The sequence below is a fragment of the Corynebacterium propinquum DSM 44285 genome, assembly GCF_000375525.1.
Classification (GTDB): Bacteria; Actinomycetota; Actinomycetes; order Mycobacteriales; family Mycobacteriaceae; genus Corynebacterium; species Corynebacterium propinquum.
This window is the reverse complement of record NZ_AQXC01000004.1, coordinates 1-115,343: the sequence shown is the minus strand read 5'-3', so window position 1 is coordinate 115,343 and position 115,343 is coordinate 1. Positions and strand designations below refer to the sequence as shown.

General features: G+C 55.2%; 99 protein-coding genes, 3 tRNA genes and 9 pseudogenes (1 of these 111 running past the window's edge). 40 read left to right on the top strand and 71 right to left on the bottom strand.

All coding sequences use genetic code 11. The features are described 5' to 3' along the window. The 3 genes from B142_RS0104980 to B142_RS0104970 form a co-directional block, all read right to left on the bottom strand. A protein-coding gene (locus B142_RS0104980) for a bifunctional RNase H/acid phosphatase (RefSeq protein ID WP_018120446.1) crosses the window boundary here: on the bottom strand, nucleotides 1-434 show its 5' portion. 733 nt of this gene lie to the left of the window's left edge; the window shows 434 of its 1,167 coding nt (coding positions 1-434); the start codon lies at nucleotides 432-434; its stop codon lies off the left edge, out of view. Between the two features lie 13 nt (nucleotides 435-447). Beyond that, nucleotides 448-1,248 carry a zinc ribbon domain-containing protein gene (locus B142_RS0104975; protein ID WP_026167854.1) on the bottom strand — a complete coding sequence of 267 codons (801 nt, stop codon included), beginning with the start codon at nucleotides 1,246-1,248 and terminating at the stop codon, nucleotides 448-450. A 120-nt stretch (nucleotides 1,249-1,368) separates the two neighbouring features. Further along, nucleotides 1,369-2,517 carry a Nif3-like dinuclear metal center hexameric protein gene (locus tag B142_RS0104970; protein WP_018120444.1) on the bottom strand — a complete coding sequence of 383 codons (1,149 nt, stop codon included), beginning with the start codon at nucleotides 2,515-2,517 and terminating at the stop codon, nucleotides 1,369-1,371. Between the two features lie 79 nt (nucleotides 2,518-2,596). Here B142_RS0104970 and B142_RS0104965 point away from each other — a divergent pair, with 79 nt between their 5' ends. The 5 genes from B142_RS0104965 to B142_RS0104945 all read left to right on the top strand — a co-directional run bounded on the left by B142_RS0104965 (nucleotide 2,597) and on the right by B142_RS0104945 (nucleotide 9,788). Beyond that, a complete protein-coding gene (locus B142_RS0104965; protein WP_018120443.1) occupies nucleotides 2,597-3,112 on the top strand; it encodes a low molecular weight protein-tyrosine-phosphatase in 516 nt (171 codons plus the stop codon). A gap of 41 nt (nucleotides 3,113-3,153) precedes the next feature. Next, nucleotides 3,154-4,230 carry an SURF1 family cytochrome oxidase biogenesis protein gene (locus B142_RS0104960; protein WP_236588455.1) on the top strand — a complete coding sequence of 359 codons (1,077 nt, stop codon included), beginning with the start codon at nucleotides 3,154-3,156 and terminating at the stop codon, nucleotides 4,228-4,230. A 165-nt stretch (nucleotides 4,231-4,395) separates the two neighbouring features. Further along, complete coding sequence (locus B142_RS0104955; RefSeq protein WP_026167851.1) at nucleotides 4,396-6,939, top strand: YhgE/Pip domain-containing protein; 2,544 nt, start codon at nucleotides 4,396-4,398, stop codon at nucleotides 6,937-6,939. After that, complete coding sequence (locus B142_RS0104950; RefSeq protein ID WP_018120440.1) at nucleotides 6,936-9,125, top strand: YhgE/Pip domain-containing protein; 2,190 nt, start codon at nucleotides 6,936-6,938, stop codon at nucleotides 9,123-9,125. The genes B142_RS0104955 and B142_RS0104950 overlap by 4 nt, the downstream gene beginning before the upstream one ends. A gap of 153 nt (nucleotides 9,126-9,278) precedes the next feature. After that, nucleotides 9,279-9,788 (top strand): 2'-5' RNA ligase family protein, encoded by a 510-nt coding sequence (locus tag B142_RS0104945; RefSeq protein ID WP_026167850.1) that lies wholly within the window; start codon nucleotides 9,279-9,281, stop codon nucleotides 9,786-9,788. A 2-nt stretch (nucleotides 9,789-9,790) separates the two neighbouring features. Here the strand turns inward: B142_RS0104945 and hepT are convergent, their stop codons facing one another. Together hepT and B142_RS0104935 are read right to left on the bottom strand one after the other, a co-directional pair. Beyond that, nucleotides 9,791-10,225: a type VII toxin-antitoxin system HepT family RNase toxin gene (gene hepT, locus B142_RS0104940; RefSeq protein ID WP_018120438.1), complete on the bottom strand. Its 435-nt coding sequence runs from the start codon at nucleotides 10,223-10,225 to the stop codon at nucleotides 9,791-9,793. Beyond that, on the bottom strand, nucleotides 10,222-10,653 hold the full coding sequence (locus B142_RS0104935; protein ID WP_018120437.1) for a nucleotidyltransferase domain-containing protein: 432 nt from the start codon (nucleotides 10,651-10,653) through the stop codon (nucleotides 10,222-10,224). Before B142_RS0104935 ends, hepT begins: the two co-directional genes overlap by 4 nt. A 211-nt stretch (nucleotides 10,654-10,864) precedes the next feature. Here B142_RS0104935 and B142_RS0104930 point away from each other — a divergent pair, with 211 nt between their 5' ends. The 3 genes from B142_RS0104930 to B142_RS0104925 all read left to right on the top strand — a co-directional run bounded on the left by B142_RS0104930 (nucleotide 10,865) and on the right by B142_RS0104925 (nucleotide 12,600). Next, nucleotides 10,865-11,956, top strand: coding sequence for a 2,3-butanediol dehydrogenase (locus B142_RS0104930; protein ID WP_018120436.1), 1,092 nt, complete (start codon nucleotides 10,865-10,867; stop codon nucleotides 11,954-11,956). A gap of 91 nt (nucleotides 11,957-12,047) precedes the next feature. Then, a complete protein-coding gene (locus tag B142_RS13850) occupies nucleotides 12,048-12,401 on the top strand; it encodes a hypothetical protein (RefSeq protein WP_126843607.1) in 354 nt (117 codons plus the stop codon). Further along, nucleotides 12,358-12,600 carry a hypothetical protein gene (locus B142_RS0104925; RefSeq protein WP_018120435.1) on the top strand — a complete coding sequence of 81 codons (243 nt, stop codon included), beginning with the start codon at nucleotides 12,358-12,360 and terminating at the stop codon, nucleotides 12,598-12,600. Before B142_RS13850 ends, B142_RS0104925 begins: the two co-directional genes overlap by 44 nt. A gap of 1 nt (nucleotide 12,601) precedes the next feature. Here B142_RS0104925 and B142_RS0104920 read toward each other — a convergent pair whose 3' ends face one another. The 3 genes from B142_RS0104920 to B142_RS0104910 form a co-directional block, all read right to left on the bottom strand. Continuing rightward, nucleotides 12,602-13,918 (bottom strand): acid phosphatase, encoded by a 1,317-nt coding sequence (locus tag B142_RS0104920; protein ID WP_018120434.1) that lies wholly within the window; start codon nucleotides 13,916-13,918, stop codon nucleotides 12,602-12,604. Nucleotides 13,919-14,045: 127 nt separating this feature from the next. Beyond that, the gene (locus tag B142_RS0104915; protein ID WP_018120433.1) at nucleotides 14,046-14,246 is read right to left on the bottom strand and encodes a hypothetical protein; all 201 of its coding nucleotides are present in this window, start codon (nucleotides 14,244-14,246) and stop codon (nucleotides 14,046-14,048) included. Between the two features lie 18 nt (nucleotides 14,247-14,264). Continuing rightward, on the bottom strand, nucleotides 14,265-15,077 hold the full coding sequence (locus tag B142_RS0104910) for a GTP pyrophosphokinase (protein WP_026167849.1): 813 nt from the start codon (nucleotides 15,075-15,077) through the stop codon (nucleotides 14,265-14,267). A gap of 120 nt (nucleotides 15,078-15,197) precedes the next feature. On the opposite strand from B142_RS0104910, the gene B142_RS0104905 reads away from it, so the two are divergent. Beyond that, entirely contained in the window at nucleotides 15,198-16,106 is a 909-nt protein-coding gene (locus B142_RS0104905; protein ID WP_018120431.1) for a S1 family peptidase, read from the top strand. A gap of 48 nt (nucleotides 16,107-16,154) precedes the next feature. Here the strand turns inward: B142_RS0104905 and B142_RS0104900 are convergent, their stop codons facing one another. The 6 genes from B142_RS0104900 to B142_RS0104875 all read right to left on the bottom strand — a co-directional run bounded on the left by B142_RS0104900 (nucleotide 16,155) and on the right by B142_RS0104875 (nucleotide 23,617). Then, nucleotides 16,155-16,853 (bottom strand): alpha-ketoglutarate-dependent dioxygenase AlkB family protein, encoded by a 699-nt coding sequence (locus B142_RS0104900; RefSeq protein WP_018120430.1) that lies wholly within the window; start codon nucleotides 16,851-16,853, stop codon nucleotides 16,155-16,157. A 144-nt stretch (nucleotides 16,854-16,997) separates the two neighbouring features. Next, on the bottom strand, nucleotides 16,998-19,379 hold the full coding sequence (locus B142_RS0104895; protein ID WP_018120429.1) for a Rib/alpha-like domain-containing protein: 2,382 nt from the start codon (nucleotides 19,377-19,379) through the stop codon (nucleotides 16,998-17,000). A 274-nt stretch (nucleotides 19,380-19,653) separates the two neighbouring features. Further along, entirely contained in the window at nucleotides 19,654-20,877 is a 1,224-nt protein-coding gene (locus tag B142_RS0104890) for an amidohydrolase (RefSeq protein ID WP_018120428.1), read from the bottom strand. A gap of 76 nt (nucleotides 20,878-20,953) precedes the next feature. After that, complete coding sequence (locus tag B142_RS0104885; protein ID WP_018120427.1) at nucleotides 20,954-22,261, bottom strand: DUF3100 domain-containing protein; 1,308 nt, start codon at nucleotides 22,259-22,261, stop codon at nucleotides 20,954-20,956. Nucleotides 22,262-22,450: 189 nt separating this feature from the next. Next, nucleotides 22,451-22,630: a hypothetical protein gene (locus tag B142_RS0104880; RefSeq protein ID WP_018120426.1), complete on the bottom strand. Its 180-nt coding sequence runs from the start codon at nucleotides 22,628-22,630 to the stop codon at nucleotides 22,451-22,453. 708 nt (nucleotides 22,631-23,338) lie between these two features. Next, complete coding sequence (locus B142_RS0104875; protein WP_018120425.1) at nucleotides 23,339-23,617, bottom strand: hypothetical protein; 279 nt, start codon at nucleotides 23,615-23,617, stop codon at nucleotides 23,339-23,341. A 239-nt stretch (nucleotides 23,618-23,856) separates the two neighbouring features. Here B142_RS0104875 and B142_RS11960 point away from each other — a divergent pair, with 239 nt between their 5' ends. Then, nucleotides 23,857-24,300 carry a hypothetical protein gene (locus B142_RS11960; RefSeq protein WP_018120424.1) on the top strand — a complete coding sequence of 148 codons (444 nt, stop codon included), beginning with the start codon at nucleotides 23,857-23,859 and terminating at the stop codon, nucleotides 24,298-24,300. A 117-nt stretch (nucleotides 24,301-24,417) separates the two neighbouring features. Here the strand turns inward: B142_RS11960 and B142_RS0104865 are convergent, their stop codons facing one another. From B142_RS0104865 to B142_RS0104850, 5 genes and pseudogenes are all read right to left on the bottom strand, one after another. Then, nucleotides 24,418-25,770 (bottom strand): YjiH family protein, encoded by a 1,353-nt coding sequence (locus B142_RS0104865; RefSeq protein ID WP_018120423.1) that lies wholly within the window; start codon nucleotides 25,768-25,770, stop codon nucleotides 24,418-24,420. Then, nucleotides 25,763-26,947, bottom strand: coding sequence for a CaiB/BaiF CoA transferase family protein (locus tag B142_RS11955; RefSeq protein ID WP_018120422.1), 1,185 nt, complete (start codon nucleotides 26,945-26,947; stop codon nucleotides 25,763-25,765). Before B142_RS11955 ends, B142_RS0104865 begins: the two co-directional genes overlap by 8 nt. Before the next feature lie 38 nt (nucleotides 26,948-26,985). Next, nucleotides 26,986-28,152 (bottom strand): acyl-CoA dehydrogenase family protein, encoded by a 1,167-nt coding sequence (locus tag B142_RS0104855; RefSeq protein ID WP_018120421.1) that lies wholly within the window; start codon nucleotides 28,150-28,152, stop codon nucleotides 26,986-26,988. Between the two features lie 470 nt (nucleotides 28,153-28,622). Further along, a pseudogene (locus tag B142_RS14330) lies at nucleotides 28,623-28,754 on the bottom strand (hypothetical protein); the annotation flags it as partial. Nucleotides 28,755-28,971: 217 nt separating this feature from the next. Then, nucleotides 28,972-29,991: a DUF2891 family protein gene (locus B142_RS0104850; RefSeq protein ID WP_018120420.1), complete on the bottom strand. Its 1,020-nt coding sequence runs from the start codon at nucleotides 29,989-29,991 to the stop codon at nucleotides 28,972-28,974. Nucleotides 29,992-30,099: 108 nt separating this feature from the next. Between B142_RS0104850 and B142_RS0104845 the strand changes: the two genes are divergently transcribed. The 3 genes from B142_RS0104845 (at nucleotide 30,100) to B142_RS13515 (ending at nucleotide 32,865) form a co-directional block, all read left to right on the top strand. Beyond that, a complete protein-coding gene (locus tag B142_RS0104845; RefSeq protein ID WP_162138201.1) occupies nucleotides 30,100-30,942 on the top strand; it encodes a MurR/RpiR family transcriptional regulator in 843 nt (280 codons plus the stop codon). 78 nt (nucleotides 30,943-31,020) lie between these two features. Then, nucleotides 31,021-32,478 (top strand): sodium:solute symporter family protein, encoded by a 1,458-nt coding sequence (locus B142_RS0104840; protein ID WP_018120418.1) that lies wholly within the window; start codon nucleotides 31,021-31,023, stop codon nucleotides 32,476-32,478. Between the two features lie 198 nt (nucleotides 32,479-32,676). Continuing rightward, nucleotides 32,677-32,865 (top strand): hypothetical protein, encoded by a 189-nt coding sequence (locus tag B142_RS13515; protein ID WP_155860936.1) that lies wholly within the window; start codon nucleotides 32,677-32,679, stop codon nucleotides 32,863-32,865. Between the two features lie 93 nt (nucleotides 32,866-32,958). Here B142_RS13515 and B142_RS0104830 read toward each other — a convergent pair whose 3' ends face one another. The 4 genes from B142_RS0104830 to B142_RS13745 all read right to left on the bottom strand — a co-directional run bounded on the left by B142_RS0104830 (nucleotide 32,959) and on the right by B142_RS13745 (nucleotide 36,256). Beyond that, nucleotides 32,959-34,512 carry a Fic family protein gene (locus tag B142_RS0104830; protein WP_018120416.1) on the bottom strand — a complete coding sequence of 518 codons (1,554 nt, stop codon included), beginning with the start codon at nucleotides 34,510-34,512 and terminating at the stop codon, nucleotides 32,959-32,961. Nucleotides 34,513-34,554: 42 nt separating this feature from the next. Further along, the gene (locus B142_RS13800; protein ID WP_018120415.1) at nucleotides 34,555-34,707 is read right to left on the bottom strand and encodes a hypothetical protein; all 153 of its coding nucleotides are present in this window, start codon (nucleotides 34,705-34,707) and stop codon (nucleotides 34,555-34,557) included. A gap of 81 nt (nucleotides 34,708-34,788) precedes the next feature. Beyond that, nucleotides 34,789-35,583: a class E sortase gene (locus tag B142_RS0104820; protein WP_018120414.1), complete on the bottom strand. Its 795-nt coding sequence runs from the start codon at nucleotides 35,581-35,583 to the stop codon at nucleotides 34,789-34,791. A 28-nt stretch (nucleotides 35,584-35,611) separates the two neighbouring features. Next, nucleotides 35,612-36,256: an LPXTG cell wall anchor domain-containing protein gene (locus B142_RS13745; RefSeq protein WP_018120413.1), complete on the bottom strand. Its 645-nt coding sequence runs from the start codon at nucleotides 36,254-36,256 to the stop codon at nucleotides 35,612-35,614. Nucleotides 36,257-36,790: 534 nt separating this feature from the next. Between B142_RS13745 and B142_RS13510 the strand changes: the two are divergent. Beyond that, a pseudogene (locus B142_RS13510) lies at nucleotides 36,791-37,988 on the top strand (IS3 family transposase). A gap of 31 nt (nucleotides 37,989-38,019) precedes the next feature. Here B142_RS13510 and B142_RS0104795 read toward each other — a convergent pair. The 8 genes from B142_RS0104795 to B142_RS0104765 form a co-directional block, all read right to left on the bottom strand. After that, nucleotides 38,020-38,457, bottom strand: coding sequence for a hypothetical protein (locus B142_RS0104795; RefSeq protein ID WP_155860935.1), 438 nt, complete (start codon nucleotides 38,455-38,457; stop codon nucleotides 38,020-38,022). Between the two features lie 229 nt (nucleotides 38,458-38,686). After that, entirely contained in the window at nucleotides 38,687-41,884 is a 3,198-nt protein-coding gene (locus tag B142_RS0104790) for a vWA domain-containing protein (RefSeq protein ID WP_018120408.1), read from the bottom strand. Nucleotides 41,885-41,904: 20 nt separating this feature from the next. Next, nucleotides 41,905-42,738 carry an LPXTG cell wall anchor domain-containing protein gene (locus tag B142_RS11950; protein ID WP_018120407.1) on the bottom strand — a complete coding sequence of 278 codons (834 nt, stop codon included), beginning with the start codon at nucleotides 42,736-42,738 and terminating at the stop codon, nucleotides 41,905-41,907. A gap of 10 nt (nucleotides 42,739-42,748) precedes the next feature. Beyond that, nucleotides 42,749-43,747, bottom strand: coding sequence for a class C sortase (locus tag B142_RS0104780; RefSeq protein WP_018120406.1), 999 nt, complete (start codon nucleotides 43,745-43,747; stop codon nucleotides 42,749-42,751). A gap of 199 nt (nucleotides 43,748-43,946) precedes the next feature. Beyond that, on the bottom strand, nucleotides 43,947-45,599 hold the full coding sequence (locus B142_RS0104775) for a SpaH/EbpB family LPXTG-anchored major pilin (protein WP_018120405.1): 1,653 nt from the start codon (nucleotides 45,597-45,599) through the stop codon (nucleotides 43,947-43,949). 835 nt (nucleotides 45,600-46,434) lie between these two features. After that, nucleotides 46,435-46,809 carry a hypothetical protein gene (locus tag B142_RS13845; protein WP_208853756.1) on the bottom strand — a complete coding sequence of 125 codons (375 nt, stop codon included), beginning with the start codon at nucleotides 46,807-46,809 and terminating at the stop codon, nucleotides 46,435-46,437. A 230-nt stretch (nucleotides 46,810-47,039) separates the two neighbouring features. Next, nucleotides 47,040-47,954: a class C sortase gene (locus B142_RS0104770; protein ID WP_018120404.1), complete on the bottom strand. Its 915-nt coding sequence runs from the start codon at nucleotides 47,952-47,954 to the stop codon at nucleotides 47,040-47,042. A 184-nt stretch (nucleotides 47,955-48,138) separates the two neighbouring features. Then, entirely contained in the window at nucleotides 48,139-49,764 is a 1,626-nt protein-coding gene (locus tag B142_RS0104765; protein WP_026167847.1) for a SpaH/EbpB family LPXTG-anchored major pilin, read from the bottom strand. Between the two features lie 825 nt (nucleotides 49,765-50,589). Between B142_RS0104765 and B142_RS13980 the strand changes: the two are divergent. Together B142_RS13980 and B142_RS0104755 are read left to right on the top strand one after the other, a co-directional pair. Further along, nucleotides 50,590-50,897 (top strand): annotated as a pseudogene (locus B142_RS13980) (IS1/IS1595 family N-terminal zinc-binding domain-containing protein); the annotation flags it as partial. Between the two features lie 493 nt (nucleotides 50,898-51,390). Beyond that, nucleotides 51,391-52,572, top strand: a complete 1,182-nt coding sequence (locus B142_RS0104755; RefSeq protein WP_018120401.1) for an IS481 family transposase — start codon at nucleotides 51,391-51,393, stop codon at nucleotides 52,570-52,572. 72 nt (nucleotides 52,573-52,644) lie between these two features. Here the strand turns inward: B142_RS0104755 and B142_RS0104750 are convergent. Beyond that, nucleotides 52,645-52,717 (bottom strand) — tRNA-Val (locus B142_RS0104750). Nucleotides 52,718-52,812: 95 nt separating this feature from the next. Further along, complete coding sequence (locus B142_RS0104745; RefSeq protein ID WP_018120400.1) at nucleotides 52,813-53,256, bottom strand: DUF3052 domain-containing protein; 444 nt, start codon at nucleotides 53,254-53,256, stop codon at nucleotides 52,813-52,815. Between the two features lie 286 nt (nucleotides 53,257-53,542). On the opposite strand from B142_RS0104745, the gene aceE reads away from it, so the two are divergent. Further along, entirely contained in the window at nucleotides 53,543-56,314 is a 2,772-nt protein-coding gene (aceE, locus tag B142_RS0104740) for a pyruvate dehydrogenase (acetyl-transferring), homodimeric type (protein ID WP_018120399.1), read from the top strand. A gap of 349 nt (nucleotides 56,315-56,663) precedes the next feature. Further along, the gene (locus tag B142_RS0104735; RefSeq protein WP_018120398.1) at nucleotides 56,664-57,257 is read left to right on the top strand and encodes a hypothetical protein; all 594 of its coding nucleotides are present in this window, start codon (nucleotides 56,664-56,666) and stop codon (nucleotides 57,255-57,257) included. A gap of 216 nt (nucleotides 57,258-57,473) precedes the next feature. Here the strand turns inward: B142_RS0104735 and B142_RS11945 are convergent, their stop codons facing one another. Beyond that, nucleotides 57,474-60,824, bottom strand: coding sequence for a SpaA isopeptide-forming pilin-related protein (locus B142_RS11945; RefSeq protein ID WP_155860933.1), 3,351 nt, complete (start codon nucleotides 60,822-60,824; stop codon nucleotides 57,474-57,476). A 355-nt stretch (nucleotides 60,825-61,179) separates the two neighbouring features. Between B142_RS11945 and B142_RS0104725 the strand changes: the two genes are divergently transcribed. Together B142_RS0104725 and B142_RS11940 are read left to right on the top strand one after the other, a co-directional pair. Further along, nucleotides 61,180-61,437: an acyl carrier protein gene (locus B142_RS0104725; protein ID WP_018120396.1), complete on the top strand. Its 258-nt coding sequence runs from the start codon at nucleotides 61,180-61,182 to the stop codon at nucleotides 61,435-61,437. A 429-nt stretch (nucleotides 61,438-61,866) separates the two neighbouring features. Further along, nucleotides 61,867-62,796, top strand: coding sequence for a CE1 family esterase (locus B142_RS11940; RefSeq protein ID WP_018120395.1), 930 nt, complete (start codon nucleotides 61,867-61,869; stop codon nucleotides 62,794-62,796). Between the two features lie 6 nt (nucleotides 62,797-62,802). On the opposite strand, the gene B142_RS0104715 is transcribed toward B142_RS11940, so the two are convergent. The 4 genes from B142_RS0104715 to B142_RS0104700 all read right to left on the bottom strand — a co-directional run bounded on the left by B142_RS0104715 (nucleotide 62,803) and on the right by B142_RS0104700 (nucleotide 66,647). Next, nucleotides 62,803-63,633: a serine hydrolase domain-containing protein gene (locus B142_RS0104715; protein ID WP_018120394.1), complete on the bottom strand. Its 831-nt coding sequence runs from the start codon at nucleotides 63,631-63,633 to the stop codon at nucleotides 62,803-62,805. A gap of 81 nt (nucleotides 63,634-63,714) precedes the next feature. Then, the gene (locus B142_RS0104710) at nucleotides 63,715-64,518 is read right to left on the bottom strand and encodes an enoyl-CoA hydratase (RefSeq protein ID WP_018120393.1); all 804 of its coding nucleotides are present in this window, start codon (nucleotides 64,516-64,518) and stop codon (nucleotides 63,715-63,717) included. A gap of 37 nt (nucleotides 64,519-64,555) precedes the next feature. Further along, on the bottom strand, nucleotides 64,556-65,764 hold the full coding sequence (locus B142_RS0104705) for a bifunctional alpha/beta hydrolase/OsmC family protein (RefSeq protein WP_018120392.1): 1,209 nt from the start codon (nucleotides 65,762-65,764) through the stop codon (nucleotides 64,556-64,558). A gap of 76 nt (nucleotides 65,765-65,840) precedes the next feature. Then, a complete protein-coding gene (locus B142_RS0104700; RefSeq protein WP_018120391.1) occupies nucleotides 65,841-66,647 on the bottom strand; it encodes a TSUP family transporter in 807 nt (268 codons plus the stop codon). A gap of 74 nt (nucleotides 66,648-66,721) precedes the next feature. On the opposite strand from B142_RS0104700, the gene B142_RS0104695 reads away from it, so the two are divergent. Beyond that, nucleotides 66,722-68,122 (top strand): citrate:proton symporter, encoded by a 1,401-nt coding sequence (locus B142_RS0104695; protein ID WP_268908759.1) that lies wholly within the window; start codon nucleotides 66,722-66,724, stop codon nucleotides 68,120-68,122. A 54-nt stretch (nucleotides 68,123-68,176) separates the two neighbouring features. On the opposite strand, the gene B142_RS13505 is transcribed toward B142_RS0104695, so the two are convergent. Further along, nucleotides 68,177-68,704 carry a hypothetical protein gene (locus B142_RS13505; RefSeq protein ID WP_155860932.1) on the bottom strand — a complete coding sequence of 176 codons (528 nt, stop codon included), beginning with the start codon at nucleotides 68,702-68,704 and terminating at the stop codon, nucleotides 68,177-68,179. A 204-nt stretch (nucleotides 68,705-68,908) separates the two neighbouring features. Here B142_RS13505 and B142_RS0104680 point away from each other — a divergent pair, with 204 nt between their 5' ends. Next, complete coding sequence (locus B142_RS0104680; protein WP_018120387.1) at nucleotides 68,909-69,418, top strand: DinB family protein; 510 nt, start codon at nucleotides 68,909-68,911, stop codon at nucleotides 69,416-69,418. Nucleotides 69,419-69,581: 163 nt separating this feature from the next. Continuing rightward, entirely contained in the window at nucleotides 69,582-71,102 is a 1,521-nt protein-coding gene (locus B142_RS0104675) for a glutamate-cysteine ligase family protein (protein WP_018120386.1), read from the top strand. Nucleotides 71,103-71,174: 72 nt separating this feature from the next. Here B142_RS0104675 and B142_RS13500 read toward each other — a convergent pair whose 3' ends face one another. From B142_RS13500 to B142_RS0104660, 3 genes are all read right to left on the bottom strand, one after another. Next, complete coding sequence (locus B142_RS13500; protein WP_018120385.1) at nucleotides 71,175-71,729, bottom strand: hypothetical protein; 555 nt, start codon at nucleotides 71,727-71,729, stop codon at nucleotides 71,175-71,177. Nucleotides 71,730-71,916: 187 nt separating this feature from the next. Next, a tRNA-Ile gene (locus B142_RS0104665) sits at nucleotides 71,917-71,990 on the bottom strand. 121 nt (nucleotides 71,991-72,111) lie between these two features. Next, entirely contained in the window at nucleotides 72,112-73,494 is a 1,383-nt protein-coding gene (locus tag B142_RS0104660) for an FAD-dependent oxidoreductase (protein ID WP_018120384.1), read from the bottom strand. Between the two features lie 290 nt (nucleotides 73,495-73,784). On the opposite strand from B142_RS0104660, the gene B142_RS0104655 reads away from it, so the two are divergent. Beyond that, nucleotides 73,785-73,857 (top strand) — tRNA-Asn (locus B142_RS0104655). A 168-nt stretch (nucleotides 73,858-74,025) separates the two neighbouring features. Here the strand turns inward: B142_RS0104655 and B142_RS0104650 are convergent. Both B142_RS0104650 and B142_RS0104645 read right to left on the bottom strand, forming a co-directional pair. After that, nucleotides 74,026-74,952, bottom strand: a complete 927-nt coding sequence (locus B142_RS0104650) for an NAD(P)/FAD-dependent oxidoreductase (RefSeq protein WP_018120383.1) — start codon at nucleotides 74,950-74,952, stop codon at nucleotides 74,026-74,028. Nucleotides 74,953-75,156: 204 nt separating this feature from the next. Then, a complete protein-coding gene (locus B142_RS0104645) occupies nucleotides 75,157-75,630 on the bottom strand; it encodes a hypothetical protein (RefSeq protein ID WP_018120382.1) in 474 nt (157 codons plus the stop codon). Nucleotides 75,631-76,012: 382 nt separating this feature from the next. Between B142_RS0104645 and B142_RS13975 the strand changes: the two genes are divergently transcribed. The 4 genes and pseudogenes from B142_RS13975 (at nucleotide 76,013) to B142_RS0104635 (ending at nucleotide 77,699) form a co-directional block, all read left to right on the top strand. Then, nucleotides 76,013-76,612 carry a Fic family protein gene (locus B142_RS13975; RefSeq protein WP_051067304.1) on the top strand — a complete coding sequence of 200 codons (600 nt, stop codon included), beginning with the start codon at nucleotides 76,013-76,015 and terminating at the stop codon, nucleotides 76,610-76,612. Next, a pseudogene (locus B142_RS13970) lies at nucleotides 76,584-76,670 on the top strand (Fic family protein); the annotation flags it as partial. The gene B142_RS13975 and the pseudogene B142_RS13970, both read left to right, overlap by 29 nt. 102 nt (nucleotides 76,671-76,772) lie before the next feature. Next, the gene (locus B142_RS13965; RefSeq protein ID WP_051067303.1) at nucleotides 76,773-77,342 is read left to right on the top strand and encodes a DeoR family transcriptional regulator; all 570 of its coding nucleotides are present in this window, start codon (nucleotides 76,773-76,775) and stop codon (nucleotides 77,340-77,342) included. 72 nt (nucleotides 77,343-77,414) lie between these two features. Then, nucleotides 77,415-77,699, top strand: coding sequence for a hypothetical protein (locus tag B142_RS0104635; protein WP_018120381.1), 285 nt, complete (start codon nucleotides 77,415-77,417; stop codon nucleotides 77,697-77,699). Nucleotides 77,700-77,774: 75 nt separating this feature from the next. Here B142_RS0104635 and dnaG read toward each other — a convergent pair whose 3' ends face one another. The 3 genes from dnaG to B142_RS11930 are packed head-to-tail and all read right to left on the bottom strand — an operon-like array spanning nucleotide 77,775 to nucleotide 81,873. After that, nucleotides 77,775-79,679, bottom strand: coding sequence for a DNA primase (gene dnaG, locus B142_RS0104630; protein WP_018120380.1), 1,905 nt, complete (start codon nucleotides 79,677-79,679; stop codon nucleotides 77,775-77,777). A gap of 41 nt (nucleotides 79,680-79,720) precedes the next feature. After that, nucleotides 79,721-81,049, bottom strand: a complete 1,329-nt coding sequence (locus B142_RS0104625) for a deoxyguanosinetriphosphate triphosphohydrolase (protein WP_039733824.1) — start codon at nucleotides 81,047-81,049, stop codon at nucleotides 79,721-79,723. 47 nt (nucleotides 81,050-81,096) lie between these two features. Beyond that, nucleotides 81,097-81,873 (bottom strand): YdcF family protein, encoded by a 777-nt coding sequence (locus tag B142_RS11930; RefSeq protein WP_236658174.1) that lies wholly within the window; start codon nucleotides 81,871-81,873, stop codon nucleotides 81,097-81,099. 50 nt (nucleotides 81,874-81,923) lie between these two features. Here B142_RS11930 and B142_RS11925 point away from each other — a divergent pair, with 50 nt between their 5' ends. After that, complete coding sequence (locus B142_RS11925; protein ID WP_018120377.1) at nucleotides 81,924-84,197, top strand: TPM domain-containing protein; 2,274 nt, start codon at nucleotides 81,924-81,926, stop codon at nucleotides 84,195-84,197. Here the strand turns inward: B142_RS11925 and B142_RS0104610 are convergent. After that, on the bottom strand, nucleotides 84,194-84,706 hold the full coding sequence (locus tag B142_RS0104610; protein WP_018120376.1) for a hypothetical protein: 513 nt from the start codon (nucleotides 84,704-84,706) through the stop codon (nucleotides 84,194-84,196). The two genes, B142_RS11925 and B142_RS0104610, sit on opposite strands and share 4 nt — an antisense overlap. Nucleotides 84,707-84,734: 28 nt before the next feature. Beyond that, the gene (locus B142_RS0104605; RefSeq protein ID WP_018120375.1) at nucleotides 84,735-86,114 is read right to left on the bottom strand and encodes a glycine--tRNA ligase; all 1,380 of its coding nucleotides are present in this window, start codon (nucleotides 86,112-86,114) and stop codon (nucleotides 84,735-84,737) included. 337 nt (nucleotides 86,115-86,451) lie between these two features. Between B142_RS0104605 and B142_RS0104600 the strand changes: the two genes are divergently transcribed. Beyond that, nucleotides 86,452-86,739 (top strand): ArsR/SmtB family transcription factor, encoded by a 288-nt coding sequence (locus B142_RS0104600; RefSeq protein ID WP_018120374.1) that lies wholly within the window; start codon nucleotides 86,452-86,454, stop codon nucleotides 86,737-86,739. A 13-nt stretch (nucleotides 86,740-86,752) separates the two neighbouring features. Beyond that, complete coding sequence (locus B142_RS0104595; RefSeq protein WP_018120373.1) at nucleotides 86,753-87,193, top strand: Fur family transcriptional regulator; 441 nt, start codon at nucleotides 86,753-86,755, stop codon at nucleotides 87,191-87,193. A gap of 15 nt (nucleotides 87,194-87,208) precedes the next feature. Here B142_RS0104595 and B142_RS0104590 read toward each other — a convergent pair whose 3' ends face one another. The 10 genes and pseudogenes from B142_RS0104590 to B142_RS11910 form a co-directional block, all read right to left on the bottom strand. Next, nucleotides 87,209-88,303: a VIT1/CCC1 transporter family protein gene (locus B142_RS0104590; protein WP_018120372.1), complete on the bottom strand. Its 1,095-nt coding sequence runs from the start codon at nucleotides 88,301-88,303 to the stop codon at nucleotides 87,209-87,211. Then, nucleotides 88,300-89,037: an isoprenyl transferase gene (locus B142_RS0104585; protein ID WP_018120371.1), complete on the bottom strand. Its 738-nt coding sequence runs from the start codon at nucleotides 89,035-89,037 to the stop codon at nucleotides 88,300-88,302. The genes B142_RS0104590 and B142_RS0104585 overlap by 4 nt, the downstream gene beginning before the upstream one ends. A gap of 61 nt (nucleotides 89,038-89,098) precedes the next feature. After that, entirely contained in the window at nucleotides 89,099-89,839 is a 741-nt protein-coding gene (gene recO / locus B142_RS0104580; RefSeq protein WP_039733806.1) for a DNA repair protein RecO, read from the bottom strand. A 3-nt stretch (nucleotides 89,840-89,842) separates the two neighbouring features. Further along, a complete protein-coding gene (era, locus tag B142_RS0104575) occupies nucleotides 89,843-90,769 on the bottom strand; it encodes a GTPase Era (protein ID WP_018120369.1) in 927 nt (308 codons plus the stop codon). Between the two features lie 3 nt (nucleotides 90,770-90,772). Next, a pseudogene (pdxY, locus tag B142_RS11920) lies at nucleotides 90,773-91,611 on the bottom strand (pyridoxal kinase PdxY). A 42-nt stretch (nucleotides 91,612-91,653) separates the two neighbouring features. Further along, on the bottom strand, nucleotides 91,654-92,292 hold the full coding sequence (ybeY, locus tag B142_RS0104565) for an rRNA maturation RNase YbeY (RefSeq protein ID WP_018120368.1): 639 nt from the start codon (nucleotides 92,290-92,292) through the stop codon (nucleotides 91,654-91,656). Between the two features lie 54 nt (nucleotides 92,293-92,346). Continuing rightward, complete coding sequence (locus B142_RS11915; RefSeq protein ID WP_018120367.1) at nucleotides 92,347-93,333, bottom strand: PhoH family protein; 987 nt, start codon at nucleotides 93,331-93,333, stop codon at nucleotides 92,347-92,349. 56 nt (nucleotides 93,334-93,389) lie between these two features. Beyond that, nucleotides 93,390-94,214, bottom strand: coding sequence for an anti-sigma factor (locus B142_RS0104555; RefSeq protein ID WP_018120366.1), 825 nt, complete (start codon nucleotides 94,212-94,214; stop codon nucleotides 93,390-93,392). Next, nucleotides 94,207-94,788: a sigma-70 family RNA polymerase sigma factor gene (locus tag B142_RS0104550; RefSeq protein WP_051067302.1), complete on the bottom strand. Its 582-nt coding sequence runs from the start codon at nucleotides 94,786-94,788 to the stop codon at nucleotides 94,207-94,209. The genes B142_RS0104555 and B142_RS0104550 overlap by 8 nt, the downstream gene beginning before the upstream one ends. Before the next feature lie 11 nt (nucleotides 94,789-94,799). Then, a complete protein-coding gene (locus tag B142_RS11910; RefSeq protein WP_018120364.1) occupies nucleotides 94,800-95,216 on the bottom strand; it encodes a hypothetical protein in 417 nt (138 codons plus the stop codon). 227 nt (nucleotides 95,217-95,443) lie between these two features. On the opposite strand from B142_RS11910, the gene B142_RS0104540 reads away from it, so the two are divergent. Next, nucleotides 95,444-97,060, top strand: coding sequence for a cytochrome c biogenesis protein CcdA (locus B142_RS0104540; protein ID WP_018120363.1), 1,617 nt, complete (start codon nucleotides 95,444-95,446; stop codon nucleotides 97,058-97,060). Between the two features lie 98 nt (nucleotides 97,061-97,158). Here the strand turns inward: B142_RS0104540 and B142_RS0104535 are convergent, their stop codons facing one another. From B142_RS0104535 to hemW, 4 genes are all read right to left on the bottom strand, one after another. Next, nucleotides 97,159-97,899, bottom strand: coding sequence for a 16S rRNA (uracil(1498)-N(3))-methyltransferase (locus B142_RS0104535; RefSeq protein WP_018120362.1), 741 nt, complete (start codon nucleotides 97,897-97,899; stop codon nucleotides 97,159-97,161). Between the two features lie 30 nt (nucleotides 97,900-97,929). After that, complete coding sequence (gene dnaJ / locus B142_RS0104530) at nucleotides 97,930-99,075, bottom strand: molecular chaperone DnaJ (RefSeq protein WP_018120361.1); 1,146 nt, start codon at nucleotides 99,073-99,075, stop codon at nucleotides 97,930-97,932. Between the two features lie 111 nt (nucleotides 99,076-99,186). Beyond that, nucleotides 99,187-100,218 carry a heat-inducible transcriptional repressor HrcA gene (gene hrcA, locus B142_RS0104525; protein WP_018120360.1) on the bottom strand — a complete coding sequence of 344 codons (1,032 nt, stop codon included), beginning with the start codon at nucleotides 100,216-100,218 and terminating at the stop codon, nucleotides 99,187-99,189. Next, entirely contained in the window at nucleotides 100,218-101,435 is a 1,218-nt protein-coding gene (gene hemW, locus B142_RS0104520) for a radical SAM family heme chaperone HemW (protein ID WP_051067305.1), read from the bottom strand. The genes hrcA and hemW overlap by 1 nt, the downstream gene beginning before the upstream one ends. 204 nt (nucleotides 101,436-101,639) lie before the next feature. On the opposite strand from hemW, the gene B142_RS0104515 reads away from it, so the two are divergent. Both B142_RS0104515 and B142_RS0104510 read left to right on the top strand, forming a co-directional pair. Further along, a complete protein-coding gene (locus B142_RS0104515) occupies nucleotides 101,640-103,064 on the top strand; it encodes a hemolysin family protein (RefSeq protein WP_018120358.1) in 1,425 nt (474 codons plus the stop codon). A 3-nt stretch (nucleotides 103,065-103,067) separates the two neighbouring features. Further along, the gene (locus B142_RS0104510; protein WP_018120357.1) at nucleotides 103,068-104,108 is read left to right on the top strand and encodes a CNNM domain-containing protein; all 1,041 of its coding nucleotides are present in this window, start codon (nucleotides 103,068-103,070) and stop codon (nucleotides 104,106-104,108) included. 42 nt (nucleotides 104,109-104,150) lie between these two features. On the opposite strand, the gene B142_RS0104505 is transcribed toward B142_RS0104510, so the two are convergent. From B142_RS0104505 to B142_RS0104490, 3 genes are all read right to left on the bottom strand, one after another. Next, nucleotides 104,151-104,834 carry a hypothetical protein gene (locus tag B142_RS0104505; RefSeq protein WP_018120356.1) on the bottom strand — a complete coding sequence of 228 codons (684 nt, stop codon included), beginning with the start codon at nucleotides 104,832-104,834 and terminating at the stop codon, nucleotides 104,151-104,153. 228 nt (nucleotides 104,835-105,062) lie between these two features. Further along, the gene (locus tag B142_RS0104500; RefSeq protein ID WP_018120355.1) at nucleotides 105,063-106,892 is read right to left on the bottom strand and encodes an AMP-dependent synthetase/ligase; all 1,830 of its coding nucleotides are present in this window, start codon (nucleotides 106,890-106,892) and stop codon (nucleotides 105,063-105,065) included. Nucleotides 106,893-107,171: 279 nt separating this feature from the next. Beyond that, nucleotides 107,172-107,426, bottom strand: a complete 255-nt coding sequence (locus tag B142_RS0104490; protein ID WP_126844666.1) for a hypothetical protein — start codon at nucleotides 107,424-107,426, stop codon at nucleotides 107,172-107,174. Between the two features lie 762 nt (nucleotides 107,427-108,188). Between B142_RS0104490 and B142_RS13835 the strand changes: the two genes are divergently transcribed. The 4 genes and pseudogenes from B142_RS13835 to B142_RS14255 all read left to right on the top strand — a co-directional run bounded on the left by B142_RS13835 (nucleotide 108,189) and on the right by B142_RS14255 (nucleotide 110,789). Further along, nucleotides 108,189-108,536, top strand: a complete 348-nt coding sequence (locus tag B142_RS13835; RefSeq protein ID WP_018120351.1) for a ribbon-helix-helix protein, CopG family — start codon at nucleotides 108,189-108,191, stop codon at nucleotides 108,534-108,536. Nucleotides 108,537-108,698: 162 nt separating this feature from the next. Next, on the top strand, nucleotides 108,699-108,944 hold the full coding sequence (locus B142_RS0104475) for a hypothetical protein (RefSeq protein ID WP_018120350.1): 246 nt from the start codon (nucleotides 108,699-108,701) through the stop codon (nucleotides 108,942-108,944). 173 nt (nucleotides 108,945-109,117) lie between these two features. Next, nucleotides 109,118-109,306 carry a hypothetical protein gene (locus B142_RS13485; RefSeq protein ID WP_018120349.1) on the top strand — a complete coding sequence of 63 codons (189 nt, stop codon included), beginning with the start codon at nucleotides 109,118-109,120 and terminating at the stop codon, nucleotides 109,304-109,306. Between the two features lie 263 nt (nucleotides 109,307-109,569). Further along, nucleotides 109,570-110,789: pseudogene (locus tag B142_RS14255) on the top strand (IS3 family transposase). A gap of 495 nt (nucleotides 110,790-111,284) precedes the next feature. Here B142_RS14255 and B142_RS0104450 read toward each other — a convergent pair. From B142_RS0104450 to B142_RS0104435, 4 genes are all read right to left on the bottom strand, one after another. Next, nucleotides 111,285-111,905, bottom strand: coding sequence for a hypothetical protein (locus B142_RS0104450; protein WP_018120347.1), 621 nt, complete (start codon nucleotides 111,903-111,905; stop codon nucleotides 111,285-111,287). A gap of 150 nt (nucleotides 111,906-112,055) precedes the next feature. Further along, nucleotides 112,056-112,283, bottom strand: a complete 228-nt coding sequence (locus B142_RS13480; protein ID WP_144737827.1) for a hypothetical protein — start codon at nucleotides 112,281-112,283, stop codon at nucleotides 112,056-112,058. 108 nt (nucleotides 112,284-112,391) lie between these two features. Beyond that, nucleotides 112,392-113,240 carry an IS3 family transposase gene (locus B142_RS0104440; RefSeq protein ID WP_161797452.1) on the bottom strand — a complete coding sequence of 283 codons (849 nt, stop codon included), beginning with the start codon at nucleotides 113,238-113,240 and terminating at the stop codon, nucleotides 112,392-112,394. A 23-nt stretch (nucleotides 113,241-113,263) separates the two neighbouring features. Next, nucleotides 113,264-113,545, bottom strand: a complete 282-nt coding sequence (locus B142_RS0104435) for a transposase (RefSeq protein ID WP_026167838.1) — start codon at nucleotides 113,543-113,545, stop codon at nucleotides 113,264-113,266. A 157-nt stretch (nucleotides 113,546-113,702) separates the two neighbouring features. On the opposite strand from B142_RS0104435, the pseudogene B142_RS13960 reads away from it, so the two are divergent. Continuing rightward, nucleotides 113,703-114,093, top strand: a pseudogene (locus B142_RS13960) (transposase); the annotation flags it as partial. Here B142_RS13960 and B142_RS11900 read toward each other — a convergent pair. After that, nucleotides 114,062-114,988 (bottom strand): annotated as a pseudogene (locus tag B142_RS11900) (DNA methyltransferase); the annotation flags it as partial. The pseudogenes B142_RS13960 and B142_RS11900 sit on opposite strands and share 32 nt — an antisense overlap. Between B142_RS11900 and B142_RS0104425 the strand changes: the two are divergent. Next, nucleotides 114,981-115,343: pseudogene (locus B142_RS0104425) on the top strand (transposase); the annotation flags it as partial. The pseudogenes B142_RS11900 and B142_RS0104425 overlap by 8 nt on opposite strands.

Below are 115,343 nucleotides of genomic sequence, written 5' to 3'. Positions count from 1 at the left end.
CGGTCCACCACACCCGGCGCGTGGCCGGCGGCAGCAGCGTCCATAGCCTCATTCGACAGTGCATCGGCTACTTTGTTGTCGTTTCGCCGCACCCAGCTCAGGTTCACCCTTCCGAGCTGCTGCATGAGCTTCTGCGCCTGCACACCCAGCTGTTTCATGTCTGGGTGTTTGATCTTCCAGCGGCCGTTCATCTGCTCGACGACCAGCCGGGAGTCCATATAAAAGTCGACGTCATCCGCGCCCAGCTCGACTGCAGCTTCCAGCCCGCGCAACAGCCCGTGGTATTCGGCGACGTTGTTGCTGGCTTTCTTGCCGACGACATAGACAATCTCTCGCAGCACCGTCTCACCATCGGCGGCGTAGACGACGGTGCCAGAACCTGCGATTCCGGGATTTCCGCGCGAGCCGCCATCGGCGTAAATGATCAGCTTCATGGCACTACGCTCCTTAGTCTGCCTGGCCACGTACCAGGTAGGTGCCGCAATCTGGGCATTCTGGCATAACTTCAGGTTTCGCGCCGCGTACCGCGGACTGGTCCGCCGGTGGCAGCTGGATATAGCACCCACCGCACCCACGTCCGGTAAACCGAGCCACGCCGACGCCGTTTTCGCCGCGGACGTCGTCGTAGGCAGCCAAGGCCTCCGGTGCTTGTTCTTGCAGTTCCGCGCGCAGTTTAGTGATGTTTTCGACCGGGTCCGGTTCCTCAGTCTTTACTGCATCCGCAGCGTCTGCGGCGCGCTCGGCTGCTTCCAGCTCGCTTTTTGCCTGATCCACTTTCGCAGCGTGCACGTCGCGGTTTTGCCGCAGCGCGTGGATCTCGTTGTGGGCTTCTTGCAGCTCACTCATCAAATCCGCAATGCGTGATTTCGTGGTGTATTTATCGTGTTCTAAGTCTTTCCGGATTTCCGGGTCTTGCTCAGTGGCGAGCTGCTTTTTGTTATCAATATTGCGCCGCTTCAGCTTGCGTTCGTCTTGTTGGATGCGCAGAATTTCGGCTTCCATATCATCCACTGCCATCTGTGCTGCCGCGGCTGCATCACGGGCACGTTTCAGCGTGGCTGCTGCTTTGTCGGCCTCGGCGCGTTCTGGCGTCGATGCTTTGTTCGCAGCACCAGAACCGGCACCGGCCCCAGTAGCAGCGCCACCCCCAGCAGCGCTGCCTGCACCAGAGTTGCCTGCGCTAGCCTGTGCGCGTTCTAAGTTGGCGAGTTCCAGCAATCGTTGTTGTTGTTTCGGAGCTAGCTTCATCATCGTCTATCCACCTTTGCTTGTCGTTTTTCGCCCTCATACTGTAACCGCGCTCGCGGCTGCATAATCCCGTTCGCTTTTCCAGCCTTACGGCCTCCGGCCGAGCGTTCTAGTCGCCCTTTATGCTCCGTGCGCAGACTCCGCAGACACCGTCCACGGATCGGTACGCACAGTAATCACGGTGGTCTCCACTCCGGTTTCCCGGCGCACGATTTCTTCTACCTGCTCCGTCCACGGGAATTCGGAAGCCCAGTGTGCGGTATCAATAATTGCCATATCGCTAACGCGCAGGTGTTCATCAACGGGGTGGTGGCGCAAATCTGAGGTCACAAACACATCCGCGCCCAATTTCGCAGCCACGTCGATAAACCCATCGCCTGCGCCCGAGGCCACAGCCACCGTCTGTACTTGCTTGTCCGGATCTCCGGCCGCGCGCACACCCCAGGATGTGACAGGCAAACCATCCGCGACTTGCTGAGTAAACTCCCGCAAGCTCATCGGCTCCAGCAGCTGCCCAATCCTGCCCAGCCCGTAGGCGGTATCCAGCGGGGTGGCGTCGGCAAGCTCGGTGATGTCGAAGGCCGGTTCCTCATACGGGTGGTGGGTATACAAGGCGTCGAGAAGCGCCTGCTTATCACCCGGCTTGGCGACGAACTGTATGCGCAGCTCATCATCGCGGTAGGTCTGGCCTACCTCCCCGTCGGTCGGGTCCGCGCCCGGTTCTGGTTTGAACTGCCCAGTGCCGGAGATCTCAAAGACGCACTCGGAATAATTCCCGATCCGCCCCGCACCCGCGGCAAATAGGGCCTGTTTCAGCTTGTCGACGTGTTCTGCGGGCACGTGCACACCCCACAGGTGGCGGCCAGGCCCCGGCTTCGGCGCGAGCGGACGCCCGGGGGTAATGCCAACGAGCTCCGCCAGTTTGTCGTTAACGCCGGGACGCGCGGAATCCGCATTGGTGTGCGCGGCAAACAGTGCGATACCGGATTCGATCAGGGAATGTAGGATCCGCCCTTTCGGGGTATCCGCGGCCACGCTGTCCACCCCGCGTAGCAGCAACGGGTGGTGCACGATCAGCATGTCGACGCCGGCTGCCACTGCTGCCTCTGCCACCTCGTCGGTGCAGTCCAGAGCAAAAGCCACCTGGCGCACCGGGGCTTCGCGCCGCCCACAAATGAGCCCAACACTATCCCAGCTTTCCGCCAGGTGCGGCGGGTAAGCGCGGTCCATGACCTGGCAAATCTCACCCACGGTGGTCTCAGTGCTCATGTGCTGCTCCTTTATATCCGTCATATGCTCACACAATTATGGCACGCAGCGTGCACATCAGGCGATAAAATAGGACACCATGGCTGACACGAAAAATCACAACGGCACAAATCACAACGGCCCCAAAACCTATTCCATCAATTTCGTCTGCACCGGAAATATTTGCCGCTCACCGATGGCGGAAGTCATGGCCCGTCAGGCCATCAAAGATGCAGGTCTTGCCACCCAGGTGGATATCGCCTCCTGCGGGATTGATGGCTGGCATGTCGGCGAGGGCGCTGATGAACGCACCGTGGCAGAGCTGCGCGAGATTGGTTTGGACGGCAGCGATCATGTCGCACAACAGTTCGGCCCACCGGCTGGCGACACGGATTTGTTCATCGCGATGGACACCGGGCACCGCTCCACGCTCATTGCTCGCGGCGTCGACGAGAATCGCGTAGCCCTAATGCGTAGTTTCGACCCGGAGGCAGAAGATGAGCCCTCGGTCGCCGACCCGTATTACGGCGGTGTCGATGGCTTTACCCGCGTGCGCAAAGAAATCGAAGCCAGCCTGCCGGGACTGATTGAGCACATCCAGAGTCAGCTGGACTAACACGCGCGCCGGTCTATCGTGGGCGGTCTATCATGGGCGTTGTGAATGCCCGATCCCAGCAGCAAGAACAGTCTAAACAGCCTGAACGGACTGAACGAACTGAACAGCCGCTTCAGCCACAGCAGCCGCAACAGCCGCGCAATAGCGCCACCAGCACGCAAACGTCGTGGTGGAAGGTTTTTGCCAAGCCCAGCTGGATCATCCTGGCACTGTCACTCATCGCCTTTTCCATCCTGGCCTTCACGGTGCTCGCGCCGTGGCAGCTGAACAAGGATGACGAGATCGTCGACCGCAACGAGCGCATCCAGCAGGCCTATGAGCAGGATCCGGTACCGTTTGCCGAGCTTGTCGACGACTCCGGCGATATCACCATCGACGAGGAGTGGCACCGGGTCACCCTAACCGGCAGGTACTTGCCAGAGCACGAGATGTTGCTGCGTTTGCGTCCGCTGGAAGGCTCACAAGTGTATCAATCATTGGTGCCGTTTCAGCTGGATTCCGGCCAGACGGTGCTGGTTAATCGTGGCTTTGCGGTGGCTAACCGCGACGGTTCCGTCCCAGAGATCACCCCGCCAGCTGGCGAGCACATCACTACCGAGGCCATGCTGCGCTTCGGCGAGGCTCCACACGAGGCCCCGCCGATCGAGGACGCTGGTTATACCCAGGTCCGCTCGGTGAGCCCGGAACAGGTAGAAGAGTTAACGGGCTTGGAGCTTGCCGACGCCATCGTGAACGTGACCGCGGCGGATCAGCCAGAAGCACTGGAACCAATTCCGGTGCCGAAGCTGGATCGTGGTTCGCACTTGTCGTATGGCTTTCAGTGGATCGCCTTCGGCATCATGGCCCCGGCTGGTTTGGGTTATTTCATTTATGCCGAGCTGCGGGAGCGGCGCCGCGAGCGCGAGGAACGCGAAGCTGAAAACCAGGACGGCCAGGCAGCTGCCGAAGAGCCTGCCACACCAGTGACTGCCCAGGAATCGGTGGTGGAACCTGCGGTTTCTCCATCGCAGGATTCCGCACAGCCAACCGCGGCCACGCGTTCGCGTGGTTTGCGGGATCGCTATGGCGGGGATAACTCGGATCAGCTCGCGAAGTTCCGCGGCCGACGGCGTCGTTAAGCACAGCGTCGTTACACACGGCACCGTTAAGCACGGCGTCGGCAAGCGCCCAATGACCGCCGTTTCTAAAACAGAATCGCAAAATTACTATCACTTAACCGAAAACGCCCAAAAATTAGCCTCTGAGCTGTGCAGTCCGCTAATTCCGGTGCTAGCGTTCTACAGGTGAGTACTAGTTGGAAGGTCTTTCGCGAGGACTTAGCCCGGTTATGGCAAACCCGAAAAGTCTGGGTGATCCTGATTGGGCTGATGATCACCCCAGCTTTATATTCGTGGATTAATATTGCCGCTTTTTGGGATCCGTATGAAAATACCGAGAACATCAAAGTCGCCGTCGTCAATGAGGACGAAGGCGCTTCTTCTACTATCACCGGCGATCTCGACGTCGGTGCACAGCTAGTCAGTCAGCTAAAGGAAAATGACCAGTTGGGCTGGCAATTCCTGGACCGAGGCGCAGCCAATCACGCGGTGCATTCGGGCGAGGTTTTCGCCTCGATCACGGTGCCGAAGACTTTCTCGCAAGATTTCGTCAGCTTATTTGAGGGCACCTATTCCAAACCCACGCTGGAATACGCGGTCAACGAAAAACTCAATGCCATCGCGCCGAAGATCACGGATCAGGGCGCTTCCACCATCGATTCGCAGATCAGCTCGTCGTTTAATGAGCAGGTAGCACAGTCCGTGGCCACGGAGCTGCGCGATTCTGGGCACGATCTGGATTTCCGCATCGGTGATACCGCCAATCGTGCCTCGGATACTTTCACCCGCACCGCCGATACCATCGCTGATACCCGCCAAGACCTCGGCCGTGTGCAAGCAAACCTGGACAACGCCCGCCCTGCGATCGCCCAGGCCCGCGAAGCATTGGTGAGCGTCGAGCGCACCATCGACGACGCCCAGACGGCCCTGGGCCAAGTGCAATCAATCACCGATGAGGTCCAGCGCCAGCTGACCAGTTTCGCCGACGAAGCCACCGCCGCATATGTGCAAGGCACCACCACGCTTGCCGACGGCGCTGCTTCCGCACATGCCACTGTCAATTCCGTATCGGGACAGCTGACAGGCGCGCTCAACCGCGTTGGGGCGGCCACCGATGGTGCCCAGGGCATTCTCGACCAGGCAGATGGCGCGATCAACCGGCTGGGTGATGTTACTGATCTGCCTGCTTTGCCACCACACATCGCCAACCAGATCCAGCAGACCGTGGATGATCTGCACGGTCGAAATGCGAGCAACCGCGCCGTACTCGGTGAACTCACTGCTTTACAAGACAGCGCGCAAGACACCCTCAACTCATTAGATAACACTGCCGCAGCCCTAGACAACGCCACCACCGCGGCGCGGGATGATTCCGCGGGTTTGCGCACGTCCATCAACAACACCATCCCGCAGATTAATTCCGCGATCTCCCAAGTTGCAGCTACCGCCGCTAACCTTTCGGCCACCCTGGGCGCGCAGAAAACCTTGCTTAGCGAAACCGACGGCCTGCTCGACGGCGTCAACGTGCAGTTAGAGCGCGCGCAAGAAGTCATCGGCAGTTTCGGTGGCGACTTGGACGGCATCGAAAACGGTCTGCGCACCGCCCGCACGGACATTCTCACGTTGGCGAGCCTGGCCCAGGACAACCCTGCACTGCAATCCGTCAATGCGTTGAATGCGGACGATATCTCGTCGTTCCTCGCCTCACCAGCAGAGATGGAATCGCACGCCGTATTCCCGGTCTCGCACTACGGTTCCGGCATGTCGTCGTTGTTTATCAACCTGACGCTGTGGATCGGCGCGTTCATGTTGATGATCATCTTCCGCACCGAAGTCGATCCGCGTGGTCGCGAGCACCTGACCGTCGGCAAGGCTTATCAGGCGCGCTACATGCTCATGGGTGTCTTTGGCATCATGCAGGCGCTGATCGTCTCAATCGGTAACTTGGTCATGGGCGTCGAGCACGTCTCGAAAATTGGTTATGTTCTCACCGCCGTGATTCTAAGCCTGTGCTATCTGGCAATCATTTATGGTTTGGTCTCAGCCTTTGGTCACATTGGCCGCATCATCGCCGTGGTCTACGCCTTCGTGCAGATCCCAGGCGCATCCGGCCTCTACCCCATCGAGATGACGCCAGATTTCTTCCGCGCAGTGTCACCGTTTTTGCCGTTTACCTACGGCATCGGTGCCATGCGCGAGACCGTCGGTGGTTTCTACGGCAATCACTATTGGGTCAATATGATCGTGATCATCGGCATGGCCGCCGTCGCATTTGTCGCCGGTATGTTGGCGCGCCGGGGCCTGTCGCACGTGAATATTCTGGTCAACGACCAACTGAACAAAGGCGGGTTGGTCATCAACGAAAAGGTGCACTTCACCGGCAGCCAATACCGAATCACCGACGTGATTTCTGCGCTGCGGGACCGCGAAGGTTACCAACAAAACCTCGATTCCAAGTGGCGGTCGAACCCGCGCAATTACACGCAGTGGATGAGTATCACCATCGGCATCGGTGTGTTGTTGGTGCTGATCCTGGGAATCATCTCGCGGTTTAACCCTGAGGAAAAAGCAATTTTCTTTGGTTTGGCCTGCCTGGTCGTGCTGGTTTCGGTGGGCATTATCAGCGCGTTGGAATACGTGAAGCAATCCGTCGCCCGCGATCACAGCCTGACGGATCTCAGCGACGATGAGCTGAGAGAACAACTGGCCAAGCAAGGTGAGAAGTCATGAACAATATCCTGACCATCCTCCGCGATGACTTGCGTGCAATCCGCGGCAACGTCATGACCGGCGTGATTGTATTCGGCCTGGTAATCATCCCGCTGCTGTTCACCGGTTTCAACATTCTGGCCAGCTGGGACCCTTTCAGCAACACCGACCGGCTGAAAATCGCCGTGGCCAGCAAAGACGAAGGCCACGAGTCGGATCTGGCATCGCTGCGGCTCAATCTTGGCGACGAAGTTCTCTCCCAGCTTTCCCGGAACGAGCAGGTTGACTGGGTGATCACGAATTCCGACGACGCGCTGGAAGGCACCAAATCCGGTGAATACTATGCCGGAATCGTGCTGCCGGAAAACTTCAGCCAAGAACTGTTGACCTTCTATATCGAAGGTACCGAACCGGCCAAGTTGGATTTGTACACCAACGAGAAGAAAAACGCCTTGTCGACGACGATCACCGAACGCAGTGCCAGCGGTGTGATCGAGCGTATCGACGAGTCGTTTACCCGCGTGGTCACCACCGTCGGCTTGGGTGTAGTGGAATCCCTGGATAACTATCTTGAGGAGGGCGATACCCAGGCGGCGCTGGATAATGTTGCCAACCGGATTGATAGCGTCGGCACGCGCTTATCGGCGTCTGCCGGTACGGTGCGCAGCCTGGCGAACTTGGTGGATTCCACGATTCCGCTGGCACGCTCTGCGGATAATATTCTCAACGCTGCGGGTAACCAGACCTCCGGTGCTGCTGGCGGCAGTAACGCCTCTGCCCCTATCGACTCGTTGTCTGCCACGTTAAATGATTCCAGCAGTGCCCTGGAGAATTCTCTGGGAGCCACCGTCCAGGCGTATTCGGCGTTGTCGGATCAGTTCGACGAGCTGTTGAACAATGCTCAGGCGGCTACCGCGCAAACCGCACAAACCTACCGCACCGCCGCCGAACGCGTCGCCCAGCAAACTGCCGCTTTCCAGGGAGTGCGCGATGCTATGGAACAGCAGGTAGGCAACCTGGATCTGCCGGGTCCGGTTGCCGCCGGGTACCAGCAGGTGCGCGCGCAATTGGATGGTGCGATTGCCCAGTCGAATGCGTTGCATGATTCCTTGACGACGACCGCCGACCGCATTGAATCGGGCACCGGCAACGCCGCGCAATCGCGGCAAGAAACACAGTCGGCGATTGCTGCTGCACGCCAGGCCGTCGAAAATGCGCGTACTGCTTATCAACAGAATCTGCAGCCGCAGTTGACTGCGTTGCGCGGCAGCATCAACACCGTCGCTGCTGATATTGCTGCGGTGCGCGCAGAGATTGGCGATGTGCGTGACACGCTGTCTGCTACGTCTGGTGCAGATGGTTCCGCGCTGGTGCGCGCCCGCGATGGTGCGGACCGGTTGGCCGATACCTTGTACAACCAGGCGCAGCGTTTTGCGGAATTGCAGCGCAAGGTTGACGACGTCCGTGATGGTGGCGATTTGAGCCAGTTGGCGGACATTATCGGCTCTGATCCGGAGCTGCTGGCCTCGCGGATTTCCGCTCCCGTCGACGTCGAACGCACACCAGTCTTCGAGGTCGCCGCTTTCGGTGTGGGCATGACGCCGTTTTATCTAGCGCTAGCTCTGTGGGTCGGTGCGCTACTGACCTGTGTGTTAATGCGCAGCAACGCCGAGGACAAGTACTTGCGGGAAGACGGCGAGTTTAGCCGTAACCAGGTCTACCTGGGACGCTTTGCGACGTTCGGGCTGATCGGCATCGCGCAGGCCACCTTCGCGGTGGGTGGTCTGATCTTGTTCGTGCAGATTCAGCCGAAGCATCCGTTGCTCCTCTGGCTGGCAGCCTCGGTGGCTTCCCTGGTGTTCATGCTGATTGTGCATGCACTCGTGATCGCGTTCGATAGCGCCGGTAAGGCTTTAGCGGTGTTGTTGTTGATCGTGCAGGTTTCTGGTTCCGGTGGCGCTTATCCATTGACGCTGTTGCCCGGCTGGTTCCAGTCAATAAGCCCGTGGCTGCCTGCCACGTATGCGATTGATGCTTTCCGCAGCGCCATCGCGGGTGTCTATGAGGGCGATATTTACCGCGATCTGTTGCTGCTGTTGCTCTTCGCCATCCCCGCGTTGGTGCTGGGCTTGTGGCTGCGTCGCGCGATGGATAGCTATCACCAGCGGCTGCAGAAGGGCATCCGGGAAACCCGCGTCATGCAATAGCGCTAGTGTTAGTAGGAGGACGCCGACGCCCGCGGTCGGCTGTAGCTGCGTGTCGAATTTTGTCGCGTGCTGGAACTAGTACGCGGGCGCAGGTGGTCGGCTGACTTTGCTCGCCGACACTGCTATTACTGGGTGCTATGAGTGGTGATTGGCGTGAGTAAAAATTCCCCGGACAATATCCTGCTCTATTTGCCGGAAAAGCAGGAGCAGCACATCCGCGAGATCTTCGCTGGTTTGGCTGACCGTGGCTTTCCGGTGCAAAACCAGCGCCCGCATATCACGGTGACGTTTTCCGCGGCGATGGATCCCAGCGTCGTCGAGTTGGCTGCCGAGTTATTGCCCGCGGTGATCCCGGCGCAGTTTCGCCGGGTGGGCAACGTCATCTTCGGTACTAAGAGCAAACAGACCGTGGCGTGGTTGTTGCAGACCACCCGGGAATTAGAAATTGCCGCCAGCACAATCAGCGCAGCCAACCCGGATGGCCACGGCCCGTTGTGGACTCCTCACCTGACCATGGGTTTGCGCCTGCCCCGCAAAGACATTCCCGGTTATTTGCAGGCCATGGATGAGCTGACCTCATCGCATTTCAAAGAACTCACTGCAGTGGAAGCCGCGTATTGGCGCCCGAGGACGCAAGAAAAACGTCTACTCGCGGGTGGCTAGCATTATTTTCCAGCTAGCCACCCGGCGACAGAATTCACATACTGGCCATAGAGTTGGAGCACACGCGGAATCGACTCCGCAATTATGTCTAGATCAACTTCGACGTATTGGTGCGTAATAATGTTGCGCAACGCTGCACTCTTAGAGAAGTCTTGCTCGAGTTCTTTAGGCAAGATTCCAGCGCGGATTAGCGTTTCAAAACCGCGCCGACTATTTGAATCCACGATATCCAAAGTCGTCGTAGCAATATGCTGGTTAATGTCGGTAGAAAGGTCAATTATTTGCTGGATCATGAAGAACACTGCATACATTTCCGACAAATTAGCGCGCAAATGGTCTGCTTCAACGTGCTGATATTTTTCTAATTCGCCCAGCAGACGTCGAAGTGATTCGAGCCGTTTTTGCACAGTGCCGTACTGAAATTCTTTCGGTGTCATGAAGCTAAGCTCCGCAGTGCGTATTCACGCCGATAAGCAGTATTGATATATTCCCGAGCTGCCATCATTTGCAGATTGCCGTACTTAGAATTAGACGGATCCACCAGTAATTCACATTTCTGCAGGGCTTCATAACGAGCAACATCATCAGCCAAATCCAAATTCATAAAGTCCATGGTGTCCCCAGCATCGACCCCGTATCGGACATAAAACGCCGTGGCTACGTCGAGAAGATTCGGCCTGTCTTCTTTGGGGCGAGAAAAATCAACTGAATAAGCAAGATCCACATCCCCCGCACTGTGAGCATCAGTACGTGCACTTCCGAATAAAACCAGCAAGTCAATACCCAGTTCTAAGCAGAACGATTCCAGCGAGCCATCTTTGACTTCGCTGCGCAACCTGGCAACGATTTCTGTGGGGGTACTCATAGTGCAACTCTAGCAAGCAACGTCTCTGGTTTTTGCGGCACAGTCTTCGTGATAAAAAACATACGCCAATCACACGCTACTGCTTATATGATGGGGATCATAAGGTTTCGGAATTTATAGTACATCATCCGTCGCTATTCGTCCGATTTGCAGCCTGGCCAGGCGACCGCCGCAGGCTGCGTATACACGCGCCCTGATCTGAGGAGGCACCATGAAAGCAGCACGTTTCTACGACCGCAAAGATATCCGCATCGAAGATATCGAGCCACAAGAATTGCAGCCCGGAACGGCACGCGTCGATGTCGCCTGGTGTGGAATTTGTGGCACTGATTTGCACGAATACCTCGACGGGCCGATCTTTTGCCCTTCACACGGCAACCCACACCCCATCAGCGGCGAAGAACCACCAGTGACGATGGGCCACGAATTCTGTGGCGTGATCTCCGAAGTAGCCGATGATATCGATGACCTGGCCGTGGGCGATCACGTCGTTGTCGAGCCCTACATCATCAGTGAAGACGTCAATACCGGCCCAGAGTCCAAGACTTACCACCTGTCGGAAAACATGAACTTCATTGGCTTGGGCGGCCGCGGCGGCGGGCTAGCGGAAAATGTCGTCGTCAAGCGTCGGTGGATCCACAAGATCAGCGATAAGGTTTCCCTCGATCACGCCGCGCTCATTGAACCGCTGACCGTGGGTTACCACGCCGTGGAGCGCGCCGGTGTTGGTGAGGATTCCGCGGGTCAGGTCGCACTGATCGGTGGCGCGGGCCCGATTGGTTTGCTCACCGCGGCTGTGCTGAAGGCTTTTGGCGTGACCGTCGTCGTCTCTGAGCTGTCCAAAGCCCGTCGCGAAAAGGCCCTGGAGACCGGCGTTGCTGATCATGCGCTGAACCCTGAGGAAGTCGACGTCGTCAAGAAAGTACACGAGCTGACCGACGGTGTTGGTGCCGATGTGGCTTTCGAATGCACCTCGGTTCCTGCGGTGATGACCACGCTGATGGATGCACTGCGGCCGCGCGGTGTGCTGCAGATCGTTTCGATTTGGGGCAAACCTGCTGAGGTCGATTTGAACAAGATCGTGCTGAAGGAACTGGATGTGCGCGGCACCATCGGTTACGTAAACAATCACCCGCAGGCGATCAAGCTGGTCGAAGATGGACGCGTTGATTTGACTCCGTTCGTCACCGCGCGCATCGGTTTGGATGAGCTTATCGACGAAGGCTTCGACACGCTGATCCACCGGAATGAAACCGCCGTGAAGATTTTGGTTTCGCCATCGGGCAAGGGGCTGGATAAATAGCACTTTCTGATTGAGTCTCTCCCTCCCCCGGTCTTCTCTGAGCTATGCTTTATTGTGAGCTACAGCTTGTGAGAATACTCGGGGGATTTTTATGGATACGGCAGATATAGTTCTGCAAGCAGCACAGCTAGTTGTTGCATTAGCAGGCCTTATAGGGCTAGTTGTCACCATTCAACAGCGAACGAACAGCGATAATCGTTCGGAATGGTGGAAGCGCTACACCTGGTCAATCGAAAATATCGCTAATGACAATGAACGAGTTCGTAGCGCCGCCTGGCAGAATACGAAAGCCTTATACCAAAGCTCACTCATTACGAAAACCGAAAAAGCACTAATTGCTGGTCTTGCCTTAGAAACATTGACCGACGATAATCGAGAGCAAGACGATACAGGAGGTAGCGATGCCCCAAGAAACCAATCCTCGAGTACGCCAAACGATTGCTGAAGTCGCAGTAGAAGGCACGAAGTTCACCGGCGAAATTCTTCCTCGCTATGTTTATGAACTCGCCGGTGCGCCGGTGCCTCCAGAAGCTACCGATGAACTCCAGCGGGGCACAAGCACTCCAGCCGACACCAGCATTGGTACAAAGCTTAAACATTGGTGGCGCCGAAACTGGAACACCCACCTCATCTTCGACGACTAACTTATTTCACCACTACTTCCCCGCCCGCGTCGATGCTTACCTGTGCATTCCAGGCGCGGGCTAGATTAATTCGCTGCCAGTCCCCTTTGGCTGGGTCGCGATCATCCAGTGGGTAGCCGGACGGCAAGGCGGTGTGGCGCAGTACTTCAGCACGCTGCTCGTAGCTGAGCTCTGGGAAGCGGGTTTCCAGTAACGCTGGTGCCGCTGTGGGGACGTTCACCGGTTCATCGGTCGCGAAAATTGGTGTGAAGCCGTAGGTCATGCGTCGTGTGTAATCGGCTTCTGCTTGCTGGTCGCTGAGCGCATGCGAGTCTTCGGCAATCATCTCGGCAAAAGGTTTGCCCGCACGCCATTCCATCTCTGCGACGATCTCCTCACGCGCCTGCAGCAGCGCATCACGCATTTTTGGATCATTCCACCGATCCGCCGCAGCTGCCTGCCCGGTCATGCGGCCGCCGATGACGTCCAGTGGGAAGTGCACGCCCATCACCAGTCGCGATTCGCCAGCCTCAGAACCGCGAGCCAGCAATTGCGTACCCACCTCCGGCAGCATCATGGCCAGCAGCGTGGTAATCCACGTCGCCTGGTTAGTGTGCCCGGACGGGAAGGATTTGCTAGAGCCGTCGTAGAGGGCACGTTCCGGTGACTCATGGCGCTGAATGCGCTCCGGGGCTTGCACGAATGGGCGATCGTTATTGAACAGCAGCTTTTCCGCGCGACCCCAGCTAGCGATTCCACCGGCGCGAGCAGCATAGCCGTTGCCCAGTAGAAACTCGGTCTTCGGCAGCCGCTTTTCCTGTAACGCAGCCAGAAAATGCCGGCCGAATTCGTCGCCAAGAGCCTCAGCTGCGGTAAAAAGCACGCCGTCTTTATCTGCCAGGGCATCGCGAATGGCCTTGTCGACGCGCTGTTGGTGCGCATTATTGTTGTACTCGGCGACGATGTTCAGGTTTTTCTGCATCACCTCCGGGTGGTTACTGCGCAGGTCTTTAAACTCCCGCACCACCTCGTAATAGATGCCGTACTGGTAAGAAGACACATCGGAGACGTAACCGGTGAGGTAGCTGACATCGAAAGGCTGCGGCACCGGGGCGCCCGCGTGATGTTGTGGACTCGCTCCGATCGAGCTCAGCGGGCTGTGTTCTGGCCCCGCACCGTGCTCGCTGGAGAGTTTCGGGGCAGGCAATTGTAGCTGTGGAATCTCAAATGGGAGTGCCAGGTGCGTGGTGTTTTGTGTCTCGCTTGCCTGGGGGCTCATTTCTGCTGCCGCGGCCGGTGAGCCGGAGGCGTCCGACGCCACAAAATTAGGAACTGCCACGAGGCTTCCTGTAACAATGGCGACGGCTAGCGGAGCGGGGACACGGCCCCTGTGCGCAACAAACGATTTCACGAGACTTTGCCTAATCATTCAAAGTGGAGATCAGGTATCATTCACCAAAATGAATTTAAGCTGCAGAAAAATACCGTGAGTGGGATAGCCGCAAGTGATCTTCGCTCTCACAAGCAACTGCGACAACCTCGAGATCAGGGTCATCATTCACGGCGTCCAATTCAAGGCGCTTCATTGTTGCTTCTGACAGCGAATCATATTCGAGGATATCTAGCTTCCCGGAACGCCGATGATACTGAATAAGATATGATGCCATAACGATTGCCCTTCCGTATCAGTCTCGATGTCGCTGTTGCCGAAGCTCGGCCCGGATACAGGAAAGCTTATCATCGATCTGATCCCGAAGCTTTCGGGCCACATCATAACGCTTAGACAACTCCTTGTCTGTAAGGAGTTCATACTCAGCTATAACCTGTGACGTTTCAAAAAGCTGCCCCACAATATCCTTCGCATCCAGAGGCAAACTTGCCCCTTCATGGAGATAGCGAATTTCTCTTCCGAAAATATCAGCAGCTTCTTCATAGTAGTTTGCCCATTTAGATTGCCAAGCCGTCCGGATCTGCATCTCGCTTCTACCAGCATTACCTCGGATATGGAGGTGAATAGCGCGATATCCCGAGTGGGGTTCATCCCGACAATCCCTGATATCTACACGCTTCGCACCCCTCTTTTCGAATCCGCGCTTAAAAACTTCTGCAACTTCTGTTTGCTCAGTCAGCGACAGATCGCAATCAAACCTAATGCCAGCTACATCTTGAATGTTCATTAACGGCGTGGTCTGCAACCTTTGCAGTTTTTCAAGCAAGGTGTCTTTAGTCTTTACTCGTGCGGATAATAAGTACGAACCCGAGTCTGGGGTCACGGCATCACCTGCAGGACTGATGTTCATCATGAATCCAGACGTAATTTGCTCTGTAATCGAGAGTAATTCTTCGACATACACTGCATTAAACGCGATGTATTCATTAATCACTTTGACTTCAAAGTCTTGACCATCACGCCAAAGACTTCCGTGTTTATTTACTCGGCTTTTAGAAAACGGCGGATTCTCGCCCAGAAAATTCGCGCTTTTTCGGCTTGAATTCATCCCACCCCTACAGAGACGTAATTAGTCAAAATATTGAGCATCTTGCGATAGCTGAATTCTAACAACTGTGAATATTATTCACTTACAAAACATACTGATTGCTAGTACTAAGATAACGGTATGCGGAAAATAACCATCCTTGCTGCAGCAAGCTTGCTGGGTATTGCGGGTACCAGCGGTGTTCTTGCTGCGGGAACAGCCGCCGCGTTGACGAATGGCACGCCCGTCTCCCCTGAGGACGATACCGCTGCCGGAGTAGTGCAGGTAGCTAGTTGTACTGGCACCGTGGTTGCCCCTCACTGGGTGCTGACCGCTCAGCATTGCGTCGAGGTGCCCAATTTGCAGCGGTCGATCTATGTTGGCACCACCCGAGAGCAGCAACATCGGGAAGAAAATAAGTTCACCTCGGATTATGCAGTGTGGGCACCGCACGGCGATGTGGCGCTGGCCCATGTCACCGATGCGCTGCCGCAGCGTCTGGTCCGCGAGGTTCGCCGCACACCTGTGAGCTTTGGCGAACAAGGACGCGTGTACGGCTGGGGTGCTGGCACCGGCGAGACGCTGCAGTATTCCCGCGCTGCGGTTGGCAAAACCACTTCTGGAGTTCGGCCGCAAGGCAACGAGCATGATGCATTCGTCGTGCAGTATTTGGACGAGGCCAGGGCCGGGCGTGGCGATTCTGGTGGGCCGCTTTTTATCGACGATGAGGTTGCCGGGGTGACCTCGTTTAAAGCTCCTCAAGGTGGTGGGCGCTACTCGCTGTTTGCTTCGCTGCATGGGCTGGGTGATTGGATTGCGCAGACCACCGCTACCCCAACGCAGCCGAGCACTGGCGACGCTCCAGCTGAGAATGCCCCGCACCACAATGGCCCCGTCGCCAAGCCCGAGAACCCGAATTCCAAGAATCTACAGCCCCAGAATCCACGGTCCGAGAATTCGCAGCCCAAGCAACCACGCGGACCGCAAGCCACGCCAGGCCGTAGCGGAGCTGGTGGCGGTGGCTCCAGCCTGGGTCTGTCGTCTTCTTAGCAAGTCTGCATCCACGGTTCCCTAGGCAATCTTTGAGCAAATCCCTGTTTAACGCCCCTGCCCCTTCGGCGCCGCAGAAACCTGCCGGATGGTGATGTTGATCCGGCCTTGTTCCAGCCCGCAGCCGTCGGGAAGCGTGGCATCGTTCACGCGCACTACCCCGTGATAAGCAAAACGCTTCGGCCCGCCGAAAACCACCAGGTCGCCGGAGCACAGCGTCACATCGTCCCAGGGCTGGGTTCGCGATTCGGTATGCCCCATGCAGAACAACGCTTCGTCGCCAATGGAGAGCGAAATGACCGGCGCCCGGGATTCCTCAAATTCGTCGACGTGCATGCCCATCCCGGAGCCCGGCGGATAGTAGTTGACCAGCACCATCTCTGGCACGAAGGTCCCTACCCACGGGGCTAATTCTTCGGCAACCCCCGCTGCCGCGCGCAACGCTACCGGCGCCAACGCCACCAGGCTTTCTGGCACTGGCGGAACGGTGGTGCCAGCAATCTTGTCGACGTACCGGTAACTCGGATAGTGCCAGTACCTGCCTAAATGCAGCTGGTACACGCTCATTTGCCCGCCGGATTTTAACGTCGGGCGCAGCATCGCCATCGGAGTATCTGCGTACGTGCGGGCGATCTCACGGACCTCGTGCACTAGCTTTGCTTGCTTGTCGACGCCCAACCACCCCGGCAGGTGCGCCACGCCCGGCGCGATGCGCTCACTCGGGCGCGGTAGAGAATCAAAGAGCATGCTCTCACCGTATCGGCTGCTGTGGGCTGTGTCGACGGGCGCCACCCGACAGCGGGCAGCAACCGCGCGAGTCGACACGTGCTCGCCCGGGGGTGGGCAGCAACTGCTCAGCGGGCGGCTCCCCAGCGACGAGTGCATCCCCGTCTATAGGCGAATCCCGATTCCTTTTAGCATCTCAGTGACGCTGTGCTTCAGTTGTGCAAAGCCTGGATCGTTATTCAGCAAATGAATAATTCCACCAAATACTGCCGCGATTACGCCGAGTCCGGTGATGACCCGCAAAATTTTGGCAAGCGCGGTATCCGGCTGCTCTGTTGCTGGTTGGTCATCGACAACGATGATGGTTGTGACCTCGTCCGCCGAGCCGTCTGGGTAGGTCGCCACAATAGTGGCGGTTTGTATTCCCGGACGGGAGGTATCGAGCGGTGTTTTCCAAGCATAGGTGGTGCCTGCCGGCAATTGCGCAGTATTTGTCAGGGCATCTTCTGCCTGGACGGCTGCATCAGGTGCAACTGTGACTGAGGTGTGTGGTGCGGGCGAATATTCTTCCGCCATGGTCTTTCCAGGTTTCGCGTCTGGGGTTGCGGAATCCTGATTATCCCCATGATCGCTGCCTACTGGCGCATCAGCGACCGGGATTTTGGCAGTCAGCTTGATCGGTGCGGGTGCTTTATCCGCATCCAGGCTAGCGCCCGTGGTGTACCACCATGCCCGGGTGTCCGGGGAAAGATAATCGATGAATTCTTTCGGCCACGAGTTGGGATATTGCTTCTCTTCTCCCTGATAGGCGCGTCCATAGAATTCTGGTGTTGCTTCGAAGGCGATTTCTCCACCGACAATATCTATTGTCGAAGAGCTAAACGTGGCGACGGTGACGCGCTTGTAGCCCTCGCTCTTTTTATCTTCGTAGACTGACCAAGCAACGTCCATGGTCAAGGCACCGGAGCCGTCTGCATTGACCTGTAATTCGGGATTACCCATCGTCGTAATTACATGCGGGGCGAGCGTGGGATAATGCTTGATTCGGAAACCGTTGCCAAAAGACACGTGCATTTGTTTAGTGGTTTTATCGAACCATCCTTGGGCGCGAGTGAAGCTTGGCAGATAGTTATCCACTGTCACTGCTTCGCCTAAGGCTTCTACTGACCACGCCTTCAGGTATTCGTTGATTCCCCAGCGCAAATTCGCCTCTTTTACGTCGACGGCGCTAGCCGGTTTGTGGACTGCTGCATCCTGGGGTTGTTCCGGGCCGTTCCAGCCTGTGCTGTCGGCGTCGACTGGTGGTTTCTGGTTCTCGTCGGCGGGCTGCAAGGGGGTAATCGCCGGTGTTGGCCCGGTTCGGTGCAGCTGGCTTACTCGGGAACGTTCTTTATAGGGGTGTGAAACGTAGGCGACATCGCCCGTGGAGTTTCCGGTAACGACAGCAAGATTGGCTTCGCCTGTACCGTAGCCGCTCGTGACGCCCAGCTCAGTAAAATCGATCTTTTCGGCAACAGTCCAGGTTTCTGGGCTCACGACTGACACACGGTTGTCGTCAGCTGCTGCCGCATAAATTTCGTGTGTGCGCGGGTTAACGTGTAGCGAGTTAACCTTGGTTCCGACCTCGATCGGCGTGCCGAGGAATTTGCCGGTCGCTGCATCGAGTGTGAGTATCTTGCTTTCTGTGAACTCGTCTTGCAAAGTTGGCTTGACGACGATGTACAGGTGCCCGAGTTCTGCGTCATAAGCTAGCTCGTATGGGCGCCCGCCTACTGCAACCCCCTGAAAACTGGTTTCCGCGACGGGAATAGCCAGGTCTTGTACCCATTGTTTGGCTGCGGTGTTGTACCCAGTGATGACGTTTTCGCGGCCTGCGCTGATCCACAGCATCTTGCGGGTTGCATCATAGACTAGGCCATTAATCGACGGGTATTTTTCCGTGCTAACGGGGATCGGCGCGCTCACGGTTGCGTTCGTGGGATCTACATGAACCAGGGATTTCGAATCGTAGATGTAGATTGCACCGGTATCTGTGTCTTCCGCCATACCCTTCGGGAACTTCGGGGTCCCAGAAATCTGGCGTACCACGGTTCCGTCATCTGCATTAAAGACGGTGAGTTTTCCCTCGCGTTGGTGTAGAGCGTAGATATATTTTCCGTCGTTGCTCAGGGAGATCTGTACTAGCGCTTCTTTGCTTGGAGCCCAGTACACGGTCTCAGATGGTTTCTGAGTTTCCAAGTCGAACCACGTTATTCCGCTGGGGCTCTCCCCTAACTTGTCGACGGCTACCCAGCCGCGGCCACGTTTTTCGTCGATGAGGATGTCTCTGGTGACTTCCCCGGCAGCAAACGTCGCAGTGACTTGATGGTTTTTGCTTTGTTGCTCTTTTTGCGGCGTTGACGCGGTTTCACTGTGTGGCACTTCACCGCGTGGTACTTCGCCGGGCGCTTTTTCACTATCCTGTGTTGTGCCACGTGCTACTTCTTGCGTCGCAGGTTGGGCAAAAGCTGGTTGTACAACGCTAAGGTGTATGCCGGCAACAGACATGCTTATTGTGGCCGCAATCCATATTTTGCGGAGGTTATGAGATTTTTACACCAGATTAGCTTACCCTAAACAAACATTGTCCAACAAGCGCTACGCGCTTCGGTTTACACGTGCTCACCCCGGGGGTGGGCAGCAACTGCTCAGCAGGCGGCTCCCCGGCGACGAGCGTGCCCCCCCGATATGTTTACGCAATCGACATTAGACATGTTTAATGTCGATTTTTCGCCTGAAAATCGACATTACTTTTAATCGAATAATCCAATCAATCGTCTGATCAGCGCAAATACTCACACGCTGCCGAGACCAACGCCCTGGTTCCGATTTCTAGAGTCGGTTGCAGAACCGGCGCGAATTTCGGGCTGTGGTTCGGGATGCTCACTCCTTCCGGCGCGCCGCCTAGTAGCCAGAAGCAATAAGGTGCGCCGAAGGCGTCGGCAAGCACGGAGAAATCTTCCGAGGCCGTCAGTGGTTCGATGCGGTGCACGTTCTTCTCGCCCAGGTCACGTCCGAAGCTTGCGGTTAACCGGCTGGCCACCACGTCGTCGTTGTCTGTGACCGGGAAGGACTCGTAATAGCGGAACTCCGGCTCCCGCGGCGCGCCGGCAGCTGCGGCTTCCCCGCGAGTGATCCGCTCGATCGCCGCGAGGATCCGTGCGCGCACTGCTTCGTCGTAGGCGCGCACGTTCAGCTTCAGCCGCGCGGTTTCCGGGATGACGTTCGGGCGCGTGCCGGCCTCCACGACACCGACGGTGACCACCCCGAATTCGTGTGGGCTTAGCTCACGCGCGACGATCGTCTGCAGCCGCTGCACCACGTTGGCGGCCAGCACAATCGGGTCGACGCCCAGGTGTGGCATTGAACCGTGCGAGCCGCGCCCGTGCAGCGTGATGTCCACGTTCACCGCCGTCGACATGAACGGCCCTGGCACCACGCCCACGTGCCCGGCTGGCACTGGGCCACAGAAAACGTGCTGGCCCAGCACCACATCTGGCTTGTCGACGCGTTCCACTAGCCCGTCGGCAACCATCGACTTCGAGCCCTCGCCAGTTTCTTCGCCCGGCTGAAACAGCAGTTGCAACCGGCCGGACCACTGCTCACGGTGGCGCATCATCAACGCCCCCATCGCCAGCAACGATGCCACGTGGCAATCGTGCCCGCAGGCGTGCATAACGGAAACGGTTTTGCCTTCTGGGTTCACCGCCGTCGCCGTCGAAGCATAGTCCAGCCCAGTTTCTTCTCGCACCGGCAGCGCATCAAAATCCGCGCGCAACATGACCGTCGCCCCGGGCCCATTATCCAGCGTGCCGACGAGCCCGCCACCGATCTCGTCGACGCGATACCCCAGCGCCTCCAGCTCACGAGCGATCACGCCGCGCGTGCGTACCTCCTGCATGCTCAGCTCGGGGTTGCGGTGCAGGTCCAGGTAAATCTCGGTTTGCCACTGCTCCACCGAGGCGTAGTCGCCCATGATCGTAGCAACCGCGCTACCAGCATCCATGAACTTTGCTCCTTCCAGCTTCAGCTATCCAGTCCTTTTTACAAGCCAGTCGCAACGGCCCGCCACGACAGTCCCGCTACAACAGCAGATTCGCAATCGCGGCGGAGCCCACGAAGGTGCCGGTGAACACCAGCAGTGCGATCACGGCAATCTGCACGCCGGATTTTTTAAAGATCGAGACTTCCGTGCGCGAGATCGCCAACCCGGAATACGTTAACGCCGGGGTGAGCAGAGCCAGCATATTCAGCTGATCCGTCGCGGCAATGAATGCTTCCGACCATGGCAAAAACGGCAGCGCTGCCAGGATCGCCACCACGGAAATCCACGCCACGTTGGGCACGCCGATGCGCACGTACTTCGTAATCAGTAGCCCGCCAATGCAGCAGGCGTAGAGGATCACCATGCCCGGTGCGGCAGCCAGCGGGTTTACCCCGGAATTTACCCAGTTAACGACCAGCGCCAGCACGCAAACCCACACCAGCGCAGCCAGCACTGTGCGGATCGGCAGCTCGATATCGCCTTCTTGGCCGGATTCCCATTCTTCGTCGGTGTATGCGCTGAAGTTGCTTGCCGACACCTTCTGCCGTCGTACTTTCGCCAGCACCGTAAACAGGCGTTCTGCTAGCGGTAGCGCGATGAACGCGGAGACGAACAATCCGGTGCCGTAGGTAAGCAGGTTGCTGGTGGCCGCGAATGCGCTGATCTCGTTGGCGGCATCCGGCACGGTTTCTGCCAAGGCCGTGGAGCACGCGCCCATCATGCTGCCGGAGCCCACGCCACAGGCCATCGCCAACGAGCGAATATCGAATACTTCCCATGAGGCAAATAGCCCGGCCACTAGCGAGAAGTACACACCACCGAAGACGGTGCCCATGACGTAGACGCCCATCACGCCGATGCCTTCGGAGGATTTCAGCCCGTATCTATCCGCAACCAGCGCGATATTTGGCTCTCGTGCGATGGAGTGCGTCGCACCGATGGTTTCGCGCCCCATGTTGAACAGCAGCACGGCCACGGGCATGGCGATCAGCAGTGTGGCAACGTTGCCGAGTTCTTGCAGGATCAACGCGGGCCCGGCTGCGATGATGTCGCCGATTTGCGGGCCAATGCCGATGGCGAATTTCGCCATGAACGGCATCATGCAGATGAGAATCCACCGCGGCGCAATACCTGCGCCCTGCTTGCCGACGACATTCCCCAGACCAGAAACAATATTCGGGTTGAACAACAGCGAGAAGAAAAATGCGTACAGCAGCGGCAACAGAACTACCGTGCCGATGCCGATGTCGATCTGGATGATGCCGATGACCTCTGCCAGGCATGCGAGCACCAACACGACCAGGTGCAGGCGCCAATGCATCAGGCGTGCGATAGTTTCAGCCATAGAAGGAATTTAACTAGATGAACGACACCGCACAAAATGCTGTATTCACGCTGTGGAGTGGCAGCATTAACTGCAAACAAAGGTAAGTGCAGCAAATATCCACTGCCCGCGTTTTAATGGCGCAGCCTTACGGCGGATGGAATCCGCAATCGCGTTATGCGCGATCAATTTCTACGGTATCGGGATTGGTTAATTCATCGTCATGGTCTTGTAGCTGTCGATCGCCTCGCGAAGATATTTCCCGGTCGCTTCCCAACCTTTTTCTAAGCTCTCGGCTGGATCGTGAATCTGAGCTTCTCGAACGATCCTGCCGTCGCTCAACCGAGCGATCACCCGGCCATTCTGATTGTGCAGATGTGGAGTCCTCATCTGACATCCTCTCTCATTCTGGGCTTTCAGGATTGATCACGGGCTTAAATCGCGTTCAGAACGAAGCTCTCGATGCACCCATTGTTACATGAACAAACCCGCCAAGGAAATGGTTAGCATCACATTGGCTTCGCTAAATCCCGGCCCCCACCAACACATCCTGGGTTTAACTCGACACGCCGAAAAACAACACATTTTGCCGTTTAGGCCACATAACACAGCCCCCTCTCATTTTAGCTGTTCTTAATGAGAAGCTTGGAAGGGGTTTCTGTTGGTTCTTAGTGTACTGCAGGCATTGAAAAATTCGCGAATGCACTTATATAGCTACTAGTAACCCGAAATATCAATAACCCCGGCGATTTACTCCGACTTACATAGTGCAACGATTGAACTGCTCCCCTTTAATTGGACTGAGAAATCTGACACCGACTAAAGGAGAGCAGTTCATGAGCTCGGCATAAATGGGGTCTTTCGTTTTCAATTTTGGAGTACCCCCATTCCCCGCGGTCACCTCTGGAATTTGGAACTAAATCGTCAGATCCATGGACCTAGAGTTGGAACCGGGGCGCGTTGGCAGTCACAGAGTGTTCCGAAAGCCCCAGTGATGGGGTCTAAGAAAATTTAACTGGCTGCACCACGCCGAACAAAATACTTGTATTCACGCTGTTATGCCACAGGAAAAACGCCGCCAAAATGTGTTCTCAACCATTAAACCCAGACAATGTTGCCAAAACTGATGATATACAAAAGGAAGCTCACCATATACGCTGCCCACAGCAACAGCACCGGAGAAAACCCGGCAGCAATAGCCACGACAACAGCACGTGGTGAACGAGCAACAATCCCTAAAATCAAGGGAATAACGGCCAACCCGAGGGTCCAACCTAGTGCAGTGGTGGAACCATCCGGAAACAATGGCGAGATAAACTGAATCCCCACGACGCATGCGGATAAGGCACAGGAAATTTTTCGCAGGGATAACGCCATTGGTTTCCTCGGATTTTGAGCTAAACAACAAAAGGAAATGTGTATCTTCCTAAGATACAGCACACTAAACCCAACCTTGATTTTTAGCACTAATATTCGACAATCTATTAGTGCTTTGCAATTCATTTACTACAATTCCTCTGTGTGGCACTGAATTCAAATAAGAAGAATTACCGCTTAGCAGACATGAGCATAACGCCTGATCACGAAGCTTTCGACCGCTGGGAGAAAGGCAAGCAATGAACGAGCTAAAAAAGCAGATTTACCGCAAACGCATAGCTGTAGCGGAGATTTTCCGGTCTGCCCTCCGACAAAACGATGAGCGGAATCGTTTTTTGACCGAAATCGGAGCTAGCGACATGCCTGTCATCATCCCAGCTTTAGATAAGACCCTTGCTGTAAATATTCAGCACGCTGCTCAGCGCTATTTCGATGCAGGTGAGCACAAAGTTGTTATCCCTGTTTGGAACGACAACAAGCAAAACGATACTTTCGAATTACGAGTTCTCATCTTATCTGAGCAGGATGCGCCCGGTTTCTGGTCGCTGAATAAACATGGGTTCCAGGAGCATGCCACGATGGCCCAGATTGTCGAGGCTGTTGCCCCTGATAAGCAATGGAAATTTGCCACACTCAATACAGAAAAGCGACAAGAATTTCAGAACCTCATTGGCTCTGCATAGCCTAGCAGTCCTGCTGTCTACCGAAAGCCAAAAGGAATGACCAAGTCTCTTCGATTCGGTCATTCCGCTCTGCTTTGATTCACGCTTAGCCCCGCCCCGGAACCCAAAGATCGCTCCTTAAAAAATTAAGTGCGCGATAGGCACAGTCAGTAACACGGTGAATACAACCCTGTAGAACCAGATAACCACCATCTTCCAAATAGCCAATGGAATATCCGTTGCTAGGACTGCCGGGATCATGGACGAGAAGAAAAATACCTGGCTAATCGATGTCACAGCGACTGTAAATCGCAAAATATCAGAGCCGTCACCAGCAACAAGGGTGGCAGGCAAGAACAGCTCGGCAAGGCCAATCGCCACTGCTTCAGATGCGAACCATGGATCTGGGAGGCGAAGCACCCACATGAGTGGATAGAAAATTGCTCCAAGAATCGCAAACGTCGGGGTATAGAAAGCTAGGGTAAGCCCGATGACGCCAACTGCCATAATCCCCGGCAAGACCTGAATTGTCATGACGACGCCATCAGCAAAGTTTCGCCACAGCGTCTTAGGTAGCGAATCTGCGTACTTCAAGAAGTATTTTCCTTGGCGCCAGGCCTCCGGAAGCAGCTTTCCGCGTACTTGGACTTCCGGCTCTGGTTCGGCGCCGGAATAGTATTCATTTGGAATCGTAGATAGCGGTGGAAGTCGGACAACAATCGCGGTAACTGCGAAACACACCACAAGCGTTACTGCAAAATAGACACCCCAAATATGCATGAGATCGAGCGTCCGGGCGACGACGACCATGAACGTTGCAGACGCGGTTGAAAACCCTGCAGCCACGATCGATGCTTCTTTTGCTGTATAGGCACCTGCCTTGTACATCCTGTTAGTGATGAGCAGTCCAAGTGAATACGAACCTAGAAACGATGCGACTGCATCAACGGCACTCTTACCTGGTGTATGGAATACCGGACGCATGAATTTTTGTAGCAAGACGCCAATAAATTCCATAAGCCCAAACCCGACCAGTAGGCCGAGGAAAATTGCGCCGACTGGGATAAGCAATCCCACGGGGACGACGAGTTTGTCGAGGATGAATGGCCCAAGCCGATCCTCAAACAAAAACTCTGGGCCAAAGCCAAAAGTAAGCATCGCGCACAAGATGACAGCTAGCACGCTTAGGGCAGCAAAAATCGCTCGTGCTAGTCCCATTTTCCATCGCCCTGTGACAATCTGGAAGACGGCACCGGCGGTAATAAGTGCTAGAACTACATACCGGGCACCCGGGCCAAGGCCGTCCTGGATCCAGCCCACGATGTGGTCGAGAAGGATGGTGCTCTTCTCACCTATTTGGAAAGGCACGAAGAAAGCAAAAATACCTATTCCGCTATAGACAAAGAAGCGCCAGACAGCCTTCGGCTGCGGGTCAGATTCCTGCTGAACACCTGGGCCAGCGCTTGCGGCAACGTCGTGTGGCTTAGTCATTGGCGTGTCCTTCGTTTTTGACCGGTTCGGACAACCAACTCTCGATATCATCGTTAAACTGCCCCAATCCCGAGGCTGGGACTGGCCCGGTCATGCCAGAGAGTTTTAGCGGTGACGCTAATGTCGCGAACCCGTCCGATTCTTCAGCTACTACACCCCGTTCTTGTGCGAATGGGCTCTTCAGCGCGTCATCGAGTTCATAGACACGAGCTGTCGGGACACCATATTCCTCGAAAAGCGCGATCGCTTCTCCCATGGTCAGTTCCGCCAACCGTTTCTCGAGTTCCTCGCGGAGATCATCTCTGTAATCGGAGCGATTTTCGGCAGTTGCAAAGCGTTGATCTTCGGCAAGATGCTGCAGGCCTAATGCGTCGCAGAGACGATCAAATAAACGGTTCGTTGTAATGGCGATGACGATATCGCCATCTTTTGTCGCATATGTGCTGAATGGTGCCGAAAGACCGTGATCATTACCGATACGTGATGGCGGAGTTTCACCGTGCAGTGCGCGCATGCCGACTGATTCCATTACCGAAATCAGGGAATCGTACATCGCAAGGTCGATGTGCTGACCTTTGCCGGTGTTTACGCGTTGGTACAGTGCAGACACCGTACCAATTGCGGCATAGAGGCCAGGAACAATATCACCTAAGCTGATGCCTACTCGCGTCGGTTTACCTTCCGGCCAACCAGTAATTGACATCAATCCACTCATTGCCTGGGCAACGAGGTCATAGGCGGGCTCCTTCGCCAAGGATCCGGTCTGGCCAAAACCACTGATGCTCGTGACAATCAGGCCAGGATTCACGGCCATTAGCTCTTTGGCTGAAAGCCCCAATTTAGAAAGCACTCCGGGGCGAAAGTTTTCGACGACTACGTCAGAACGCTTCGCTAATTCCCTCAACGTCTGTTTGCCATCTTCACTCTTGAAATCCAGGGTGATGGATTTCTTTGACCGGTTAAACAAACGGTAGTACGTCGATTCGCCTTCGTAATACGGGCCAAATTGACGAGTATCGTCTCCCCAGGGAGATTCAACCTTGATGACTTCCGCGCCCAGGTCAGCCAGAATCATGGCGCAAAAAGGGCCAGCGAGAACGCGTGAGCAGTCCAATACTCGCACACCAGCCAGTGGGGCTGGATCGTGTTGTTTGGTTGTTGATGCATCAGTAGCCATGGTGGCCTCCTAGAAATTTGTGTTCCGAAATTACGTGGTTACACGAAGGCAGATTCACCAGTGATGGCGCGACCGGTGACCAGCTGGTTGATGTCGTAGCTTCCTTCGTACGAGTAAATCGCTTCTGCATCGTTAAAGATTTTGGCCATCCGGTATTCCGTCATTAAGCCGTTTCCACCGAGCAACTCGCGCCCCAGCGCAACGCTTTCCCGCATCAGCTTTGAGGTGAAGGCTTTCGCCAGCGCAGATTGTTCGTTCCGTGCAGATCCGCGATCTTCCATACGTGCCAACTGCGCCATCATGGATTCGCTGGCTACAAGGTTTCCCTGAATCGTGGCTAATTTGTTCTGGTTAAGCTGGAAAGACGAAATCTTTTTGCCAAACTGTTTGCGCTTGTCGACGTAATCCAGCGCCACATCCAAGGCGCCCATCTGGGTGCCGACCGCCTGCCAGCCCACAGTCGAACGCGCGCTCTTAAATACTTTGTTCAGGTCTTTGAAGGAGTTCGCGTGTTCCAGCTTGCAGTCGTCGGGAACGAATACGTTGTCGAGAACAATATCCGCGTTTTGTACCGCACGGATGGCAATGCGATTCTTCATCAGCGTGGCGCTGTAACCTTCGGATGAGGTATCGACGATGAATCCCTTGACTTGCTCATCTTCTGGATCGCGTGCATATACAGCCACGTAGTCAGAGAAGGTGGCATTTCCGATCCACCGTTTCGCACCGTTCAGCACCCAACCGCCGTCAACTTTCTTAGCAGTTGTCCGCATGCCTTGTGCTACATCGGATCCAGCTTCTGGCTCTGTAATGGCAAGCACTCCGGTTTTCCGGACTGCGTATAGGTCATCGAGCCAGCGCTCTTTCTGTTCCTTAGAGCCAAGCAGTTCAATGCTTCCGGTAAACAAACCGTCTTGGCCGCTGAAGAAGGTTCCCACAGATCCATCAGCGCGGTGAATCTCGGCTGCAACCAAACCAGCGAGCAAACGCGAACGTCCTTGGCCGCGGACGAGACTGATGATATTGAGATCTTGGATTTCTGGAATCAGCTCGTGCGGGAATTCTTCGCGGTTCCAGTAGTCAACTGCGATCGGAAGTACCGACTCGCGTGCCCATTCCCGGACCTTGTAGAGAATTTGTTTTTCTTCCTGTGGAAGCTCGCTCTCGAAATCGAAGAAATCACCTTGTGGATAACGACCAGCCATGTTGAGACTCCAATCCAAATATCAACTGAATATGAACTGAGTTACAGGCTATGGTGACGCGATCGGTTTGAATAGCAATATTTCCCGTCCCCTGTCTGGGATTCGAGATAAAGATGGGGAAACCTTTCAGTGTAACATCATTGTTGAACAATACGGATTATTTATATGCACCAAGATTAGAGTTGCCTTCATTCCTCAGCCTTGTTCCTCTGCCCCCAGGCTGCGATTGCCTATTACTGCTATCCTTTTCGCCGACGACACAGCTACTTCCTTGACTAAACGCGAAACAGAACTTCTCGACGTGCTAGCTAAAACTGGGTTTCCCCTAAATCTCGAATTCCAAATCTTTGATGGTCGGCTTAGTGGCAAATATGAAGATCATGTATGGTACAACTCAGAGAAGGCAAGGACAAGTTCCCTTGTCATGAGTCGAGAAGGTCAACAGGACAAAAACACCTGTTGGTCTTCTCTTATATCGGACGTTTCCTGGGGTTAAACGGGGTTAAACGACAAAATGGGCCGAGGCCGTTTTCTTGAGCCACATGAGCGATTCGGCGTTGCGATTCGATTACTAGGTTCGCGGCTTCACGTCGATACTCTGGCGTGTATTTCTGGTGTTGTTAACTGACAATGAACATCCTCTCTTACGGACACAAGATCCGCATTAATCAGGCGTCCGCTAAACGAGCGGTAACCTCAATACAGATAGAACATAGGAGGTTTTTCGCAGCGACAACGCAGCTGGCCGCATCGGATTCCTTTACGACGAAGGCTTTCAGGGCTTCGCACCAACAGAAACTGCGAAACCCTTCAATTAGTCTAAAAGTTAGTCATTGCAAGTTGCGCCCGCACCGCATACGTGATCAACCAGTGTGTCGACATGAAATCAGCCCCCACTAATTGACCTTCCGCGAAGGTAATCAGCCGTTGTGCTCCACTGCTGATTTCCTGGTCTATTGAAACTGGTAATGACTCACAAAGTTCCAGAAGCATCCAGGCTTTGGTTAACGCTAGACCAAAAAGGTGAGATTGCTTTCCATCATGCAGGTCGTTGATTTCCGGGACCTCTAGATACCGTTCAATTGCGTCAGCAGTCTGCATATAGAAACCACTCACCCATTTCGAAAACTCATGTTCTCCTAAGACTTGCTGCATGAGCAGGGCTTCAGATAACCCTGGGGAAAGAAAATCATGCCCACTGAATTCCCATTGCACTGGATAATTCACATCGCCCTTAAACCATTTGCAAGCATATTCACTGATCAGATCATTCAATTCATACAGCCCTACTGCCCTGCCAGCCTCCAAGGCGAGAAACATGCTAAAGGCAGTATTGTCGTGCACTCCGTGCCTAATGGGGGCCGACATCGTTGGAAGCCACTCTATAAATAATCTCGAAACGGTACGTACTAACGGGCCTATTGCTTCAACCCAGGTTTCTGCTTCAGGTCGCTTCGACCGCTGACACTCCGCCGCAAGCTGTATAATCCAGGCCCAACCGTAAGGGCGCTCATAAGCCGGGTTCGCAAGCAAATATTCACGCTCAATTTCAAGATTGATGGAAGTTAACCTACTTGAAAGAAGGGCTGAGAGCTCAGTCTTAACTTGTTCATCCGATACATAGTCCAATAGTCGAACTGCTGTGCACTGCATGTGTACGCTCGAGTGCCAATCGTAAGCGCCCCAAAAACTAGGGTGCAATTGATTCGGAATGACCAGCACGTCATCTGCTGAATCATTAACATGATGCATCGCTGCCGGGTACTCAGTTTCTAGCACATCGATTATTCCCCTCGCCCATTGATTAGCTCGAGATTTGAAGATGCTTTGGTCACCCACGTAATCAGTCCTTTCACCACAGAACACACTGCCATCGCCTAAAATTAATCACAATCTCTGTAAAGCAGATTACTAACTCGGTCGATTTTTGCAAAGGATATTGCAATCTTGTCATCAGCACCAAGTCAATGGATCCACTCTCAAACTTCTGGCAGGAAGCCATCTCGAGCAATTGCTACCGTGCTGGACTATCTTGCCGAGCACCCCCAAGAGGCTGCATTTGCCACAGTGCAAGAAGTGGCGTTGGCCACTGAAGTTAACCCAGCAACTGTAGTGCGCACCACTCAATTCTTGGGATACGAGGGGTGGACGGCATTTTGTGTCGATTATCGCGCGGTCTTCCTGGAAGATTTATCAGCGGGCCAAGTCATTGGCAAAATCAGCAGCACCACCCCATTGCACGGGATAGATTCCATTGTCGAAGATGCACGAAAATTGCAAGAGTTAGCAGAAGCCCTGGACATTGACACAATTGAGAAGCTCGCATCGTCAATCACTAACTCGCAACGAACAATAATTTTATCTACCGGAACTTTTAGCGGAGTGGGCACGCAATTCGTTCATAATGCCCAGCTTCTCGGAATCCATTGCACAGGACATTTCGGAGCACCATCCGAACAAATTAACGCGGTCAATGCGGCAACCTCCGAAGACACCATAATCATCATTTCTCTTTGGAAATATTCTAAAGTTCTCGATAATCTTGCTGAATTTGCCTGCGAGAAATCCTCTAACGTCTTCAAGCTGGGAAACAGCCAAAACCACCAAACCTCATCAGTGCTGGAAACCATTCCACTCCCCGTGGATAGCGGCCGGATTTTCCCATCGACCATCACAGCCGTAGCATTCCTACAAGCGGTTTTGAGCGAAATAGTTCATAGTCAAGGGGCAAAAGCGCAAGAGAGCCTTGAACAAATGGAACATCTCTGGAAAAGATTCTCCATCACATAAATGCAACATTTATTGCATTTCTGTATGAGCTAGGACATAGTGTGGCTAAACACATCACACTATGCACTTAGGAGCGACATGATTAACATCATCGTTTGCGTCTCTTACCTCGCGTTGATGATCACTATCTCCGCCTGGTTTTCCAGAAAGAAGGAAGTTGATGGTGGTGAAGATTTCGTCATCGCAGGGCAAACGCTCCCCAGTTTCGTTGTTGCGGGAACGTTGCTAACAACTTTTGTCGGATCTGGATCCATTATTGGTGGTGCTAGTTTCGCTTTCCAGAATGGACCACTGACGGGAGTATTTTTCTTTCTTGGAACCCTCGTTGGCGCACTCATCCTCGGCGTCGGGGCAAAGGCGATTCGCCGCAAGTCGTTCCACACAGTCCCAGAGCTCTTGCGTAGTCGTTTTGGGCGTCCTGCTGCCATACTCGGGACGGTGCTGGTGCTTCTGGCATTCATTGGAATCGCCGCTACCCAGTTCACCGGCGCTGGCTATATTTTTAGCCTAATCACACCGCTTTCTGCATCACAAGGAACGATTATTGCTCTTTTCTTAATCACGTTCATCGCCATGTCAGGCGGCTTAAAATCCGTTGCATGGACTGATTTTCTCTCAGCTTTGTTGATCATCGTCGGTTTGCTGCTCGCCCTTGCCTATATCTTTATTCAAGATTTCGGAGGGTTCGGCACATATGTTGACCGCCTCGAACCAACCATGAAGTCTGTTACGGGCAACTTAGGTCCGATCCAGATTCTGGGATTCTTCCTTCCGACGTTCCTTTTGTGCCTTGGTGATCAAAACATGCACCAGCGTCTTGCTGCTGCGAAAAGCGAGAATTCGGCGCAACGAGCAACAATCTATTTCTTCATCGGCGGTTTGTTCATCATTGTCCCTATCATTTTGCTCGCATCGGCAGCATCGGTTATTAACCCGGGAACGGATCCGGACATGGCTGTACTTGGCTTAGCAGCCGAAAACTTTATGCCAAGTGGTGTGGGTGCAATTATTCTCGCAGCAGCTTTAGCTCTTGTTATTACAACTGGCTCGTCCTACTTATTGACCTGTTCTGGAAACGTAGTCTTCGATTTGCTAGGCCAACGTCGCAACAATAACCCAGAATCTACCAAAGCTTTCGATTCGCAGAAACAGCTACTTGTAGCTCGTATTTCCGTGGTCACCATCGCAATTCTGGGATACGTCCTAAGCAGCTTCTTCCCCACGTTCCTTTCCCTACAGATGTATGCATACACGGTTTACGGAGCAGCCCTTACACCGGTCATCTGGGCTGCGCTTTTCTGGAGCCGTGTATCACGAGCGGGGGCTATTACTTCGATGATCGTTGGAGTCACCATCACGATCGGCTGGGAAATTTTCGGAGAAGGTGTAAATTCCGTAGTTGTTGCATTCCCCTTTTCTGTCGCAGCCCTTATCATCGTTTCGTTGTTCACCAAGAGTGCTCCCATGAGCTCAACTACAGTAGGCGACGGCCCGACTCGAAAGTCAGAAAGCACCTCAGAAAATGTTTCTCCGTAGTTATCGGATTCTCCATACCCTGCCAGCCCCGTCCACTAAGCTCTAACCAGAGTTTTTTCGGCGAAAGGATAAACCCAAGGTGGCTACGCTTAGCCTCCGGGAGATTGAGCAGCGCGTCACGCAGATCGCGGAGCAGGATGAGTTCGGCGATGATCTCCTTTTTCGATCTCCTGCTCGCCTATGGCCGCGCGCAGTCTAATGCCACCCGCCTCCGCAAAAGCAGCTACAACGTGCCGGAAGATCCTTCCCTGGGATTATGCCCAGAAGAATAGTGTCTACGTCCGCCCGCTTGCCGACGGCGACGCCCCTACCACCCCGGCTGAGCGTGAGGCCAAGCTTCTCGACGCCGTCCAGCATCTGCGCACGCATGAGCGCGTGGTCCGTTAGAACACGAGGTTTGTGATCGCCACGGACTAGCACTAGTTGGCCGCGGTGGATTTTAAGCCCAACGAGAACCGTATTTTCCCGGGCGCCCTGCGCCTACACACCCTTCAGTTCATTGATCAAGAACTGCAGGAATTCTTCGACAATATCGCGCGCCGTAATCTCTACGGCAACGCGTAAATGTTGTGTAATCACGGGGTCCAGCTCCCGCCGAAAAACTTGCAACTGCAATGATTCCGGAGTCGATACCCAGTAATCGTAAATTGGGTCATTCTCCGCCGGATTCCCGCCGTGATTTGCGGCAAAGATTTCCACTTCCCAACTGATCGGGTGCGGCTGAAGCCGAGGGCAATCTGCAAAAACACTAATCCGCATGTCTATCCCTAATTCATGAAAATCACGGATCCCGTCGCTTGAAGCCCACGGTTGCGCGGCGTCCTCTCCGGTCCTGACGCGTAAATTCAGTTGTTCGCCCACCCTACGCTCAGCAACTTCTCGCTCGAGTGCAGACACCAATAATTCATGCAGACGCACAGCACCTTCAGCCAATTGCTGCTTGCCGACGTCATCGTTGCCGATCGCTTTCGCCCCCGAACCGCTGTTTTTCTCAGCACCGGCATCCAGCAAGGCGCTCAGTTCGAGGTCCGCAGAAATTGCTCCGGATTCTTGCCCCCGTACCCCAGCAGCGCCTGCTTGCCGACGTCCGCCCGTACTATGCCGACGCACACTGCGTGCTATCGACCAGGCAGTGTCCACTGATTTTTCGGCGAGAAACCGCACTAACCGCTTGAAGTCACCGTCGTCGGCGGCTTCCAACGCATCCAGATAATCGGCGCGTTGGTCATGGTAAATAACCAGCGGAACCCCAAGAGAACGGTATAAGAAGATACTTGCCAATGCCCGCGCTATCCGGCCGTTACCGTCGGCGAATGGATGAATACGCACAAACGCATAGTGTGCATACGCAGCCTGCACCACAGGGTGCAGTCCCGCAAACGTCTCAGAGTTCAGCTCTGCTATAAAGCGCGCCATTTCTGGAGCCGTGTCAGCGACCGGAGCATAATGGAAAGTGCTGCCGTCGTGCAGGGTAGCGCTGTTCGGCTGCTTCTTGTATTCGCCTTTCGGCAGCTTTTGCCGCTGAGCTTGCAGCTTGCCGTTAACAGACACATACACCGTGATCTCGTCCTGGCTATTCAGCATCACCGCGTGTAGTTCTTTAATCGCGGTTTCTGTCAGCGGATACTTGCCTGTGGTGTGGTCCAAGATGAAGTCAAACCCGGCTAGGGTGTCTTCAAATGCTGGCCTTACGTGCGCACCGCGTTGGTCCATCAACTGCTGCCACGCACCAGTTTGCTCTGCCACTGTGCGCGTGAAGCTACGATCCGTGGGAAAAATCCCTTCGATGGCATTCGTGTCGACGGCTGCAGCCCGCCGTGCAGCCTCTAGAACGGAACCAAGAGCTTCAGTAGAAACTGTTTCTTTTGCTTCTTGCATCCGCGCGTGTGCGTTATCTACGTCGCGCAACGAAACCGCGAGGCCAGCCCATTGAGAAACACTAGGAAACGGCCAGTAGCCGACTGCTTCAGCACCCATGGACTCGGGCGAGACATCAGCCGGTTGATGCAGGTTGGTTTCGCTGTTCTCGGTCATACTGACACGCTACACCGGCCAGAAAATAGAACAGTTGATTGATTACACCGCCACATCCGAGTACGGCATGAGCTCCGCGACGTAGGGAAACACCACTTCCATTAGCAGGAAGAACACCCCCACTGCCAGCAAAACCGCCAACACTGACTTCACCCACACCCCACCCGGCAGCAGGTTCCACAATCCGCGATACATACCTCACCTCATTTTCTTTCTGCGCCGTTCATCCTATTAGCTCGGCCCGCCCCAGGCGTCCTTACCAGCCAGGCCCAACATCTAAACAGCCTCATCCAACGCCGCCGGACGCTGCCCATTCGCCTTGTCCAGGGCTTCAACTTCCATCGCGTGCACAATCATGCGGTGGCTATTCGAGAACCATGGGTGGCACGTCGTCAGCGTCACCATCGATTCACTCGCCACCGGTGCACCTTCCTGGCTCAGATCCACACCAGGGATCGGCGCAATCACCCCAACATCGCCCGGGTGCGTGATATGCCGCCCGGCAATGCCAGAGTACTCACCAGCAAGCTTGGCGCGTTGCTCCTCATGAAAACATTCAGCCACCGCCGGCACATCTCCCCCATGCACGCCGTCCAGGGGCAACACGCGATAGGTGATCCACTGCGTAGCAGTCTCGACGACGATGGCATCACAAGCATGCAAGTCTTCCAAGTGCACAAACGGCGCGCCCTGCCCAATGCGGTGCCCAGCAATCGCAAAATTGCCGATCTCGCCTGGACCCTGCGTATCCACATAATGCCCCGGCCCAGCAGCCAAGACGTCCTGCGAAGTCCCAGCCAACACCGCATACTCATAATCGGCGCCCAGCCGCGGAATATAGATCCGACTAAACGCCTGCCCGCTTTCCGGTTCAGCATCACCGTCGCCCGGCACGCCACCACCGGTCTCCTGCCAGCGCTGCTCCATGCGCTCATTCGCTTGCGCCTGCAGCTGCCCTGACTTCACATTCGTCCAGAACGCTTCATAAAACACGAACAATACGATAAGCAGCCCGGCGGTCAGCAAGATCTCACCCAACAACCGCCGGAAACTAAACGCCTCAGATTTCATGCGCTTCCCATCGCCTTATCTCAGTGTTTTATACTTGCCGACGCCGCTGCGCAGCATAGCCACCGACTGCTAACAACAATAGACCAGCGACCACAAATCCCCAGACACCACGGCCACCGGTAAGCGGCATCTCGCCACGGGTGATGTTACCAATGTCCATAATCGCACGACCATCTTCGACTCGAGCACTCAGTACAAAGGGAGCCTCCGCCGATGAAGGATCATTGATGCCAAAGCCGTCGTTGCTTCCTTTGCCATAGGTAAGCTCAAACCGAATTGGCCCGGGAAGCAAAGAATAGCCTTGCGCATCACCCTGCGCCTGCGACGTAGGGCTTGCAGTTTGCGGGGCTTGTTCTACTACAAGATAGTAGACACCAGGAGACAACTTCGCGTTTTCTGCTTGATCACTGCTCCACACGCGCTTGTCCCAATCAGGCTGATCCGCATTTTCGCCTGCAGCGGGATCATCAACGCTTTTTGTTGCGTACACAGCAAAGTATGCGCCCACCAATTTGGTCTTATTCTCGCTGTCACGCTCGTCATAGTCAAAGGCCCTAGCTTCGAACGGAATCAGTGCATAGTCCAGCTCTAGGCCGAAGTACTTCTCCACTTCGTTTTCTGGCACGGTCCGGTCGGCGTTGAAAGAGAAATCAACGCAGAAAGGTTTCGGCAATCCTTCCGCTCCTAGCCCGCCTGTAGGTTGTGTTACTGCAGTGGTGAATGTTCCAGAAAGCTGTAGACCATCGATGTTGGTTTCGTGACGGGCCGTGATCTCTTCGGCGTCATTTCCGGTACCGAAACGAAGGGCCTGAACACCGCTAATCGTGCCTCTAATATTTGCCTTGGCCGCAATTCGAAACCCAGTTATCGGCGCCGTTCTGTCGGGTTGCACGCACAAACGGCGTTGTTGTTCCAGTATTTCGGTTTGAAACTCAAGTGCCCCGGGACCTAGCGGGGAACGAGTACTAGGTTCTTTGAGCTTCCGTCCATGCTTTTCGCGGCCGTGTAGGAACATGTGCACTTCGACGCGGGAACCTGCCGGTACGGTGAACTCACCTTTTTCATTGAAGTCAATACCTCCCCAGCCATTTCCGGGTTCTACTGACGCGGCATAGCCGTCGTTCGCGTTGATCGGGGACCTGACCCCTGTTTGGTGGACACCTGATACCCAACCCAGTCGGGTTGGAAAGAAAGGTAATCTACCACCATGCCCAGGTATTTCGAAGATTTCAAACGCGATGCTGTGGCCCTGTATGAAAACAATGAGGAACTCTCACTGGAGACAGCATCAGCAGAGCCCGGCATCAACCGAGTCTCGCTACATTCATGGGTCAAAAACTACGGCACCGGAAAACGTTCCCGCACGAAAACCGTGCACGATAAAGCCCAAGCGGCGAATGATTCTGAGCGCATCCGGCAGTTAGAAAAAGAAAACGCTAAGCTGCGCGAAGAACGCGATATTCTGCGCAAGGCGGCCAAATATTTTGCTTAAAGCAGACTCACTGGGGTTCTGCTTCCAGTTTGTCTATGACCACCGGACCGAGTACCCGGCTCACACGGATGTGCCACGTTTTAAAGCTGAATCGTTCCTCGTTCTACAAATGGGTCCACACCCGCGAAAAACGCAGGTTAAAGATGCATTCTGACAGTCTTATTGGCGTAAAAATCAGGTCCATCTTTAATGATGAGCATGGTCTTTATGGTGCTCAAACGCATCGCCGCAACCTTGAAGGAGGACACGACCGTTGGCCCGATCAATCATAAGAAGGTCGCACGAATCATGAAAGCCATGGGGCTAAAAGGCTTTACTAAACGGCGTCGATGCATCACCACCAAGCGCAAGCCTGGTCACCGTGTCATGCCGGATTTAGTGGGACGCACATTCACAGCTAACGAGCCGAACCGTGTTTATGTCGGCGATATTACCTACTTGCCGTGTAAGAGCGGCAAGAACATGTATTTGGCCACGGTCATTGACACGTATTCACGCAAACTTGCAGGTTATGCACTCGCAGACCACATGCGAGGCTTACTGGTTATTGATGCCCTATCCCACGCACACGGTGTACGTGGCAGTCTTGACGGGGCTGTTTTCCACTGACGATCACGGCAGTGTGTATACCTCACAGGCGTTTCGAAATTACTGCTCGTCGCTGGGTGTGCGCCAGTCTATGGGGGCGGTGGAAACGAGTGCTGATAATGCCCTAGCAGAATCGTTTAACGCCACCTTAAAGCGGGAAGTCTTGCGTGATAGGAAAGTCTTTGAGGATCCGGTCGTCTGCCGCCAGGAAGTTTTTCGTTGGTGTATGCGTTACAACAAGCGCAGGCGGCATTCCTGGTGCAATCTTGTGGCTCCTGATGTTTTTGAAGCCGAGACTTCAGCTACACTGACTAAAGCAGCATAGCGAAGCCCAGACCGCGTCCACTTTCCGGGGGTCAGGCCCGTCTACCAACTCGTGTCCTAATCGTTTTAACTATAACAACCCCTAACGCTGCCACAAAAATTGGCGCAAAAATCTCATTATCACAAATTTGCCCTACTAAAGGTGCCAGCATCATAAAAACGACAGCACCTGCAATGATGAATAAAAATGGCACAATAGAAATGGGAATTTTACGCACTTCATAGACAATTAGCAAGATTATGGCCAGCACAAAAACCAACGCAATGGATATTGTAGCCAATGCAGAGGCACCATCTCGAAATCCTATTAGGGTGATTTGATTTCCAGCGGTGTCAAACGTAGGGCTGTATATAACACAGACCGCCGCCACACTACTGTAGACAAACTCAATAATTGTCCAACACAAGTTTTCTACCCATTTCAACTTGGATTTTTGCTGCGCCATCGTTTTAAATTCTTTCGTTAACAAACTATGAACATCCTTAAGGAGGTTCGGATTTTATTTAATTAAACTTTCTAATGGTAGACCAAATCATGTAGCCAACGAATTGCCGAACGGATTTCTCCGCGTTGAGCGTATTCGCCAAGCTCATTGAGAAGACACCAGTAGCACCCGAATTGTTCAATCGATTATACTCGTTACGCATTCCAATAATAGTGGATTATTAGAATACGACGACTACTCCGCGCTATACCGTTTAGCCAGTTCGCCGCTGCACAAAATACGCACCCATTGCCAGAAGAATAAGGCCAACCAGGGTGAATCCCCAGATTCCTCGCCCACCAGTCAATGGCAAATCTCCTTTGAGCACGTTAGCCAGTTCCATAACAGCAACGTACACCGGACGTCCCTGTGCATCCTGTTCCTGATCGATCCGGGTATTCACGATGAAAGGTGCTGCTGCGGACAGGTACGTACCGCGCTCGTTCTGGGCAAGCTCAAAATACACCGGTTGTGGCAGCAAGGAATAACCTTGTGGCGCCTGGGTTTCTACCAGATAGTATTCACCTGGATTCATTGTTTGCGTCGATTGGTTATCGGTATCCCAAATAGGGCCACGTTCCCAGTTCGGTTGTCCTTGGTCGTTAGCTGCAAAAACTTGGAATTTCGCTCCATCGATTGGTTGCTGGGTCTCGAAATCAAGCTTGCTGATCTTAAAACGCATTTCGTCCGGCAACTTCCGGTTGACTACCCGACAAGTAATCACTTGGCCGGCGGACGCTTGGACGTTAAATCCGTTGACAAGGTTCTGGACGGGCAGCAGCTCTGTAGCGCCGCTTTCCAGGTGTTGCACACTACATTGCGCATGCGGAGAATCCTCCGCGTCTCCCAACTTAGCTAACTCAAATCCAGGACGCTGAGTCTCTGTGAGGTCGACAGCAACGTGCTGGTCTGGCGTGTCAGTTTCAAGCTGGAACCGTACGTGTCCATCATCGCCTGTACTGGCAGTCGTGGTTGGCACTCGGCGTTCATCTACCAATAGGAAGCTTCCCTCAGGGGTATGTGCCTTAAACTCCCATCCTGCCACGTTTGCATCTTGAATAGGCTGCCCACTTGCATCAATAAGTTCCTTAGTCAGAGTTACCGACCCGCCACAAGAGGCTAGCGCCAAGCGGCTTAGCGCAATTTCGAGATCATCGAAGCCCTCAGCAACAACCGCATTGTTGTCACCGATAATATTGCCGATTTCTTGTGGATTCTTTACTCCCACTGCCCAACTATTCCAGTCGCGCTGATCTAAAACCACTTTTCCGTCGACAACGGGTCGCGACTTATCGGGTTTCGGCTGTGGATCGTGAGGAGCTGCAAGCACGTCGCCAAACCCATCACCGATAACCATCGAACGGTCAAAACGCGTGATATCTGCTTGCCCTGAATCTAGAGCAAACTTGAGGGATTCAAGGAGCCGGTTATCGTCCACACCTAAGTTCTGCCGCTGCCAAGTATTGATAATGTGACCCGGAACTTTTCCACGTCCGTTGAGATAGCGTTGAGCGAGCGTCATACCTTGCACGGTTGAGTCTTTTGCTACGACCTCTGAGTGATCGGAGGCTAAACCAACGAGCAAAGGCTGGATGAATGTTCCTTGTCCCTTAATTTCGTCTGCGACTTGGCGTGCACGATTCACATCCGTGACATGCACAATGCCACCGCTTCGTTCTTCACCTCCAGCTCCAGGTTCGGCATCGCTAACAGTTGGGTACCCATCTGTCACGAAATAGACGACATCATATTTTTGGCTCGGGTTCTCATTGTTATATTGACGAATTTGCTTCAACGAGGCTTCCCAGTTAGTAGAGCCACCCCGACGAGATTCGTGCCCTTCCTGGCGCGAAATGTTACTCATCTGCGTTCTGTAGGCATCGATCGCACGATTCAATCGTGCTAGGCCCGCTGGATCATTGGTAGATTGGCTCGAAACTTGCGCGTCCTGGAATCGCGGTGCTTCGGAAGCGAAGTTATAGATACCAACGGAAGAACCTGTACCTTCAAGTCGGGTGACTACGGCTCGCGCGGAATCCGTCATAGCTTGTACACCATTCGGGAAGATCGAGTTCGAAGCATCCATAACAACCGCGATATTCAACCCACATTGTTTTGGCAATTCTGGGTTACGCCGTTGTGGACGATCCCAGTCACGAGGTGCTTCGAGGACCGTGTTCGTAAGTATGTTGTCAGGTGCGCCAGACAGTACCGCGTAGTCGAGAGCCATCATGAAATCCGCAGATACATTATTCGGATCAATGCGTTTGTCGGCATCTACTTCAAAAATCACGCAAAAGATTGAGCTCTGTTGCCTTACTGGAGAATTAAAACGGCCATCGACATGCAACCCGTCAATAGGAGTGTTCAATGGCTCCCTAATTGGGTTTCCAAGCTGTCCGTTTACATAAAAGCGTGTCTCAATTACCCGTTTTATTTCGCCTGAAAAATTACTATTTGGAGCAATACGGAAACCATTAAGATCTGTCCGTGAAAAACCGCTTAACGAACGCGTGCAAGACGCGAGCCTTTGCCCGGGATGTGCGAAACGGCTTTTTGGTCGCGCGTTATATTTTAGCTGGCCAGGCCCCAGCGGGCCTTGGAAGTTCGGATTCTGTCGGCGAACGTTATTTTTACCACGGCCGTGGAAAACCATATCGACCTCGAACGTAGATCCTGCTGATACAGCGATCTCACCGTCAAAGCGGAACAAGAGTCCACCCCAACCATTTCCACCAGTATTATCCACTGCGGGGATCCGATCCGAATTTGGATTTCCTTGGACGGTTCGAATTTCACGACCGTTAGGATCATAAATACGCAGCTCAGCCGCACCGTGGGTTCCTGTGACGTCGAAGCCATTTTGATATTCGACTTTAGCCTCCAGGGGTCCCGAAACTACAATATCTTTCGTAATGGTGTGACGCATGAACACCTGCGATTCTTCCTTTGGATCCTGGCGCTTCGGCTTCTGCGGCCGGATCATTGTCACCAGTGGACCATTTTCGAGGTTGGTTTGCCACGTATTGAAACCCCGTTGGGGTGCTTGTCGGCTTTCTCCACGCTGCTGGGGGTCTGGAGCTCGGTCTTCACCAAGCGGTAATTCCACCGTTTCAGCACCACTATTGTTAGGGGCACTGTCAAGGTTTTCGGTTCCGGGAGCAACTACACCGTCAACTGGTGCAGGATCTTCGGAATCACCATCGGAAGCATTGCCAGGTGCCTCCAAAGTCAAATCGCCTGGATTAGGTACCTCAGCATTCTCCGTCAGGTCGACGTTTGGTTCATAATTGTCATCCGCAAAAGCACGATACGGTGCAGTAAAGGTCAGAGTAACCAATATGGCCACCACTGCGACCAACACAATCGCGATCTTGGCCACGCTACGCGACAGAAGCAATTTGTTATTCACGTCGTTTTCTTTCTAAACCTCTACGTACGGCTTCTATTGTCAATGTTTTTACGGCGCATCAGGATAAAACCGAGGACAATCATGGCAATGCCCACAGCAAACGCCCAAAGAACATTTGCACCGGTAACTGCCAGCGCTCCATCACGCGGGCGTTCGGTATCTCCGCCCTCAGGCCGTTCCCCATTGGAATCGGGAGTGTCTGGTACTTCTGGGTCGCCGGGTTCTCCCGGTGTACTCGGAGGAGTCCCCGGATCGCCTGGCTTTTCCGGTGTACTTGGTGGTGTTCCTGGTTCTTCCGGCGGAGTACCCGGTGGAGTTGTTGGCGGGGTACCTGAATCCGGTTTTGTCACCAAGACGTTGTCATAGCTGTAGTTTTCTCCCATGACATCACCCAGCGGCAAAATCACCAGCTGTGGCCTAGACAGACGCCAATCATGTTCATCATCTGGAGCGAACTCTTCAATCAGATACAGTCCTGGCCCCAAATCTCGAAATTCCGCGACGCCATCAGCATTGGTTTTTTGTTCACGGGCGTCACTGAAGCCTTCATGGCGCGCACGCTGCACCGTATATTGCTTCGCAGCTTCACGGCCAAGCTCGGTTGTCGCATCTACTCCATTCACCTTTGACAAGCGGAAGGTCAACCCCTCTACCCCACCAAACGGCTTCGCACCTGGAATCGGATCATCATGGGGATTCCGCGGCAACTTCTTAATGTTCAGCGTTTGGGAACGAGCAGCATCCATCGAATCCGCCGACAAGTTCTTATCATTGCCGCTGATTACCCGCTGGTTAGCGTCGGCAAGCGGCGCGGACAGCCCAAGTGACGCAGCAACTGCTACGGCCACAGTCATTTTGCGAAGATTAGTTGTCACGACGATGCCTTCCGGCCTTAGGGGTTTCGGTGGCGTTCAAGCTCTTGCGCGCGGCACTGGTCAACCCCGCGCCTTCCACATCATCGGCGGCGGCATCGTCACCGTTAGCCGCAGCTGCTTTACGACGTTCTTTGCGGATCCAATGGATCAAAAACGCGATAGCCAACGCAGCGACGATCAACAGTGCCCACATCCACCACTGCAAGATGCCATTCTTCTGGTCAAACGCGGCTTCGTCTTCTGGATCAAGCGGGACCCGCTCTGCGTGCACCAACAGTCGGTGTGAATTCACGCCATACGGCGTACAGGTGATCAGAGTAATGAGATCTTTATCCGGTTGCTGCGCCAGGCTTTCCGTCTCGTGTGGCAGAACTACCTCTGTGGAGATCACCTGATACTTCATCTTCTGGCCGAAGGTGTTGACGTAAACCGCGTCGCCTTCTTTCATATCGATGAGGTTGTCCCACATCGTCGACGTCGTCAGGCCGGTGTGCCCCGTGATAACCGAGTGCGTACCCTCCCCACCAACGGGCAACGAAGTGCCGTAGAGATGGCCTAGACCTTTTTGCAACACTTCTTCCGTCGTGCCGTGATAGACCGGTAATGAGGATTCAATTGACGGGATCGAGACCTGAGACATTGCTGGCAGCCCAGATAATTGCTCCATGTAACGCTGGTAGTCCAGGTTGTCTTCGGAAACCCGAGCAAGCCAAGGGTCTAGAATTGGGCCACCAATGGAGTTGGCATTGTATTCGTGTGCTGCTTCGATGGCTGCGTTCAGCTGCTCTTCGGGGAGGTCTTGAATCTGCGAGCTATAGTCTTCGACGACTTTGCGCTGGATGTAGTTATTCCACTGGGTGGAAACCACTGGATAGAGAAGTACGGAAATTCCCACCAGGATGATAATCGCGGGTACTACGACGCGCCGAAATACTGACGTTTGTTGTGCCTGGTCAGGCGTTGCAGGCTCACGGGTGGCAAGGGTCATTGTGGCTAAACCCCGGTCTTTCTGGGTAAAGGGCTAAAATAATAAAGTTTTATAATAAAAAATTGTTATGGATTCACTAAAACCCGACGCTTTATGCGCCGGGCATATAGTTGTCTTCGTTTACAGGGCAGCTAAACAGTGACTACCCTGCACGTGAAGACGAACGCTTCGGCTCAAGCTTTACGAGCTAACAGAGTTCTTAGGCCTTTGCGGAGTTACGACGAGCGGCGTAAACACCACCGGCGATGATTCCAAGACCAAGCAGAGCGACAATCAAGATACCCATGCCACCGGTGGATGGGAGTACTGGTCGCTCGGAATCTGGGAGGTTTGTCACTTCCAGGGAAACACGACGAATGGTTTTGCCATCTTGGGCAACGAATTCATTCGATTCGCGAAGAAGTGTGATTTCATACGGCTTATCGGAAGTTTTAATGTAGCCTTCTGGAGCTTTAAGCTCGGTTAAGCAGTATTTGACACTGTCTGTTGGAGCTTCATTGTTGACCCAGTTAGAGACGTGAATACCTTCAAAGGTCAATTCGCCGTTTTGACCGGTTACACCTTTTTGGATGTAATTATCAGGAGTTTTACAATCTGCTAGGCCAAATTCTGCTCCGGAGAGTTTAACCTCTGGATTGTTCTCGTCTTCTTTGATCACGCGAATGTTTCCGACGTAAGTGACGACTTTTTCATTCGGCGTCTCGAACTTTTGGTCTACGTCCGGGCCACGGAAGAAGCCCGTTTCGTCGACACTGTTCTCGATGTTTTGATCTGGAGCATTCAGCATTGTGACTTCAGCGGTAATACGAACTTTGTCGCCAGCTTGAAGGCCAGCAGCCGAAGGATCAGCAAAGGTGACACTGAAAGCTCTATTCGCCCCCTCAGCCCGGTTTTCTGTGTTGGTAGGCAGCTCGGCGTTAGTGTTTACCGTGTAAGAAGCAGCATCAATCGTTTGGGCATTTCCCGTTCCTCCGGGAATACGCTCAACTTTTGGCGTGAAATTCTCCGCAAGTTTCAATTCTTCACTATTGAAGGAGTCGCGAATCATCAGTTCTTTCAGTTCAGAACCTTCTGGAGCACCAGGAACCACGCCTTCCAAGGTGTAGGTAACGGTGCTTGACTCGCCATTCCGGCCTTCAGCTCCCTCGATTTCAGAGTGTTTGCCGGCGTCTGTAACTGTCTTAGTCACCGATACTGCAGTGTTCTTTGGGTATACATGTACTGCAGAATTCCAGCCATTACCCGCTTCATTTACCATTGGAACGAGGACAATGAAAGGTTTGGTCGCTACAAACCCCTGCTCGTTGATACCATCAGGGGTTCCGGTCTCCTCAACGTAATACGCGCCGGCTGGAAGATTCGAAAAGACTAATTCACCCTTTTCATTAGTCTCGCCATTTTGTACGGTCCCAGACACGGTAGCTGGCTTATTGGCAGCTGTGCGGGATGCGTTAGTGTTATACGAATTTGCCTTACTGACAAGATCACGCAATCCAGGTTGAGTGCGAATGTCGCCTTCCAACCGTTCAATCTTGAATTTCGCACCGGGCAACGGTGCACCACCAGCCTGAAGGTCAATCTCACCTGTTGCATCGCGCAACGACTGAGCATTCAGACGCTTATGCAGGGTCAGCGAAAAATTATCGCCCGCTGGGATCGAAGCTGCTCCTGGAAGAATTTGCTGAGCACCGTCAATCAAATCATCTGAGATTACTCCCGGAGGCAATCCCTCGTTCGATTGGGACGCGCTGTCTTGCTGCGCAAACGCAGGAGCGCCAGCGCCGAACGATCCACCGAGAGTCAAGCCGACTGCGACTGCTAGGGCGAGCGGCTTCGAAATGGCTTTTGCCATGTGAGGTCCTTTCAAGAAAGAACACTGACGCTAAGGAATCGAAAGGACCAAGTTCTCCCGACCAGTGGAAATAGGAACTTTCCTACCTTCTCAGCAGTGTCTATATGAATTTAAATCAAACAATAATCGTTGCTTACGATTATCCGAAGCTTAGAATAAGGATTTGTTCAATTAACTTCAAGCTCGTTGAACAAGAACAATTAAGCCCCCCCCTAAAATCCTTGCTACCGGCAGAAACCCCCACCCCCATGAACGATTCTGAATGCGTGTCATAACCTTGTCGATATTAAAGTGAGTCCATGTATTCCTGACGAGTATGAGACGCAGTATCCACACGATATTTCCAGCGTCCGGGGACTAGACAATCCATCAAGCCTTGGTCGTACACGTGTTTGTCTCCGAACACCGGCTTAACGGATTCCGAAGACATCAATGCGAAACTCTCGGAATACTTCGCCGTGAGGTTTGGGGCTGGCCGCCCAAGGTGCGCCGATGCCGGCGCCGCCGGTTATAGACCACCTTAATCCAGTAAGTCACAGCCAGGCGAGCGCCATCGCGGGTTAGCTAACGCTGATGGCTATAAAATTCGGTTTTAAGCGTCGACCGGAACAACTCAGCCGCCTTGGACTGTGCCCAAATACAACCATCGTTCACCGGTGCGCAGGTAGGTAAATTCTGACATCGATGCTCGGTTAAGTTCAAGCGGTATCACACATGCGCTTGACCAGTTCAGGTAGCGTGGATTTTCGCCTAGCTTGACTCGTTGTCACTGGGGCAAAAGCACACGATGCCCCCAATGCCGAGTAGCCGCATCCGCTGAGCGACACCCTTTTGTTTAAGAACAATCTGGCAGCGTCCGGCAAGTTCTGCGGTGATTCGCGGGGACACCACACTTCGTCGGCGTCTTTCCAGATCTCATGAATCGTGCGATCAACACCAGGGTAAAAGCTTTCCACAAATCCTTGCCGGATAAGCGTTCCTGCTGCATATGCGGCTGTTTATAGAATCCAGACAGAGGCACCTTCAACAAGCATGCCATAGTGCCGGTGATGCTGTAATTTGTCCTGCTCTGGTGGCTGCACCAATTCGAATTTTTCTTCTCACGTTGCCTTAAAGCGAAGAAGGCTATCGCATTTAACAAAAATCCTGTTTCCATCTTCGCTTCTACCAGTTCACAACGCAAGCGAGCATTGTCAGCGCGAAGATCCACCTCGCGTTACTCATTAGAGGATCCTTGGCGTTCGCGCTCATTTTTACCCAACGCGCCAAAAGGCCTGGTGCGACGTCGATCTCCTCGATCCGCAGGACCGATTGGGCGCCGCGACTCGATTACCAGGCTCAAAGCTTCACACCGTTACTCAGGCGTGTACTTCTTGCACTGTCGAGTCAGAGTAAAGTTCCTCTCTTAGGTGCACAAAATCCACGCTAATCGGGTGTCCACTAAACGAGGGTAACCTCATGCGAAGCACACTGTGCGGCAGCTGCTTTTCGACGTTCCTTGCGGATCCAGTGAATAAGATAAGCAATAGCCAACAGAGCGATAATCAGCAGTGCCCACATCCACCACTGCACAATGCGGTTTTTCTGGTCGAAAGCGTTTTCGTCTTCAGGATCAAGCGGAACGCGCTCTGCGTGCACGAGTAAACGGTGCGAGTTCACACCATAGGGTGTGCAGGTAATTAAGGTGATGAGATCTTTGCCAGGTTGCTGCGCAAGACTTTCTGTTTCATGCGGCAAAACCACTTCTGTGGATGTCACCTGGTACTTCATTTTCTCGCCGAAGGTATTGACATAAATTGCGTCGCCTTCTTTGACATCAACCAAGTTGTCCCACATCGTCGACGTCGTCAGCCCGGTGTGTCCAGTAATAATTGAGTGGGTGCCTTCTCCACCAACCGGTAAAGACGTGCCGTACAGGTGGCCAAGGCCTTTTTGCAGAACCTCTTCCGTGGTTCCGTGATAGACCGGTAGCGAAGAATCGATAGACGGGATAGAAACCTGAGACATCGCATGGAGGCCGGAAAGCTGCTCCAAATAATGCTGGTAATCCTGGTTATCCTCGGAAACCCGAGCGAGCCACGGATCCAGGATCGGCCCACCGCCAGAATTCGCATTATATTCCCGAGCTGCTTCGATAGCAGCGTTGAGTTGTCCTTGAGGTATTTCAGTAATTTCCGAGCTGTACTCTTCGATAACTTGCCGCTGAATGTAATTGTTCCATTGTGTTGAGACGACCGGATACAACAGCACGGAAATTCCCACCAGGATGATTAAGGCAGGCACCACCACGCGTCGGAATACCGATGCTTGTGTAGGTTTATTAGGCGTCGTGGCTTGACGGGTGGCAACTGCCATAGCGGTTATTTCCTAGTCTCTCTAAATACAATAAAACTAATACTAATTTTTCAATAAACTTATTTCGTTGGATTAACCGAAGGCCCGGCGCACTAAGCGCCGGACCTATTGAGGGCTTTTTGTCCGAAGGGCAGCCCCCAGCCCCTGCCTGCACGCTGCGAAATGCGCGTGAGATCAGAGACGCTTAGGCGGTAGCGGAGTTACGACGGGCAGCGTAGACACCACCGCCGATGATTCCCAGACCAAGCAGTGCGACGAGCAGGATACCCTTGCCACCGGTCTTTGGCAGAAGCGGACGGTCGGTATCCGGGATATTTTCAATCGTCATCGAAACACGACGGATGGTCTCGCCGTTTTGGCTGCCTTCGACAAACTCACGGGAGTCGACGTTGAGGAAGAAACGGTAGGGTTCTTCACGGGTCTGCAAGTAGCCGGAAGGAGCATCAGTTTCCTGCAGGCAATATTCAACCGGATTTTCCGGAACCAGGTTATTAGTCCAATCACTTACGTGAATTCCTTTGAAAGTCAGTTCACCATTCTTACCCGTGGTGCCGGACTGAATAACATTTTTCGGATCATCACAACGGAAGAGGTCGAAGTCTGCACCTTCCAGCAAGCGCTCGTTGTTCGACTGATCTACCTTGTGAATTCGGACATCGCCAATGCGCGTGACGACGGTGTCATTCGGAGTTTCAAAATGTTGCTCATTCACGTCGCTCACGAAAACACCGGAAGTGTTAACTGCGTTCTCAATATCCTGATCTTCGGCTTGTAACATCGTTGCTACGAAAGCAACATACACACTGTCGCCTCCCTGGAGGCCAGCACCCTCTGGGTTGTTGAACGCAATCTTAAACGAACCATTTGCGTCCGCAGGCAGATTTTGAGTATTGCTAGTTACCGGCTGCTCAGTCAGCACTTGGTAATTTGCAGGATTAATGAGTTCAAGTTTCCCGTTCCCACCAGGAATGCGGTAAACCTGCGGCTTAAGCTCTTTTTCGATGCCCAGTTCGGCATTATTAAAAGAGTCTTGGATAACAAACTCTCTCAGGAAACTACCCTCAGGAGCAACCGGCACTTGTGCATTCAGTCCATAACCGACCTGGGAGCTCTCAAAATCGCGGGAGTCATCCAAGGCATGCTTGTTCTCATCGAAAACATCCTTGGTTACGCTCAATGAAGAATTCTTTGGGTAAGCGTGAACGTTCCTTTCCCATCCGGTTCCTTCTTTGTTGACGGTAGGGACGAAAACAATGAACGGCTTGGATTTTACGAATGCCTGCGCACCTTGGACTGCCGGTGTCTGGGTCTCGGTCACCAGATATGCACCAGCGTCCAAGCCATCAAACCTCAACTCACCATTATGGTTGGTCGCGCCTTCACGAGCCTGAAACTCCTCATCAAGCGGTGGAGTCGTCAATCCACCATTACCTTTCCAAGTACCTTTCGCACGATTGAATTCCTCAGCGACCGATGCCAGGTGGCTTAGTTCTGCTTGTTCACGGATATTTCCTTGCAGTTTCTGCAGCTGGAAATGCACACCCTCGAGAGGATGACCGCTTACATCGTCGACTTCGTTGCCTGAAGATTCACCGTGCGATTGTGGGTTGAGTTTCTTGTGCAAAGTCAGAGAGAAATCGCTGCCGGCTGGAATCGAGGACGCAGGCGGCAGAACTTGGGTTGCTTCCTCTGCAACCGAGGGTACGGTACCGTCCTGCGCGAACGCTGGGGAGCCAGCTCCAAAAACACCACCGAGAGTGATGCCAGCTGCAATTGCGAGGGAAATTGGTTTAGCAATGCTGTTTGCCATGACAGATCCTTTCATTGTCATATAGACAACTCGCACTAAGACGATAAATCTCCTAGTAGCTTTCCTTGTTCAGAGCACATATTCTTCCCAAGCTTAAATTGCAGCGTCTATATGAAATTGTTTGTCAATGACCACCCCGTGTGATCATTCAGATGAAACAATAATGCTTTGAATGACTTAATTCCTAATGCAAAATAGAAAATCACATCGGCAACACTTTTGGATCACATATACTATCGTTCTAGAACACAAATACATGATATGCGCAGGTTATAGGCAGTTTAATTATTAAATCATTTCAGTTAGCTCTCAACTTATTTTTAGAATTCCCCCATTAGCCTTTCGCAATTAACACGAGCACACTGACACCTAACGCCCTTCGATCAAGCGCAAGGCACGCTCCCCACAGGAGACATTTCGCATCGGACGAAGGTCGCAAAAACACATTTTTTGGCGTTTATCCCAACCGTGTGCTGCATCTTGAGCGGTCTCTCCGACAGCTTCGGCCCCTTAATGGGAGGAAACGGTCCCGGTTCATTTAGACCGACTCCCAAGTCCCTCTGAGCTAGCGCCAGGACAAGCAGCTAAGGCGATAGCAATCACCACGGCACCGCCCGTTTAGATACCCCATCGCCTGTGACCATGCTTATGGCGCGTTCTTAGGGGCAATAGACAAAAAGTGTGCGCTCATTTTCACCATATGCTCTGGTTAAACCATCTAAATCAAGCCTGAAATAAGATCCACAACCTTATTCAGATCCATTTTCGTTCAATCCCCCGGAAGGGCACCTACATGTGCTAGCAGGTTGCTGGTGCTGTTATCCAGTGACTACTAACAGACCACAAGGCCCAATATGTGCTGGGCACAAGAAGAAAAACGGCACCACATCTAAAGGCAAAACCAGATGGCGATGCAAAGACCCCTCCTGTGGCAGCTCCTTAACACGTCACCGAGCCGATAAAGCCCAAACCCGAGATTTTCAGGCTTTCTACCGCTACGCAGTATCGACAACGCCACTGACACAACTTGCTGGGCAATTAGGTGCCAGTAGGTGGACTCTCAACCGCCGCTTCGCACCCTTCTGGCTTATTGACATCCCCAACACCCCAGACCCAACCGTATCTACGACCAGTGAAGTGCCCCACAACGAGAACGAAGCCGACCAGCAAACAGGACGACCAGCCCTCTACGAGAACGCTATCCCAACCGACTACAACCACAACCTAGGCGTGCAGAAAGGATGGATAGGAACCCAACCCCAACACGGGGGTAGCAACCCCAGACACACTTTTTGTCGCATATCCCCTGCTAGTCTGAATATTCCTAAAAAATGTCCGTATCCCCTTTTGTCGCATATCCCGCATATCCCCCCCTATATCCCTCCCGCCCGAGCGCAACGCGAAAGACCGGGAACCTTTCGGTTCCCGGTCTTCGTACTGTGCGGCCTGAGGTGTCTGATTCCATGACATCGTTCCGCTCTGTCTCACGACATCCTTCCGCCCCTCAAGGCTCTGATGTGCCACAACATCGTTCCGCTGTTCCCACACAACCACCCCAACAGGGACAATGAGGACACACGCACCACCTTAGGATGTAGCGAGACATACTTCCGCCCAAAATAGAGCATGGGCAAGAAACAGACTTCCAACAAAGTCATCGTCGAAACCATCCTCACGACCGGCATGAGTCATAAAGATGCCGCCGCACTCTTTAACGTCAGCACCCGCTGGATCCGCGAACTACTCCACCGCTATCGAGAAGGTGGCTACCAAGCACTACAACCACGCTCCCGGGCCCCGCACTCCAACCCCAGACAGGTACCAGAGAGCACAGTCAAAACCATCCTCGAAATCCGACAACACCTTGAAAACACCGGCCAAGACAACGGCGCCCACACCATCCGATGGCATCTTCAACAACAAAAAATAACCCCACTACCAGCAGCATCAACTATCCACCGCATACTCAAACGCCACGGCTACGTCATCGAACAACCTCACAAAAGGCCACGCAGTTCCTGGAAACGCTTCGAAGCAGACCAACCAAACGAAACCTGGCAACTCGACTACAGCCACTGCTACCTCAACAACAACCAACGCGTAGCCATCCTGACCATCATCGACGACCACTCACGCTTTGTCATCGCTTGCAAAGCCTTCGAACACGAAACCGGCACCAACGTCATCGACACCTTCATATCCGCAGGTAACAAACATGGATTCCCCAAATCCACCCTCACCGACAACGGCAGCGTGTTCACCACAAAGCTCTACAGAAAAGCCGACACTCGCAACGGCTTCGAACAGCTACTCCTCCAAATGGGCATCCAACAAAAGAATAGAACTCCATACCATCCCCAAACCCAAGGAAAAGTCGAGTGCTTCCACCAAACACTCCAAAAAGCCCTGCACGCAAGGCCATTCGCCCACAACATCGGCGAGCTAAACCAACAACTCGATGACATCATCGACTACTACAACAACCACCGACCCCACCGAGCACTCAACAGACAAACACCAGCACAGGCCTACAACCGACTACCCAAAGCCCAACCACTCGACATCCCCATTGGCACCGACAATCGCCTACGGCGAGACAAAGTCGACAACGACGGAAAAGTAACCCTTCGCTGGGCCGGCAACATGCGCAAACTCTACGTCGGAAGAAAACACCGCACCAAAGAAATCATGCTCATCTGCATCAACAACGACATCACCGCCATTAACCCCCACACAGGCGAAATCTGGGGCCGATACCACTTAGACAAAACCAAAAAATACCACCGCAACCAACTCGGTGAAATCTAGAAAACGAACCCCCAAAACGAAGAAAATCTCGAGACACCGAAATAGGAACGATGTCTCGAGACTTCACAACTGTGCGGCCTGAGGGGATCGAACCCCCGACCTACTGGGTGTAAACCAGTTGCTCTTCCAGCTGAGCTAAAGCCGCATCCCTCTGTGCGAGGTACTGGTACACCATAACATGACCATCATAAACTTTGGCAAATCGCCAGGTTAAGCGTCATTTTATGGGGTTATAGAACGTTATACTGCAGCGCCTTTGGACTTGGTATAGCCGCGGCCCACCAAGCAGGAAGCCTGCCAATCACCGAAGCGATCAGCCTTCGTCTGCACCATTCCAGCCAGCTGGGCAGATTCAGAGATCACACCAGGTTCCACAGTGCCCGGCTTTTGCGCACCAGGGGTCAGTAACCAGATGCAGCCGCCGTCGGCAAGCGGAGTGATCGAGTCCACCAAACCGTCGACAAGGTCCCCGTCTTCTTCCCGCCACCACAGCAGGACGACGTCGCAAAGCTCATCGGTATCTGCATCCAACAGCTCTTCGCCGATAACGTCCTCAATGGCCTCGGAAATGCTGCTGTCGCAGTCTTCGTCCCAACCAACTTCTTGCACCACCATGCCTTTTTCGATTCCAAGGCGCTGTGCAAGATCCTGGGTGCGCTCCTCGCCACCCGGAGTGTCTACCACTGTGTTAATCCTTCCTGAGTTTTCTCGGTTACAGCTTGATTACAGCTTTAAGCCACACCCTACAACGATTAGCGCCGAAAATGTGAGATATGCGGGGTTATTCCGCCGTAATTACTTAGCGTTGTTCAACCATCGGTGAGCACGGGTAACATGGACCCCACACACCGCGCGCTGCCGCGAGGCTGGTTATACATCGGCAAACGCCGCCTGCACCCCAGTTTCAACGGCGTGAGCGCGGCCTATCGGTGCAAAACTGGTGCAAAAATATCTGTGCAAGGAGAACCACATGGCAGATCACTCTGACAATTCTGCAAACAGCAAAAACCCCGCGCAGGACTTCGGCAGCGACGAATCCAACCACCCGCTGATCCGGGACGGCGTTGCCTCCTACCTGAACGACCAAGACCCGGAAGAAACCCGGGAATGGATGGACTCGCTCGACGGGCTGCTAGAAAATGCCTCTTCTGACCGCGCGCGCTACCTCATGCTGCGCCTGCTGGAGCGCGCCTCGGCGAAACGCGTACCGCTGCCGTCGCTGACTTCGACGGACTTCGTCAACACCATCCCCACCGACCAGGAACCAGAATTCCCGGGCGATGAGGAAATTGAGAAGCGCTACCGACGTTGGATGCGCTGGAACGCCGCCGTGATGGTACACCGTGCGCAGCGCGAAGGCATTGGCGTCGGTGGGCACATTTCCACCTACGCTGGTGCCGCCCCACTCTATGAGGTTGGCTACAACCACTTCTTCAAAGGCAAAGACCACCCATCCGGCGGCGACCAGGTCTTCTTCCAAGGCCACGCCTCGCCCGGCATGTACGCCCGCGCCTTCCTGGAAGGCCGCTTGGATGAAGAAGACCTCGACGGCTTCCGCCAGGAAGTTTCGCGTGGCCCGAACAACGGCCTGCCTTCCTACCCACACCCGAAGGGCATGGACTGGTTCTGGGAATTCCCTACCGTGTCCATGGGCCTGGGCCCGATGAATGCCATCTACCAGGCGCGCTTTAACAAGTACCTGGAAAACCGCGGCATCAAAGACACCTCCGACCAGCACGTCTGGGCCTTCCTAGGCGACGGCGAGATGGACGAAGCCGAATCCCGCGGCCTGGTGCACTTCGCTGCCCTGAACGGCCTGGACAACTTGACATTCATCGTCAACTGCAACCTGCAGCGCCTCGACGGCCCAGTGCGCGGTAACTCGCAAATCATCCAAGAGCTCGAGTCCTTCTTCCTGGGCTCCGGCTGGGACGTGATCAAGATTGTCTGGGGCCGCGAATGGGACAAGCTGCTGACCGCCGACAAAGACGGCGCACTGGTCAACATCATGAACAACACCGCCGACGGTGACTACCAGACCTTCAAGGCCAACGACGGCGCCTACGTGCGCGAGCACTTCTTCGGCCGCGACGAGCGCACCGCCAAGCTCGTCGAAGACATGACCGACGAAGAAATTTGGGCCCTGCGCCGCGGCGGCCACGACTACCGCAAGATCTACGCAGCCTACAAGCGCGCCACCGAAAAGAAAGATGGCCGCCCAACCGCCATCCTGGCGCTGACCATCAAGGGCTACGGCCTGGGCCACAACTTCGAGGGCCGTAACGCCACGCACCAGATGAAGAAGATCGGCTTGGACGATCTCAAGCTGTTCCGCGACAAGCAGGGCATCCCATTTTCCGACGAGCAGCTGGAAAAAGATCCTGCCCTGCCGCCGTACTACCACCCAGGCAAAGACGCCGACGAGATCAAGTACATGCTGGAACGTCGGAAAGAACTCGGCGGTTATCTGCCGGAGCGCCGCACGAAGTATTCGCCAATCGAGGTACCACCGCTGGACAAGCTGCGCAGCGTGCGCAAGGGTTCCGGCAAGAACCAGGTTGCCACCACCATGGCGCTGGTACGTACCTTCAAAGAACTCATGCGCGATAAGGAACTGGGCAAGCGCGTCGTTCCGATTATTCCGGATGAGGCCCGCACCTTCGGCATGGACTCCTGGTTCCCAACGCTGAAGATCTACAACCCACACGGCCAGAACTACGTGCCGGTAGACCACAACCTGATGCTGTCCTACACCGAGGCCAAGGACGGCCAGATGCTGCACGAGGGTATCAACGAGGCTGGCTCGGTGGCATCATTCACCGCAGCTGGTACTTCGTACGCCACCCACGGCGAGCCAATGATTCCGCTGTACATCTTCTACTCGATGTTCGGCTTCCAGCGCACCGGCGACGGCATCTGGGCAGCTGGCGACCAAATGGCCCGCGGCTTCCTGGTTGGCGCCACCGCAGGCCGCACCACCCTGACCGGTGAAGGCCTGCAGCACATGGACGGCCACTCACCAATGCTGGCCGCCACCAACCCAGCTGTGGTGACCTACGATCCAGCCTTTGCCTACGAAATTGCGCACCTGGTGCACCGCGGCATCGACCGGATGTACGGCCCAGAAGGCGGAGAAGATGTCATCTACTACCTCACCGTCTACAACGAGCCAATGGATCAGCCTGCCGAGCCAGAAGATCTGGACGTGGAAGGCCTGCACCGCGGCATCTACCACTACAACACGGCAGAATCCGGCTCCATTCCAGCCAACATCTTGGCCTCTGGCGTGGGCATGGTCGAAGCACTGCGCGCACAGAAAATCCTGGCCGAAGAATTCGACGTCAAGGCGTCTGTATTCTCCGTGACCTCGTGGATCGAGCTGGCCCGCGAAGCTGCCGCACGCAACAAAGAAGCGCTGCAGCAGGGCAAAATCAACCCAGAAAAGCCATTCGTAACCAAGCAGCTGGAAGGCTTCGACGGCCCATTCGTTGGTGTTTCCGACTTCGGCACCGACCTGCAAAAGAAGCTGCGCCCATACGTGCCGGGCACCTACACCGCACTGGGCGCCGACGGCTTCGGCTTCTCCGATACCCGTGAGGCCGCACGCCGCTACTTCAACATCGACGCTGAATCCATCGTCGTCGCCACCCTGCTGAACCTGGCCAAGGAAGGCACCGTGGACGAAGAAGTTGCCGAGAAGGCAGCCAAGAAGTTCCACTTGGATGATCCGACCAAGGCATAAGTAATTGAGGCCTAAGCTGTAGCTGTAGCTGGCTAGTTTTTGCTGGTTAGTTGGTTGGCCCCGGTTGGTTGGCTAGTTGGCGAGCGCGTTTGCTGGCTAGCAGGCTATCTGGCCAGCTGCCGTGCCCCGGCTGGAGGCTTTCGCGTTATTCATCGCGTAGACTCCTCTAGCCGGGGTTTAGTCATGTAAATCTCCGGCCAATCCACCGAGTGCTAAACCGTGATTACCCCACCCGCGGGGGACTATGACTAGGACTTTCCTTATCCCTGCCCATGAAATCTCACTGAACGCCGTAATATAAAACAACGTATTATCCCCAGTTTGCTTAAAGTATTGGATTGGTGAAACGATGTCTAGCCCATCGCCGCAGCAGCGCCAACAATTGCAGGATGAACTCACCCGCGCGGTGGGCACGGGGCGCATTAACATTAAACAGTTCGATTACTTGCTCGGGATCGTGTGGACCAGTGATTCGATGGATGTTTTGCAGTCGATCCGACGGGATTACCTGGGACAGGCTGCACAACAGTATCAATCTGCTAGTCCTCCTGTCCGGCCGAATGCCAGAAAAATGCCACCTCCGGCGCCCCTGAAGACCACCTTCGGCACGATCGAGTTAAACGGCGATTGGCGGGTCCCTGTGCGACAAGAGTTTGTTGCAAATGCAGGCACACTCCATATTGATCTCCGCCAGGCACACGCGGATTCCCTAGTCACTGAGTTCAACATTACGGCTAGAATGGCGACGATTCGTATTATCGCTCCCTTAGGGGTTGCATTCGAAAACCGTATGACGAACAACATTGCCTCAACATTCGATATTGACGACACCGACCCAAACCCGAATGCCCCGCGCGTGATTCTCACCGGAACGATCTCAGGCTCATCGGTAAGAATTCATCGAGTTAGTAGCCAAGACAAGTGGTGGAAACGTTTACTGTAGTAACGAGCTGAGTAGGGGCACAGCAACCAATTAATTCAGCGGCAGCCTTATTCTCGTTGTCTTCCGTCTACTATTTTCCCTAGCGTATTCGCTGGGCTTCAGAACGTCCATAACACCAACCCACAATTGTAATGCTCAAGGGCCCTATGCTGTCGATTAGTGGATCGATAGCATAGGGCCCTATGGTCTCTGGCTCAGTTCAAAATTATTGCTGTCTTATCCCCTTGCCCGCCGCGTAAGCATGATGCCGACCAGTAGCAGCGCAACTCCAATTACCAGCGCCCCATAAAGTCCCGGCCCTCCGGTTCGTGGAAGTACAGGCTTAGAGATGTTAGCGACCTGCATGATTAGCTGGTTCGCCTCAGTTCCTTGGGTGACAGTCACTTCCGGGAATTGCTCCGCTCCGCCTACTAGCTGTAGTTGCTGCACACCAGTTCCAGTTGCGACTAGATCGAAAGTAATCGGCCGAGATAACAGCTGGTAGCCACTTGGAGCCTGGGTCTCGACGAGTTCATACCGCTTGCCTAATTCAAGATCCTTAATGTCCATATTCTTGCCGTCCAAGTTGCTAACCAGCGTACGCTCGGATCCTGAGACCTTATACAAGCTAAATTTGGAGCCATCCAACGGCTTTGCATCATCTCCGAAACTCACTTTCTTCACAGTCAGCATCAGCTTCGATGCTCGAGCATTGACGACGCTACAATTCACGATTGCGCTAGCTGGCACCGCAACTGTAAATCCTGGCTTCATCGCATCATCAACGTTTGCTACTGGAGCATCTTCGGTTTTCCACTTGTTAATTCTGGCATCAAAAACCGTAGCGGTACACGTAGCGTTTTTGTTCTCAGGATACGGTTGCAACACGAAACCTGGTTGTTGTTGTTCAACAACCTTTACTTGCTGGGATATCTGTGCCGTTTGATTCTTCTGATTGAGTTTCCGCCCGAAATTACCTTGATCGTTGGTTGTATCGGTTACTTGATTCGCAAGTGTTTTCCCGTCTGCACCGTTAACAATACGGTTTTTCCCGTCTACGGTTGAAGTTTCAAACGTCCAATCTTGTCCTGGGGAAACCTGGTTGTTTTCGCCTCGGATCAACTTCGTGACGTTTATCGAACCAAAACAATTCTTCAGCACAAGGTCTCTCAAGCTATCTTCCAGTTTGCTGAACTTGTCAACCAACGTGACGGCGTCCGGGCTGGAAATATCCGCGGCAATGCTTTCTGTCTTTCGGATGCCAGCGCGCCATATCTCCGGCTGGTTAGTGACTTCGAAGTGGCGCCTATCAAAATCTGGCTTATCCGCGATCATGATCTGACCACCGATTTCGATCATATCGCGCACAGAATCGGAAGGGATTTTTTGGTCCTTTCCTTTCTGCGGGTCGACATAACTCGGATAACCGTATTCGCCAAACTTTTTCCATTTTTCAGGTTTCCCACCAACACGGTTCAGGTTGAAGAAACCATCATTGAGGATGTGTTCAGTGATCGGTTCAATACCCACCATGACGGTTTCAATGCGCGCTCCGTGAGCCTTGAGCTCATTTGCTGCTTCCACAGCTAATGAAAGATCGCTCTTATTAATCTGGTTTCCGTTGTCGAAACCTTCCCCAGGGTAATCAGTGTTATTAGTAGTGGGGAGTCCATCGGTGATGAAATAAACAACATCAAACTCGCCATTCGGTACCTGCTTTAACCCTACTTGGTAGTTTGTACCACCGTGTTCGTTTCTCGTAAACCTTGCATTAAATCCGTCCACAGCATCGCGGAGTTTTTTCACGCCCACGTCATCATTCAAGCTTTGTTTGTCTGCATGAATATCATTCACTCGTCTAGCCAGTGAAGCGAAGTTATAGATCGCCATGTTGCTGCCTGTGCCCTCCAGCGCATTAATAATGCTAAGACCTGCGGCACGGCTAGCCTTCGGTCCTTGCGGATGCTGCAACAAGGAATCAGAAGTGTCGAAAACTAGTGCAACATTAACCCCACAACGCTGCGGCAACGGGGGATTCTTTTCGGATGCAGGAAGCCATCCAAGTTCCGCGCGAGGGGTTTCAGCTTCGCCTAAATTAAGCTTCGACCAGGTTCGGTCGAACCACTCCGGACCTTCCCTCCATAAATCAATATCGCAGCGACCAAATGAACCTAACAAGGGAATTTGCGCCTGAACACGATAATCATTGCGATTGGCATGTTTCTGTATCTTATTCAGCCTGAAATACACGCTGTTGCCGCTGACAGATACCGAATAGTCGCTGCCTTTGTTTAGCACTTTCCAACCACCTGTGTCGGATCCAAAGCGCAATTGCATCTTCGAATCGGTAGTTTTCACGCGACTAACAAGATGCTGCGCTCCGGACAGTTTCACTTCAACGACATCAACACCGCCTTGACGCAATACTTCTAAGTCATTTCCCCATTTGGAAGTAGCAGTGACCACTTCGCCTGATTTTGTACAGGTGTCTGCAGTGCGCGGATAATCCAGCAAGTCGAAATTGACTGGGTACGTCGGATTGAACTCCGCTGGGTCTTCAGGTGAAGAGGACTGCTTTCGGTAGAGTTCAATATTACAGCTCAGCCGCCAGGCACTACCAGAAAAAGGCAGCTCAACCTCTACATCGTAGGATTTTTGATCGCTGGGTGCTCGCATATGGGAACGAGTCAACTCAAAAAACACAGAATTGCCCTGGCGCCAGACCGAATAATCTGTGCCGTTCTGCAACCTAATTCGCCCCCATTCCTTTTCTGGGTTAGACCCAAAAGAGAGCTCCACGGCAGACGCACTAAGATCAATGTTTCCTTGATTCGGTAGTTTCACCTGAACAAGGTCAACAGCTTCGTGTGTGCCTGGTTCCCACCATCTCTTAACTTTTAAGGAATTTCCCGATTTTCTGCAGGTATTATGCCTCCCATTATTTACCGGAATCTCATCATATCGTGCACGAGAAAAAGGATCCCCCTGCGCCACAGCAGCCCTGTCCATTACACTGGGATCTAAGACTGCCGCACGAGACCTCAGATCCACACGCCCAGCGCCATCTCCTTCCACAGGAACTCCATCACCAGCAGGCAGAGCTTCCGAATCCAAGCCCGGCACTTCCTCCATCACGGCACGGTAGGAATCTACAGGTGGAAGAACCTCTTCCTCTTTCGACCACTGAACAAGAATTTCCGTGCCCGGCTGGAGATCAACTTCGGTATCTGCTTCAATTGTGAGCCGATCAGCCGTTGCCTGCACCCAATCCACAGGGTAAACCACTCCAGCAATCGTCAAGCTATTTACCAACGGTGCATCGGCCACACCAAAACCTGACTCCGCTGTAATCTGTACACGGCCCATTTTAGTTGGAGCTAGCGCCGCCAAGGTCATAGTGGCATTCTCATCTTCGGTGCCAGTTATGCTGACATCAGCAATAGTTAATGACTCCTGCGGGGCTGTTTGTGCAGATGCAGTCGGATTATATATTCCTGGCTCATCGGGCTGTGCCAACGAAGGAACAATCCCCGAAATCAACAGAAGGATAAAGGCAGCAACAATGCCTCTTCGCGCTATGCGGCTCAACGTTATTGACTCTTTCTAATTCTCGTGGATCATTAATTACTCGCCGCATTTAAAACACATCAACTTATATAGAAATCATCGCACGCAATATTACCTCTAAAACAAGTATATTTGCCTTAGAGGTCACAACGCGAGCAATATTCAGATTCGAGGGAACACCTCGACTCGTTGCGATATTTTATCGTGGCGTTAAATTTTTGTATCCTTCAATAGACTTTGATGGATTTATATCGTTTTACTATATAGTACCCAAGCCATTTTTAAGGCCCTCAACGACTTAAATGTGACCAAGTTCCGAATTGCATGTTCAAACCCTCCAAACCAATCAGCACCGAATATGGCCTAGACTGGCAGCATGGATCTCGCCGATAAGCTCGACACTTTTACCCGCCTGGTTCCCCTGCTCGACGAGGCCAGCGCGGCAGATACTGATGACATCACCCGCGACGCCAAGCTACGTGACCTCGCGATTGATTCACTGTCGATGATCGAGCTCGTCGTCAAGATCGAAGACGAATTCAAGGTGCGGCTCGAAGAAATCATTGTGCAGGACTGGAGCACCGTCTCCGATGTCATTGCCTATATTGACGAGCACGGCGAAAAAGTAAACTAACAAACAAGTTTTCGGCACTAGCGAGCAATCCTAGCGAGCCACCGCTGGCAGCGCACCCACGGCAATAGGGCACTCGACCGCGACTTCCCCATCACAGCGAGCACCCTACGCCAGCGCGCGCCAGCCGCCCACTAAGCGAGCATCGTCTTCCCCAACGTGCTCACCCTCGCTTGCGCCACAAATGATTCAACTACCCCACCAGTCACACCAGCAACCCTCAAGCTGCCATTGAACCCCCCATTTCCTGAAGTGTTGCTTGAAGGTTTTTCCATCGGCGCAGCTCAGCAAGTTACATCACTGTAATCCCTCTAATTCACTTCTACACCATGGGTGGAATGCCAGTTCACACCAAGAAACCCCAGCGCGTTACAAAAATATTCGCCGCTTTGGGCTGGTTTCCGCCCCACACATCCAGTAGGCTACGAAATCATGAAATTATCCTTCCGCGCACTCACTGCAGCGGTTGCCGCCGGAACCCTCGGCGGCCTGCTGGCCATTACGGCACCTGTCAGCCACGCACAATCGACTGCAGACCCAATGGCCGCACTATCCTCCGCCATCGCAGGCACCCCCACCGCAACGCGTACCATCGACGTCAACGGCACCCCACGTGATTTCATCGTCGATATCCCAGCAAATTACGACCCGAACCGCGCCTACCCTGTGGTTCTGGGTTATTCCGGTGCTTGGGATACCGCGGATGCTTTCCGCGGCCACTCCTACATCAACAAAGCCGTAGGCAATGACGCAATCGTGGCCTACCCGCAGGGTGTCGTCGACAAGCTGAAAAATAAGCCGGCGTGGGCTGGGCCAAAATACGCAAGCCAAACCATCGACGATGACGTCGCATTCGCCCGCGCGCTCGTTGCTGATCTAGCAGTGCAGTACAACGTGGACACCAACCGCATCTACGCCACAGGCCTGTCCAACGGCGGCGGCGCGGCGCTGAGCTTGGCCTGCCACGCACCGGATCTTGTCGACGGCGTCACCAGTTCTGCAGGCGCATACTACGATGCGACGGTATCCAATTGTGTAGAAGACGCGCAGGTGCCGACGCTCATCATGCACCACAAAGACGACCACGTCATCAACATCAACGGCGGCGCCAACGACCACGGCGGACACTACAAGGCCGCCCGCCAGGTCTTCGACGAATTCGCTACCCGCAACGGCTGCGCGCCCGGCGGAAACACCAATAACTGGATCGTTGGTGCGCACACCGTCTCTGGAAGCAACTGCCGCGCGGCCACCGAATTTGCCACCGTCGTCAGCCCGCAGGTCAACAACGGACACACCTGGTTCAAGGCTGTCCCATCAGCAAACCTGCTGTCCTGGGAGTTTTTCCAAAACCAAGCTTAACCAGGCTTAACCTGTAATTTCTTTCCAGATCGCGTCGTTCGTCTCTGCCCACAATGGCTTCGCCCAATCGCCGAAGTCCTTGTCGGTCAGCGCGAGCAGCGCGATTTTTTCGTCTGGCACCAACCAGAGGAAAGAACCATTCATGCCAAAATGCCCGACGGCATTATCCGGCAACTCCGTCCCCATCCAGTGCGGATCTTTTGCACCGTGAATTTCAAAACCTAGCCCCCACAAACACGGCTTTTGCATGCCATAGCCCGGAACAATCCCACGCAAATCTGCAAACTGCGGTGTGAGCATCGCCTGCACCGTCGACGGATCCAACAGTGTCGGCTCCAGCACTTCTTGGGCAAATCGGGCCAAGTCAGCCGCGGTGGTTTCTAACGCGTAACCAGACGACCCCTTCAGCACAGTGTTGTTCATGCCTAACGGTTCGAACAGCCCCAACTTGAGGTATTCGGCAAAATCCATGCCGGTTTCGCCCTCAAGCTTTTCCTGCAGCATCTCAAACCCCGCCGAGGAATAGATGCGGCGCTCCTCCGGGGCACGATCCGGGTTTTCTGCGTCTTTCCCGATACCACTGGCATGTGCGAGCAAGTGCCGCACGGTCGAACCCTCGGGTCCAACCGGCGTATCCCACTCAAACACGCCTTCTTCTACGGCCATCGCAAAGCCATAGGCTGCTACCGGCTTGGTCACCGAAGCCACGGCAAAAACGTGCGCGTCGTCGCCCAGGGTGTGGGCGAGTTCGCCATCCCGAATCAGCGCGGCAGCCACATTATCAACTGGCCAGTCAGCGATTTTGTCGAAAGATGTCAGTGGTTCCTGGTTAGTCATGCTCACCAGTCTAAACGTCGGCAGGGCATTCGGCGGGCGGTCACTACTATTGATTACATGTAGCGCAGCACAGGCCGTGCACTAGCGGTGCTTGAACTCCGGATCACGCTTGTTGGCGAAGGCATCCATTCCTTCTTTCTGATCTTCCGAAGCAAAAGCAGAATGGAACAAACGCCGCTCCTGCAGCAGTCCCTGACGCAAGGTGGTTTCATATGCTGCATCCACGGCTTCTGTCACCATCGTTGTTGCCACCAGCGACTTATTCGCAATGGTCGCGGCAACGGACACGGCTTCGTCGACAAGCTTGTCAGCCTCGACAACGCGAGCAACCAAACCAGAACGCTCGGCTTCTGCTGCCTCCATCATGCGGCCAGTCAGGCACATTTCCATTGCCTTTGCCTTGCCGACGGCGCGGGTCAACCGTTGCGTACCACCCATGCCAGGCAAAACGCCCAGGTTGATTTCTGGCTGGCCGAATTTTGCCGTATCACCGGCGATAATGAAATCGCACATCATGGCCAGCTCGCAGCCACCGCCCAACGCATAACCATTCACGGCCGCGATCAACGGTGTGCGTACCTGCGTCAGCTGTTCCCATTCGGAAAACCAATCCGACATGTACATTTCAGTGGCAGATTTATTTGCCATTTCTTTGATATCAGCGCCGGCTGCGAAGGCTTTCTCGGATCCGGTGAGCACGATGCACCCGATGCCGTCGTCGCCATCAAACTTTTGTGCTGCAGAAACCACCTCGAGCATGAGCTGCTGATTCAAAGCGTTCAATGCTTTGGGGCGGTCGAGTGTAATGATGCCGACCCGGCCGCGGGTCTCCGTCTGAATAGTCTCGAAATCGTTATGTGCAGTCATTTCGTTGTTTGTTGCCATGAGGGGCTCCTCCTTGTGAAACGTGGTCAATATGTAACTAGCTGGTTTCCGTCGCAATATGGATCTCACCGTGCAAAGTCTTGTGCACTGGGCATTTCTCGGAGATCGCCGTGAGCTTCGTTTGCTGCTCCTCGCTCAAAGCGGAATCGAAATGCAACACGCGGATAAACGTCGTCACGCCCTGCTTGTCACGCTCATGGGTCACGGTAACTTTAGTATCGCCCATGTCCCACTTCTTGCGGCGAGCATACATGCCCATCGTCATCGCCGTGCACGTAGCCAGCGAGGCTTGCAGCATGTCATACGGGTTCGGGCCAGTGTCTTTAGCCCCGGGCACACTCGTCGGCTCGTCGGCGATCCAGCGATGACTTCCAGCGCGAAGCTCGGTGGCGAAATCACCATCACCGGTAAGTCGCGCTTCAACAACGCCTTCCTTGGTATAACTGTAGCGCTCATCGGCGCAGTCGTCGCGGTCCACATCCGGGGTATCCGGCAAATACGGCCGAGCCCAACCAGCCAGCATCTGCGCGGCGTGCTGCGCCTGCTTATCCTTATTGAGCAAGTGATCCACGCCGTCCAGCATGATAAACGACTTCACGGTGCGTGCCGCGCGATAAATCCCCTGCGCATTGTGAATATCCACCAACTCATCCGCGTTCGAATGCATGACCAGCAATGGCACATCAATCGCCGCAATGCGCTCTTTTTGATCAAATCCGCGCAGGTCGTCGACAAGCCCTTGCCCCACGCAGACAGTCTTGCCACCAATTTTCACCGAAGCCGAGCCATCTTCAGCGATATCGTCCAGCGCACCAGCAAACAAACCAGTGACATGCTCCGGATCATACGGCGCGGCAATGGTGACCACCGCACGCAACGAATCAATATCAGCAGCCGCCGCCAACGCTGCCGCACCACCGAGCGAATGACCAATCAACAACTGTGGGGCTTGATAATGCTCCTCCAACCACTCCGCGGCCGCCACCACATCCTGGGCGTCGCCCGAAAACGTAGAATCTTCGAAATTACCTTCGGAATGCCCCAGACCAGCGAAATCAATCCGTAACACCGCGATATCTTCCTGCACCAACTGCTTAGCGATGCGCGATGTCGCCGGGGAATCCTTTGAGCAGGTAAAACAATGCGCCAACAAGGCATACGCACTGGGGTTGGCCGGGCTTTCCAACCGCGCCGCCAACTGGATGCCACTGTGGCCTTCAATGGTGAAGTTTTCGCTCGTAGTCATGGCCACCAGGATACGCCGCGCCGCACAATCAGTGTCTAAACCAGTCAGAAACCGAATCAGTCTGAGCTCACAAAAGCTAGCCGGTAATCCCCACTTGATCCAGCGCGAGCTTTCCCGCCATAACGACGACAACCACCAGCAACACCACGCGCACAAATCCAGTACCACGCCCCAGCACCATCCGCGCACCGATTTGTGCGCCCACCACGTTGGTCACCGCCAGCGCCAGACCAAGCAGCCACAGCACCTCGCCCTGCAATCCGAAGGTGATCAACGCACCAATATTCGTCGAGACGTTAATAATCTTCGCCCGCGCGGCACTGGCAATAAAATCAGTACCCAGCAGCGCCACAAAGCCCATGATCAAAAACAACCCCGTGCCCGGGCCAAACACGCCGTCGTACACACCAATCGCGCCAACCAACGCGAGCAGACCCACCCAACGACGTGCGGGCATATTCTTTTCCGCGTCCTTGCTGGCAGCAGCCGGCCCGGCCGATGAGCTTTTCGCCGCCCCAAACGACGGGCGCGCCACAGTAAACACGCCAACCGCGACCAGCAACACGATGATCACCGGGCGCATCACCTGCTTGTCGACGCTCGCTGCCAGCAAAGCCCCGGCCGCCGAACCGACCAAAGCCGGCGGAGCGTATTTCAGGGCATGCAGCGCCGATGGAACCCGGCGTGAGAGCGTGATCGCGGCACTCGAAGTTCCAAAAATCGCAGCGACTTTATTCGTAGCCAGTGCTTGCGCGGGAGCCATGCTCGGGTTGAGCACCAGAATCAGCGGAATGAGAATCAGCCCGCCACCGCCGACCACGGCATCGACCCAACCGGCAGCGAGCGATCCCACCAGCAGCGCGGTGATTATCTCAGCTGACATAATTCCTTCCTGATGGCGTCGGCAAGCGGAGTGCGGGCGTCGGCAAGCGAGACGGTGATGATTCGCTCATTAGTTTGGCCACTGTAAGCTTGCACACTACTGTACTGCGTATGCAGACTGAGCTCGGATTGACCCTGATGGGTCTCCTCATCGTTGGTACCACCGTCGGCATTTTGATCCGCGGCAAAACCCACCCGTTGATCCCCATGACGCTGGTGCCGGTAATCGGTGCTTTCATTACCGGTTTTGGGTTGGAAGATCTCTCGACGTTCTTCGAAGAAGGCCTGAGCTCAGTGATGAAGGTCGTCGTGATGTTCATCTTCGCGATCATTTTCTTCGGCATCCTGCAAGACGTTGGGCTGTTCACACCGATCATTCGCGCGCTCATCAAAACTACGCGCGGCAATGTGGTAGCAGTTGCCGTCGGTACGGGGCTGATTGGTGTGGTCGCGCACCTGGATGGTTCGGGTTCGACGACGTTTTTGCTCACGATTCCTGCGCTGCTGCCGCTCTACCAGGCGCTGCATATGTCACGGTATGTGTTGCTGACGATCGTCGCGCTGGCTGCGTCCGTGATGAACATGGTGCCATGGGGCGGGCCGCTGGGGCGCGCGGGTGCGGTGATTTCGCAGGACACGAACACCGTGTGGATGCACCTGATTCCCATGCAGGGGCTGGCGCTGGTGTTCGTGGTGGCCATCGCTTTTGCACTGGGTGTGCGAGAAAAGCGCCGGATTAGCGCGCTGCAGGCCGCGGGTGATCTTCCCGCCACTGACGACGTCGATGTGCATGCCATTGCCGATGAATTCGAACAAAAGCAGCGCGAGGAACAGGAACAGCAGGGCTACGAGTTCCGCTCAGGCACCGTGCCGACTGTGTTGAATGTGCTGGTTGTGTTGGCCGCGCTGGTGGTGTTGCTGGTTGGGCTGTTGCCTCCTGCACCGACCTTCCTGATTGCCGCCACGCTGGCGTTGATCATCAACTTCACCTCGCAGGCGGAGCAGGCCGATGCTTTGAAACGACACGCGCCGAATGCTCTGTCGATGGCCGGAATCATTATCGCCGCCGCGATGTTCCTGGGTGTGTTGAACGAAACCGGCATGCTGGAGGCCATCGCGTTGTCGCTGATTGGTGTGCTTCCGGAAGCCGCCGGGCCATACCTGCACGTCGCCGTCGGCATGCTGGGTGTTCCGCTGGACCTGTTGACCTCGACTGATGCGTATTACTTCTCTGTGCTGCCGATCGTGCAAGAAACCGTCGCCGCCTACGATATTTCCGGCTTGGGTGCTGCCAGCGCGCTGATTCTGGGCAACGTGATTGGTACGTTCGTCTCGCCGTTCTCCCCGGCTCTGTGGTTGGCACTCGGCCTGGCGAACGCGCAGATGGGCCGCTACTTGAAGCTGGCCTTCCCAATCGCATGGGTGTTTTCCGTGATTATCGTGTCCGTCGCGTTTGCAACGGGACTGCTAGCGTAGGGATGATTATCCACGCCCTCCGCACTAGTTCAGTCAAGGCAGATACCAGGCTCGTTATCGCTGTTTGCCTCGATTAAGGAGCGCATGGACTAAAGGAGTAATGCCACCAATTCCTGCAACGCCTGCACCGACTAATGATTCAGGGGGTTCCAAGAAAAATAAGAATAACGAAATAAATAAAAAGGCAATCAACGGAAACATGACCGCTGCAACGAGTCTGACTTTAGCTTCAAAAATCGCGAACTCAAAAGACCTTTTACTTACTTCTCTGTCTTGTACCGCATCCTCGTGGGCATCTTTAAGAATTTGGCTGCCAGCGCCCGCGGATATCCGGTTGTAGTCCTCAATCACCGAAGGCGGTGGAATCGGCCCCTGGAATGTTATCGCGGCGAATTTTCCAGTTCCTGTGAGTACCTGTTCATCTGGTAATTGATCCGTCCCCCAACCCGGCCGAAGGCTCGCTGCGTCCTGGTCGCTGATCTCAAGTGCATCTCGCGTGCCGCCTGCTCCACCCGTGGTGTTTGCGACATGTGAATTTTCGACACATCGTCGAGAATTTTGCGGATCATGTTCATGCTTCATATCCTAATCGTTATTTGCCGCTAGTCCAGTTACTCGCATCACTCTTCCAAAACAGTGAACTGCATGAGTGGCTCTTGATGCATCTAGAGCGACAAATTTCCTCCCCCTTGAAAATTGACTGACCCCACAGTATCAACACCGGCATTGCTTCGCTAAAACAACGAGCTTGCTACCGATAACTACTACAGAACTACCATGGGGTGCATGAACGGAATCGACGTACTCCTAGACTTCGCAGCACGACCAAAAGACGTACTCAACGCGCTCCCCCGCCTTAGTGCCAAGCAGCTCAACCAGCACCCGGAGGGCCACCCCAATTCCATCGCTTGGTTGATCTGGCATACCGGCCGTGAGATTGATGTGCAGCTGTCGGCCCTTACCAGCGACGACGAGCTGTGGTATTCCAGCGAGTGCCGGGACGCCCTGGCGCTTGGTGACGCCGGCGACAGCCTGGGTTACGGTCATTCTGCCAACGATGCCGCACAGATCCAGCTCCAGGATGCTGCAGCCTTCGAGCACCTACGCAGCTACGTCGCCGCAACGCTTGATGCATTAGCCGACTACTGCCGCAGCCTCGCTGATGATGATCTCAGTGACATCATCGCCGAATATGAAGGCCAACCAATCAGCCGCGGAACCCGCTTGGTGTCAATTATTGACGACGCCACCGCGCATCTCGCGCAGGCCACTTATGTCGCCGGGGTGTGGGAGTAATCGTGCAGCCTCAGCGTGAAGTGCTGTGCTGCGCGACTTTATACTTATTTATAAATTGGCCGAAAGTATAAAGAAGTATAAAGTCGCCCCATTCCACCGCACCCGCCCCGGCACTGCATAAAAGTCCGAATCCCCTGCGCACGCCGGTCTATACTTGGCCAGCATGGGTGATGCAGTCAGTACCGAGTCCTATACGCCGCGCCAGCGCACGCGCTACCGCCAACGTTTGATCGACGATCTCGAGGTCTTCGATCGCCACTTGCAACAGGCCGAGTTCATCGATCAGGGCACCATCGGGTTGGAACTCGAGCTCAATCTCGTCGACAAGAATATGCAGCCCAAGACGTGCAACGGTGAGGTATTGGCTGCGCTTGACGACGAACACCAGTCGGAAATTGGCGCCTATAACGTGGAGATGAACCACCCTCCGCTATCGATTGCTGGCGCCGGCCTGGAAAAGCTCGAAGATGGGCTCAACCGGCGTCTGAACACCGTGCGTGAAGCCGCGAAACAGGCGGATGCGGAAGTCGCGATGATCGGAACGCTCCCCAGCGTGACCACCGATTTTCTGGAAGATCCAGCGTGGATGACCTCAGAGAATCGCTACAAAGCATTGTCGAATTCTGTACTGGAATCCCGCGGCGAACTGGTTGACATTGCGTTGGAAGGCCAGGAGAAATACCGGCACAGTTTTGAAGATATCGCTCCGGAATCCACCTGCACGTCGATCCAGCTGCACCTGCAGGTAGCACCGAACCATTTCGCTGCCGCGTGGAATGCTTCCCAAGCCATCGCTGGCATACAAACCGCGCTCAGCGCGAACTCTCCGCTGTTCGCTGGGCACAAGCTCTGGCACGAGTCACGCATTCCGGTATTCCAGCAATCCATCGATACCCGTACCCCAGAATTAGTAACCCAGGGGGTACGGCCACGAGTGTGGTTCGGCGAACGGTGGATCACCAGCGCTTTCGATCTGTTCGAAGAAAACGTGCGCTATTTCTCGCCGCTGCTACCCGAAGACCGCGTGGAGTCCGGAACTCCGATCGTCACCGACGGCAAGCCCGGTTTGCACTACCTAAACCTACAAAACGGGACTATTTGGCGGTGGAATCGCCCGATATATGATCCAAACACCGAGCTTTCCCATATCCGCGTGGAAAACCGCTTGTTGCCCGCTGGCCCCACCGTGGCAGATATTGTGGCCGATGCCGCGTTTTATTATGGCCTGGTGAACTTCCTCGTCGGCCAGACTCGGCCGGTGTGGTCGCGGTTGTCTTTTGCCGACGCCACGAGCAACTTCTTCACCGGCGCTCGCGATGGAATTCACGCGCAGATGACGTGGCCGACGTTAGGAACCATCCCGGCGTCTGAGCTGGTGACCGAGCATTTATTGGAGCAAGCAGAGCAGGGCTTGAAGCAGCTTGCCGTGGATCCGGCGCTGATTCAGAAGCATCTCGGGATCATCGAAGGGCGCGCCCGGAAGCGACAAAACGGGGCAACCTGGCAGCTAGCAGCACTCGATAACGCGACCGCTGCTGACTCCACAACCTACACGAGTGCCGAGGGGCATGACGTCCCGGATAGCACGCCGCGTCGGCAAGCCATCGCACGTATGCTCAGCGCTTATATCGACAATCAGAAATCCGGCAAGCCGGTGCACACCTGGTCTACCAATATCGGCTAAGCCACTTTTGGTTGTGCCTTACGTCCCTGAGAATATGTCGATGGGACGAGCCAGGCACAGCAATGACGCGCCCTACTCGTTTGGTGTTCCTCGGTCACGACCAGAACTGAATACTGCAGCCAGCGCTACTACGTCAATAGCGATAATGGCTGTGGCGAATCCTGGGTGACCGAGGACAAGAGCAATGGTCGCAACAGCAAGTACCGAAAGAACCGCGGCCAGACCATAGCGGCGCCCCGATTGCACCGTCTTTATTGGCTCAGTGTAAGGATAGGTCCGCTGGATATAATCTGCATCAACTGCCTTGCGGATTGAGTCTAGGTAGATTTCATAAAGCTCGGGGCTATTTTCTTTAATGTTCGCAAGTTGCTCTTGATCTGGAGCAACAATTGGAAGATGAAGATGGTTTTCTTGCAGATGAGCGCTTATTTGAGCGAGAAGAAACGGGTAATCTCCCGATTTGCTCGCGTCGCCCCTTGTGTCAGCGTCTGATTGAGGTTTCCGCCGGTCTTCGGGGCTGGCATTGCCTTTTGCATCTGGCGAATCGTCCATTCCCCTTTGAGGTCGAACAGGGACAGAATCCCGATTCGAATTTCCGGCCAATTCCGAATCTTCTGCATCAGTCATCAACTTCCTTTCGCCCTAATCAACCCCGTTGGCTGTTGTTATTCGCGATAATACACCTCGAAAGATACGCCAGTTGCATTCCAGCTTGGTTACCCCCGGCAGCTCCTTGCATGGCACTGTGTCCAACACTGGCACGCCTATTCCTGACGAGAAGGAAGCAAAACAACGCCGAAATTCCTGGCTTTTGTGGGGCCAGCGGGGCTCGAACCCGCGACCAATGGATTATGAGTCCACTGCTCTAACCGACTGAGCTATAGCCCCTTCCAGTCTCCGCACGTCACGGCCCGAAAAGCTCTTCCGCGGGATCCTTGCGAAAAAGCGCCCGAGCCGAGGTGCCAAAACTGTTGTTTAAGTATAACGGCAAATTAATCGCCGTCTACCACTACCCCAGCAATGCGTTAAAAACCTCGCTTGAGCTTGGGTGGGTGTAGATGCCGCTGCCGACGGTGCTAGCCGGAATATCAGCGGACATCGCCAGCGCTAGCGTGTTAATCAGTTCTTGCGCATCGACGCACAGCAGGGTTGCGCCCACGATGCGGTCCGTTTCGCGCTCAACCAGAATCTTCGCACGGCCTTCTGGCTTACCCAGGATCTTTGGCCGCGGCATGATAGGAATATCCTTGATGTCTGCAGCCTTGACATCCAGAGTGTTTCCGCGCGCTTCGACCTCTTCGCGGGCCGCTTCTTCGCCCAAACCAACCGTCGCCAGCGGCGGGTCGATGAACGTCGTCGTCGGAACCACACGTTTTTCCGTCGTCCGGGAGCCATCGCCCCAGCGGTCCGAAAGAATCACACGATGATCGTCGAACGAGACGTAGGTAAATTGTGGCCCACCATTGACGTCTCCCGCGGCATAAACGCCTTCGACGTTGGTACGCAGGTGCTTGTCGACGGCTACGGCGCCGCGCTCGGTCAGCTCGATGCCGGCTTTATCCAGGCCGAGATTCTTCGTGACAGGTTTGCGCCCAACAGCGACCAGCACCTGCGCGGTATCGGCGGTCTGTTCGTTGCCATCGCCGTCTTTCCACACGGTTGTTACTGCATCAGCACCGTTTTCACGGAATTCAGTGACCTGGGCTCCTGTCACCCATGTGATGCCCAAGTTGTCCATGATCGTGCCGACGTGTTCTGCGATGTCGCGATCAAAGTTGGCAAATGGCTTGTCGACGGTATCGACCACGGTCACCTTGGTGCCGAACTTCGCGAAGTAGGTTGCGAATTCCATGCCGATAGGGCCACCGCCCACGATGAGCAAGGAATCTGGGCGCTCGTCCAACTGCTGCGCCTGCGTGGAGTCAATGACGCGCTCCAGGTCTGCGCCTGGCAGTGGCAGAACAACCGGCTCAGCGCCGGTGTTGATGATGACGGTCTCGCCAGTGATCTCCAGACGATCGTCACCACCGGTAACTTCCACGGTTTTCTCACTGACGAAGCTGGCGTGGCCGTCAACGACAATGACGCCTTTGTCTTTCGCAAGGTCCAGGTTGATCTGGTTCATTTTGGAGGTCAGAGTGCCACGGCGTTGGATGGCTTGCGCAAAGGCCGTGGAGTCATCGGCGGTTGGCTTAGTGTGGTGGCTTTCTGCGTCGGTAAGCAAGGCTTTCGTCGGCACGCAGCCAATGTTGATGCAGGTTCCGCCGTACATCGCGCTGGACTGCTCAACGAGGGCGACGCGGTCGCCTGCTGCGGCTCGTTTCATAGCGATGGTTTTTCCGGCTTTGCCGAAGCCAATGACTAGAACGTCGACGTTCATGTTCTCACTCATTCGTGTCTAGACCTTTCTTCTCGGGTTTAGTTGGTCTGCCATGTGATGATTCGGTAGGCCTTACATTCCTTCGCAACGGTATGAGTCCGCGAAAAATTCCAGTCTCGGCCAACGTCACAGTATTGCGCTATGGCAGGAAGTAATAAAGGCCGAAAAACCATAGTTAAGCTGGCGATTTGCGCTGTATTAAATACGCTTATATAGTTAATCACCGTTGCGCCGGAAGGCACAGACCGAAAAGTTCAGAGAGACTCTGAATCGCAGGTCAAGCCGGAAGTCGTCAGCAATATTCCTCCATAGCTCAGTTGGCAGAGCATTCGACTGTTAATCGAAGGGTCACTGGTTCGAGCCCAGTTGGAGGAGCAATACATAGCCCCGTTGAGCAGCGAATTCGCTGTTCAGCGGGGTTTCGTCGCCCTTGGGCACGCTTAAAAAGAGGCGGAATTCACGCCACATGTCTTGGAATTGTCGTGGGGTTTTGAGCGATTTCTTACATCCACGATTTGGCGCACCACCCCCTGCTACATGGGGCTAATCGATAACCGGCAGGTCTTGGTCGAACATATACTGGTCGATCTTGATCGCCACCGCGGCACCTGCTCCCATAGCTTGCGGAATTTGATCCGGAGAGCTAATTACATTGCCCGCAGCCCATATTCCGTTCTGCGAAGTCTTTCCCGCTTCCGTAATCACCCAGCCACCGTCCACAGCGCAGCCAGCGTCACGCAGAAGCCCATCGTTAGGCATGAAATCGGGCCCAGTAAAACACGCTTCGTAGTCGATTTCACGCGCATCCGTTTGCACCGTTATTCCCGCTTCATACTGGCTGGATTTCGACACCGCGCGCACCGTGTGTGGGTCAATGGTAATCCCCAGCCTTTCCATACTGTCCTGTTCTTGCTCAGAAAGATCCAGCCCATTGGGATAAAACGTGATGTCGCCAGTCCATTTCGAGAGCAGCTTAGTAATCCGAAAGGTAAACCCGGGATTTTCCCCTCCAACGACGACAAGTTTTTTCTTCCGAATCTCGTACCCATGGCAATACGGACAGTGGAAGATTCGGGAACCCCAAAGCTCGTGCAATCCGGAAACAGCAGGTAATTTGTCAGCAATCCCCGTTGCGACGAGTACTTGCCGGGCATGAATCATCTCACCGTTTGAAAGCACTACCTGCCAGCTGATTGTGTTTGCCCGCGTAGAGTGCACATCCGCTGTCAGCGAGGTAGCTGACGCTTCCACGATCTTCCCACAAAAAGATAGAAACTCGCGGTGTCCTGCATCCAGCATTTCGGACGGTGAGGCAGCATCAAACCCCAATATTCCGTGCGCATGCTCAGCATATCTATTTCGTGGCTTCCCTGAATCCACGAGCACCACCGAGCGATTAGCTCGTGCCAACGTAATAGCAGCCGAGGTTCCTGCAAACCCGCCGCCGATGATCGCAACGTCCGTTTTCATATGCTTCGGTCCTGACTCCCTCGTTGCCGAATTCGGAACACACCGTTTTCTCATTCCCGACTCCTAGAGTCTAAAGCAAATTGGCAATAAGAAAACCGCCCGGTGCGCTGCATGCACATCGGGCGGTTTCGCTGGGTTCCCAAAAGAACCAATTATTGAATGCTCTGCATAGTCACAAAGCCTATGCAAAAGCCTGGTGACCTCTTAGCGGTCGACGTTCAGCACCAGGCCGTTCTGGTCGATGTCGATGTCGACGCCACCAACTTCAACTTCCCAGTAGCCGTCGTTGTCCCACTTGACCTTTCCTTCGCCATTGTGGGCACGCTGCAGAACCTGAGCTACTTCGTCCTTGGTCAGACGCTCTTCGGTCAAGTCACGCTCTGCTTCACCGGAGTAACCGGTGATTTCGGTTGGCAGATCGTTGGTAGCAGCGTTGCCACCAGCCTGGCCAGCCTGACCAGCATTGCCGCCATTCGCGTTAGCGTCGGCACCAGGGGTAACGGTGACAGTTTCCTTGCCACCATTCTGGTTGCTCTGGCTGCTCTGATCTGCCGGTGCAGCGGTCTCAGTGACGGTCACTGGGGCGGAGCTACCACCATTGCTGCAGGCTGCGAGGGTCAGGCCCAGAGCGGCGGTTGCAGCTGCGATGGAAACGCGGCGGAAATTATTCGATTTCATGTCTTCAACCCTTCTTATGAGTCTTGTGAGTTTTCCCAACGTTTGCTGGGGAGGCGGTGTCTAGCCTCTGAGAACTCCAGCTCGACACGTTTAGCGAGTATACCTTTAGTGACACGTCAACTAGGTACTCAAACCCCAAAATGTGGGGCATATATCACAAGAGTATATGACATGACCGTGGTTACACTTGCCTTAAAACAGCTAGGCGCGCCTTCATAACCAGGCATCTCTTCGCTGCCAGATGTCTCCACCCCATGAGCCAACAAAGCTGACTTAACTTGTGCTCATAAAGAAAGCAGTACAAGTTTAATACTTAAACTTGTACTGGCGACCGGATGAACACAAGGAAAAGTATTAAGGTTGTGACAGAAAGGAAACTCGAATGCCACTACCACGATGGATCGAACTACACTGGACGCCTGCAGATACTGCCCCGACTCGCCGGGATCGGATTGCCGGTACTTACCGTGCTTATTTACCTGAGCTCCTCGCGCACAGGGATTTACATATCCCCGAAGAACTATCGCTAAAAGCCGCCCAGGTCGAACACAAAATTCGGAATCTTGCCGCAGCTCCCGCCCATAAAGGTCTCGAAGGCGTCACTCGTTTTTTGCTCCGCTCAGAAGCGGTCTCGTCCTCCCGTATCGAAGGATTAGCACCAGCTGCGGACAAAGTTGCCATTGCGGAATTGTCGGATTCTGACGACCGCATCGTGAAAGTCACCGATACTGCACGCGCAGTTGCCGCAAATGTCAAAATACTCGATGACATTGAAGCAACAGACACCAGCGCTGAAAAATTTAGCCTCGAAAGATTGCTAACCATGCAGCGAACCATCATCGCACGCAGCGAACTTCATGGTATCCGCAAGCAGCAGAACTGGATCGGTGGCTCAGATTGGCATCCATTAGATGCGGAATTTGTACCACCCCCCACCCATCTATGTCCCGGATTTGCTAGAAGACTTAATACGATTCATTAACGGTGCAGCACACGGCCCGCTCATTCAAGCAGCAATCGCACACGCCCAATTCGAAACCATTCACCCCTTTGCTGATGGCAATGGGCGCGTAGGTCGAGCGGTTATTCACACAATCCTGCAAAGAAGAGGCTTATGTCCGTCGCCAATCCTGCCACTCAGCATGGTCTTGGCGACGTGGTCGGATAAATATCTTGCCGGGCTTAGTGCTTTTCGTGCCCTCGACGACGAAACACGCAACTCCACTGTGGACACAAGATGCTGCGATACAGCACTCGCAGCATGGGTCGACACATTTCTCACTGCAGCCGATATCGCAGCCGATGAAGCACAACGACTATTCGACGACATCAACGAATTACAGACAGAATGGAATGAAAAATTTTCGTGTTCCAGAAGTTCTGAACGCAAGGTGCGTACAGATTCTTTAACCGCCCGCTTGTTATCATCACTGATCTCGCAGCCAATGCTGACTGTCGACCTCGTTGCGCAGGCATATGGCGTATCGGCAAATACTGCCCGAGCAGCGCTGAACGAGCTAACAAGCCTAAAAATACTGACCAGGCGCAGCGTCGGCAAGAATATCCATGCATTCCTCGCCATGGATGCTTTTGCTCTGGTCAGCGCGGCAGAGCGGCAGCTAGCAAGCACCAGGTTTAACACCAAACTCTCCCCACCACGCCGCGGTGGAATCCCCAACATCCCCACACCACCTGCCCCTCGAGACAGGTAGGCTAGAGCCCAGTTCATTGCACGTCACTGCGCAGGCTTGTGCGCAACGCAAGGAAAAAGGAAACGTTTCACCATGATTCAGTTCGTCGTCGGTGCCACCGCGGGATACGTCTTCGGCACGAAGGCGGGCCGAAAGCGGTTCCACCAGATCAAAGGCGCTTACGAAAAGGCCATTAACTCCCCGGTCACCCAGTCCGTGGCTCGCTCTACACGCAAAGCCATCGCAAACAAGCTGGACCCAGAACCACGTATGCGTGAAATCAAAGACTTGCGCGCTGGCAAAAACGGCCGCCGCGACCACGATGATTACGACGGTCACGCAGAAGCAGACCGCATCTACGAACACGACGAAGACTAGCTAATAAGGACCAGCCCGTAAGGTCTAACTGCAAGGAAGGCTGCTAAACACAACCCCCCGACCCGCGCCAACTTACTACCGAAACGCGCGCGCAATCAGGTCCCGGCGCGCCTGCTCCAGCGCCACCAAATCAGCGAACAAAGAGTGGTAGGTTTGCTCATCGTCGCTCGGGCGCATGCGCTGTAGCTGCGCTTTCAACTGCGCAATCTGATCGCCCACCCGCGCTTCCTGCAACCGGGATAACACCATGTCGACGTAAGCCTCCAGCCCCGCATTCGCGTAGCGGATCTCTTCTACAGCAAGTTCCGACACCAGCGAGCGGCCCACCAAATCCGCCATGTGCTCGGCCACCGCGGCGATCCAGTCGACACCGTCGCTGGCATTGGCTACTCCCCCGGCCTGGTAAATCGCAGCCCGCACCGCCCGGTAGGCCTCGTTGCTGAACACGTCCTCACCCAAGCCGTCGAAATACTCGCCGACGTGTTGCGGGTACTGCAGCGCCAGTTTCAGCGATTCGCGCTGCGGCCACAAATACGTATCCCGCGGGTTCGGCGCGACGATGCCGGGCTTATCCTGCCGGGCATCACGCTGGCTGTCATTATCAAACCGACGCGCACGCTTCACCGCTTCCTGTGGGTTCTGTACCTTCGCAGATTCCTTGCGCACCTGTGCGACGACCTCATCCGGGCTTTCCCAGCCGACCCAGCCAGACAACCGCCGCGCGTATTCCATCTGCAGTGGTTTGTCACGAATCCCGGCAACCACCGGCACGGTTCGTCGTAAAGCCTGCAAGCGGCCCTCCGCTGTATCCAACTTGTGGCTGGCCAAAATGGACTGAATCACGAACTCGAACATCGGGATGCGGTCAGCCACCAAATCCCGCACCGCGGCGTCGCCACGCTCCAGGCGCAGATCGCACGGGTCCATCCCCGGCGGGGCAATAGCCACAAAGGACTGCCCGGAAAATTTCTGTTCGCCAGAAAACGCCCGCAGCGCAGCCTTCTGCCCGGCCTCGTCGCCGTCGAAGGTATAGATCAGCTCACCATTGAAATAATTATCGTCCAGCATCAACCGGCGGATCACCTGCAAGTGGTCCTGACCAAAAGCGGTACCACAGGCAGCGATCGCGGTTTTTACCCCGGCGGCATGCATCGCCATGACATCGGTATAGCCTTCCACGACCACGGCCTGGTGGCCAGCAGCGATATGTTTTTTCGCCATGTCCAGGCCAAACAACACCTTGGATTTGTGATACAGCATGGTATCCGGGGTGTTCATGTATTTGCCTAGCTTGTCGTCGTCGAAAAGCTTGCGCGCACCAAAACCAATCACGTTGCCGGCGATATCCTTGATGGGCCACAGCAAACGGCGGTGGAAACGGTCTATCGGGCCGCGCTTGCCCATCTTTGACAGGCCTGCCTTTTCCAGCTCGTCGAACTCGAAGCCCTTGCGCAGCAGGTGCTTGGTCATCGTGTCCCACCCAGCCGGGGCATAACCAATTTCAAACTCGTAAATCTGCTCGCGCGAAAACCCGCGGTCCAGCAAAAACTCGCGCCCGGTGCGCGCCTGCTCTGTTTCGAGCTGCTCACGATAGAACTCGTGCGCCACGCGATTGGCTTGGATCAGGCGCTGGCGGGTACCAGGTTTTTCCCGCCGTCCACCAGTGGTTCCGCCCTGGTACGTGATGTGATAACCGATCTTTTCCGCGACGGCTTCCACCGCCTCCGGGAAGCTCAGCTGCTCCATTTCCATGAGGAAGCTGAAAACATCGCCGCCCTTGCCGGAAGAAAAGCAGTGATAATAGCCGCGCTGCGGGCGCACATGGAACGACGGCGTCTTTTCGTCTTTAAACGGTGACAGGCCCTTCAACGAATCATGCCCCGCGCTTTTCAGCTGTACATACTCGCCGACGATCTCGTCGATAGCTGCGCGTTCGCGGATTGCCTGAATATCACTATCGGGGATCCGTCCTTGAGCCATGCCCAAAGACTACCTTTTCCCGTCACAACAGCGTAGCTGGACTAGTGCAAAAATCCGGACAACTGCGCAGCCTGCTGTGCTAGGCGCTCCAGCCGCGATTCCGTCATCGACGCTATCTGATCAATGATCACCCGCTGGCGCTGCGCCGAAGTTTCTGCTTGCTCCCACCACAGCGCAAACATGGGATCCAGCGAACCCGGCGCGCCCGCCACCAGATAGTCATAAACGTTGTAGACCCGCTCGCGCTGCCGATCTTGCCGCGCCAGGTGCGAAGGCTCATCCATGACATACAGCACAGCCAGGGTTTTCAGCAGCTTTACCTCAGCTTCTGCCTGTCGCGGAACCAGCAGCGTGCCCTGGTAGCGCCCCAATTGCCCCTTGTCGACGAGCTCCGCATTGTGCTCCCGGCTCGCCGCAATAGTCGCGCCGACGTACCTGCCGACGAGCTCGGAGGTCATGGCTTTCAGCTGCACGTAGCCGCGCAAGCTGGGGGTGAAATCAACCGCGGCATTGATGATCGGCAAATCGCGCAGCGCCCCGGCGGCGTCGAGCAGCTCTTCCGCATCCCCGCCGAAGGCCTTGGCCCCTTTTTCTGCCAACGCGGCTAGCTCCACCAGATCCCAGAGCACAGCCAGGTTCACGCGCCCGGCGACCACACCGTCTTCGACGTCGTGCACGGAATAGGCGATATCGTCAGACCAGTCCATGGTTTGTGCTTCCATCGTGGCACGCGCCTGGCCGCTGCGGTGATTGCCCGCGGGGTCGTGAGCGCGGATCCATTCCAGCACATCGGCTTGCTCGTCATAGCAGCCATATTTCCGATTCGTGCTGCCATCCGAGTTGGTTTTGGTGCGCGGATATTTGCACGCCGCATCCAGTGCCGCCCGGGTCAGGTTCAGCCCGCAGCTGGCACCGGCGTCGTCCAGAATTTTCGGTTCCAGCAGCGTGAGAATCCGCAGCGTTTGCGCGTTGCCTTCGAAGCCGCCACATTCGTCGGCAAGCTCATTGAGCGCGGTCTCGCCATTGTGGCCGTACGGCGGGTGGCCGATATCGTGAATCAGCCCTGCCATTTCACACAGGTCCGGGTTTAAGCCCAGGCCTTCGCCAATGCCCCGGGAAATCTGCGCGACCTCCAGGGAATGCGTCAAGCGAGTGCGCGGAGTATCCCCATCGCGCGGGCCCACCACCTGGGTTTTGTCCGCTAGCCGACGCAACGCAGCCGAGTGCAACGCGCGGGCACGATCCCGGGAAAACTCGTCGCGTTGTTCCGCCGTCGCGGGGTCGATGGAGCTGCCGGTACCAGCCGCACCACCGGTGCTAGCCGTCGTCAAGAGTGATTGTTTCGCGCGCTCTCCAAACCGGCGTTGCATATCCGCCTGGCTATAGCGGTAGTAGCGGTAGTCATTCCCAGCTGCTGTCACTGGCTGCTCCCCTGTTGCTGGTCTTGTTGTTGTTGTTCTTGTTGTTGGTCTTGCTGTTGCTGTTCCCGCGCATGCTGGGCACGCAGATACTCATGCCGCATCCGACGCGATGGCCACACGATCGCCTGCACCCTGCGCAACACACTTTCTAGCCTAACCGCACAGGAGGCTCCTGCCAGCACATACACATCCGCCACCGTCAACCCGCCGATCTCATGCAGCAGCGATTTCCACCAGGCCGGACTGGGAAACTGGCTCGGCGAATCCGGAGTAGGAAACGCCTGCGGCAACACCCCACACCTGCGCGCGATTTTCTCCGCCCGCGCACTGTGATTCGGATCGGTCACCAACAGCACATCGCGGCCCTGCAGGTGCGGGTACCTGCTCAACACCGCCGCCAAGCTCGCCGCACTATCAGAGCCCTTGCCGACGGCTTCTGCCCGCACAATCCCGTGAGCCCGAAGATAGTCCGCGCCAACCTCCGCCTCGGTGACGGTATCGCCGGGCAACGCACCACCGACACACAGCACTTGGGCATCCGGGAAAATGTGTGCGGCAAACACCGCCTGATCCAAACGCGCCGCGAATTGCCGCGACGGGGTGCCGTTGTACTGTGCGGTGCCCATAACCACGATGGCTTCTGGATCATAAACCGGCAGGTAGCGCCGTCGATAAGCGATAGTGAGCACGCGGGATGCTTGCACAGCCGCGATTATTGCGGGCGCGAGTGTAAGCGTTGCCAGCCCTGCTCGTGCGATTGTTTGTGGTTTCACGTCCTATAGTCTGCCTTACCGCGCTACTGCAGACGGGTAACATCGTCGCCATGCGGCAGAATTCAGCTTCTTTCGAATCCTCAGCTTCCACAGCGCGTGCAGGTTTCTCGCGTGGACGTACTTCACGTCCTTGCGACGCCTACGACGCTGCACATCCCGGTAAAGCCGTCGCTTTTCGACGCCGCCTGCTCGGTTCGGGCACCCGCGGCGGTTTCCGCACTGCAGCCGGTATTGCTGCGGCAGCGGCTGCCACCGGCTGGGCCGCGTCTTTCGGCCTGGGTACGGCCGGTGCAAGCGCTGCCACCGAACCCCCTGCGGTCGCGGAGTACTCGCAGGTACTGGCCCAGGCGGTGGATGCAGGTCGGCTCGACAGCCAACTCGTCGACGGCGTCGGCATCCTCTCCCCGGATGATGAGCAAGCCATTAACGACGAGCTCAAGCAGCTGCAACAGTCGGATCGCATTCAGTTTTATATCGTCTACACAGACACCTTCGGTGGCATGAGTGCGCAGGAATATGCCGAAACCACCGCCGCGGCCAACGGCGGCGGGCAAGGTAGCAACGTTGGCGTGCTGGCAATCGCCGTGGATGACCGGCAATACGACGTCTACGCCTCGCCGGGTGGCACCTGGAGCCAAAGCAAGCTCGATGCTGCCTCGGAGGCTGCCTACGACGAGCTGATCAACGACAACTTCGCCGGTGCTGGGCTGGCTGCCGCACAGGCTGTGCGCACCGGTTCAGCTGGCGGCGGCAGCGGCTCTAGCGGTGGCAACGGTGATTCTTCGGGTGCTGGTTGGCTCGCCGCCGGTGGTCTAGCCGTCGTCGCAGGTGGCGGTGGTGTCTGGTATTACAACCGCAGGCAGAACAAGCACAACTCGTCGAAATTGTTGAGTGATGCCCGCGGAATCTCGCCGGACGACACCAGCTCACTACTGCGGCTACCGGTGGCGACGTTGGAAGAACGCGCCGATGAAGAAATCACCTCGACGGATGAGTCGATCCGCCGTGCGAAAGAAGAACTGGACCTGGCCATCGCGGAATTCGGTGCCGACCGCGCCCGGCAATTCACCCGCGCGATGAACAACTCGAAATCCGTCATGCAGCGCGCCTTCCGCACGAAAAAAGAGCTGGATTCCCACAACGCCGTGCCGGAAGACCAGCGCCGCGCCCGGCTGGTGGAGATTATCTCGGATTGCGGCAAGGCCGACCGCGAGCTGGATTCGCAAGCCGAGAAATTCGCGGAGATGCGTAACTTGCTGGCCCAAGCTGACTCCAAGGTTTCTGAACTTACTCAGCGCAGCGTCGCTGCCCGCTCCCAACTGCAGCGGGCGCAATCCACCATGGCCTCACTGCAGGAAAACTACTCGCCAGAAGTACTGCACACCATCATCGACAACCCAGAAATGGCTGAGGTCTCATTGGAAGAGGCCGAAGATTTGCTCGCCCACGCGAACGAATTGCAGGACAAGCCAGCTGGCCAGCAGCAGGGCCTGGTGGAAACGATTCGCGAAACTGAACACGCGCTGGAAGTCACCACTCGCCTGCTCGACGGCGTGGAAAACGCGCGCTCAGATATTGCCACTGCGAAATCTGGCATCAACGATCTTATTGCCGAAGTCGAAGAAGAAATTGCCGAGGCTGCCCAGCTGAAACAGCAAGGCACGCAGGATGGCACCCCAGCGGACTGGGACCGGCTCGATGCCGTCGTTGGCTCCGCGCGCGAAGCACTGGCCCACGCCAAGGAAAATAAAAACACCGACCCGTTGGGCAGCTATAACCAGCTGTTGGATGCCGATACTGAGCTCGACGACAAGCTGGACCGGGTACGCGAAAAATCTGCGGATCACCAGCGCACGCTGCAGCTGTTGCAGCAGCAGCTGCAGTCTGCGAACTCCCGGATTCAGTCGGCAGAAGATTTAATCTCTTCCCGCGGCCGCATCGTAAAATCTGGGGCTCGAACCGCGCTTGCCGACGCCCAGCGCATGCACGCAGAAGCCTTGCAGTTGCGGCAGACCGATGCCCGATTAGCCATCGAGGCTGCTCGTGGTGCGGGCCAGGCCGCGCAAGCAGCGATTAAACGTGCCGAAGATGACGTCAAAGATCACCAGCGGTCAATGAATTCGCATGGTGGTTTCGGCGGCCCCACCGGACGTGGTTACCGCCGTGGCCGCAGCTCCACTGGTTCTTTGTTGACCGGTATGGTGCTCGGATCCATCTTGGGTGGTTCCGGTGGAAGCAGTGGCTTCGGCGGTGGTTTTGGTGGCGGCGGAAGCTTCGGCGGAGGTGGCGGCTTCGGCGGCGGCCACTCCGGTGGCTCGTTCTAAAACAAAAAGGCCAGGATCGCCACGATCGTGCACAACAGCAGCGTGGCGATAATGCCGACGGCCGACGACGATAGCCGCGATTCCAGAATCATGCGCGCGGTAAAGCTCAACGCGATGATTTCATCACGGCTCAGTGATTGTTCTCCGTCGAACTCCACAATGGCCCGGCGCACACCCCGGTTGGCACCACTGAACTGTGCAACCTTGGCGCCGTTTTCATCATCAATGATCCAGTTTTTGCCAGATTCATTGATCAACGTAAATTCGCGCTCCCCCACCCGAGCGAGCACACGCTGGGCACGCGCCAGGTTGCCGTCGACAGACAGCTTCGGCTGCGAGGTTTCCGCATCCACTGCTTCAATCCCGCGGGATTGTTCCACCTGCAGCTGCCAGTTGGCCCCATCGAGCCGCGCCAGCTCGTCACTGAAGACTCCCAGACGGTTCGGCCCATCTTCTTCCAACAACACCGGGGTGTTGCGATCATTGCGGTCCCAACTGGTGTAGCGCATGCGCGTGCCTTTCTTTAACAGCCGGTCTTTAGCAGCCAACCAGGCGTGCAGCCAAGTAGGATTCCAGATCCTCGATAGCTACGCGTTCCTGCTCCATGGTGTCACGCTCGCGGACGGTGACGGCGCCGTCTTCCAGGGAGTCGAAATCGTAGGTGACGCAGAACGGGGTACCGATTTCGTCGTGACGACGGTAGCGGCGGCCGATAGCACCGGAAGTATCAAAGTCAACATTCCAATGCTGGCGCAGCTTCTGCGACAGTTCCTTCGCTGGGCCGGTCAGCTCTTCCTTCTTGGACAACGGCAAAACCGCTACCTTGACCGGTGCCAGGCGACGATCCAGCCGCAGCACGACGCGCTTGTCGGTGCCGCCCTTGGCATTCGGTGCTTCTTCTTCGTGGTAGGCGTCGACAAGAAAAGCCATCATAGAACGCCCCAAGCCAGCGGCTGGTTCAATGACGTACGGGATCCAACGCTCTTCTTTCGACTGGTCGAAATACGACATGTCTTCGCCAGAGCCTTCTTGGTGCACACGCAGGTCATAGTCAGTACGGTTGGCCACGCCTTCCAGCTCACCCCACGTGGAGCCCTGGAAACCAAAGGCGTATTCCACGTCGACAGTGCGCTTGGAATAGTGCGACAGCGACTCTGGTGGGTGCTCATACAGACGGAGGTTTTCTGGCTTGATGCCCAGGTCGATGTACCACTGGTGGCGGTCATCGATCCAGTACTGGTGCCATTCCTCGTCGGTGCCGGGCTCGACGAAAAACTCCATTTCCATCTGCTCGAACTCACGGGTACGGAAGATGAAGTTGCCCGGGGTGATCTCGTTACGGAAGGACTTACCGATATTCGCGATGCCGAATGGTGGCTTCATGCGCGAGGAAGTCAGTACATTCTTGAAGTTCACGAAAATACCCTGCGCGGTTTCCGGGCGCAGGTAGTGCAGGCCTTCTTCGTCGTCGACTGGGCCCAGGAAGGTTTTCAGTAGACCAGAAAAGGCGCGCGGCTCAGTCCAGTTACCAGGCTGGCCGGTCTCCGGGTCGTTGATATCTGCCAGACCATTTTCTGGTGGGTGGCCGTGCTTTTCTTCGTAAGCCTCCAGCAGGTGGTCAGCGCGGTAGCGCTTGTGGGTGTAGAGCGATTCCACCAACGGGTCAGTAAACACCTCGACGTGGCCGGACGAAACCCAGGTCTGGCGCGGCAAGATGATGGAAGAGTCAATACCGACGACGTCATCGCGGGATTGCACCATGTGACGCCACCACTGACGCTTGATGTTTTCTTTCAGCTCGACGCCAAGCGGGCCGTAATCCCATGCCGAGCGTGAGCCACCGTAGATCTCACCGGCTTGGTAGACCAGGCCACGGCGCTTACACAGGTTTACGACGGTGTCGATGACATTCGCCATTGTTACAAGGACTCCTCTGGTAGGGGATAAGTCAGTTCTCGCAGGCCATCCTACAGTGCCTGCACAACCGCACCGGAGTTAGGTGGTCTAGACTGCACTGTGCCCATTATGTTTTCTGGTATCCCAGACTTTTCACATGATTCATAAGCATCCCCGAATGGGGGTAGCAACAAAACCATACGCTTTGCAAACATAAGGCAACACTTGGTTAGTTTTGTTCAGGCACCTGAAAACCAGTAAGATGTCACTTATTGAAGATCAATCCCATTATCGACGGGATTGTTATCTATCGCCAAATCCGTGGCGCTAGATAGGCTCCCACCAGGAAGGACTCGTGATGCCTACCGACGTTATCGCGAACACCACCGCAGCTGCGACCATCATCCGCGCATTAAATTCCCCACTGCGCCTGCAAATCCTGCATTGCTTGAGCCAACGCGACTGCTGCGTCTACGAACTCGTGCGCGAACTCGGCCGCTCACAACCACTGGTGAGCCAGCATTTGCGGATTTTGAAACAATCCGGCTTGGTCTCTTCGCATTCCTGTGGGCGCGAAGTAACCTATCAACTCACCCGCCGCGAAGCACTCAATATCGCGGCCATTGCGGCCAGCATCGCTCCTTAAATAGACTGGAGCAATGTCTTCCGTACAGTCCGCCATCCCGAAGCTAGGCGCCCGCAATACCCGCCAGCGCACCGCCGTCATTCAGGTACTCAACGAGCTGGACAACTTCGCATCCGCAAAAGCCATTCACCACGAATTGGTACATCGCGACAGCCAGGTTGGCTTGACGACGGTCTACCGCACCTTGCAATCACTCTCTGAGATTGACGCGGTGGACGTGCTCCACATGCCATCCGGTGAGACGCTGTACCGCAGCTGCGAATCCCACCATCACCACCACCATTTGGTGTGCACCAGCTGCGGGCGCACCGAAGAAATCGACGGCGGCCCGGTGGAACGCTGGGCACAAGAGGTTGTCGCCAACTATGGTTTCCAACTCACCGGCCACGATGCCGAAGTCTTCGGCATCTGTGCAGAGTGCAGCAAGAAACAAGACAGCGCCAGCGCTAAATAGCGCACGGCGGGTTTATTAACCGACGATCCCGCCAAAGGCAAGGCCCAGCACATACGTGGCCCCGGCTGCGCCCAGACCAATGAGCAACTGGCGCACCGCACGCCAGGCCGGTGGTTTACCCGATAAAATTCCGGTTACTCCCCCAGTAGTCAACAGCGCTAGTGACACCAGCACGACCGCAATCACAGCCCCCAGGCTGGTGGAAGCTCCGAAAATAAACGGCAAGATCGGCAACAGCGCGCCACCGGCAAAGAAAAAGAAACTCGAAATAGCCGCTTCCCAGGCACCGCCTGGTGTGTTCACCTGGCCGAACTCATCATCTTCGACAGCAATACCGCCGCGGGATTCAGCATCCTGCGAAATTTTGGCGAATAATTTATCAGCCTTGTGCTGTGCCTCCGATTCCGACATTCCACGGGCACGGAAGACTAAAGCCAGTTCATTGGCTTCGACATCCACATTAGCTGCCATCGCCGACGACGAGGTCTGCGGAGTAGACGCCCCCAGCAGCTCGTTTTGCGATTTCACAGAGATAAATTCACCGGCCCCCATGGACAATGCGCCCGCGAGCAAGCCAGACACACCGGTGATCAGCACCACCGTGCTGCCCACCCCGGAACCCAGCACGCCAAGCACCAACGCCAGGTTGGACACCAAGCCGTCATTAACGCCAAAGACTGCCGCCCGGAACGTTCCCGACATCCGCTCACGCGAGCGCGTGGCCAGCCCGCGCACCACTTCCGCGTGAACTTGCTCATCCATCGCCAACTGATCAGAAGCATCGTCGTCGGCAAGATACGGGCTCCGCGATTCCGCCGACTGCATCAGCGCCAGAGTAAACACGGATCCGAAGATTTTCGCCAGAAAACCCAACGCCCGGGTATTGAAATCCGCCTTCCGGGGCGAGCCGAGCTGATCGCCCAATTTGTCTCGCCAATATTGCTGGTGGCGCGATTCCGCTTCCGCGATTTTGGTCAGGATCTCACGATCCTCCGGGTTCTTCTGCCTGGCAGCCAGGGTTTTATACACCTTGGCTTCCGAGCGTTCATTAGCAAGATACCGACGCCACCGCTCTAGTTGCTGCTCAGATGGGGCTTGCTGCTGATTCACTTCGTGCCTCCGAATCGGCGATCACGGCGCGCATATTCCGCCACAGCATCATATAAATCTTGCGGGGTGAAATCCGGAAATAGCTTATCCTGATACACCATCTCTGCATACGCGGATTGCCACAACAAGAAATTCGAGGTGCGCTTTTCTCCCGACGGCCGCAAAAACAAATCCACATCCGGCATGCCGGGATCATAAAGATAGCGCCCAATGGTTTTCTCATTAATATCGCCGGCCCGCAGCTTCCCAGCCTCAATATCGTGGCCCAACAGCTGCATGGCGTCGGCAAGCTCAGCCCGGCCACCGTAGTTGACGCACATCACCAGAGTCATCCGGGTATTGTTCTTCGTCAATTCTTCGGCCTCGCGCAGCTCTTTAATCACGCTGCGCCACAACCGCGGACGCCGCCCAGCCCACACCACGCGCACGCCTTTTTCATGCAACACGTCGCGCTGACGGCGCAACACATCGCGGTTAAATCCCATGAGAAAACGAACCTCGCCAGCAGAACGACGCCAGTTTTCCGTGGAAAACGCGTATGCCGAAAGGTATTCCACCCCCAGCTCCAGGCACGCATCCACGGCATCCATCAACACCGCTTCACCGCGCTTGTGCCCCTCGGTTCGCTCCATACCGCGCTCTTGCGCCCACCGCCCGTTACCGTCCATCACCAGGGCAATATGGCGTGGAATGAACTGCTGCGGGATCTGGTGGTCCGTATCGAAAATACTCATCGCCTGACAGTCTAGTGCGCAGCAAGCAAGCACGGAATGATTGGTTGCAAAGAATGATTGGTTATAACGACTGTTCCATGATGCTCAACGCCGTCACGTTGCGCTCCATATGCCACTGCAGGTGCCACCGCACCAGTCTGTGCGCAGTACTAGAAATTTCCGGATTCTTTCGGCTGAGCTCGGCGGCCTTATCCCAATAACGCCCGGCCAACAACCACATATAGTGCAACACGTCCTCAGCGATATTCGCCGAACCTGGCGGCCGACACTGATGGCAACACGCACCACCGACCCCCGGGTGAAAAGCATGGTGTGGACCAGGACGGGAACACTGCGCGCACGCAAACAGCACTGGGGCCCAGCCGGCATAATCCATCGCCTGCAATAAAAACGAATCACACACCGCGACCGGATCGTGGGCGTCGCCAAGCAGACTCAACGCCCCCACCAAGGCGCTAAACATCGACGCATCGTCGGATTGCGTCAATCGCTCCGCAGCCTCCAACATGGCGCAGCCAGCGGTATAGCGCTCATAATCATCGATAATTCCGGCGGCAAAAAACGCCACTGTATCTGCACCGGTAATGGTATCCAGGCTCCGTCCGGGATACAGCTGCACATTCAAGTGCACAAAAGGCGCCAACCGCGATCCAAAACGAGACTTCGCCCGCCGCACGCCCTTAGCCACTGCGCGGACGACCCCATGCTGCTTAGTCAACAACACGATGATGCGATCGGCCTCGCCGAAATCATACGTGCGCACCACCACTGCGTCGTCGCGATACGGTTTACTCCGTGCCACTATTTAAAAACCAAGCCGCCCCAGCGACTTCGGATCCGACTGCCAGTTTTTCAGTACCTTGATGCGCAGGTCCAAAAATACGTTATGTCCCAGCAACTCGATGATCTGCTTGCGCGCGTTATGCACGATACGTCCGTAGCGCCGACCATCTTTGCCTTCGATGATTTTCTTTTGGCCAGGGCGTTCCACGTACAACACCGCGTGCACATTGCTGACACCCGGGCGGTCTTCGTCGGGAAGAATTTCGTCGATTTCCACTGCCACCGAGTGCGGAAGCTCATCACGCAAACCGGAGAGTGCGGCCTCACGGATCAGCTCACTGATGCGGGTGAAATTGTCATCGTCGGTCAGGTGATCATCCGGATAAAACTTATGCCCCTCCGGCAAATGCTGCACAATCACATCAGTCAGCACATCAATCTGGGTGCGCTTAGTCGCAGAAACCGGAACCACTTCACTATCGCCACCGAGCATGTCGTGCAACGCCATGAGCTGCTTGCCGACGGTATCCTTGCCCACCTTATCCAGCTTGGTCACGATCCCGATAATCGGCACATTCGGTGCTACGTTGCGGATATTATCCAGAATCCAGCGATCGCCCGGGCCAATCTTCTCGTCGGCAGGCACGGTAAAACCGATCACGTCGACGTCCGAATAATTGTCCTTCACCAACTCGTTCAAACGCTCACCCAGTAATGTCCGTGGGCGGTGCAATCCAGGGGTATCCACCACCACGACCTGCGCGTCCTCGCGATGGATCAGCCCACGAATGGCATGGCGGGTGGTTTCTGGCTGGTCCGCTGTGATGGCGATCTTCTGGCCCACCAGCGCATTCGTCAGCGTCGATTTGCCGGTATTGGGGCGCCCAACGAAGCTGACAAAACCAGAACGGAAGCCTTCCGGTACATCAAGATAGCTATCTAGGCTCATCGATTATTTCCCGCCTGTAGGAAAGTTGTCCACGGCTGTGACATCAAAGTGCTGCTTCGGATCCACGAAACATTCCTGCGCAAAGATCAAATCCAACTCAGCAGAACCACGCTTATAGGTGGTCTCCAACAGCTCGTAGACCGATGCCGCCGTGGCCTCCAGCGCTTGCGATACTTCACCATGGTAGGCGTAATGGCCGCTGAACAGCGCGGCGGTAACATCGCCGGAACCATTACGTTTGAAATTCAGGTACGGGGTTTGCACCAAGTAGGCCTCATCACCGTCAACGGCGAGCATTTCGATGACATCATCGCCGGTTTCCGGGCGCACCAGGGAAGTCACCAACACCACGCTCGGGCCCATCTCCTGCAAGGCGCGCACAGCGTCGAGAACTTGCTCGAAAGTGTCGACTGGCTTACCAGTTAAAAAACCAAGCTCAAACTGGTTCGGGGTAGCAATATCTGCCACCGGAATCACCTTGTCCCGCAGGAGCGGCGGGATAGAATCATCCACAAAACACCCGGATTTCGCGTTGCCCATCACCGGGTCACAGGCATACACAGCATTCGGGTTTTCTTTTTTGATACGCGTGACCGCATCGATGATGACATCCGCAATCTCTGGGCTGCCCTGGTAGCCAGACCGTCAATGACATCAGCAACCTGGTCTGCCGGAAGCAGCGGGCCGCCCCAATCGCCATAACCGGTGTGATTAGAGAAATTCACGGTATGCACTGGCCAGACCTCATAGCCAGCACGCTGCAGCGGAAACACAGCTGCGGAGTTGCCCACGTGACCGAAACTCACGTGCGATTGGATCGACAACACAGTGTTCATGTTCATAAAACGGCTACCTCTTCACCTGAAATTACACGCAATTCTGTATTAGTTTTCTTCGTTCTCGCCAGATTTGTCCTGCGGCTGCGCGATCGCCGGGATGCGTCCGTCGGCACGAGCTTCCCCCGCCAACTGTTCATCCAAATGAGCGCGATCAGCTGCCGACGGGAAAGCCTGCGGACCAGTGGGCTTCGGCGGGAACTTTTTCCCGCTGCGAGCAACATCGTCGTACCAGTCCGCGAGAATCTCGTTTTGCAGCGCGAACATTTCTTTTTCCTCGGCCGGGGTGCCATGATCATACCCCAATAAATGCAAGCACGAGTGCGTCGTTAACAGTGCAAGCTCGTGTGCCAGGCTGTGTCCACCAGCATCTGCCTGCTTCTTCGCGAACTCTGGGCACAACACGATATCGCCCAGCATCGCCGGGCCAGCGGACTCACCATCCGGGCGCGGAGTATGAAACCCCGGGGTGAGCTCATCAATCGGGAAACTCATCACATCCGTCGGGCCGGGCAAATTCATCCAATGCACGTGCAACTCAGCAATGGTGTCTTCATCAACACACGTGATCGTGGCTTCCACATCTGGGCTCACATCCATAGCTGCCAATGCGAATCCCGCGACATCCAGCAACATTTCTTCGTTGATGCCGTCGAAGCCAGACTCATTGAAAAATTCGATACTCATATGCCGATCCTGTGTGGTTTCCTAGTACGGTTCCTGCTTCGTTGATTCGTAGAATCAATCTCGGGAATTCGCTTCCCGGCTACTCGTGCCCGACTGCTCGTGATAGTCATAAGCATCGACGATGCGGCCCACCAACGCATGGCGCACAACATCGCCAGCACCCATTTCCGCGAAGTGGATCCCTTCCACCCCGCCGAGAATGCGACGCACGGTCTTGAGCCCAGAATTCTGCCCGCGCGGCAGATCAACCTGGGATTCATCACCGGTAACCACGAAGGTGGTGCCAAAGCCCAAGCGCGTCAAAAACATCTTCATCTGCGCGGGGGTGGTATTTTGCGCCTCATCCAAGATCACAAACGCGTCGTTGAGCGTACGGCCACGCATATAGGCAAGCGGGGCCACCTCAATGATCCCGGCTTCCATGAGACGCGGAATAGCCTCCGGGTCCAGCATGTCCCGCAATGCGTCGTGCAGCGGACGCAAATAAGGATCAATCTTGTCATTCAAAGTGCCCGGCAAAAAGCCCAGCTTCTCGCCGGCTTCCACTGCCGGGCGAGTCAGGATGATGCGCTGGACCTGTTTATTTTGCAGCGCCTGCACCGCCTTAGCCACCGCCAGGTAAGTCTTTCCAGTACCGGCTGGACCCAAGCCGAAAACAATGGTGTTTTCATCAATCGCATCCACGTATTCAGCCTGGCCAACGGTTTTCGCACGAATCTTTTTACCGCGACGCGAGACAATACTGCCGCCCAGTGCCTTGGCAACAGAAACCGGTGAATCTTCGCTCAACAGCGACAACACGTGCTTGACGCCATCAGGGCTGACGGTGTGGCCACGCCGTGCCATAGCTTCCAATTCATCGAACGCTTTCACTGCACGCGCGACCTCATAATCCGGGCCGGTGATTTTCACCATCGTGCCGCGGGCAAAAATATCCGCGTCCAGCTGGTTATCCAGCACGCGCAGGTTTTCATCAGTAGTGCCTAACACTGCGCGTGCATAAGCGGGGTCCAGGTCGATCTTGCGGGTTTGAATGTGCACGTCGCTAGCCTACCAACTGCAACTAACTTTCCACGAAGTTTGTCCGCGTCTCGTTTTTAGGCTTCCAACACGACCTCAGCGAGCATCCGACCACTCGGGCTCGTGCTGCCAGCTGCGGGCTCTTCAGTGACCATGACCTTATGGGTGGCAGCGTCGAAAGGCATCCACACGTCCTCGTGCGGGTCTTGGCCGATGACTCCGGCCGAACGCACCACGCCATTCTTGTCGACGGACCACACCTGCGCGCCCATGCCGTCGGCAAGATCCGGTTGACCATCCACCATCGCACCGGCTTTGCCCATTTCTGTCGACGACACAATGTGCAGGCGTGCGCCTTCCGCGGTAGTCGCGCCGCTGACCAGATCGGCCGCCGACATGATCTCATGCATCTGTTCGTGCCCATCCGCGGTCGAATCAGCATCTTCTGCAACGATCGTGCCTTCACCAGCGTCATCGGTAGCATTATCCAGCACGGGAGTAAGCACTGTAACTACCACCAACAATACAGCGGCTGCGAGACCACCGGCCAGCACCCAGGTTTTTCGCGGCACACTCTTCCGAGAAGCCGCTGACTGAGGCGTTGCGGACTGAGCCATCGCGGACTGAGCCGTCGCGGATGAAGCTTTCGCCCGCAACGAAACGACATTATGTGCTTCCACCGCCGATTCACGCTGCGTGTGATCATCTAAAGCTGCGCCCGCATCAGAATGACCGAGGCGTGCAAGCAGCTGCCCTTTCACATGCTGCGGCGGGGTGTGCTCCGGGACAGCATCGAGGAAGGCATCGAAAAACTCGTCGTCGAATTGTTCCGAGTTAGCCTGAGAGACGTTATTACTAGTGATGTCGTTGCTCGAGACGTGCTTCCCGTCGCGATCACTCATGGTGGGCTTCACCCCTTCCCCAAACAGCTGCTAGTTTGCGTACCCCATCGCGCACCCGCGTTTTTGCGGTACCCAATGGGACATTGGTGGATTCTGCCAGTTCCGCGTGACTTAGCCCGTCGAAAAACGTCAGCAGAACGGCCGTGCGGTGTGGCTCGCCAATCTTGTCGACGGCTGCCCGCAGTCGTTTTCCCTCCACATTAGTAAGGGCCTCAGTTTCCACATCTATTTCGCGGATGCGTTCCCCAAGAACAAAATCGGCATCGTCGCGGCGCACGCTGGCGTTATGCGCACGCAGTTTATCAATTCCGCGGGAATGCGCGATCCTACCCACCCACGTGCGGGCGCGACCACGGTCTGGGTCAAAGCTACGTGCTTTATTCCAGACTTCCACGAAAACTTCCTGCAGCACTTCTTCCGCGAGCGAGTTATCACCGAGGATCTGGATGATCACACCGTAGGCCAGCGGCGAAAGCGCATCATAAAGCTGTGAAAAAGCGCGCTGGTCCCCGTCGGCCACGCCCGCGACGAGCGCGTCGAGGCGAGCATGTTCTTCAGGGCTGCAACTAGACACAGCATTACATACTACTGGCTCATCTTGTCGTCATGCTCCATCTTGTCGCCTTCACCGCCCATCTTGTCGTGTTCCATTTTGTCGTGCTCCATCTTGTCGCCGCCCATTTTGTCGCTGTCGCCCCCCATCTTGTCGCCACCCATTTTGTCATCGTGGCTCATCTTGTCGTGCTCCATCTTGTCGCCGCCCATTTTGTCGCTGTCGCCCCCCATCTTGTCGCCACTCGTGCTCTCCGAGGTCGTCTTTTCAGAACTCATCTTGTCCGAGCTCTCGTCCGAGCTTTTCTCAGTGCTCTTCTCAGTGCTCGTTTCTGACGACTTCGTTGGAGTTGCAGCAGAATCATTACTGCACGCAGCCAGGCCCACCGTGCTCATCGCAACGGCAGCGGCAGTGATCAAAAATTTCTTCATCGAAGTATGTGCAGACATTGGGGTCTCCTCAACAACTAGTGGTTTCAGCAGTTTTTCCTGCCTTCAACTACTACTGCGGAGCCACCCTGCAGACCGGATTGGAAAATATGAAAATTTTTTTTCTGCCATTCGCAGCAATCCACTACGGCGCTCGGCTCCGGATAAACCAATGACAGAGAAAATACGAGCCGCGTACGACGAACCTCCGCCGTCACGCGCGCGACATTCAGAAAGGCTGCACAATCATGCTCAGCACCATCGCCATCGGTTTTATCGGTGGCCTGATCACGGGTATATCACCGTGTATTTTGCCGATCCTGCCGCTAGTGCTGGCAGTATCCCAAGGCTCCAAAGCCCGCCCATGGTTGGTTATCGGCGGTTTGGTCACCAGCTTTACCGTCGTCACGCTGTTTGCCACCACGTTGCTCAATGCGCTGGGGCTGCCCGCAGATATTTTGTGGAAGCTCGGCATCGCACTATTGGTGCTGGTCGGCCTAGGAATGATCTTTCCCAAACTACAGGAGCTACTGGAATGGCCATTCCAGTTCCTGCCGCGGGCACATAAGTTGCAGGCCCGCGCCCGCGATAAGGGCGGGTTTGCCGTCGGCCTGGCCATGGGTGTGGTTTTTGTACCGTGCGCTGGCCCAGTATTGGCGGCAATCACCGTGGCTGGTGCTACAGGCGAAATCGATGCCCGCATCGCCGTTCTCTGCATCTCGTTCGCGATTGGCGTAGCCATCCCACTGCTGGTTTTTGCGTTGGGCGGCCAGCAAGTGGGCAAGCGCGTAGATTTCTTCCAGTCGCGTCAACGCGTCTTCCGCGCCACCGCTGGCGTTATCGTCATCAGTATGGCCGGTGCCCTGGCATTGGGTGCGCCGGCGTGGATCCAGCAAAAACTACCAAACTGGACAGGTGATGCCGAAAAGACCGTCACCGCGCAACTGGCACAACAAAACGAAGGATCAGACTCATTGGAAGATTGCCGTGGCAACGGTGAACTTGGCAATTGCGGCACCGTCCCGGAGCTGGTGGGCCTGGAAAACTGGATGAACACGGACACCCCCGTCGACCCGCGTACTTCTGGTGATGTCACGCTGATCGATTTCTGGGCTTATGCCTGCATCAACTGCCAACGCGCGAATAAACACATCACCAAACTTTATGATCACTACCGCGACTATGGCTTCACCGTCATCGGCGTACACTCCCCGGAATATGCCTTCGAGCGGGAAACCGCGAACGTGCGCCAGGCGGTTTCCGAGCAAAACATCAACTACCCAGTCGCCCAAGACAATTCCTTCGCCACCTGGAAAGCCTTCAACAATCAATATTGGCCGGCACATTATCTTGTCGACGCTGAGGGCACCGTCCGGGAAATCCACGAAGGCGAGGGAGCCTATGCCCGTACTGAGCAGCTCGTGCGCGAGTTGCTACAGAAGCGTGATCCGTCGGTTGAACTTCCTGCCCCATTGGAAGATTCCGACGACGAAACCACACAGCATCGCAACCCGGAGACTTATTTGGGCAGCCAACGCGCCCGGTACTACGCCAACCCCGCGTATAAGTCCGGCACCTTATCTGGACCGGAGCCGGAGATCGGTCAATACACCTTGGAAGGCGATTGGACCATCGACCGGGAAAACATCACCGCTGGTGACAACGCCACAATCCGCTTGAACTACCGCGCAGCTCTGGTGCAAGCAGTCGTTTCCGGCAGTGGCACCATCAAGGCCAACGGGCAAGAGTTCACTGTTACCGACGACGGAACGGTAAACCTCCTCGACGTTGAGAAAGCACAAGCGGGAATCCTGGAGATCGAAGTCTCACCCGGTTTGAGCCTGTACTCGTTTACTTTTGGGTAGTTTGACGGTACACAAACATTTGTTCGTCATCGTTTCTGCACTTCAGCGCATAAATTCATAAACTTCATAAAGTTCATAAGAATTCATAAGCGTGTGGACTACCCACCCCAACGGCTGGTGGCTGCACCGATGACGGACAGCGCCACCATCGCCGCAGAAGCTGTGCGCAGCACCTGTGGCCCCAGAACCACCGGCTGCGCACCGACGCTGCGCAGTAGCGCTACTTCTTCCTCGCCGATGCCACCTTCTGGCCCGACGATAAGAAACACCGTGCCGGAAAACTCCGGAGCCAGCTGGGCTAGCGGCTGGCTCGCTTCTTCGTGCAATACGACGGCGGTGTGCCCGTCGATCAGCTGCGCCAGCTGGGCAGTGCTCACCGGTTCCCGGACTTCCGGCACCGTCACCCGGCGCGATTGTTTCGCCGCTGCAGCCGCCGCGGACTGCCACTTCTGCACGCCTTTGTTGCGTTTGGCGCCCTGCCATTTCGCAATACAGCGGGCGGCTTGCCACGGGATGATCTCATCGGCACCGGCTTGCGTCGCCAAGTCCACGGCTAACTCACTGCGCTCGGCCTTCGGTAATGCTTGTACGACAATGACGTACGGGTCCGGGCGCTCGCATTCGCCGCTGGCCACCGCTATCCCGGTCAAGTGTTCTTTGCCGGATGTTTCGGTGACCTCAATTTCGGCCCAGCGTGCCGCGCCATCAATCAGCTGGATGAGCTCGCCGGGCCCGATACGCTTGACCGTGACGGCGTGGCGGGCTTCTGGCCCAGTGAGCTCCGTGGCCTCACCGACCTGCGGCAACGGCGCGGAAGCAAAAAATACCGGGAGTGACATTGCGACTACCTTGTGCGCTAGAAGCCGAGCTTAAAATCCAAAGCGTCCACGCAGCCGGCTGAACAATCCGTCCGAGTGACCGTCGGCTTCGGAATTCACGCGAGACGATTCTTCGCGCTTGTCGCGGACTTCCTCCAGCAACTGGCGGGTCTTTTTGTCCAGGTCCGTCGGCACGGCGACGTCGACATGTGCAATCATCTTGCCTTGCCCGTCGGTGCGCACGCGTGGCATGCCTTTGCCTTCCTTCACAATCTGGCCGCCCGGCTGAGTTCCGGCTGCGATCTCAAATTCGATCTCTTCGCCGTCCAGGCCTTCCACGTTGCAGGTGGTGCCCAACGCAGCATCAACCATCGGCACGGTGATGGACAGGTGCAGCGTATCGGCATCGCGGGTGAAGATATCGTGCTTTTTCACCCGGACTTCCACATACAGGTCGCCTGCTGGCCCACCGCCGTGGCCAACTTCACCCTGACCTGCCATGCGAATACGCATGCCATCGTCGATGCCTTTCGGGACGTTGATGGTCAGATCACGGCGCTTTTTCACGCGGCCATCGCCGCCACAGTGATTGCACGGATCCTTGATAACTTCACCAAAGCCCTGGCAATTGTGGCACGCACGCGTCGTCATCACATTGCCCAAGAAGCTGCGCTGCATCTCCTGGATCTCACCAGCGCCATTACATACCTCGCAGGTCACTGGCTTCTCACCATCCGCCGAGCCGGAACCGGTACACCGGTCACACAGCACCGCGGTGTCGACGGTAACTTGTTTTTTCATGCCGGTATAGGCCTGGTTCAGCGTGATGGAGGTACGCAGCAGCGCGTCGTTACCCGGCTGCACACGCGAACGCGGGCCACGGGACCCGCCCCCTGCGCCACCGCCAAAGAAGGCTTCAAAGATATCGCCAAAGCCACCGGCGCCGCCGAAGCCGCCACCGCCCCCGGCTCCGCCGCCTTGCTCCATGGGATCGCCACCCATGTCGACGATTTTGCGCTTCTTCGGATCCATCAAGACGTCGTGAGCGTCGGTCGCTTCGGAAAACTTCGAGGCGGCCTCGTCGGACGGGTTCACATCCGGGTGATATTTACGGGCGAGTTTGCGGTACGCCTTTTTGATCTCCGCCTCGCTGGCGTCTTTGGATACTCCCAAAATTCCGTAATAGTCACGAGCCACTGTTGTATCGATTCCTTCGGGTCAGTTGGTTTATAGGGTTTCTCGGTGTTCTCGCTGCACCTGCAACTGCACATGCATCTTTGTGCATTAATCGATCTACCAGCCTACAGGCTAATTCGTGCCTGCCAGAATCTGGCTGACATACCGTGCAACAGCACGAACCGAAGAAATTGTTCCCGGATAATCCATAAATGTGGGACCCACCACACCAAGCCCACCGAGTGTGGCGGATTCATTGCCATAACCAGCGGTAACGATCGACGCCTGCTGCAATTCTTCGTCTTCGTTCTCCTGGCCAATCAGCACGTCGACATTGCCAAGTTCCGGCACGTTCGCTAACAGCTTAAACATCACCACTTGTTCTTCCAGCGCGTCAATAATCTGTGGCAGACCCTGTGGAAAATCACGCCCTGCCCGGGTCAGATTCGACGCCCCCGCCATCAACAACCGGTCGTTGGGCTGATCCACCAACGTTTCTATCAGCACCGTGGCCACGCGAATCATGTGGTGACGCAAATCCGCCGGGGAATGCTCCAACAAATCAGCCACCCGATTGGCCGCCTGCCCTACCGGAACCCGCGCGAGCGCACGGTTTAACAGCTGCCGCAGTTCATGAACTTCCGCCTCCCCGATCGGGGCATCCAATTCCACGTTGCGCTGGTCGACGCGCCCAGTATCCGTGATCAACACCAACAACAAGCGCATCGGTGTCAGATCCACGACTTCCACATGTTTGACGTGCGAAACGTTCAACGTCGGCAACTGCACCACCGCCGCCTGCCTGGTCAGCTGCGCCAACAACCGCACCGAGCGCCGCAGCACATCTTCCAAATCGACGCCGTCTTCCAGGAACGTGCGAATGGCGCGTTTTTCCGCCTCCGACATCGGCTTGACCTCGCCCAAACCATCAACGAAGCGCCGGTAACCTTTTTCGGTGGGCACTCTTCCCGACGACGCATGCTGCTGGGCAATAAAGCCCTCTGATTCCAACACCGCCATGTCGTTGCGGATCGTTGCCGACGACACCCCCAATTGATGACGCTCCACCAGCGCCTTCGACCCCACGGGTTCCTGGGAAGCGATGTAATCCGTGACGATCGCACGCAGAACTTCCACCCGGCGTGCCTCAGTCGCACCAGCCATCAGGACCTCGCTTTCACATCAGCTGTACCGTCATCTTCAGCGACCAAAATATCGGTGATGATACCGTCGGCAAGCAGCCTGCCCGCATCGGTCAACGCCAGCCGGTCCGGTTGCGGAAAGTGCAGCAGGCCGCGGTCCACAAAATTCTGTACGACGCCCGCAGCACCGGCGCCCACGGCGGCGTAGTCAATGCCTTCGCGCAGCCGCAGCCCCAACATCAGCAGCTCAGTGTGGCGATCCGCCGGGGTCAAATCTTCCACCTGGTTAATCGGCAACTCGCCGTCGGCAAGCACAGCGGAATAGCGATTCGGGTGCTTCACATTGGAAAACCGCTGCATACCCAGGTGAGAGTGCGCACCCGGGCCCGCGCCCCACCAGTCGCCATCGCGCCAATAGATCAAATTGTGTTGGCATTCGCCGCCGGACCGGGCCCAATTCGAGACCTCGTACCACTCCATGCCGGCCTCGGCCAGGCGCCGCGCGATCATCTCGTAGCGGGTGGCCATCACATCTTCTTGTGGGGCCGGAATCTCGCCGCGGCGCACCTTACGCGCCATCGCAGTGCCGTCTTCCACGATCAGCGAATATGCCGAAACGTGATCTACCTCGGCTGCAATCACCAAGTCCAGGGTGCGGGCAACATCGTCATCAGTTTCCGTTGGCGTCGCATAAATCATGTCCAGATTGACGTGCTCGAAGCCTGCCTGGCGCGCCTCACGAGCAGCAGCAAACGCCCGGCCTGGGGTGTGTGCGCGCTCCAGCACCTGCAAAACATCATGCGAGGCAGACTGCATCCCCAAAGAAATGCGGTTATAACCAGCCTCCCGCAGGCCCGCGAAAAACTCCGGAGAGGTCGATTCCGGGTTAGATTCCGTGGTGACCTCCGCATCGTCGGCAAGACCAAAGGTAGTGCGCACCGTCGACAAGATTCGGCCCAGCCCATCTGCCCCCAGCAACGATGGGGTGCCGCCGCCAATAAATACCGTGTCCGCTTTCCGACCAACGCGCTGGGCCGCCATGTCGAGCTCCACGTCCAACGCGTCCAGGTAGCCCTGCGGATTCGCGCCACCAGCTTCCCGTGGGGTGTAGGTATTGAAATCGCAATAACCACAGCGTGTAGCACAAAACGGCACATGGATATACAAGCCAAACGGGTCACCGGACTGACTGGTGAGGCGGCTGGACAACTGGCTGGATATCTGCGACTGGCTGGACATCTGCGACTGCATAGCACCAGCCTAATAGTTGGTCGCGTTGCCAACCAAGGTGTACGCTGGTCGTATTTATTGCGCGCTACATAGTAGGCGTGAAATAAGTGAGCAGTGAGATTGCCGCAGGGCAGAAAGGATGATGGTGGAACCTCCGAGTCGAAGTATCGACGACCCGCACGAACAATCCATGAGCACCGAGGCGGTGCAACCATGTTAAGTGCGGTTTTGTTCCTCATTCTCGGGCTCGCGGTGATTTTTCTGATCATCGTGGCCAACGGCTACTTCGTGGCCCAGGAATTTTCCTTCATGTCCGTCGACCGTGCGCAGTTGCACACCAATGCCGCGCGTGGCGACGACGCCAGCAAACGCGCTTTGGCAATCACCAACCGCACCTCATTCATGCTCTCCGGCGCGCAATTGGGCATTACCGTCACTGGCCTGCTGGTGGGTTACGTCGCAGAGCCGCTGGTGGGCGAGTCACTGGGCACCTTGCTGAGTGCAACCGGGCTTTCTGTGACTGCGGCCGTCGCGATCGGTACCGTATCTGCCCTGGCGGTATCCACGGTTGTGCAGATGATCTTCGGTGAACTATTCCCGAAGAACTACACCATCGCCGCCCCGATGGAATCCGCGCTGTTTTTGTCGCGGTCCACGGCCTGGTACCTGCGAATTTTCGGCCCCCTGATCAAATTTTTCGATTTTTCCTCCAACGCTTTACTTCGCGTTTTACGCATCGAGCCGGTTGCCGATATCGATAATTCCGCGACCACCAAAGAATTCGAGTCCATCGTGGAAAGCTCCCACGAGACCGGCGACATTGACGACGAGACTTTCATGGTGCTCGACCGCCTGTTGGACTTTCCCGACCACGACGTCGAACACGCCATGATCCCCCGCTCACGCGTCGACGTGATTGATCCTGATACCACCCTCGGTGAGCTGCGCGAACTCATGGCCATTGCGCACACCCGCTACCCCATTATCGACGACGAACACACCCCAATCGGCGTGGTGCACCTCACGGATATTTTGCTGACTGACAAGCCTGACAGCACGTTGGCTACCGAGCTTATGCGCGAATCGTTGGTGGTTCCGGAGCTGATGCCGCTTCCCGACGTCGTCGTCGAGCTGCAAGAAAACGACGAGAAAATGGCCTGCGTGATTGATGAATACGGCGGTTTCGTCGGCATCGTCACCTTGGAGGATCTGGCCGAAGAGATTCTTGGCGACGTCACCGACGAGCATGACGTTGACCTGGAAGAATCCGAAGAGATCACCGAAACCGCCGAGGACCACTGGACAGTCGATGGCGATACCCCGCTGGATGAGGTCGAGCGCGCCATCGGGCACGACCTGCCGGAAGGCGACTACGAAACCGTCGCTGGATTGTTGATTGCCCAGGTGGGCTCACTCGTGGAAGAAGGCGAAACCCACACCATCGAATTGGATGCAGAACCAGAGGACTGGGTGGATGCGGATGCCGCGCCAAACCGCCAGTTGATTATCACGGTGGACGAGGTAGAACGGCACGTGCCATCGAGTTTGTCCCTGGAATTGGTTGAGGAATTCGAGGGCGCAGGGAGCGAAGGCGGCCGCAGCGCCCGCGCTGAAGAGGAAACGGCAGAAAGGGGCTAGGGAATGCAGGAATGGTATATCGCTGGCCCGTTGAGCCTGGCGATCGTCATATTGTCCGGGTTTTTCGTCATCATTGAGTTTTCTTTGATGGGTGCCCGCCGACACCGCCTGGAAGAAACCGCGGAGTCTTCTGCGGCCTCGCGCGCGGCATTGCGGAGCTTGAATGAGTTGACCATCATGTTGGCTGGCGCACAGCTTGGGATTACTGCGGCGACGTTTGCGCTGGGTGCGATCACCAAGCCCTGGATCCATCATATGCTGATGCCCGTGTTTGCCGCCGTCGGGATTTCTGGTGGTTTAGCAGACACGATCGCGTTTGTGGTGGCATTGCTGCTGGTGACGTTTGTGCACCTGGTGGTTGGTGAAATGGCGCCGAAGTCGTGGGCGATTGCGCACCCAGAGCTTGCCGTGCGGATCATTGCATTACCAGCCCGCGGGTTCATCTGGATCTTCCGCCCGTTGTTGAAGTGGATCAACGTCATTGCCAATAAGTTGGTTGCGGCTACTGGCGTGCAGCCGGTCGATCGCGCCGGTGCGCAGGGTTATGACACCGATACTTTGCGCACGTTGGTGCAGCATTCTGGGCAGACGGGTGCGATGGATCAGAAGTCTGCACAGCAGATCAGTGGTGTGATTGAGTTGGAAAACTCCACAGTCTCTGCCTTGGCCCGGGCGCATGGCGTGGAGATTACTCCCCTGCCACATGACGCCACGGTACGTGATGTGCAAGAGGCGAGCCGGTCGATGAACCGTTTGCGTGTGGTGATCTCCGATGCAGAATCCGCCGTACCGCGGGTAGTGCACGTACGGGATACGTTGCTACAGGAGCCAGATAGTCCAGCCGCCGCTGTCGCCCGCCCAGCCTTGTCGCTAGCTGGTTCCACGAAAGTGCAGCACGCCATCGAGCACATGCGCGCACTCGGCGAACAAATCGTCGTCGTTGGTCGCGGAGACAACAGCGAATCACTGTGGATTTTGAACTGGGACGACATCATGGGCCAGCTATGGCCGGAAATCACGAAGCAGCTGGAGCGGGAAGCTTAGAAAGAAAGCCTCGTCCTGCCCGCTGCTACTGCGCTACTGTCGCTAGCCCACGCTCGCAGCGCGCAACCGAGCGCGCTTTGCAGCAACCTTGGCGACGATCCGGTCAATGCGTGCGCGTTCTTCCAAAAATTCCGGCGGTTTGCGCCCACGCATGCTGCGGGCAAAAGCAGGGTGCGCAGAAACCGCAGTGGTTTCCCACGCATGCGCCGCCGTCGCAGCCATCCTCCCAACTTTGTTGTATAGGTGCGGCAGGGAGACCGCATCCAAATCGCGGGCCACGGCCTCTGTCTGTTCGAGTACGTATTCCACCAACTCGCGCAGAAAGTCCACGGTGTGTGTCGTGCGTTCGTGCAGCGTATGAACTAGCTCGTTGACCACTACCGGCGGGCCAGACAGCGGGAAAAATGCCTGCAGCGACTCCGCTGTCACGGCTTCGGGCTCGGTTATCCGCTTGGTACCGTCGGCAGCCGCAGAAATGCTACCTGAAGCCACCCCGGAAACGAGTGCCTGGCGCAGGCCAATCAGCTCGCCGACGACATCGCGGGAATCTCGGCGCGCATCTTCCACGATCTCCGCCAACTCCGCCAGGCAATCCTCGACGAGTTCCGCGTCGTAATCTTCGATCGCTTCGATCACGTGCTCGATGTATTCGGCCACCTCGTCGCCAATGTTGTACACCTCTTGGGTGAGCTCACGATGGCGCAGTTCAGCAGCGATTTTGCGCATTAGGGGGCTGCCTCCTTCTAGACCGTCGCGACCGAATACCCTCATCCTCAACCTAGCCCACGAAACCTGAAGTACTAGTTGAGAGTTTCTCTGCGCTGTAGCCTATTGCAGTAGCGGCCCAAAAATGGTTCGACTCGCCGGAAAAAACTCAGCAGTTTATAAGCTTGCCGACGGTTCCTGGTGGCAGGCTCGGAGCATAAGACAGAGCTGGCCCACAGGCTGCGGATTCTAGCGCGAGTACAGCTTCTCCAACACCTCCGAATAACGCTGGACAACCACGTTGCGCTTCACCTTCATCGTCGGGGTGAGTTCGCCGGATTCCTCCGTGAAGTCTTTATCGAGGATGTAGAACTTCTTGATTGCTTCTGCGTGCGAGACCGTGGAATTCACCGCGTTGATGGCGTCCTGGATTTCTGCACGCAGCGTTGCATCGTGTGCTAATTCGTCGACGCTGCGGGCGGCAGGAATATTGTGCTGCGACTTCCAGCGGCCCAGTGCTTGCTCGTCCAATGTCACCAAGACAGCAACGAATGGTTTGCCGTCACCAACCACGAGCGCCTGGGAGATCAACGGGTGCGAGCACAGGCCATCTTCGAGCCCACCCGGGGCGACGTTTTTGCCGCCCGCGGTGACGATCAGATCCTTTTTCCGCCCGACAATTTTGACGTGACCGGAAGGCAGAATCTCGCCCAGATCTCCCGTGCAATACCACTGACCATCGAATGCTTCGTCGGTAGCTTCTGCGTTGCGCCAGTAACCGTCGAATACCAAATCTCCGGCTAACTGCAGCTCACCATCCGGGGCAATGCGCACACGGGTTCCGCCCAGCGGCGGGCCTACGGTGCCAATTTTCTGGTTTTCAAAATCAACGGTCGCGGCGGCGGCAGTTTCTGTCAAGCCGTAGCCTTCATAAATGGGCACACCGATTCCCCGGAAGAAATGCATCACTTCCGGGCTCATCGCAGACCCGCCGGAAATGCAGTAGTCAACTTCTCCACCCATACCCGCTCGGATTTTGGATAGCACCAATTTATCCATGACTTTGTGTGCGCCGCGCAGCGCCAACGACGGGCCATCTTCTGTATCTAGGGCACGGGAATAAGCGATCGCGGTCGCCTCGGCCCGATCGAATAACTTCCCCTGAACAGTTCCGGAATCATGTGCTTTCGCACGCGCACCATTGCGGACTTTTTCAAAAACGCGCGGGACGCCCAGAATCAAGTTTGGTTTGGAGCGCTGGAATTCCGTTGGCAAGGTCGCGAAATCCGCCCAAAAATTCTGTGTCGTCCCACTGATCATCGCTGCTGCAGAGACCGAAAATGCCAGCACGTGCGCCAGCGGCAAAAAGGTCAACACGTGGTTGCCAGCATGCGCAATGCCCCCGATTGGGTTGGTGAGCAACCCTAGGACCTGGGCAGTCCAATTGCGATGCGTCAGCATACAACCTTTCGGCCGCCCCGTGGTGCCCGAGGTGTAGACCAGTGAAGCCAAATCATCCGACGTGGTCGCAGCAATGCGCTTATCGACGGCGTCGTCATCAATATTTTTTCCTGCTGCTTGCAGCGCTGCTACCGCGCCGTCGTTAATTTCATAGAACGCACGCATCTGCGACGTGGAGTCTTTCACACGCGGCTCGCCGTCGTCGGCAAGCTGCAACATACGCAGGATCTCACTGTGTTCTTGGGTTTCACCAAAGCCAAGCACGGCGCCGGAGTTCTCGATGATCCACTGGACCTGCGACAGCGACGACGACGGATAAACCGGAACGACAACGGCACCGGCGGCCCAAATGGCGTAGTTGAGAAGCATCCACTCGTAGCGCGTATTGGCCATCAGCGCAACGCGATCACCATGCTCCACACCAGCGTCGAGCAGCCCCTTGGCCACCGCATAAACCTCGTCCAGAAACTCCTGGCGGGACACCGGGACCCAGGTGTGGTTTTTCGGGCGGGTGAACATCTCTGCCTTTGGCTGGGCTTTCACCGCATCGATGGTCAGGGTCAATAGTGTCTGGCCAGGTTCAATGGTGTATTTTGCGGGGCTGAAGGCTTCTCGCACAGTTCTCCTAGGTGGTTACGCGCCGTTCCACTTACTCTCAGGGCAACTGTACTCCCCCACCCCGCGTTTCCCCGAAGTCGGACGTGCTAGTGCGGGACGACGCCCGCATACCGGGCGTTCACGCTGGAGCGGTGAACTAACAGCGACTTAAATACGACTGAACAAATACACCAGGACAATCAGTACCAGCAAGGTAATAAGTGCAAAACGCACACGGGAACGCGGGTACTTCTTCTGCTTCGCCATGCCACTAGCCTAGCCTTTTTACCGCTCATTCCGTCATTGAGTTGTCGACTGGCTATCCTGTGCCTTCGCTTCCGGCTTGTCACGTGCGTTGTCCCGCAATGACAACCAGGCAGTTAGCACAAAGTTCAAGCCGCGCACGATTACCGTCGCCAATACCGCCGCCACAATTCCTGCGACCACCACGACAATCGGCATCTGCAACCACGGCGATAGCGATACCAGCATCTGCGTTACTCCCGTTAGCGTTCCCCCAGCTATCGATGTGCTGGTTATCAGTGCATCGTCCATTGCGTTCATTCTAGACACAGGACCCCACAGGGTGGAAGGGCGCGATGCCTCCAATTAGACCCTCGCCAGCATTACGGCTTCACCAAAAAAGCTGGCATAAATCTGTAAGTTTCCACACCAAATATGTTTCATCTGGCATACTTGAATAAACTGAGATACAGATAACAAAAAGGCATGAGGGATCACATGTTAAAACAGCATCTTTTCACAACGTTCGCGGCGCTCGTAGCGCTTATAGGGTCTGCAACAACGACAAACATCGCTTATGCGGATCCTTCAGTCCCAGCTAGCCAAGCCCCAGCGACCGTCACCCTTGCCAGTGATCTTCCCCCGCTTTCGGTCGACGGAGTAGGCGGCTATTCAGAATAAGAAGTTGAAGAAATGCAAGAGTTTTTCACACAGTTGAGCAAAATATTGATGAGACAACTGCACAAGAAACTTTGACAACAAATAAAGCCCCCAGGCTTCAAAAACAAAGCAAGCGCTAGCTGCGCTCGCCTTGGGGAGGGGAAGGGAAAGGGAAAATTGGGCGATTTTCACCGCGAGCGTCGCCAGACTGGCTAGACTATGCGGCAGCGATTTGGGGGAGGCTAGCATCCCTTGAAACGTCAGAAGACTCCTTGGCCCGTTGATGCGTTCCCCGGCCACATCACCCCCCCCCCCCCCAATACGGGCGAGCGCTCCGAAAAAGGGGTCTTCGCTTTTACCCAATCCTCTACATGTAAACAATGTTTACATGTAGAGGAAGGAAGCAACGTTGGAGTGAAAAAGAAGGAGGCGATGATCATGGCAACGAGAAAGCAGCACGGTGTGATCGGGCGCGGTCCGGTTGTCACTGTGCGCTTAGAGCATGAACTTGTTGAGCGACTCGACGCGCTCGCCGAGCGCACTGGGCGCAGTCGCGGGACATATCTACGTATGGCGCTATGGGCAATGATTCCGACCCTGGAGCGCATGCACTGGGAGCAAGTCTCGAAAGACTTTGAATCGCTCGCGATCAAAGACGCCTTCGAGGAAATCACGCTCGGCCTGATGGAAGACGCGATCAATGCCGACCGCTACCACGAGGAGAAGCCCGGTAGTGATTCTTCGGGGACAAGAACGCCGTAGGCGTTCGCGTCAGCACCTCTGTGAGGTAGCCGAACCCTGCCGGTCGTTCTGGGATTGCTCATAGCGTGGCTACTTGGGGTGCGTCCTGTCGACGCGGAACCGTGTTCAGTTTGATGTGAAATACTCCAACAATTAAATCGAACGTTCGCTATAATTGGGCACATGAAACAAACGATTCGTGCAATGTTTTCCGACCACCCTCGCCTGTCTCGCGCACTCGAATGGGACGCAAACGATGCAACACTGGGAGGCAGCGAGCGCGCACTCGCCGCAATCCTCACCGCGCTTGCCAACGACTTCGACGCGCTGGACGCAGCAGAACAGCGAGCAATCGCCGACACCCTAACGACTCAAGCTGAGGAGACCGAGCGCGACGAAACCGCCGCGCGAAAGCTGCTCGGACTGTGAGCGCACAAGGACCATGCGAGCACTGCGGAAAGCCCATTCCTCCGCGCTCCGACCCCAGAGGTCGACGCGCAAGGTTCTGTTCTGACGCTTGCCGAGCCGCAGCCAGCCGTGAACGACGCGAGCAACGCCACCGCGACGAGGTTGCGCAAGCACGGGAGCAGTTGGCACTTCGCATGCCCGATGAACAAGCCGCAGACGCGGCAAAACTGGTGCGAACAATGACCCACGACTTACGTGCGGGACGAAAGGTTCCTGCGACACCGCAGCATCAAGAACTGATCGCAGCGATTAAAGATTTCACCACAATCATGAACGAACACGCTGCCACAACCGCGCCCTATCCGTTAAGAGATCTCACGTAATTGGCGAACAGCAACCCCTGCCGCTGACGCTCGTTCGTGAGTTTGCGGGGCGCTCCAAATGCTTTGTCGACTTCTTTATCCAACACATCGTGAGCTTTGAGCGGAACAAAACTCGGGGCACTTCATACTGGCGGTCAAAAGACCTATACCCCACTTCAACGATTGCTGGGTGGCTTGGCCACTCCACACTGACCAAGGGGGTTTGAGGTTACCCTCGTTTAGTGGACACCCGATTAATGCGGATCTTGTGTCCGTAAGAGAGGATGCTCATTGTGAGTCAACAACGCCAGAAATACACACCTGAGTATCGACGTGAAGCCGCGAACCTAGTAATCGAGTCAGAACGCCCAATTGCTCATGTAGCTAAGGAGATTGGCGTCGGACCAGGCCTTTTAGGCCGGTGGGTGAAAAATGAGCGTGAACGCCGAGGATCCTCTGATGGGCGAAGCGAGGCGGATCTTCGTGCGGAGAATGCTCGTCTGCGTCGTGAGCTGGCAGAAGCCAAGATGGATAATGAGTTTTTGTCAAAAGCGACAGCCTTCTTCGCCGCAAAGCAACGCGATCAGAAAAATTCGAATTGATGCGGCCAGAGCAAGGCGAATTTCAGTATCAAGCGCATGGCACGCCTTTTGAAGGTGTCTCGGTCTGGATACTACAAATGGGCCCATATGCAGCAGCAACGCTTATCCGGTAAGGATGATCGTGCAGCATTTTACGATGATGTTGATCGCAAGATTCATCAGATCTGGAAAGACTCCGACGAGGTCTATGGTGCCCCGCGAACCACTGCAGAGCTAGGTGAGCGCTACCAGATCAGTGTCAATCGCAAGACTGTGGCTAAGCGGATGCGTCTGATGGGCATTGAAGGGATTTCACCGCGTGCTTTTGTGCCGGCGACAACGATTCAATCTAAGCGTAAGTCCACGCTTCCTGACCTGGTAAAGCGCATGTTTGATACTGGTGAGCTTAACCGGGTGTGGATGTCAGATATTACTTATCTGCGCACCGGTGAGGGCTGGTTGTATTTGTGCGCGGTCCGCGATGGTCATTCCCGCAGGGTGCTGGGCTGGGCTATGGATAGCGTGCAAGATACATGCCTGGTCGAACGAGCACTGCGGATGGCGCATACGCTTCCGCGGTGACGTTGCTGACGGGCTGGTGTTTCACGCCGACCGGGGAACGCAATTTACCAGCGAGCAGCTCTGGGAGGTATGCCGCAACCTAGGCATTGCTCAGTCTGTGGGTCGTACCGGTGTGTGTTTCGATAACGCGATGGCTGAGTCGTTCTGGTCGACGCTTAAAACCGAGTTCTACGACCGGAAGCGCTGGGCAACCCGTGATTCCGCCCGCAAGGCCGTTGCTTACTGGATTGAAGTGGTCTACAACCGTCGGCGCCGGCACTGAAGCACTCGGGATGGTAAGCCCTGTCGATTTCGAGAACCACATTGGTCTAACCACCAGCAGAAAAGAAATAGCTGCCTAACCATTAGGTAGCTCCACTACGTGTCCACGATTTGCGGGTAACCCCAGGTTCCAGTGTCTTGTTCAGTATCTAAGCCAGGTAAAGGAGATTTTGAAGCATCAATCTTTGTAGAGCTAGTTTCTGAGGTGGACGGCCCCATCTCACCGCAGACGAAATCAGGCGCGTGCTGTTAGCCGCCTCCAGCGCTCACCTCAAACAGAACAAAGATGCTGGTGATTAAGGAAAGTCGAAACAGCTAAAGAAACCAATTAACCAGGTCAAGAAATGAAAAACGGCCCCAAGCTGGCGCCTGGCCAGTGCAATTACAGCGTTATAGGCATGCTTTCCGGGAGGGAAGTCATTTCTCCTTCTACACTTAGTAGAACGCTGCCAGCCCAGAAGTGAAGCCATAGACGGAGCCGTCGAGTCGATGGGACAGGACGTGCTGGGGTGACGCCATTGTTTGACTGTCAGATACTCGAAGCTGACGCTTCGCTCGGTCAATACCCATTCACATTAACAGGCGAAAAGCAGCAATAAAATGCCAGTGATCGTCAAAACCGCAGCCGTTAAAGTGCTTCCCTTTCCGGAAAGGGCTGCGCTATCTCTGCTTGAAGTATCGAGTAGAAATCCTGCAAAGAAAATAACAACGCTGGTGGAGATGGCTAATAACGAGTAGAGGAGCATGGAAAGAGCCATCATCTTGACGTCCTCTTCTCTGGCCAGTGTGAAGATGCCTCCGAGAAAGGGGATTGAAGTGACCGATTGAATAAATCCGATCGAAAACCCAATGGCACTAGCGTTAAGAACAGAGGCATAGAGTCTCTTAGCTAGATACTTTGCCTTTTGAAGCAACACCTTGTGGCGTTTCCTAGTTGCTAACCCGATAGCCCCAAGGCAAATAAGCAGAATCCCCAATACAGGTGAATGAGCAGCATGAGGAGGGGTCCAATACGAAGCTTTAATGACCCAAAAAACAATCCCTGTAGCGGCCACAATTCCCAGCCAATCAGAAAAGATAACTACTGATATGCGGGGTCTTTTTACCTTACTTGAGTATCCCAATGCGATAAGCAGCCACAGGAGCAGATTGAAGGAATCGGCAAAACCCAAGAATGCCACGTTGATATCTATCATCTACTCACTTGCCCCCTCGCAAAGCGTTTTACAACTGAGCGCAGAACAAAACCTACCAGAGCGCATTATGATCTCTGCTTGCGCCGCTGACAGGACATTGCAGACCTTCCGTCACCATCCCAGTGGAAATGGGCAGGGAATACCGTGACTCTAGTAGCGGTACCAGTACTTGCCATCATCGTGACGTTTACACCCACGAATATCAGGGTAGTTGGCGCCTGCATCCAGTCGAGGAATGGACATATTTGCCCAGCATCCGGCTGCAGTATTGAAAGGGCCGTGCCACGATGCAGCCGCCGACGCCGTCGCCGGCAGAAGCAGGGAAGTAGAGAGGGCGCACGCTGCAGTCGCGAAGCCTACACGTTTCATAATCGACACTATGTTTTCCTTACCTTGTAAAGGGAGCGTTAAGAGAGATAATGGATATGATATCAGCATTCATGGGCGCATGTAGGTGGAGTGGGCTGGAATATCGGACCAGTGACCTTAACTGGTAACCTCGAGATTTTCTTTCTTCCAACACTCAACAAACGCATCCGGGCTTAAATAACCCAAAGACGAATGCGGATGCAACTGATTATACCTTTGTGACCACCACGCCACCATCCGGGCAGCATGGGTGTGATCATCAAAGACATTATCAGCCAACAACTCATCACGCATACGATTATGAAACGACTCCACAAACCCGTTATGCCACGGCTGACCAGGGGGAATGAACGCCTGGGTTAACTGTTGCTCATCAACCCAATCTCGTAGCTTACCCGCAATAAACTCCGGGCCGTTATCCATACGCAACACCTTTGGACAGCCATGCTCTAACACAGCAACATCTAGCATTTCCACCACATCAGCAGCACTAATAGACCGAGCCAGGCTAAAAGTCACATGCTTGCGACTAAACTCATCGATGACGTTGCAGATCTTAAACGCCCGGCCGGTGTAATCAGAATCAAACTGGAAATCCAGTGCCCAAATCTCTCCTGGTTTTTCTGCTGCTCCTTTTCGGGGTTCAGGATTATGTGAGATCACCTGCTTACGTTGTTTACGAGGAAAAACCCGTAAGTTTTCCTCACACCACAACCTGCGAAACACATCCCGAGAAACGCTGAAACCAGCACCGCGAGCATGAACAAGTCCACGCCTATAACCCCACCGACGATGGGTATCAGCAAACTCATTCATCCACTCACGCAGCAAATGGTAGCGATCTGCGCTTGGGATACCACTACGCTTTGCGCGTTGCCTACGCGCCCGCTGATAGCTTGATCTAGATAGCCCGACAACACGACACGATAACCGCGTACTAAAGCCTTTATCGGTGAGATAGTCCACGGATTCGTGTTTGCGTTGCGGGCTTAGAATTTTTTCTCAGCTAGCTCGCGTAATGCTTCTTTTTCTAGTTCTGCTTGACCCAAAAGAGCTTTTAGCTGTGCATTTTCATCCTGCAGACGCTTGAGTTCTTTGGCTTCTTTGCGGTTGATCTGCCCGTAGTCACGGCGCCAGCGTGCCAAGGTGGCTTCTGAAACACCGATGTCGCGGCAGATCTCTGCGTTGGTTTTGCCTTCATTGGCAAGTTTTGTGGCTTTTTCTAATTTAGCCACGATTTGTTCTGGGGCGTGTTTGGTGAACTTTTTCATGGTTTCCATATCTTTCTGACCTGGTCGGTCGTTATGGTCTCCTATGTTAAGTCATCCGGTCCGAAAAACCCCGCCCACACCATAGGGGTTTAGATGGGAATTCTAGTGAAGCGTCCTGGGTTTAGTTCCTACCTCAGATAAGGAAGGATTAGGCACTATGCTCAGAAAGTATTCCGTCGAGTTTAAGGAGAAGGCGGTCCATCAGATCATTGAAATGGTCCGCTTGGAGTCCTTCTCACTACAGCGCGTCTGAGAACAGGTCGGCGAGCTCCTCGGCGTATCACGCGCTACATTGCGGGCGTGGTACCGCGACAGTGCCTCCACACGAGATGGCCGCACCACGCCGGTTAGCGAAACAATGGAAGAAGAGCGCAAGCGTCTGCGCCGAGAGAACCGTGAACTGAAACGAGGAAACGGGATTCTCAAAACTGCTTCGGCTTTTTCGCAGCGGAACCCGTCCGCCCCACGACCAAATGATCTCCTATATCGACGCGTATAAAAATCAGTTTGGGGCCCCGGGGCTCGGCCCACCTTGTCGGCGAGTTCGCGGTTGGCTTGGTGGTCCACAAGGAACATCGCGGTCTCGGCGATGCGGGCTGGCCACCAGTTCAGCTCAATACCGTAGAACTGGCCGATGGAAAGCTTCTGTTCCCAGGTGATGTCCAGTGACATTGCGGTGTTGCCTTCGCGCTCACGAATCGCGACGATCACGTCGGTTTCGATCTTGCGTAGTTCGCGGTAGGCGACGATGAGGAAGTTTCCTGAGCCACAGGCTGGGTCCATGAATACGTGTGTGGCGAGGCTGTCGCGGAATTCGCGGAGCTTTTTCACGCTGGTTGATTTGGAGTTGATGAGGCGGTCGGCTTCTTCGCGGAGCTCGTCGAGAAACAGCGGTTTGAGTGTTTTGAGGATGTTTTTCTCGGATGTGTAGTGCTCCCCGTCCAGGCGGCGGGCCTCCTTCGACTTCACCAGCTGGAAAAGACTGCCGAAGATCGCCGGGGAAATATCCGTCCAGTGGAACCGGCACGCCTCCAACAGGGCTTCGCGCATGGCGGGGCTGAAAAACGTGGTGGTACGTGTCTCGCCTGCCCGGTCGAACAGGGCCCCGTTGACGTAGGGGAACGCCGCCATTGACTCCGGGACCTGCCTACGCTTGGTCTCGGAGGTGTTGAGCACGTCAAACAGGGCGTCGAGTTGCCCGCCCAGGTTTTCGCTGGTCGTGTGCTCGTGCACGAAGCGGTAGAACAGGTCCTGCTCCCACAGGCCGGCACCGTCGCTGAAAAGGAGAAACAGCAGGCGGGTCAGGAACACGGAGGTTCGCTGGACTTCCTCGTCTTCGTCCTCCGGGTTGGTGGGTGCGGCGTCGGCCACGTCCTCGTCCACGTCGTCGCCTGCCATGGCGGTGAACAAGTCCCCATGATTTTTGACGCCTTGCCTCGACGCGTTGCGTATCAAAGTCCGTGATGGTGGACGTGTAGTCAACAAGTCTGCCTATATGGCCATCGGCGTGGATGTCGACGGAATCAAACACATTCTGGGCTTGTGGATAGCTAAAGAAGAAGGCGCGTCGTTTTGGGCACAAGTGTGCTCTAACCTGGCTAATCGTGGGGTTAAAGACGTCTTCATTGTCTGCTGTGACGGGCTTAAAGGTTTGCCTGAAGCAGTAGAAGCAACCTGGCCTGGCTCTATGGTGCAAACCTGTGTGGTGCACCTTATTCGTGCTGCTAACCGGTGGGTGGCCTACGGGGATCGCAAAGGCGTATCCGCAGCGTTGAAGAAGGTTTATACCGCCGCAGAC

What these genes read in the sequence shown, in the direction of transcription:
- B142_RS13975 (WP_051067304.1), top strand. Translation starts at nt 76,013, where the DNA reads ATGCCACTACCACGATGGATCGAACTACACTGGACGCCTGCAGATACT.
- B142_RS0104925 (WP_018120435.1), top strand. Translation starts at nt 12,358, where the DNA reads ATGCCCCAAGAAACCAATCCTCGAGTACGCCAAACGATTGCTGAAGTC.
- B142_RS13485 (WP_018120349.1), top strand. Translation starts at nt 109,118, where the DNA reads ATGCCCGATGAACAAGCCGCAGACGCGGCAAAACTGGTGCGAACAATG.
- B142_RS13515 (WP_155860936.1), top strand. Translation starts at nt 32,677, where the DNA reads ATGCCACCCGCCTCCGCAAAAGCAGCTACAACGTGCCGGAAGATCCTT.
- B142_RS0104905 (WP_018120431.1), top strand. Translation starts at nt 15,198, where the DNA reads ATGCGGAAAATAACCATCCTTGCTGCAGCAAGCTTGCTGGGTATTGCG.
- B142_RS0104875 (WP_018120425.1), bottom strand. Translation starts at nt 23,617, where the DNA reads ATGGCGTTATCCCTGCGAAAAATTTCCTGTGCCTTATCCGCATGCGTC.
- B142_RS13850 (WP_126843607.1), top strand. Translation starts at nt 12,048, where the DNA reads ATGGATACGGCAGATATAGTTCTGCAAGCAGCACAGCTAGTTGTTGCA.
- B142_RS0104675 (WP_018120386.1), top strand. Translation starts at nt 69,582, where the DNA reads ATGGGTGATGCAGTCAGTACCGAGTCCTATACGCCGCGCCAGCGCACG.
- B142_RS11940 (WP_018120395.1), top strand. Translation starts at nt 61,867, where the DNA reads ATGAAATTATCCTTCCGCGCACTCACTGCAGCGGTTGCCGCCGGAACC.
- B142_RS11925 (WP_018120377.1), top strand. Translation starts at nt 81,924, where the DNA reads ATGCGGCAGAATTCAGCTTCTTTCGAATCCTCAGCTTCCACAGCGCGT.
- B142_RS0104700 (WP_018120391.1), bottom strand. Translation starts at nt 66,647, where the DNA reads ATGTCAGCTGAGATAATCACCGCGCTGCTGGTGGGATCGCTCGCTGCC.
- B142_RS0104490 (WP_126844666.1), bottom strand. Translation starts at nt 107,426, where the DNA reads ATGGACGATGCACTGATAACCAGCACATCGATAGCTGGGGGAACGCTA.
- B142_RS0104880 (WP_018120426.1), bottom strand. Translation starts at nt 22,630, where the DNA reads ATGAGGACTCCACATCTGCACAATCAGAATGGCCGGGTGATCGCTCGG.
- B142_RS0104540 (WP_018120363.1), top strand. Translation starts at nt 95,444, where the DNA reads ATGCTCAGCACCATCGCCATCGGTTTTATCGGTGGCCTGATCACGGGT.
- aceE (WP_018120399.1), top strand. Translation starts at nt 53,543, where the DNA reads ATGGCAGATCACTCTGACAATTCTGCAAACAGCAAAAACCCCGCGCAG.
- B142_RS0104450 (WP_018120347.1), bottom strand. Translation starts at nt 111,905, where the DNA reads ATGATAGATATCAACGTGGCATTCTTGGGTTTTGCCGATTCCTTCAAT.
- B142_RS0104660 (WP_018120384.1), bottom strand. Translation starts at nt 73,494, where the DNA reads ATGAGTGAGAACATGAACGTCGACGTTCTAGTCATTGGCTTCGGCAAA.
- B142_RS0104635 (WP_018120381.1), top strand. Translation starts at nt 77,415, where the DNA reads ATGATTCAGTTCGTCGTCGGTGCCACCGCGGGATACGTCTTCGGCACG.
- B142_RS0104915 (WP_018120433.1), bottom strand. Translation starts at nt 14,246, where the DNA reads ATGGCATCATATCTTATTCAGTATCATCGGCGTTCCGGGAAGCTAGAT.
- B142_RS0104770 (WP_018120404.1), bottom strand. Translation starts at nt 47,954, where the DNA reads ATGGCAGTTGCCACCCGTCAAGCCACGACGCCTAATAAACCTACACAA.
- B142_RS0104585 (WP_018120371.1), bottom strand. Translation starts at nt 89,037, where the DNA reads ATGAGTATTTTCGATACGGACCACCAGATCCCGCAGCAGTTCATTCCA.
- B142_RS0104735 (WP_018120398.1), top strand. Translation starts at nt 56,664, where the DNA reads ATGTCTAGCCCATCGCCGCAGCAGCGCCAACAATTGCAGGATGAACTC.
- B142_RS0104910 (WP_026167849.1), bottom strand. Translation starts at nt 15,077, where the DNA reads ATGAATTCAAGCCGAAAAAGCGCGAATTTTCTGGGCGAGAATCCGCCG.
- B142_RS0104715 (WP_018120394.1), bottom strand. Translation starts at nt 63,633, where the DNA reads ATGACTAACCAGGAACCACTGACATCTTTCGACAAAATCGCTGACTGG.
- B142_RS0104595 (WP_018120373.1), top strand. Translation starts at nt 86,753, where the DNA reads ATGTCTTCCGTACAGTCCGCCATCCCGAAGCTAGGCGCCCGCAATACC.
- B142_RS0104710 (WP_018120393.1), bottom strand. Translation starts at nt 64,518, where the DNA reads ATGGCAACAAACAACGAAATGACTGCACATAACGATTTCGAGACTATT.
- era (WP_018120369.1), bottom strand. Translation starts at nt 90,769, where the DNA reads ATGAGCCTAGATAGCTATCTTGATGTACCGGAAGGCTTCCGTTCTGGT.
- B142_RS0104765 (WP_026167847.1), bottom strand. Translation starts at nt 49,764, where the DNA reads ATGGCAAACAGCATTGCTAAACCAATTTCCCTCGCAATTGCAGCTGGC.
- B142_RS0104780 (WP_018120406.1), bottom strand. Translation starts at nt 43,747, where the DNA reads ATGACCCTTGCCACCCGTGAGCCTGCAACGCCTGACCAGGCACAACAA.
- B142_RS0104535 (WP_018120362.1), bottom strand. Translation starts at nt 97,899, where the DNA reads ATGTCACTCCCGGTATTTTTTGCTTCCGCGCCGTTGCCGCAGGTCGGT.
- hemW (WP_051067305.1), bottom strand. Translation starts at nt 101,435, where the DNA reads ATGTCCAGCCAGTCGCAGATATCCAGCCAGTTGTCCAGCCGCCTCACC.
- B142_RS0104830 (WP_018120416.1), bottom strand. Translation starts at nt 34,512, where the DNA reads ATGACCGAGAACAGCGAAACCAACCTGCATCAACCGGCTGATGTCTCG.
- B142_RS0104610 (WP_018120376.1), bottom strand. Translation starts at nt 84,706, where the DNA reads ATGCGCTACACCAGTTGGGACCGCAATGATCGCAACACCCCGGTGTTG.
- B142_RS0104705 (WP_018120392.1), bottom strand. Translation starts at nt 65,764, where the DNA reads ATGACTACGAGCGAAAACTTCACCATTGAAGGCCACAGTGGCATCCAG.
- B142_RS0104680 (WP_018120387.1), top strand. Translation starts at nt 68,909, where the DNA reads ATGAACGGAATCGACGTACTCCTAGACTTCGCAGCACGACCAAAAGAC.
- B142_RS0104885 (WP_018120427.1), bottom strand. Translation starts at nt 22,261, where the DNA reads ATGGCTGAAACTATCGCACGCCTGATGCATTGGCGCCTGCACCTGGTC.
- B142_RS11955 (WP_018120422.1), bottom strand. Translation starts at nt 26,947, where the DNA reads ATGGCTACTGATGCATCAACAACCAAACAACACGATCCAGCCCCACTG.
- B142_RS0104645 (WP_018120382.1), bottom strand. Translation starts at nt 75,630, where the DNA reads ATGAAATCGAATAATTTCCGCCGCGTTTCCATCGCAGCTGCAACCGCC.
- dnaG (WP_018120380.1), bottom strand. Translation starts at nt 79,679, where the DNA reads ATGGCTCAAGGACGGATCCCCGATAGTGATATTCAGGCAATCCGCGAA.
- B142_RS0104650 (WP_018120383.1), bottom strand. Translation starts at nt 74,952, where the DNA reads ATGAAAACGGACGTTGCGATCATCGGCGGCGGGTTTGCAGGAACCTCG.
- B142_RS0104600 (WP_018120374.1), top strand. Translation starts at nt 86,452, where the DNA reads ATGCCTACCGACGTTATCGCGAACACCACCGCAGCTGCGACCATCATC.
- B142_RS0104475 (WP_018120350.1), top strand. Translation starts at nt 108,699, where the DNA reads ATGAAACAAACGATTCGTGCAATGTTTTCCGACCACCCTCGCCTGTCT.
- B142_RS0104505 (WP_018120356.1), bottom strand. Translation starts at nt 104,834, where the DNA reads ATGCGCAAAATCGCTGCTGAACTGCGCCATCGTGAGCTCACCCAAGAG.
- B142_RS0104755 (WP_018120401.1), top strand. Translation starts at nt 51,391, where the DNA reads ATGGGCAAGAAACAGACTTCCAACAAAGTCATCGTCGAAACCATCCTC.
- B142_RS0104435 (WP_026167838.1), bottom strand. Translation starts at nt 113,545, where the DNA reads ATGAAAAAGTTCACCAAACACGCCCCAGAACAAATCGTGGCTAAATTA.
- B142_RS0104775 (WP_018120405.1), bottom strand. Translation starts at nt 45,599, where the DNA reads ATGGCAAAAGCCATTTCGAAGCCGCTCGCCCTAGCAGTCGCAGTCGGC.
- hepT (WP_018120438.1), bottom strand. Translation starts at nt 10,225, where the DNA reads ATGACACCGAAAGAATTTCAGTACGGCACTGTGCAAAAACGGCTCGAA.
- B142_RS13965 (WP_051067303.1), top strand. Translation starts at nt 76,773, where the DNA reads ATGGTCTTGGCGACGTGGTCGGATAAATATCTTGCCGGGCTTAGTGCT.
- B142_RS0104975 (WP_026167854.1), bottom strand. Translation starts at nt 1,248, where the DNA reads ATGAAGCTAGCTCCGAAACAACAACAACGATTGCTGGAACTCGCCAAC.
- B142_RS0104895 (WP_018120429.1), bottom strand. Translation starts at nt 19,379, where the DNA reads ATGTCTGTTGCCGGCATACACCTTAGCGTTGTACAACCAGCTTTTGCC.
- B142_RS13800 (WP_018120415.1), bottom strand. Translation starts at nt 34,707, where the DNA reads ATGTATCGCGGATTGTGGAACCTGCTGCCGGGTGGGGTGTGGGTGAAG.
- B142_RS11950 (WP_018120407.1), bottom strand. Translation starts at nt 42,738, where the DNA reads ATGACTGTGGCCGTAGCAGTTGCTGCGTCACTTGGGCTGTCCGCGCCG.
- B142_RS0104900 (WP_018120430.1), bottom strand. Translation starts at nt 16,853, where the DNA reads ATGCTCTTTGATTCTCTACCGCGCCCGAGTGAGCGCATCGCGCCGGGC.
- B142_RS0104965 (WP_018120443.1), top strand. Translation starts at nt 2,597, where the DNA reads ATGGCTGACACGAAAAATCACAACGGCACAAATCACAACGGCCCCAAA.
- B142_RS0104855 (WP_018120421.1), bottom strand. Translation starts at nt 28,152, where the DNA reads ATGGCTGGTCGTTATCCACAAGGTGATTTCTTCGATTTCGAGAGCGAG.
- B142_RS0104510 (WP_018120357.1), top strand. Translation starts at nt 103,068, where the DNA reads ATGCAGGAATGGTATATCGCTGGCCCGTTGAGCCTGGCGATCGTCATA.
- B142_RS0104820 (WP_018120414.1), bottom strand. Translation starts at nt 35,583, where the DNA reads ATGAAATCTGAGGCGTTTAGTTTCCGGCGGTTGTTGGGTGAGATCTTG.
- B142_RS0104725 (WP_018120396.1), top strand. Translation starts at nt 61,180, where the DNA reads ATGGATCTCGCCGATAAGCTCGACACTTTTACCCGCCTGGTTCCCCTG.
- B142_RS0104930 (WP_018120436.1), top strand. Translation starts at nt 10,865, where the DNA reads ATGAAAGCAGCACGTTTCTACGACCGCAAAGATATCCGCATCGAAGAT.
- B142_RS0104625 (WP_039733824.1), bottom strand. Translation starts at nt 81,049, where the DNA reads ATGCAACGCCGGTTTGGAGAGCGCGCGAAACAATCACTCTTGACGACG.
- B142_RS13500 (WP_018120385.1), bottom strand. Translation starts at nt 71,729, where the DNA reads ATGACTGATGCAGAAGATTCGGAATTGGCCGGAAATTCGAATCGGGAT.
- B142_RS11960 (WP_018120424.1), top strand. Translation starts at nt 23,857, where the DNA reads ATGAACGAGCTAAAAAAGCAGATTTACCGCAAACGCATAGCTGTAGCG.
- B142_RS0104555 (WP_018120366.1), bottom strand. Translation starts at nt 94,214, where the DNA reads ATGAGTGATCGCGACGGGAAGCACGTCTCGAGCAACGACATCACTAGT.
- B142_RS0104970 (WP_018120444.1), bottom strand. Translation starts at nt 2,517, where the DNA reads ATGAGCACTGAGACCACCGTGGGTGAGATTTGCCAGGTCATGGACCGC.
- B142_RS0104950 (WP_018120440.1), top strand. Translation starts at nt 6,936, where the DNA reads ATGAACAATATCCTGACCATCCTCCGCGATGACTTGCGTGCAATCCGC.
- B142_RS0104515 (WP_018120358.1), top strand. Translation starts at nt 101,640, where the DNA reads ATGTTAAGTGCGGTTTTGTTCCTCATTCTCGGGCTCGCGGTGATTTTT.
- B142_RS0104935 (WP_018120437.1), bottom strand. Translation starts at nt 10,653, where the DNA reads ATGAGTACCCCCACAGAAATCGTTGCCAGGTTGCGCAGCGAAGTCAAA.
- hrcA (WP_018120360.1), bottom strand. Translation starts at nt 100,218, where the DNA reads ATGGCTGGTGCGACTGAGGCACGCCGGGTGGAAGTTCTGCGTGCGATC.
- ybeY (WP_018120368.1), bottom strand. Translation starts at nt 92,292, where the DNA reads ATGAGTATCGAATTTTTCAATGAGTCTGGCTTCGACGGCATCAACGAA.
- B142_RS0104605 (WP_018120375.1), bottom strand. Translation starts at nt 86,114, where the DNA reads ATGGCGAATGTCATCGACACCGTCGTAAACCTGTGTAAGCGCCGTGGC.
- B142_RS13505 (WP_155860932.1), bottom strand. Translation starts at nt 68,704, where the DNA reads ATGAAGCATGAACATGATCCGCAAAATTCTCGACGATGTGTCGAAAAT.
- B142_RS0104865 (WP_018120423.1), bottom strand. Translation starts at nt 25,770, where the DNA reads ATGACTAAGCCACACGACGTTGCCGCAAGCGCTGGCCCAGGTGTTCAG.
- B142_RS0104840 (WP_018120418.1), top strand. Translation starts at nt 31,021, where the DNA reads ATGATTAACATCATCGTTTGCGTCTCTTACCTCGCGTTGATGATCACT.
- B142_RS11910 (WP_018120364.1), bottom strand. Translation starts at nt 95,216, where the DNA reads ATGTCTGCACATACTTCGATGAAGAAATTTTTGATCACTGCCGCTGCC.
- B142_RS0104890 (WP_018120428.1), bottom strand. Translation starts at nt 20,877, where the DNA reads ATGGATGCTGGTAGCGCGGTTGCTACGATCATGGGCGACTACGCCTCG.